This is a genomic window from Cerasicoccus frondis (assembly GCA_031296915.1).
Classification (GTDB): Bacteria; Verrucomicrobiota; Verrucomicrobiia; order Opitutales; family Cerasicoccaceae; genus Cerasicoccus; species Cerasicoccus frondis.
In genome coordinates, this window is record JAVDPC010000004.1 from 170,296 (window position 1) to 272,928 (window position 102,633).

97 protein-coding genes and 1 pseudogene (1 of these 98 only partly in view) are annotated in these 102,633 nt (G+C 56.3%); 49 read left to right on the forward strand and 49 right to left on the reverse strand.

Annotation, left to right across the window (positions count from 1 at the left end):
* Both RBB63_RS04625 and RBB63_RS04630 read left to right on the forward strand, forming a co-directional pair.
* A protein-coding gene (locus tag RBB63_RS04625) for an ATP-binding protein (protein WP_309381565.1) crosses the window boundary here: on the forward strand, positions 1–459 show its final stretch. The gene continues 2,589 nt to the left of window position 1, outside the view; the window shows 459 of its 3,048 coding nt (coding positions 2,590–3,048); the start codon falls outside the window, past its left edge; the stop codon is at positions 457–459.
* Between the two features lie 92 nt (positions 460–551).
* A complete protein-coding gene (locus RBB63_RS04630; RefSeq protein ID WP_309381567.1) occupies positions 552–1,544 on the forward strand; it encodes an adenosine deaminase family protein in 993 nt (330 codons plus the stop codon).
* Here RBB63_RS04630 and RBB63_RS04635 read toward each other — a convergent pair.
* Positions 1,534–2,571 (reverse strand): LacI family DNA-binding transcriptional regulator, encoded by a 1,038-nt coding sequence (locus tag RBB63_RS04635; RefSeq protein ID WP_309381569.1) that lies wholly within the window; start codon positions 2,569–2,571, stop codon positions 1,534–1,536. The genes RBB63_RS04630 and RBB63_RS04635 overlap by 11 nt on opposite strands.
* Before the next feature lie 149 nt (positions 2,572–2,720).
* On the opposite strand from RBB63_RS04635, the gene RBB63_RS04640 reads away from it, so the two are divergent.
* The 9 genes from RBB63_RS04640 (at position 2,721) to RBB63_RS04680 (ending at position 11,407) form a co-directional block, all read left to right on the forward strand.
* Positions 2,721–4,037 carry a sulfatase family protein gene (locus tag RBB63_RS04640; protein WP_309381571.1) on the forward strand — a complete coding sequence of 439 codons (1,317 nt, stop codon included), beginning with the start codon at positions 2,721–2,723 and terminating at the stop codon, positions 4,035–4,037.
* Between the two features lie 69 nt (positions 4,038–4,106).
* Entirely contained in the window at positions 4,107–6,110 is a 2,004-nt protein-coding gene (locus RBB63_RS04645) for a glycosyl hydrolase family 28-related protein (protein ID WP_309381573.1), read from the forward strand.
* Positions 6,111–6,384: 274 nt separating this feature from the next.
* Positions 6,385–7,176 (forward strand): FliA/WhiG family RNA polymerase sigma factor, encoded by a 792-nt coding sequence (locus tag RBB63_RS04650; protein ID WP_309381574.1) that lies wholly within the window; start codon positions 6,385–6,387, stop codon positions 7,174–7,176.
* A gap of 92 nt (positions 7,177–7,268) precedes the next feature.
* Complete coding sequence (locus tag RBB63_RS04655) at positions 7,269–8,084, forward strand: TonB C-terminal domain-containing protein (RefSeq protein ID WP_309381576.1); 816 nt, start codon at positions 7,269–7,271, stop codon at positions 8,082–8,084.
* 69 nt (positions 8,085–8,153) lie between these two features.
* Positions 8,154–8,423, forward strand: a complete 270-nt coding sequence (locus RBB63_RS04660) for a Sec-independent protein translocase subunit TatA/TatB (RefSeq protein WP_309381578.1) — start codon at positions 8,154–8,156, stop codon at positions 8,421–8,423.
* Between the two features lie 59 nt (positions 8,424–8,482).
* A complete protein-coding gene (locus tag RBB63_RS04665; protein ID WP_309381580.1) occupies positions 8,483–8,761 on the forward strand; it encodes a DUF3634 family protein in 279 nt (92 codons plus the stop codon).
* Between the two features lie 114 nt (positions 8,762–8,875).
* Positions 8,876–10,075 (forward strand): phosphoglycerate kinase, encoded by a 1,200-nt coding sequence (locus tag RBB63_RS04670; protein WP_309381582.1) that lies wholly within the window; start codon positions 8,876–8,878, stop codon positions 10,073–10,075.
* 13 nt (positions 10,076–10,088) lie between these two features.
* Entirely contained in the window at positions 10,089–10,868 is a 780-nt protein-coding gene (tpiA, locus tag RBB63_RS04675) for a triose-phosphate isomerase (protein WP_309381584.1), read from the forward strand.
* A 152-nt stretch (positions 10,869–11,020) separates the two neighbouring features.
* On the forward strand, positions 11,021–11,407 hold the full coding sequence (locus RBB63_RS04680) for a hypothetical protein (RefSeq protein ID WP_309381586.1): 387 nt from the start codon (positions 11,021–11,023) through the stop codon (positions 11,405–11,407).
* Positions 11,408–11,419: 12 nt separating this feature from the next.
* Here the strand turns inward: RBB63_RS04680 and RBB63_RS04685 are convergent, their stop codons facing one another.
* The 3 genes from RBB63_RS04685 to RBB63_RS04695 all read right to left on the reverse strand — a co-directional run bounded on the left by RBB63_RS04685 (position 11,420) and on the right by RBB63_RS04695 (position 15,112).
* On the reverse strand, positions 11,420–12,853 hold the full coding sequence (locus tag RBB63_RS04685) for a glycosyltransferase family 4 protein (RefSeq protein WP_309381588.1): 1,434 nt from the start codon (positions 12,851–12,853) through the stop codon (positions 11,420–11,422).
* Positions 12,854–12,993: 140 nt separating this feature from the next.
* The gene (locus tag RBB63_RS04690; protein WP_309381590.1) at positions 12,994–13,971 is read right to left on the reverse strand and encodes a glucosyl-3-phosphoglycerate synthase; all 978 of its coding nucleotides are present in this window, start codon (positions 13,969–13,971) and stop codon (positions 12,994–12,996) included.
* A complete protein-coding gene (locus tag RBB63_RS04695) occupies positions 13,955–15,112 on the reverse strand; it encodes a zinc-binding metallopeptidase family protein (RefSeq protein ID WP_309381592.1) in 1,158 nt (385 codons plus the stop codon). Before RBB63_RS04695 ends, RBB63_RS04690 begins: the two co-directional genes overlap by 17 nt.
* Before the next feature lie 110 nt (positions 15,113–15,222).
* Between RBB63_RS04695 and RBB63_RS04700 the strand changes: the two genes are divergently transcribed.
* The 4 genes from RBB63_RS04700 (at position 15,223) to RBB63_RS04715 (ending at position 18,563) form a co-directional block, all read left to right on the forward strand.
* Positions 15,223–15,690 carry an ATP-dependent zinc protease family protein gene (locus RBB63_RS04700; protein WP_309381594.1) on the forward strand — a complete coding sequence of 156 codons (468 nt, stop codon included), beginning with the start codon at positions 15,223–15,225 and terminating at the stop codon, positions 15,688–15,690.
* A gap of 2 nt (positions 15,691–15,692) precedes the next feature.
* On the forward strand, positions 15,693–16,091 hold the full coding sequence (locus RBB63_RS04705; RefSeq protein ID WP_309381596.1) for a VOC family protein: 399 nt from the start codon (positions 15,693–15,695) through the stop codon (positions 16,089–16,091).
* A 13-nt stretch (positions 16,092–16,104) separates the two neighbouring features.
* Positions 16,105–17,301, forward strand: coding sequence for a RimK family alpha-L-glutamate ligase (locus RBB63_RS04710; protein WP_309381598.1), 1,197 nt, complete (start codon positions 16,105–16,107; stop codon positions 17,299–17,301).
* A gap of 320 nt (positions 17,302–17,621) precedes the next feature.
* A complete protein-coding gene (locus RBB63_RS04715) occupies positions 17,622–18,563 on the forward strand; it encodes a succinylglutamate desuccinylase/aspartoacylase family protein (protein ID WP_425503868.1) in 942 nt (313 codons plus the stop codon).
* A 386-nt stretch (positions 18,564–18,949) separates the two neighbouring features.
* Here the strand turns inward: RBB63_RS04715 and RBB63_RS04720 are convergent, their stop codons facing one another.
* On the reverse strand, positions 18,950–19,603 hold the full coding sequence (locus RBB63_RS04720) for a PEP-CTERM sorting domain-containing protein (RefSeq protein WP_309381602.1): 654 nt from the start codon (positions 19,601–19,603) through the stop codon (positions 18,950–18,952).
* A gap of 879 nt (positions 19,604–20,482) precedes the next feature.
* Here RBB63_RS04720 and RBB63_RS04725 point away from each other — a divergent pair.
* Both RBB63_RS04725 and RBB63_RS04730 read left to right on the forward strand, forming a co-directional pair.
* Entirely contained in the window at positions 20,483–21,835 is a 1,353-nt protein-coding gene (locus RBB63_RS04725; RefSeq protein ID WP_309381604.1) for an MFS transporter, read from the forward strand.
* Between the two features lie 64 nt (positions 21,836–21,899).
* Positions 21,900–22,550, forward strand: a complete 651-nt coding sequence (locus RBB63_RS04730; protein WP_309381606.1) for a response regulator — start codon at positions 21,900–21,902, stop codon at positions 22,548–22,550.
* A 98-nt stretch (positions 22,551–22,648) separates the two neighbouring features.
* Here the strand turns inward: RBB63_RS04730 and RBB63_RS04735 are convergent, their stop codons facing one another.
* Positions 22,649–22,960, reverse strand: a complete 312-nt coding sequence (locus tag RBB63_RS04735; RefSeq protein ID WP_309381608.1) for a gamma-butyrobetaine hydroxylase-like domain-containing protein — start codon at positions 22,958–22,960, stop codon at positions 22,649–22,651.
* 84 nt (positions 22,961–23,044) lie between these two features.
* Here RBB63_RS04735 and RBB63_RS04740 point away from each other — a divergent pair, with 84 nt between their 5' ends.
* Positions 23,045–28,930: an alpha-2-macroglobulin family protein gene (locus tag RBB63_RS04740; RefSeq protein WP_309381610.1), complete on the forward strand. Its 5,886-nt coding sequence runs from the start codon at positions 23,045–23,047 to the stop codon at positions 28,928–28,930.
* A 1-nt stretch (position 28,931) separates the two neighbouring features.
* On the opposite strand, the gene ligA is transcribed toward RBB63_RS04740, so the two are convergent.
* The 6 genes from ligA to RBB63_RS04770 all read right to left on the reverse strand — a co-directional run bounded on the left by ligA (position 28,932) and on the right by RBB63_RS04770 (position 35,980).
* The gene (ligA, locus tag RBB63_RS04745) at positions 28,932–30,941 is read right to left on the reverse strand and encodes an NAD-dependent DNA ligase LigA (RefSeq protein WP_309381612.1); all 2,010 of its coding nucleotides are present in this window, start codon (positions 30,939–30,941) and stop codon (positions 28,932–28,934) included.
* Between the two features lie 72 nt (positions 30,942–31,013).
* A complete protein-coding gene (locus RBB63_RS04750; RefSeq protein ID WP_309381614.1) occupies positions 31,014–31,664 on the reverse strand; it encodes a hypothetical protein in 651 nt (216 codons plus the stop codon).
* A gap of 9 nt (positions 31,665–31,673) precedes the next feature.
* Complete coding sequence (locus RBB63_RS04755) at positions 31,674–31,934, reverse strand: hypothetical protein (RefSeq protein ID WP_309381616.1); 261 nt, start codon at positions 31,932–31,934, stop codon at positions 31,674–31,676.
* Positions 31,935–32,118: 184 nt separating this feature from the next.
* Positions 32,119–33,594, reverse strand: a complete 1,476-nt coding sequence (locus RBB63_RS04760) for a TrkH family potassium uptake protein (protein ID WP_309381618.1) — start codon at positions 33,592–33,594, stop codon at positions 32,119–32,121.
* The gene (gene trkA, locus RBB63_RS04765) at positions 33,591–34,940 is read right to left on the reverse strand and encodes a Trk system potassium transporter TrkA (RefSeq protein WP_309381620.1); all 1,350 of its coding nucleotides are present in this window, start codon (positions 34,938–34,940) and stop codon (positions 33,591–33,593) included. Before trkA ends, RBB63_RS04760 begins: the two co-directional genes overlap by 4 nt.
* Positions 34,941–35,089: 149 nt before the next feature.
* On the reverse strand, positions 35,090–35,980 hold the full coding sequence (locus RBB63_RS04770; protein WP_309381622.1) for a TraB/GumN family protein: 891 nt from the start codon (positions 35,978–35,980) through the stop codon (positions 35,090–35,092).
* 144 nt (positions 35,981–36,124) lie between these two features.
* On the opposite strand from RBB63_RS04770, the gene argH reads away from it, so the two are divergent.
* A complete protein-coding gene (gene argH, locus RBB63_RS04775) occupies positions 36,125–37,528 on the forward strand; it encodes an argininosuccinate lyase (protein WP_309381625.1) in 1,404 nt (467 codons plus the stop codon).
* 13 nt (positions 37,529–37,541) lie between these two features.
* Here the strand turns inward: argH and RBB63_RS04780 are convergent, their stop codons facing one another.
* Positions 37,542–38,462 (reverse strand): DMT family transporter, encoded by a 921-nt coding sequence (locus tag RBB63_RS04780; RefSeq protein WP_309381755.1) that lies wholly within the window; start codon positions 38,460–38,462, stop codon positions 37,542–37,544.
* Positions 38,463–38,482: 20 nt separating this feature from the next.
* Positions 38,483–38,776, reverse strand: coding sequence for a hypothetical protein (locus RBB63_RS04785; protein WP_309381627.1), 294 nt, complete (start codon positions 38,774–38,776; stop codon positions 38,483–38,485).
* Between the two features lie 166 nt (positions 38,777–38,942).
* Here RBB63_RS04785 and RBB63_RS04790 point away from each other — a divergent pair, with 166 nt between their 5' ends.
* Both RBB63_RS04790 and ppk2 read left to right on the forward strand, forming a co-directional pair.
* On the forward strand, positions 38,943–39,284 hold the full coding sequence (locus RBB63_RS04790; protein WP_309381629.1) for a response regulator: 342 nt from the start codon (positions 38,943–38,945) through the stop codon (positions 39,282–39,284).
* Between the two features lie 282 nt (positions 39,285–39,566).
* Positions 39,567–40,607, forward strand: coding sequence for a polyphosphate kinase 2 (ppk2, locus tag RBB63_RS04795; RefSeq protein WP_309381631.1), 1,041 nt, complete (start codon positions 39,567–39,569; stop codon positions 40,605–40,607).
* 7 nt (positions 40,608–40,614) lie between these two features.
* Here ppk2 and RBB63_RS04800 read toward each other — a convergent pair whose 3' ends face one another.
* Together RBB63_RS04800 and RBB63_RS04805 are read right to left on the reverse strand one after the other, a co-directional pair.
* On the reverse strand, positions 40,615–41,244 hold the full coding sequence (locus RBB63_RS04800; RefSeq protein ID WP_309381633.1) for a hypothetical protein: 630 nt from the start codon (positions 41,242–41,244) through the stop codon (positions 40,615–40,617).
* A 27-nt stretch (positions 41,245–41,271) separates the two neighbouring features.
* A complete protein-coding gene (locus RBB63_RS04805; protein ID WP_309381635.1) occupies positions 41,272–41,592 on the reverse strand; it encodes a hypothetical protein in 321 nt (106 codons plus the stop codon).
* A gap of 152 nt (positions 41,593–41,744) precedes the next feature.
* On the opposite strand from RBB63_RS04805, the gene RBB63_RS04810 reads away from it, so the two are divergent.
* The 3 genes from RBB63_RS04810 to RBB63_RS04820 are packed head-to-tail and all read left to right on the forward strand — an operon-like array spanning position 41,745 to position 44,721.
* On the forward strand, positions 41,745–42,560 hold the full coding sequence (locus RBB63_RS04810; RefSeq protein ID WP_309381636.1) for a M48 family metallopeptidase: 816 nt from the start codon (positions 41,745–41,747) through the stop codon (positions 42,558–42,560).
* 55 nt (positions 42,561–42,615) lie between these two features.
* Positions 42,616–43,308: a YoaK family protein gene (locus tag RBB63_RS04815; protein WP_309381638.1), complete on the forward strand. Its 693-nt coding sequence runs from the start codon at positions 42,616–42,618 to the stop codon at positions 43,306–43,308.
* A gap of 36 nt (positions 43,309–43,344) precedes the next feature.
* The gene (locus tag RBB63_RS04820; RefSeq protein ID WP_309381641.1) at positions 43,345–44,721 is read left to right on the forward strand and encodes a M20/M25/M40 family metallo-hydrolase; all 1,377 of its coding nucleotides are present in this window, start codon (positions 43,345–43,347) and stop codon (positions 44,719–44,721) included.
* Between the two features lie 8 nt (positions 44,722–44,729).
* Here RBB63_RS04820 and RBB63_RS04825 read toward each other — a convergent pair.
* From RBB63_RS04825 to RBB63_RS04835, 3 genes and pseudogenes are all read right to left on the reverse strand, one after another.
* A pseudogene (locus tag RBB63_RS04825) lies at positions 44,730–46,364 on the reverse strand (ABC1 kinase family protein).
* A gap of 123 nt (positions 46,365–46,487) precedes the next feature.
* The gene (locus RBB63_RS04830; protein WP_309381644.1) at positions 46,488–47,228 is read right to left on the reverse strand and encodes an esterase/lipase family protein; all 741 of its coding nucleotides are present in this window, start codon (positions 47,226–47,228) and stop codon (positions 46,488–46,490) included.
* 89 nt (positions 47,229–47,317) lie between these two features.
* Entirely contained in the window at positions 47,318–49,000 is a 1,683-nt protein-coding gene (locus RBB63_RS04835; protein ID WP_309381646.1) for a hypothetical protein, read from the reverse strand.
* 38 nt (positions 49,001–49,038) lie between these two features.
* On the opposite strand from RBB63_RS04835, the gene RBB63_RS04840 reads away from it, so the two are divergent.
* From RBB63_RS04840 to RBB63_RS04860, 5 genes are all read left to right on the forward strand, one after another.
* A complete protein-coding gene (locus RBB63_RS04840; RefSeq protein ID WP_309381649.1) occupies positions 49,039–49,545 on the forward strand; it encodes a VanZ family protein in 507 nt (168 codons plus the stop codon).
* On the forward strand, positions 49,542–50,372 hold the full coding sequence (locus tag RBB63_RS04845) for a TatD family hydrolase (RefSeq protein WP_309381651.1): 831 nt from the start codon (positions 49,542–49,544) through the stop codon (positions 50,370–50,372). The genes RBB63_RS04840 and RBB63_RS04845 overlap by 4 nt, the downstream gene beginning before the upstream one ends.
* 380 nt (positions 50,373–50,752) lie before the next feature.
* Positions 50,753–51,424, forward strand: coding sequence for a hypothetical protein (locus RBB63_RS04850; protein ID WP_309381653.1), 672 nt, complete (start codon positions 50,753–50,755; stop codon positions 51,422–51,424).
* 251 nt (positions 51,425–51,675) lie between these two features.
* Positions 51,676–55,608 (forward strand): hypothetical protein, encoded by a 3,933-nt coding sequence (locus RBB63_RS04855; RefSeq protein WP_309381655.1) that lies wholly within the window; start codon positions 51,676–51,678, stop codon positions 55,606–55,608.
* Between the two features lie 64 nt (positions 55,609–55,672).
* Positions 55,673–58,846: a hypothetical protein gene (locus RBB63_RS04860; protein ID WP_309381657.1), complete on the forward strand. Its 3,174-nt coding sequence runs from the start codon at positions 55,673–55,675 to the stop codon at positions 58,844–58,846.
* A 169-nt stretch (positions 58,847–59,015) separates the two neighbouring features.
* Here RBB63_RS04860 and RBB63_RS04865 read toward each other — a convergent pair whose 3' ends face one another.
* The 15 genes from RBB63_RS04865 to RBB63_RS04935 form a co-directional block, all read right to left on the reverse strand.
* Positions 59,016–59,597: a hypothetical protein gene (locus RBB63_RS04865; RefSeq protein ID WP_309381658.1), complete on the reverse strand. Its 582-nt coding sequence runs from the start codon at positions 59,595–59,597 to the stop codon at positions 59,016–59,018.
* Between the two features lie 139 nt (positions 59,598–59,736).
* On the reverse strand, positions 59,737–60,516 hold the full coding sequence (locus RBB63_RS04870; protein ID WP_309381660.1) for a tRNA threonylcarbamoyladenosine dehydratase: 780 nt from the start codon (positions 60,514–60,516) through the stop codon (positions 59,737–59,739).
* 115 nt (positions 60,517–60,631) lie between these two features.
* A complete protein-coding gene (locus RBB63_RS04875) occupies positions 60,632–60,955 on the reverse strand; it encodes a hypothetical protein (protein ID WP_309381662.1) in 324 nt (107 codons plus the stop codon).
* Positions 60,956–61,236: 281 nt separating this feature from the next.
* Positions 61,237–62,178, reverse strand: coding sequence for a lactate/malate family dehydrogenase (locus tag RBB63_RS04880; RefSeq protein WP_309381664.1), 942 nt, complete (start codon positions 62,176–62,178; stop codon positions 61,237–61,239).
* A gap of 45 nt (positions 62,179–62,223) precedes the next feature.
* Positions 62,224–63,297 (reverse strand): class II aldolase/adducin family protein, encoded by a 1,074-nt coding sequence (locus RBB63_RS04885; RefSeq protein WP_309381666.1) that lies wholly within the window; start codon positions 63,295–63,297, stop codon positions 62,224–62,226.
* Between the two features lie 3 nt (positions 63,298–63,300).
* Positions 63,301–63,606, reverse strand: coding sequence for a EutN/CcmL family microcompartment protein (locus RBB63_RS04890; protein ID WP_309381668.1), 306 nt, complete (start codon positions 63,604–63,606; stop codon positions 63,301–63,303).
* 62 nt (positions 63,607–63,668) lie between these two features.
* Positions 63,669–63,926 (reverse strand): EutN/CcmL family microcompartment protein, encoded by a 258-nt coding sequence (locus RBB63_RS04895; protein ID WP_309381670.1) that lies wholly within the window; start codon positions 63,924–63,926, stop codon positions 63,669–63,671.
* Positions 63,927–64,040: 114 nt separating this feature from the next.
* Complete coding sequence (locus RBB63_RS04900) at positions 64,041–65,507, reverse strand: aldehyde dehydrogenase family protein (RefSeq protein WP_425503869.1); 1,467 nt, start codon at positions 65,505–65,507, stop codon at positions 64,041–64,043.
* A gap of 97 nt (positions 65,508–65,604) precedes the next feature.
* A complete protein-coding gene (locus RBB63_RS04905) occupies positions 65,605–65,913 on the reverse strand; it encodes a EutN/CcmL family microcompartment protein (RefSeq protein ID WP_309381674.1) in 309 nt (102 codons plus the stop codon).
* A gap of 113 nt (positions 65,914–66,026) precedes the next feature.
* Positions 66,027–66,323 (reverse strand): BMC domain-containing protein, encoded by a 297-nt coding sequence (locus RBB63_RS04910; protein ID WP_309381676.1) that lies wholly within the window; start codon positions 66,321–66,323, stop codon positions 66,027–66,029.
* A gap of 82 nt (positions 66,324–66,405) precedes the next feature.
* Entirely contained in the window at positions 66,406–67,590 is a 1,185-nt protein-coding gene (locus RBB63_RS04915; protein ID WP_309381678.1) for an acetate/propionate family kinase, read from the reverse strand.
* 116 nt (positions 67,591–67,706) lie between these two features.
* Positions 67,707–67,985 (reverse strand): BMC domain-containing protein, encoded by a 279-nt coding sequence (locus RBB63_RS04920; RefSeq protein WP_269542168.1) that lies wholly within the window; start codon positions 67,983–67,985, stop codon positions 67,707–67,709.
* Between the two features lie 29 nt (positions 67,986–68,014).
* The gene (locus RBB63_RS04925) at positions 68,015–68,284 is read right to left on the reverse strand and encodes a BMC domain-containing protein (RefSeq protein WP_309381680.1); all 270 of its coding nucleotides are present in this window, start codon (positions 68,282–68,284) and stop codon (positions 68,015–68,017) included.
* Positions 68,285–68,394: 110 nt separating this feature from the next.
* Positions 68,395–69,063, reverse strand: coding sequence for a phosphate propanoyltransferase (gene pduL / locus RBB63_RS04930; RefSeq protein ID WP_309381682.1), 669 nt, complete (start codon positions 69,061–69,063; stop codon positions 68,395–68,397).
* A 152-nt stretch (positions 69,064–69,215) separates the two neighbouring features.
* Entirely contained in the window at positions 69,216–69,710 is a 495-nt protein-coding gene (locus tag RBB63_RS04935; RefSeq protein WP_309381684.1) for a hypothetical protein, read from the reverse strand.
* A gap of 656 nt (positions 69,711–70,366) precedes the next feature.
* Here RBB63_RS04935 and RBB63_RS04940 point away from each other — a divergent pair.
* On the forward strand, positions 70,367–71,059 hold the full coding sequence (locus tag RBB63_RS04940) for a metallophosphoesterase (protein ID WP_309381686.1): 693 nt from the start codon (positions 70,367–70,369) through the stop codon (positions 71,057–71,059).
* 13 nt (positions 71,060–71,072) lie between these two features.
* On the opposite strand, the gene RBB63_RS04945 is transcribed toward RBB63_RS04940, so the two are convergent.
* Positions 71,073–71,525, reverse strand: a complete 453-nt coding sequence (locus tag RBB63_RS04945; RefSeq protein ID WP_309381688.1) for a type II secretion system protein — start codon at positions 71,523–71,525, stop codon at positions 71,073–71,075.
* Positions 71,526–71,766: 241 nt separating this feature from the next.
* On the opposite strand from RBB63_RS04945, the gene RBB63_RS04950 reads away from it, so the two are divergent.
* The gene (locus tag RBB63_RS04950; protein ID WP_309381689.1) at positions 71,767–72,030 is read left to right on the forward strand and encodes a hypothetical protein; all 264 of its coding nucleotides are present in this window, start codon (positions 71,767–71,769) and stop codon (positions 72,028–72,030) included.
* A 13-nt stretch (positions 72,031–72,043) separates the two neighbouring features.
* On the opposite strand, the gene RBB63_RS04955 is transcribed toward RBB63_RS04950, so the two are convergent.
* Positions 72,044–72,595, reverse strand: a complete 552-nt coding sequence (locus tag RBB63_RS04955; protein ID WP_309381691.1) for a type II secretion system protein — start codon at positions 72,593–72,595, stop codon at positions 72,044–72,046.
* Between the two features lie 363 nt (positions 72,596–72,958).
* Between RBB63_RS04955 and RBB63_RS04960 the strand changes: the two genes are divergently transcribed.
* Positions 72,959–74,218: a diaminopimelate decarboxylase gene (locus RBB63_RS04960; RefSeq protein ID WP_309381693.1), complete on the forward strand. Its 1,260-nt coding sequence runs from the start codon at positions 72,959–72,961 to the stop codon at positions 74,216–74,218.
* Positions 74,218–75,063, forward strand: a complete 846-nt coding sequence (locus RBB63_RS04965) for an inositol monophosphatase family protein (protein WP_309381695.1) — start codon at positions 74,218–74,220, stop codon at positions 75,061–75,063. The genes RBB63_RS04960 and RBB63_RS04965 overlap by 1 nt, the downstream gene beginning before the upstream one ends.
* Positions 75,064–75,151: 88 nt before the next feature.
* Here RBB63_RS04965 and RBB63_RS04970 read toward each other — a convergent pair whose 3' ends face one another.
* The 3 genes from RBB63_RS04970 to RBB63_RS04980 form a co-directional block, all read right to left on the reverse strand.
* Positions 75,152–75,769: a hypothetical protein gene (locus tag RBB63_RS04970; RefSeq protein WP_309381697.1), complete on the reverse strand. Its 618-nt coding sequence runs from the start codon at positions 75,767–75,769 to the stop codon at positions 75,152–75,154.
* A 61-nt stretch (positions 75,770–75,830) separates the two neighbouring features.
* Positions 75,831–77,186, reverse strand: a complete 1,356-nt coding sequence (locus tag RBB63_RS04975; protein ID WP_309381699.1) for an MBL fold metallo-hydrolase — start codon at positions 77,184–77,186, stop codon at positions 75,831–75,833.
* Between the two features lie 59 nt (positions 77,187–77,245).
* The gene (locus RBB63_RS04980; protein WP_309381701.1) at positions 77,246–77,650 is read right to left on the reverse strand and encodes an ApaG domain-containing protein; all 405 of its coding nucleotides are present in this window, start codon (positions 77,648–77,650) and stop codon (positions 77,246–77,248) included.
* A gap of 89 nt (positions 77,651–77,739) precedes the next feature.
* Here RBB63_RS04980 and RBB63_RS04985 point away from each other — a divergent pair, with 89 nt between their 5' ends.
* Complete coding sequence (locus tag RBB63_RS04985; protein WP_309381703.1) at positions 77,740–78,414, forward strand: MarC family protein; 675 nt, start codon at positions 77,740–77,742, stop codon at positions 78,412–78,414.
* 9 nt (positions 78,415–78,423) lie between these two features.
* Here RBB63_RS04985 and RBB63_RS04990 read toward each other — a convergent pair whose 3' ends face one another.
* The 4 genes from RBB63_RS04990 to RBB63_RS05005 form a co-directional block, all read right to left on the reverse strand.
* Positions 78,424–78,897 carry a hypothetical protein gene (locus tag RBB63_RS04990; RefSeq protein ID WP_309381705.1) on the reverse strand — a complete coding sequence of 158 codons (474 nt, stop codon included), beginning with the start codon at positions 78,895–78,897 and terminating at the stop codon, positions 78,424–78,426.
* A gap of 95 nt (positions 78,898–78,992) precedes the next feature.
* Positions 78,993–81,125, reverse strand: coding sequence for an ATP-dependent zinc metalloprotease FtsH (gene ftsH, locus RBB63_RS04995; RefSeq protein ID WP_309381707.1), 2,133 nt, complete (start codon positions 81,123–81,125; stop codon positions 78,993–78,995).
* Positions 81,126–81,155: 30 nt separating this feature from the next.
* Positions 81,156–82,577, reverse strand: coding sequence for a tRNA lysidine(34) synthetase TilS (gene tilS / locus RBB63_RS05000; protein ID WP_309381709.1), 1,422 nt, complete (start codon positions 82,575–82,577; stop codon positions 81,156–81,158).
* An 88-nt stretch (positions 82,578–82,665) separates the two neighbouring features.
* Positions 82,666–83,316: a GOLPH3/VPS74 family protein gene (locus RBB63_RS05005; RefSeq protein WP_309381711.1), complete on the reverse strand. Its 651-nt coding sequence runs from the start codon at positions 83,314–83,316 to the stop codon at positions 82,666–82,668.
* A 406-nt stretch (positions 83,317–83,722) separates the two neighbouring features.
* On the opposite strand from RBB63_RS05005, the gene RBB63_RS05010 reads away from it, so the two are divergent.
* Positions 83,723–84,157 carry an RNA recognition motif domain-containing protein gene (locus RBB63_RS05010; protein ID WP_309381713.1) on the forward strand — a complete coding sequence of 145 codons (435 nt, stop codon included), beginning with the start codon at positions 83,723–83,725 and terminating at the stop codon, positions 84,155–84,157.
* A 371-nt stretch (positions 84,158–84,528) separates the two neighbouring features.
* On the opposite strand, the gene RBB63_RS05015 is transcribed toward RBB63_RS05010, so the two are convergent.
* Complete coding sequence (locus RBB63_RS05015) at positions 84,529–86,346, reverse strand: site-2 protease family protein (protein ID WP_309381715.1); 1,818 nt, start codon at positions 86,344–86,346, stop codon at positions 84,529–84,531.
* Between the two features lie 164 nt (positions 86,347–86,510).
* Between RBB63_RS05015 and RBB63_RS05020 the strand changes: the two genes are divergently transcribed.
* The gene (locus RBB63_RS05020; protein WP_309381716.1) at positions 86,511–86,948 is read left to right on the forward strand and encodes a DUF5069 domain-containing protein; all 438 of its coding nucleotides are present in this window, start codon (positions 86,511–86,513) and stop codon (positions 86,946–86,948) included.
* Here RBB63_RS05020 and RBB63_RS05025 read toward each other — a convergent pair whose 3' ends face one another.
* Positions 86,949–87,671, reverse strand: coding sequence for a cytidylate kinase-like family protein (locus RBB63_RS05025; RefSeq protein WP_309381718.1), 723 nt, complete (start codon positions 87,669–87,671; stop codon positions 86,949–86,951).
* Between the two features lie 166 nt (positions 87,672–87,837).
* Between RBB63_RS05025 and RBB63_RS05030 the strand changes: the two genes are divergently transcribed.
* The gene (locus RBB63_RS05030; protein WP_309381720.1) at positions 87,838–88,185 is read left to right on the forward strand and encodes a phenylpyruvate tautomerase MIF-related protein; all 348 of its coding nucleotides are present in this window, start codon (positions 87,838–87,840) and stop codon (positions 88,183–88,185) included.
* Between the two features lie 67 nt (positions 88,186–88,252).
* Here the strand turns inward: RBB63_RS05030 and RBB63_RS05035 are convergent, their stop codons facing one another.
* The 3 genes from RBB63_RS05035 to RBB63_RS05045 form a co-directional block, all read right to left on the reverse strand.
* The gene (locus tag RBB63_RS05035; RefSeq protein ID WP_309381722.1) at positions 88,253–88,969 is read right to left on the reverse strand and encodes a hypothetical protein; all 717 of its coding nucleotides are present in this window, start codon (positions 88,967–88,969) and stop codon (positions 88,253–88,255) included.
* An 83-nt stretch (positions 88,970–89,052) separates the two neighbouring features.
* Positions 89,053–89,823, reverse strand: a complete 771-nt coding sequence (locus RBB63_RS05040; protein WP_309381724.1) for an ABC transporter permease — start codon at positions 89,821–89,823, stop codon at positions 89,053–89,055.
* Positions 89,813–90,883: an ABC transporter permease gene (locus RBB63_RS05045; RefSeq protein WP_309381726.1), complete on the reverse strand. Its 1,071-nt coding sequence runs from the start codon at positions 90,881–90,883 to the stop codon at positions 89,813–89,815. The genes RBB63_RS05040 and RBB63_RS05045 overlap by 11 nt, the downstream gene beginning before the upstream one ends.
* 105 nt (positions 90,884–90,988) lie before the next feature.
* Here RBB63_RS05045 and RBB63_RS05050 point away from each other — a divergent pair, with 105 nt between their 5' ends.
* From RBB63_RS05050 to pdxH, 4 genes are all read left to right on the forward strand, one after another.
* On the forward strand, positions 90,989–91,942 hold the full coding sequence (locus RBB63_RS05050) for a purine nucleoside permease (RefSeq protein WP_309381728.1): 954 nt from the start codon (positions 90,989–90,991) through the stop codon (positions 91,940–91,942).
* 208 nt (positions 91,943–92,150) lie between these two features.
* A complete protein-coding gene (locus RBB63_RS05055; protein WP_309381730.1) occupies positions 92,151–92,660 on the forward strand; it encodes a methanogen output domain 1-containing protein in 510 nt (169 codons plus the stop codon).
* Entirely contained in the window at positions 92,657–93,757 is a 1,101-nt protein-coding gene (locus RBB63_RS05060; protein ID WP_309381732.1) for a sensor histidine kinase, read from the forward strand. Before RBB63_RS05055 ends, RBB63_RS05060 begins: the two co-directional genes overlap by 4 nt.
* Positions 93,758–93,816: 59 nt before the next feature.
* Positions 93,817–94,455: a pyridoxamine 5'-phosphate oxidase gene (gene pdxH / locus RBB63_RS05065; protein ID WP_309381734.1), complete on the forward strand. Its 639-nt coding sequence runs from the start codon at positions 93,817–93,819 to the stop codon at positions 94,453–94,455.
* Between the two features lie 48 nt (positions 94,456–94,503).
* On the opposite strand, the gene RBB63_RS05070 is transcribed toward pdxH, so the two are convergent.
* The gene (locus tag RBB63_RS05070) at positions 94,504–95,109 is read right to left on the reverse strand and encodes a hypothetical protein (RefSeq protein WP_309381736.1); all 606 of its coding nucleotides are present in this window, start codon (positions 95,107–95,109) and stop codon (positions 94,504–94,506) included.
* A gap of 214 nt (positions 95,110–95,323) precedes the next feature.
* Between RBB63_RS05070 and RBB63_RS05075 the strand changes: the two genes are divergently transcribed.
* From RBB63_RS05075 to RBB63_RS05110, 8 genes are all read left to right on the forward strand, one after another.
* The gene (locus RBB63_RS05075) at positions 95,324–97,261 is read left to right on the forward strand and encodes a potassium transporter Kup (RefSeq protein ID WP_309381738.1); all 1,938 of its coding nucleotides are present in this window, start codon (positions 95,324–95,326) and stop codon (positions 97,259–97,261) included.
* Positions 97,262–97,298: 37 nt separating this feature from the next.
* On the forward strand, positions 97,299–98,144 hold the full coding sequence (locus RBB63_RS05080; protein WP_309381740.1) for an SMP-30/gluconolactonase/LRE family protein: 846 nt from the start codon (positions 97,299–97,301) through the stop codon (positions 98,142–98,144).
* 31 nt (positions 98,145–98,175) lie between these two features.
* Positions 98,176–98,577, forward strand: coding sequence for a Fur family transcriptional regulator (locus RBB63_RS05085; protein ID WP_309381741.1), 402 nt, complete (start codon positions 98,176–98,178; stop codon positions 98,575–98,577).
* Between the two features lie 185 nt (positions 98,578–98,762).
* Entirely contained in the window at positions 98,763–99,164 is a 402-nt protein-coding gene (locus tag RBB63_RS05090) for a hypothetical protein (protein ID WP_309381743.1), read from the forward strand.
* An 83-nt stretch (positions 99,165–99,247) separates the two neighbouring features.
* Positions 99,248–99,934: a sulfite exporter TauE/SafE family protein gene (locus RBB63_RS05095; RefSeq protein ID WP_309381745.1), complete on the forward strand. Its 687-nt coding sequence runs from the start codon at positions 99,248–99,250 to the stop codon at positions 99,932–99,934.
* A 6-nt stretch (positions 99,935–99,940) separates the two neighbouring features.
* Positions 99,941–100,234 carry a hypothetical protein gene (locus RBB63_RS05100; protein WP_309381747.1) on the forward strand — a complete coding sequence of 98 codons (294 nt, stop codon included), beginning with the start codon at positions 99,941–99,943 and terminating at the stop codon, positions 100,232–100,234.
* A 125-nt stretch (positions 100,235–100,359) separates the two neighbouring features.
* Positions 100,360–101,124 (forward strand): DeoR/GlpR family DNA-binding transcription regulator, encoded by a 765-nt coding sequence (locus RBB63_RS05105; RefSeq protein ID WP_309381749.1) that lies wholly within the window; start codon positions 100,360–100,362, stop codon positions 101,122–101,124.
* Positions 101,125–101,151: 27 nt separating this feature from the next.
* Positions 101,152–102,564 carry a rhamnulokinase gene (locus RBB63_RS05110; protein WP_309381751.1) on the forward strand — a complete coding sequence of 471 codons (1,413 nt, stop codon included), beginning with the start codon at positions 101,152–101,154 and terminating at the stop codon, positions 102,562–102,564.
* Positions 102,565–102,633: the final 69 nt, after the last annotated feature.

Sequence of the window (102,633 nt, forward strand, 5' to 3'; positions counted from 1 at the left end):
CTCAACCGCGCGGCCAGTCAACCCAAGGCCATTCCGTTGCCCTTGCCGAAAAATACGCCGCTCGCCGTGCTGGCGCCGCTGACGATACTCGTGGTCGAAGACGACCCAGTCAATCAGCAGCTCACGCGAGATATCCTCAACGGCATGGGCTACGGCATCTCCATGGCGGCCAATGAATCCGAGGCGGCGAAGCTTCTGGCGGAAAAGAAATTCAACTGCATCCTGATGGACATCCAGTTACCCGGCAAAAGCGGGTTGGACATCACTCGGGACATTCGGGCCGGCCTACACGGCGCGGAGTATGTGAAGATCCACATCATCGCCATCACTGCCAACGCCTTGCCAGGCGACCGCAAAAAGTGCCTCGACGCGGGCGTCAATGACTACCTGCCAAAGCCACTGGCGCTTCAATCCCTAACCGACGCCCTGATCCTCTGCTCGCAAAAGCGTGGCCGCTAGGGCATAGCGACGCTGGAAAATTTTTCCTTCGTAAATGACCACTCTTCACGTAACGTCGCCCGCGACCGTTTCAAGCAACGACTATTTACCCAATGCCACAAAAGACTGATCCAGAACTGCGCGAGTTTTTGCGCAAACTGCCCAAAACTGAAACACACCTGCACATCGAGGGGGGGCTGCCATTGGAGCTGCTGCGCGAAGTGCGCCCCGGCATGCCCGAGCCTGAATCCTGGGCGGACGATTTTAAATACCGCGACTTCGCCCACTTTGAGCAGGAGCTGCTCGACTGGGGTTTTGCCTGGCACACCTCACCCGAGCAATACCACCGCTCCGCGCAAAGGCAGTTTGAGCGGCACCTGGAGCAGGGCATTCGCTACGTGGAGTGCAGCTTTGCCAGCGGGGTGGCGGAATTCGGCGGGCTCGACGCCAAAGAAATTTTCGTGGCAATCAAGGAAGCCGTGCCGAGCGAACTCGAAGTCCGCATTTTTATGGGCATTCACCACAGCGGTTGCGGCCCCAAAATGCGACCGATCATTGAGGACTCGCTGACTTGGGATGGCTTCGCCGGCATCGACCTGCATGGCCCGGAAGACTTGCCGCTCGAGCCGTGGACTGCGGAAATCTGGGCCGCAGCCCGAGTCGCGGATAAATACACCAAGGCGCATGCAGGCGAATTCCTTGGCCCGGATTTCGTGCGCCGCGTCCTCGTGGAGCTCGGCGCCGAACGCATCCAACACGGCATCCGCTCTGCCGAGGACCCACTGCTGCTCGACCAGCTAAAGGCCAATGGCGTCGCACTGGACATTTGCCCAATCAGCAACCACAAGCTCTCGCCCGGCGTCACGTTGGAAAACCATCCAATCCGCGAACTTTTCGACGCTGGCGTCAAGGTGACCGTGAGCACGGACGACCCGATCAGCTTCGGCAATGACCTGCTCGACGATTACGAGGCGCTGTACTTCCGCCGAGGCTTCTCTCGGGAAGAACTCGTGCAACTCGTCCGCAATGGCCTGGAAGTCGCCCTCGTTGACGAAACAACCCGCCAAGCCTGGCTGGAAGAGCTGGACGCTACAGCTAGCGCGTAGACTCGCGCTCGACGACCTGGGGCGCCACTTCGAGGCTTTCAGGCTTCTCACCATCGATGTAGGCGACGAGCCGTTTGATCAGTTCCTGCCCGATGGTGGTCATTTCCGCAGTCACCGAACTCAAGGGCAAAGTGGACGAGGTGCAAACGGGGGAGTCGTCCACGCCGATGACGCGCACCTGTTCGGGCAGATCGAACCCGGCCTCCCGCAGCACATTGATCGCGCCGATGGCCTGCGGGTCCGACTGCGCGACAATGCCGTCGAAGGCGACCTGGCTCTGGATCAGGCGTTCGGCCATTTGGCGACCAGCCATGAAGCTGAAATTCTGCACCATCGCGTCGGCGTCCAGCGCCACACGCAATCCCTCACTCGCTTCCAGGCCAGCCTCCTTCATCGCGTCGAGATAGCCTTGTAGACGCTCGTCGTCACTGTCATATACGCAGAAAAACGCCGGGCGCCGACAGCCCTTTTCAATCAAATGCTGCGTCGCCAGTTTGCCCTGCAAGTAGTTATCGTAGGTGATGTTGGCGATGCTGGGCACCGTGTAGCGCCGAAAGCTGGTGATGACCGGCAAGCCGTCTTTGTTCAAATTTTCAATCAGTGAATGCGTCTCCAGGTGCGGCACGCCAGCCACGATCAAGCCGTCGACCGAGCGGTAAATCTCCTGGTTGCAGAAGTCGAAAAAGCCCTGGTCATCTTCGAAGAATTGCAACCACAGGCGGAGTCCGTGCTTGTTTAATTCCTTGGTGATGCCCATGAGCAGCTTGTCGAAGAGTTCGCTGCCGGGGACGCCAATGGGATGGATCAACAGCCCCACCGCGCCAAAGCGACCGCGCTTCAGCGCAGAAGATAAGGGGTTGGGCCGGAAATCGAGCTCTTTGGCGCGCCGGAGTATTTTCTCCTGCAATTCAGGCCGGACTTTGGTGGTTCCCAGATTGCCGCTAATCACCTTGGAAACCAGGGAATTGGATACGCCCAGCTCGATGGCGATATCTTTGATTTTGACGGTTTTTCTCGATCTTTGCATCTCTTAGGTAGAACGATGGAGTGTTTTTGATGTTTTGGGGTAAACCTTCGTTTTCCCGAAAAATTAGATTTAATCAATCATATTCACTTTATTGATTGTCACTTTAACGGAGCGTTAAGTAGCTTAATCTATCGATAAATCCCCAATCAATGGTTCGCTCAAATCTACTTGTCATCATGACGGATCAGCAGTGCGCCGACGCACTTGGCTGCGCCAGCGGCGGTAATTACGCAACGCCAAACCTGGATCGACTCGCAGCGCGTGGCGTCCGTTTTGAGAAAGCCTACACCAGCCAACCCATCTGCGTGCCGGCGCGCTGCAGCATGCTGACGGGCCTGATGCCGCATCAAACCGGGGTAACTTATAATGTGTCCGCAGGCTCCATGCAAGGCGCCCCCCTCAGTCGCCTCATCGACGAGGCCGGCTACGACACCGCCTACATCGGCAAATGGCACATTGAGCATGATCCTGCTGATCAAGACTGGCATGGCTTCCGCACTACCGTACGCATGCAGGGCAACAACCTGGATGCAAATATCGAGGAGCCAATTCGGGAATTTCTCCTGCGCGACCGCGAACAGCCGTTTTTCCTGTTTGCCTCATTCGTCAATCCACATGACATCTGCGAAGTCGCGCGGATGATCGCAGGCCAAGAAGAACATTATAAGAATGGCGAGATCCCGCCCTTTCCTCCACCGCACCAGTGCCCACCCCTGCCCGCCAATTTCGCCATCCCCCCCAATGAACCCAGCGTAATCCGGGAGCACCAGCAGGAGCTCAGAGGCGGCGAGGCGATGGGCTATATCGGCGCGACATTTGACGAAGGGCAATGGCGGCAATATCGCTGGGCGTATCAGCAGCTCGTTTCATTGGTGGACGCCCGCATCGGCCGTCTGCTCGACGCCTTGGAGGAATCCGGCCAGGCGAATAACACGGCCATTGTGTTCTTCAGCGATCACGGCGACGGCAACGGCGCCCACCAGTGGCATCAGAAAAACATCTTCTACGAGGAAAGCGCCCGCGTGCCCTTCATTTTGGTTCCGCCTGGCGGCTGTCCGACGGCGGAAAATCACGAAGCCCTCGTCAACGCCTGCCTCGACCTCTTCCCGACCCTGCTCGACTATGCAGGGCTGCCAACGCCAGCTGATCGCCTTGGGCGCAGCCTCAAGCCGATCCTCGAAGGGCGCTCCGTCAGCCAGCATGATTACGTGGTCTCACAGACCAACCTTCACCTGAGCTACGGCGCTCCCGGCCCCACCAATGGCCGCATGCTCCGAACGGCGGACTATAAATACGTCTGCTTTGATTCGGGTAGCAACCGCGAGCAGCTCTTTCACTTGCCCAGCGACCCCGGGGAGACCCACAGTCTGGCCAATGATCCTCACCATGCCGAAACGCTGCGCGCGCACCGCCAGCTGCTTCAGGAATGGATTGAGCGAACGGAGGATCCGTTTCAGGCGACCTGACAGCCTTATCAATGGATTAATTACTTGCCGCAACTCAGTTTTGCCGCAAAAATCATCCAATTGATTCAGATGATCCCCGAAAACCTTCCTACCTCTTGGCGATGGGATGTCACTCAAGCGCCCTTCCATGCCGACCCCACCGGCGCCACTGACTGTACCGACGCCCTAATTGCTGCGATGAATGCAGCGACGGCCTTGACCATCGGCGCGTTTGGCCAAGCTCTACATGAGATCGCCGCCCTGCCCTTCCTCAATGGCTACCACCCGGACGGCTTTGAGAATCGTAAGGAAAACAGCCGCATCGTCGGCATTTTCCCGGCGCGGTTGCCGTACGTGCCAACCATTTACCTGCCCGAAGGCGTCTACCTAGTCAGCGACCGTATCCTCTACACCCACACCAACCTGACTAATTCCGGCAATTCCGAGCTCAACGCCCAGATTCGCCTGCGAGGAGACGGTCCCGACAAAAGCGTCATTCGCCTGGCGGACCGCTCCAAGGCGTTCCAGGGCGACTTTCCCCGAGCCGTCGTTTCCGTCATGCGCGGCGAACGCACGAATGTCGCGATGTCCAACTACGTTGAGGATCTGGCCATCGACGTCGGCTCAGGTAACCCCGCAGCCGTCGGACTCGACTTTTACGCAAATAACTCCGGCAGCGTACGCAATGTGGCGATCCGCTCCAGCGATGGCAAAGGCTGCTACGGGCTGATGCTAGGCCACGCCAACTACTCCGGCATTTTGCTGAAGCACATTCAGATCGAAGGCTTCCACACTGGGCTGCACATCGAGTCGCGCACCGCGACCATGTTCATGACGGGGGAGGACATTGCCATTGCCAACTGCGAGCTCGGGGTTTTTACCGGGCGCCCCTCCGCCAGCCTGCGCAACATCCAGGTGAGCGATTGCCAGGCGGGCGTCGTGACGGATGGCGCTGGCGGGCTCCTGGTCATCGTGGATTCTCAATTTCAAGGCACGCCTGGTGGCCAGGCAATCGAGCTGCGCGACGGCCATCTTTATGCGTCCAACATCCGCATCAGGGGATTCGAGCGCGACCACCAGATCAACGAGCTGGTGCTGCCAGAGCTGGACTTGCCCAAGGGCGTGATGCCGCGATTACCCGTCGAAGACACCCCCGCTACGCCTGCCAGCGACAGCCAATGCTTGGTCAACGACTTTGGGGCCACGGGCGATGGCGTTGCCGATGACTCCGACGCCATCCAAGCCGCGCTCAATTCAGGGGCGGAAGAAGTTCACTTTGGCCCGGGCAAATACCTACTCGATTCTCCAGTCGCCATCCCACCTGGCGTGAACCGCGTAGCTTTTCATTTTGCTGACCTCGTCGCGGGCCCAACCTTACGCACAAAGCGCGACCAGGGCGCCTTCATTGTCCAAGGGGAGGCCGATACGCCCCTCCTCTTTGAAGACCTCTTTGCCTGGGAGCAGTGGAGCGGCGAGCATTACACGCTCGAGCACGCCAGCCAGCGCACGCTGATCATCAGTGATGTCCACACCCAAACGCTGCCGCTCTACCGCAACAGCGTTTCGGGGGGCAAGGTGTTCCTCGACAACGTGGCGTGCACGGCGGGCGTCATCCCGGGCTCCAAGCACCACGACCGTATCTGCATGCACTTCACTGGCCAGCAAGTCTGGGCGCGACAGATCAACCCGGAGCGTGGCGAGCCGATGATGCTCAATGATGGAGGCTATCTCTGGATTCTGGGCTACAAAACCGAAGACGACGCCACAGCCGTGCACACCATCAACGGCGGTCGCACCGAGGTCCTCGGTGGCGTGCTCAATTGCGGCGGACGTCTGCACGCCGCGTTTCTGGCCGAGGATTCCGCCATGCGGATTACGACCACGAGCAATGGCTGGTGTAAAGACAACGTCATCCACACCGCCATACGGGAAATCCAATCCGGCAAGGAAATGCTGTTCGCCGCCAGCGAATTTCCCAATCGTGGCCTTGAGCCCAACCGCGGCCCTCAGTTCATTATCCCCCTGTATGCAACACCTCTAACTGAGCAGCTGACCACGAAAGCGACCAGAATCGGACAAGGCGTTTCAGGTTAGAGCATTGAGAAAAACCTCATAGAACCAGTGCAGTCACCTCACCCCTCAAAATTTAGGGCTATCTAGACTTGCTCAAAATTTACCCTACATAGTGCGCATGCATTAGAATTGCATTTGCAATGCATTTACATCCTTTACACATTTTTAGACGCCCGTAAAAAAACCCTCAAAAAATACGTTAATTTTTATAACACTAATCATTAACAACTTACAAAACGAAAAAAAATCATGGCATGGGCAGTGCTTAATATATGGCATCAACCAATTAGTTATCATGTATGCCGACCATCCAATTTCCGACCTTAACGAAAACACCGTTGCCGCCAAGACACGCAACGAACTGATTGAAGAATTCTACCCGCTCGTGCGGACCATCGTCAACAGCATGCTGGCTCACCTCCCAACGTGCGCCGATGCAGAGGAACTGCACAGCGTTGGCGTCACCGGCCTGATCGCCGCAATCGATCGCTACGAGCCACGCCACGCCAAAACTTTTAAGTCCTACGCCGGCACCCGCATCCGCGGCGCCATCCTGGACGAACTGCGCCGCATGGACGCCCTCCCCCGCACCCGCCGCGCCAAAGTGCGCAAGATGCGCGCCGCAGTCGAAAAGCTCGAACAGAAGCTGGGACGCGCGCCAAGCGACAGCGAACTCGCCACTGAGCTCAAGCTGTCCCCCAAGCAGTATGAGAAGTTCCGCACCAGCGCCGAGCCCGTCATGTTCGTCTCACTCGACCAAGGCAACAGCGCCTCTTCTGAAGACGAACCCAACTTGCACGAAACCATCGCCGATGACCGCGACGTCCCCGTCCTCCAGCGCCTTGAGCGCTCGGAAATGATCGACGAAGTTGCACAACTCATTGAATCCCTGCCCGAGCGCCAGCGCTCCATCATCGTTCAGTATTACTACGAAGGCAAACGCCTGTCAGACATCGCCGAAGTCTTTGGCGTAACCGAAGCCCGCATTTGCCAGATCCACAGCCAAGCCGTCACCAAGCTCCGCCGCTGCTTCCAAAAGCTTGGCGCCGGAGCCAGCTTCGAGGAAGTCGAAGCTGCGGCTAGTTAATAAGCTTCGGCAAAAATTTTTGTGGCGGCTAATTGGAAACAATTAGCCGCTTTTCTTTTCCACATAGTTGGTTCAATATCTTGGGGAGGAGAATGACGAATCAACGCAAAGCAACGATCGTATCCGTGGCGCTACACTGCGCGGCGGTCTTATTGCTGGCGGCGTTCATCTTTATCGACCCGCTTCGCGCTGAGGATAAGCCTGTCGAGTTCGAGTTGGTCACCCTGCCGCCCGACGCGCAGCAGCCAGAGACGCCAACGCCTCAGCCTCCGCAACCAAGGCTCGACCAGCCCGACGTCCGCCCTTCCCAGATCAATTTGCCGGAAATCGACATTCCAGAGCCAGAGCCCGAACCGCAGCCCCCCCCTCCAGCGCCCAAACCGCCCGAGCCCGTCGTCACGCCTAAGCCGGAGCCCGTCACGCCCCCCAAGCCCGTCGAAAAGCCCAAAGCCGAGCCCAAGCCCGAGCCGCCCAAGCCTAAAATGATGAGTTTGGCCGACTTTGACCGCAAAAACGACCGCCGCGAGACGCCTCAACAGCGCCCAACCCAGCGAGCAACCACCGAGGCGCCTAAGATCAACACCGACATCAACATCAAAGTTCCCACAACGGTCACGCCTTCACCAGCCGCCGCTAATTCATCCCTCGTCGCCAGTTACCAGCAACGCTTGCGCAACGCAATCGAGCTCAACTGGGACCGCCCAGCCTCCGGCAGCGGCAGCGAAAACGCCGTGATCCAGTTTCGAGTCTTTTCCAACGGCAGCATCGGCGAGGTGAAAATTTTAAACTCCAAAGGCCCCTCCACTTTTGTGGAATCCGTCCGTCAAGCCGTGATCACTCAAGTTTCGATCGGCCCGCGGCCGCAGGGCTGGGATGGCCTCATGAGCATTACTTTCCGCCTGCGCTAGCGTCACCACCCTGCCAGCGCGTCAAATATTGAGGGTTTACTTCGAGCAAACTTAGGTTACATTAATACGATGAACATGTTTTTAAACAGCCTGCCAGTGGCCTTCTTAAGCAACCTGCAAGGATGGGAAATCCCCCTGCTGGTCATCTTTGGCCTGATTATTTTTGGCGGCAAAAAGCTCCCGGAGTTCGCCCGCGGCGCCGGCCAGGCGATTAAGGAGTTCAAGAAAGCTTCCAAAAGCGCGGAAGACACGTTCAAGCAAGCCATGAACGAAGAAGACGAAGCGGAAAAGCCCAAACAATCCGCCGAGCCCAAGCGCGAAGAAGCCGCCAAAATCTAGGCAGCTCCTCTGCTGGAGCCCGCCTGGCCAGCAACCTACCGTCGACGATTACCCGATAAATGAAGTTTTCGTCCCGGATTCGCAGTTGGTTGCCAGGCACTGCTTTTGTCATCGAGGTGGGCGATGGGGCGCTTCAAAGCCTCAGCCAACGCAAACTGCCTCCGTCTTTTCTGGCGACCGTCAAAGAAAAGCTCGCCGACCAACCGAAACGCGGGGCCATCTTTGGCGTGTGGCAAGGAACCAACCTCACTCTGGAATTTTCCCCGGAAATCCCGAGAAACGAGCGCCAACCACTGCTGAACGCCTGGCATGCCGACAAGGATAAATTTTCCTGGTAGCGCGCCATCGAACCATTAGCGCTACTTAACACCCTGATAGTTGCGCAAAGTTAACGCCTGTTAGCCAAGTTTCGTCTTGCAGGCTGGGCGGGGGCGCCGAGAATCGTTCGCCCTATGGCCACTGTAAAGACTGTAAACGACGTCAATCTCGCCGGTAAGCGCGTGCTCGTGCGCTGCGACTTCAACGTTCCGTTCGACGCGGAAGGCAAGATCTCTGACGACACCCGCATCGTCGGCGCCCTTCCGACCATTAAGCACCTCGTCGCGCAAGGCGCGAAAGTCATCCTGTGCTCGCACCTGGGCCGCCCAAAGGGTGAAAAGAACCCGAAGTTTACGCTGGCGCCCGTCGCCGTCGAGCTCGCCAACCAGCTCGGCCAGCCCGTGACTTTTGTGGAAGACTGCATCGGCGACACCGTAAAGACCGCCGTTGACGCCATGAGCGGCGGCGACGTCGTTCTCCTCGAAAACGTCCGCTACTACGCTGGCGAAGAAAAGAACGACCCGGAATTCGCCAAAGAGCTCGCCTCCGTCGCCGACGCCTACGTCAACGACGCATTTGGCACCGCGCACCGCGCACACGCCTCCACCGAAGGCGTCGCACACCTCGTCGAGACCAAGGTCGCTGGCTTCCTCATCGAGAAGGAACTCGAATACCTCGGCGAAAAGACCACCACGCCGGAGCGTCCGTTTGTCGTGATCCTCGGCGGCGCCAAGGTGTCGGACAAGATCACCGTGATCGACTCCCTCCTCGAAAAGTGCGACACCATGCTGATCGGCGGCGCGATGGCCTACACCTTCGCCCTTGCCAACGGCAAAAAGGTCGGCGATTCCCTTTCTGAGCCCGACAAGGTCGAGACCGCCAAGGCCGCCATGGCCAAGGCAGAGGCCAAGGGCGTCAAACTCCTCCTCCCGGTCGACAACCTGATCACCAACAAGCTCGACTTCGGCGCCGGCGCCGTGGGCGAAGTCAAGGTGGTTTCCGGCGACATCGCCGACGGCTGGGAAGGCGTCGACATCGGCCCGGACACGATCAAGCTTTACGAAGACGCCGTGAAGAGCGCCAAGACCGTCCTCTGGAACGGCCCGATGGGCGTCTTTGAAATCAAGGCCTGCGCACAGGGCACGTTCGCCATCGCGGAAGCCGTGGCGGCCACCGACTGCTGCTCCATCATTGGCGGCGGCGACTCCGTCAAGGCCGTTAAGAAGAGCGGCCAGGGCGACAACGTAAGCTTCATCAGCACTGGCGGCGGCGCGTCGCTGGAATTCCTCGAAGGCAAGGTCCTCCCGGGCGTCGCCGCACTCGAAACCAAGTAACCTTTTTAAGACAATGGCTAACAACAGAAAATACCTGATCGCAGGCAACTGGAAGATGAACAAGACTTCGGCCGACGCCGAAGAGCTGATCAAGGCGATCCTCCTCGAGCTTGGCGATAAGAACGGCGTAGGCGTCGTCGTCTGCCCGCCCTTCACTTCGCTCGAAACCGGCGCGAAGGTGCTTGCCGAAAGCAGCAATGTCCAACTCGGCGCGCAAAACATGCACGCCAAGCCCAGCGGCGCCTACACCGGCGAAATCTCCGCCACCATGCTGCGTCAGCTGTATGTAAACTTCGTCATCCTCGGCCACAGCGAGCGCCGCGAATACTTCAACGAGTCCGACGAGGAAATTAACGAAAAGGTCCTCGCCGCCCTCGAAAGTAACCTGAAGCCAATCCTTTGCGTGGGCGAAAAGCTCGAAGAACGCGAGTCCGGCGACACCCTCAAGGTTGTCGAAACCCAACTGCTCGGCGGCTTGGTCAACGTCCCGGCCGACAAAGCAGACCAGGTGGTCATCGCCTACGAACCCGTCTGGGCGATCGGCACCGGTAAGACCGCGACTCCCGAAATGGCGCAGGAAGTCCATGCCGCGATCCGCGTGCTGCTTCGCGACCGCTTCGGCAAGGCGACTGGCGACAAGATCCGCATCCTTTACGGTGGCTCCATGAAGCCAGAGAATGCCGACGGCCTCCTCGCCAAGGAAGACATCGACGGCGGCCTGATCGGCGGCGCTTCGCTCGACGCGAAGTCCTTCGTCAAGCTGGTCGAGTCCGCCGCCAAGGCAGGCGCATAGTCCTGAGTTCATTACCTATTTCAGACACCGCAGCCAGCGTAGGGCTGCGGTGTCTTTGTCTTAGCAGCTTAGTGGCTAGCCCGTTGGGAAAATAATGAATTTCCACTATCTGCGATGTTGATATATCGATTTCATTCATTAAGTTAGTTTTCATGCCTTATCGCACGAATTGGGAGCCAGGCGGTTTCATCATGATATTCTTCGGGCAGTTATCTGCGGAAGAGATCGATGAAGCCAATGAGGCTTTTTTTCGCGACCCACGCAGCGATTTGGCGCGTTTTCAACTAGTTGACTGCAGCGGAGTTACGAAACTAACCGCCTCCCAACAAGACATGAGCCGCACGGCGGCCTACGACTTGGGCGCCAGCCGCTCCAACCCGCGTATGCAACTGGCGTTCATTTCCACCCTCCCAGAAATGACGCTTGGCATCGAGCAATACATCGAAGTCTCCAAACGCCTCAACTCGACTTGGGCTTTTGCCATCTTTGTTGACGAAGCCAGCGCCCGCGAATGGCTTCAACAGACGCCCGAAGACTGAAAACAACCGGGATCAAGTCCGCAGCAAATTAAAGCGGCGCGGATCGAGGAACTGATTCAGCACCGCTTCGTGCGATGCATAGGCTAACGGCTCCACCGGCGACGAAGCCACCTTCGCATAAACAGCGGCCAGATTTTCACCATAACGCTCAAGGCTGAAATTCTGGGCGATCAAATCGCGGTTGCCCGCCACACAAGCTTGCGCGTCATCCAGCCGTAAACCATGCGGCGTCACTTGCTCACGCAAAGCAGGATTCTCATGGATGCGCAGGATGACTTTCTCCTGCAAAGCTTCCGAAAGACGGCCAAACTCCACGCGATCGCCTTCGGTCATGGACTCAAAAGCCTGGTCGACGGCGTCCCCGGGCAAATCGCGTCGATACGCATCGTAGTAAGCGCACAACGCTTCCGCCAAGGTGCAACGAACCACGTCTTCGCCCACCCAATCAAGCGGAACCAGAATGCGCTCATAAAGCGAATTCAGGCTGACGTCCGCGTTGGTGAAGTCGCACGTAATGTCGCGTAGATTGCGCCCAACCAATGCCTTGCCAAATAAATACGGCTCCAGGAACGCCAGGCCAAAGCCCTCGGCGACACTCGTTGTGATGATCGCATCGGCGGCGGACATCAGCTCTGGAAATGACAGGCTCACGCTCTCGCCCAACGCAAAGCGAACCGGTAAATTTAAATCGCCCGCAAACTCCATCCACCGATTATAAATGGGCAACGCGGTGGGATTGGCCGGCGTCAGCGTAGTGGCGAAAATCGTATCGGGCTCCGCCATCGCCGCCCACAGTAGCAGCTCACCCAGATTTTTGCGGCGGATCGCGCGCGTGGGATACAGCACCAGGCGACGCCCTTCATAGCCCGCAAGCGTAGCGCGCTCCCGGGACAGCTCTGGCACGGCAACCGGGTTGGGCAACAAGTGCAAACTCTGCGACGCAAAGTTACTTTGCGACAGAAAGTTCATGTCCCGCGAATTGAGCAACCCGTAATGAACTTGGGGCGCCTGCGGATAGAGCATGTCGAGGTTCGGCGTCTGCGTGGAGATGGCTGCGTAGTTGCTGGGGCGCCCATCCTCGGCAAAGTCGTGAATCTGCAACAGCACCGGCGTTTCCCGCGCCAGGCGATCCACCACTTGGGGCATCGCCATATTTTTGCCCAAGCAGTGATTGTGGATGTGCCACAAATCCGGCTCACCTCCCAAGGCTTCGCGGGCGGCTTTTTTCAGGGAAAACCACAACGCCCCGGGGTCCGGTTTCTCATTTGCCTGCGTGTAGGACAGCCCCGGCACAACTCCAGTCGCCATCAGCGAATCCCCCGTATAGGGCTCCCCCGACAAGGCGACAATTTGCACGCCCTGACGCTCCAGCGAAGCATGGGCATTTTCCACCACGCGGGTCACGCCCCCGGGCTTCAGGTGGTAATGAACGATGGCAACTCTCATAGGGTAACGGCGCGCCGTTGTGCTATAGTTCTGAGCTTTCTGTGCTTGGTTCGCAAACGTTAACGTAAACGAAACCTACGTTTTACGCAAATCTCACCAATAATAACCAATGGCGAGAACCAGGAACCAAGCACCAAAAATCAATAACCCATTTTTTCGCGATACTGCGGAATGTCGATCATCGGCGGACGTTCTTCCTCGATGATCTCGTGGCAGATTTGCTCATACTGCTGGTCGACGGCCTGGAACTGGCGCAGGATGTTGTGCATTTCGGGCAAATTGCCTTCCATGCCCATGCCCTTCATGCGACCGAGGAAACTCTGCAGGATGCCAAAGCTCATTTTACCCAGGGAGAGCGTTTCCTGGTTGCGGTGCACGCGCTTGTCGAGGTCCGTCTGACCGAATGCTTCGAGGCCCCACTCCTTGTAAACGTCCATGATGTGCGACGTCTCCACGCCGTAGCCAATGGGGAACGGCAGGCGCTCCAGCACGTTGCGACGCACGGCGTATTCACCGGAAAGCGGCTGCACGAGACCCGTCAGTTCCGGGTAGAACAGCGAGAAGAGCGGACGCACGAGAATCTCCGTAACACGGCCGCCGCCCGATGGGCGAATGCCTTGCGAGAAAGCCAACGGTCGGTCATAGAACGCCTTCACGTAGCTCATCTCCGGGCGGTAAAGCAGCGGCGCAACGAGCCCGTAGCAGAAGCGCGGATGGATGTTTTTAATGTCGGCGTCGACATAACAAATGATGTCTCCCTTGAGCTGGTGAATCGCCTTCCAGAGGTTTTCCCCTTTGCCGCGCTTGTGTCCCTGCTCGGGCAAAATGTCGCCCGCGAAATAAACATCCGCGCCAAAGGACGAGGCGACTTCGAGCGTCTTGTCCGTCGAGCCAGAGTCGATGACCGCGATCTCATCGACGAGTGGATAGCGCTCCATCAGCTCGGAGCGGAAGATGACGATTTCCTTACCGATCGTCGCCTCCTCGTTAAGCGTCGGGATACAGAGCGAGATCGTGAGCCCGGTCTTTTCCTTTTGCTTCAGCAGTTCGAGTTGATCGAAAAACTGGCTGTGATGGAAGGTGTTTTGTTTAATCCATTTATCAAGCTTCGTCGGCATCGCAAAGTCCTCCATCTATTGCTTTGAGCAGGGTGATGAGCTGAGCCAGGCCGGTGAAGATCGGCTCGATCTCAATGGTTTCGTTGTAATCGTGGCGGTGCTCGCCGTCAGTCAGACCGATGACGAGGGATGGGATGTTGCGGCCAAGCAAGGTGCTTAGCTCACCCGTGGACGGCGCGGCGTGGTCGTCCACCTCCAGGGCCTTGAGGATACGCCGTGCGCTGCGCACCAGCGGATGCGAAAAGTTGATCGACACATTCTTGCGGTAGCCAACCTTAGTCAACGACGCCGATGTGCTCGGCATCGCATTCGTCTCAGCGACCACGGCTTCGATCTGCTCGTAAATTTCACTGGCCACGCCGACGCCCTCACTGCGGATTTCAAAGCGCAAATGCGCATCGCGCGAAGTCGTATTATAAGTCGTGCCCGCGTAGATCGAGCCCAGGATGAGCTGCGTCACGGGATCCTGCGGCAGCGGGATTTCGAGCATCTTCGTGACGATGCGATTCAAAATCGGGATCGCTCCACCAGCGGCCAACCCCGTGGCGCCGCGCTTGACGTTGCAGTCGATCGTGCCGCGAATCACGCCCAGCGAACTGTAACTGAGGCGGCCCAGTGAGGCGCCCTCCACCAGCACGCCCGCGCGCATGGGCAGGCGATTGTTTTCCAGGAAGAAGCGCATGCCCTCGATGTCTCCCTTACCCATGCTGCGCGTCGAGCCCAGCAGGACGAGGTTGTCATCCAGCTCGACGCCGAGCTGCTCCAACAGCGTGGGCAAAGTGGCCACCGCCGCGAGCCCCAGGGAATTATCCATAATGCTCGGCCCGGTAATGCTATTCGGGCTGACTGACACCGCGTGGTCGACCGAGCGGGCAAAAGGCGTGTCCAGGTGAGCGGAAACCAAAATGTTTCGCTTGCCGGTCTTCCCCGGGTGTATGCCGACCGCATTGCCCAGCTCATCCGTCGACACATTTTGACAACCAGCCTCGATGAGGCGGTCCATCATGAAGCGAGCCCGCTCGGCCTCTTCAAATGTGTGCGAAGGTATTTCGCTAAACATCACGGCATTGGCCAATAGCAGTTCACGACGCGCGGCAAGCCGTTCACGCAAGTCCGGCAGCGCATCAATCAGGTCATTCATTGGGTCAGCCATAAGTGGTGAGCTGAAAATACAGGCCTTCACTCAACGACGACAAATGTTTTTTATCGTGTGACAAAAATGCCTTAAGGTATTAGCTTATAAACTACCGCATGCCCACTGCCACGAAATCGAAACTCAAGCGCGAGCCTGTCCCCATTGGCTGGAAGGAAACCATCGACCTGCCCGAATGGGGCGTCACCAACATCGTCGCCAAGGCCGACACCGGCGCCAAGAGCTCTGCGCTCGACGTGCGCAACATCAAGATCCTGCCCAACGGACGCGTGCGCTTCATCCTCGCCGCCCACCGAGACGACGAGTCGCTGACCCAGGAAATCGAAGCGAAAATCGTCAAAGAGCAAAAGGTTCGCTCCTCCAATGGCCAACTCCAGCGCCGGGTGAAAGTGGAAACCACGCTCAAGATCGGGCGCCGTCGCAAGAAAGTCACCTTCTCGCTCGTCAACCGCCACCACATGATCTGTCGCGTCTTATTAGGGCGCGAAGCTCTCGCCGGTGATTTCGTTGTCGACTCCGCACAAAAATATCTCCACGGGAAACGCCGAAAACCGGAAATCCAGTAACCATGTTTGATCACATCGGCTTTTTCGTTAACGACATCTCGCGCAGCGCCGCCTTTTACGAGGCGTGCCTAGCGCCGCTGGGTTTGCGCATTGCTCAGCGCCAACCACACATCAACGCCGTCATCATTTCCGGCGAATCGGAGTATCCGTTCATCTGGATGGGCGAAACGCCGCCTGATGGCGACTACCACGGCGCCCCGGTCAGCAAGGACGCCACACGCCCCATCCACCTGGCCTTTAAAGCAGCCAGCAAGGAAGCAGTTGAGGCCTTCTATCAAGCTGGGCTTGCCCACGGCGGCAAATGCAACGGCGAACCCGAAGACGACGGCTACCACTACTACGCCGCCTACTTAATCGACCCCGACGGCAACAACATCGAAGCCGGCATTCATTTATCATAACACCTCTTTCCAAATGGACCCTTTAAAAATCGCCATCATCTCCCGCGCGCCACGCTGCTACAGCACCAAACGCATCCGCGAAGCATGCACCCTGCGCGGCCACAAACCCAAAGTCCTCGATCCGCTGAAGTTCGGCATCTACGTCGAGTCCAAGCACCCGAGCCTCACCTTTCGCTCACGGCGACTCAGCGAATACGACGCCGTTATCCCGCGCATCGGCGCATCCGTCACGTTTTACGGCGCAGCGGTCGTCCGGCAGTTTGAGCAAATGGGCGTGTGGAGCGCCAACCCTTCGCAGTCGATCATCATCTCGCGCGACAAACTGCGCAGCCTGCAAGTGCTCTCTCGCTACGACCTCGGCATTGCGCCGTCGGCCTTTGTCCGCGACCGCAAAGACGTCCTGCCCGCCATCGAACGCGTGGGCGGCGCGCCCGTCATCATCAAGCTCCTCGAAGGCACGCAAGGCGTGGGCGTCATTTTGGCGGACTCGATTAAAATCGCCGAAGCGATCATCGAGACCTTGCAATCGAAGTCGCTCAACGTGCTGATCCAGAAATTCGTCAGCGAAAGCCGCGGCAAAGACATCCGCGCCTTTGTGGTGGGTGATCGCGTCGTGACCGCCATGCGCCGCAAGGCCGTCGGCTCCGAATTCCGCAGCAACGTCCACCGTGGCGGCGAAACCGAGCGCGTCACCCTCACCCCCGAGTATGAGCGCACCGCCGTGCGCGCAGCGCAAATCCTCGGCCTGCGTGTGGCGGGCGTCGACATGCTCGAAGGCGCTGACGGCCCCGTCATCATGGAAGTCAATTCCTCCCCCGGCTTAGAGGGCATTGAGAAGGCGACCGGCGTCGATGTCGCAGGCGCGATTGTCGATTACCTCGTGGAAAACGTTCGCTTCGACGACCTCGATCTACGCCAACGCCTAAGCCTCGCCCGGGGCTTTCAGGTGGCCGAGTTCACCGTTGGCCAGGACTCCAATCTCGCCAACCGCAGCATCGCCGACAGCGGCCTGCGCGAGCGCGACGTCATCGTGCTGTCCATCAATCGCAACGGGCAAGTCCACGCTGCGCCCAAGGGGGACGACGTGATTCACGCCGGCGACCTGCTGCTCTGCTACGGCCGCAAAAACACCCTCCGCGACTACCTGCCGCTCAAAAGCAATTCCAAGAAAAAGAAAGCAAAGAAGAAGGACGCTGAACCTCAGCAATAGTTTTTCTATGCCTCTCAATTCTCACTCGCTGGCAAAGATGGCGCGGATCGTCTCGATCCACACCAGCGTCCCGCTGGTCCGTGGCATTTGCACATTGTGCAAATGCCAGTCTGATGAAACTGCGGATCGTCTCGATCCGCGCCACCTCTTTTGATCCACTTCGCACCAACCACATGACCACCCCCAAGAAGACGACGCGCCGCAAGCCCAAGCCAATCAAGCTCGGCGGGCAAACCATTCCCGCTGGCGAATCCCGGGACGTGCGGTTGAAAATCTCTGAGACATACACGGGCGACGAAATCGCGTTGCCCGTGCGCGTCATCCACAGCGTCAAGCCCGGCCCCAAGGTCTTCATCTCCGCCGCGATCCACGGCGACGAAATCAACGGCACCGGCATCGTCCACGACCTCCTTTACGACGAGCAAATCACCATCGAGCGCGGCACCCTCTTTTTAATACCCGTAGTCAACGTCTTCGGCTTCGAAACGCATGAGCGTTACCTCCCTGACCGCCGCGACCTCAACCGTAGTTTTCCCGGCAATGAAACCGGCAGCCTCGCCTCGCGCATTGCCGCCATTTTCATGCGCGAAATCGTCAGCCAGTGCGACTACGGGATCGACCTCCACTCCGCCGCTTTCCAGCGCACCAACTTCCCCAATGTGCGCGCCGACCTGGCCAACGCCGACACCCGCATGCTCGCGCACGCCTTCGGCTGCCCGCTGATCGTCGATGGTCGCGGCCCCGAAGGCTCCCTGCGCCGCGAAGCCTGCAAGGCCGGTTGCCCAACCATCATCCTCGAAGCTGGCGAACCCTGGAAGATCGAACGCGGCATCCTGGAGCTCGGCGTGCGCGGCATTCGCAACGTCCTCATCGAGCTCCGCATGCTCACCGGCGAGACCATCCCGCCGCCCTACCAAATACGCGCCAAGAAAACGACGTGGGTGCGCGCCGAGGTCGGCGGCATCCTGCGCTACCACATCGGCGCCGGCGAGTGGGTCGAAGCCGGGCAGCCCATTGCGACGAATTACACCATCCTCGGCCAAGCGCAATACACCCTCGTCAGCCCGAGCGACGGCGTCATCCTCAGCCTGGCGACGCTCCCCGCAGTCAAGCCTGGCGAACCAGTCGTCCACATTGCCATCCCCACGCGCAGCCTCGCGGCGCTCCGCAAGGAATACCAAAACCGCAAGGGCCTCACCGACCGCGTCCGCCGCGACCTCGCCACCAACATCGCCATGACCGACTTCACCGGCGAGAGCTGAAGTCATCATTGCAGCCGGCCTAGAGCACTTTGGTTCATTATGCCTCCTATTTAATGGTGGAGCCTGGCGCCCCCAGCAGGCTTTGTTGTCACACAGTAAGCAGGATGAAGCAGCCCGGTAGGGACACCGGGCTCCACCTGTTGGATGATTCGAACGAGGATGACACCCCTAAATCCCTTATCCATTTTACCTATTTATTAATTTATAAACACTAAATAATATACAAACACACATGGCGAAGAGTTGGAAGGCGATGCCCCCTATGCCGCCGCGTTGCACTACGGACATTCGACCTCCACAATCGAAACGCCATCCGTCGCAACGCAGCGGTAAGGAAACACCGCCCTCCACTGAACTCAGACTTACATGAAACGCCGCTCGCTTGGCTACGAGCGAGAATTCGAAGAACGCCGACGCCAGATCATCAAGCAACCCAACGTGATCGAACCAAAGATAAGCGCATAGGTGGATGGCTCGGGCACCGAGGAAATCACCACGAACGAAACCGGGTCGCCCGCGCCGCTGAACGTCGACAGCTCATACTCCGGGTAATTGCCATTTTCGATTTCCTGCACGAGTTCTTCAATGGTTCCAACCAAATCGTCGGCATTGATAACGAAGTTCTCGATACTCTTTAGGTGGCCTTTGATCTCCGCAACCTCAATGGCCGTCATGTCGTGTTCAATAGCAGATGGCGAAAGAGAATTGGTGTCATAATCGACCGCAAAATCATCAACGCCAGAGGTGAAAAGCAGCGCCAACTCCAGGCTATCCACCTCCCCATTCAACCAGAGCTTCAAGTCCAGCCCGTCAAAGGCTTCGACGCCAGATACATAAGCAGTAAAGTCCAGGCTTTCTCCATTCAGCGCATCCACATTCCCCCAGCCAACTTCGCCGCTTGTCCCAGTGAACGAGCCACTGCCAAAGAGAGACACCACCTCATTTTCAAGGTCAACAAGGATGCCTAGTCCGGCCTCAGAGGTTGGGGTTAGCAGGGTGGCGCTTAGCGCGAGTAGGGCAGCAATAGAGTAGTATCTCATGGGATAAACCAATTAAGCGGATTTCGGGTCAGACATCAATTCCAATCCCCAGAAGCGTGTGTGAATTTTTATTAACCTCGCATTAATAATTCATTAACCTTTAACCGTAAGGCCCCGGAAAACCCGATACGTAACTCATTGATTACCAAGTCGAGTTAATAGTCACTCGTGCTCACTAGCTCTCACTATTAATATTCCTTTGTTCACATAAAAATCTTGCTGTCCGCCTGCTGATTCGCCATGCTGTAGCGTGACAATGGGATGCTCCTCCGAGCAATCCCATGCGCAGTGGCCAAGCCTAGACGCCCAGCCACCGCAACCCATATACCCAACTCAAACCCACTACCGTCATGTGTTATCGAAAACAACTTTACCGCGCCCAGCCGCCAGCCAGTGAGCCTTAGCGCGCCCTGACCGGCGCACCGCCGGACCAGTCTTGTGCCGCCGCCCAGTCTGTGCGACTGCGAGCGCGGCGTTGGGCCAGGGCATGACCAGAGTCGGCACAGACGCCGCTCAATTTTCATGCCAGGCTTAAATGCGAACTTTGCGATGCAAAGTATAATTTACTTTGCAGGACAAAGCTTCCGCCAACGTCGCCCCGGTTGATGCCACGCAGGCCAGGAACGCCGCACGAAGTGCGACTAGCCCAAGGGAGTCCCCGCCACCGCGTACGCCGCCCAAGCATGCGCGGGATAGCACGCTGCATACGCAATTCATGATGCAGCGCCGGATGCTTGCGCCCCATTGCCACGATTGAGGGTCATCATCCCCCCCCCCCCCCCCCCACACACACACGCACACCACACAAAGCAACGCCCCCCCCTCCTCCAATAATTTGACCAAACCGAACTTTAATTTTTAATTTGCTCACTTTAATCTATGACCACCACGCCCAACATCCTCACCATTCCCAACATTCGCTGGTTCATTGCGTTCCGGGTGTTTTTCAATGCGCGGTTTTATTACCCGGTGTTCACGGTGTTGTTTTTGGACATTGGGCTTTCGCTGGAGGAATTCTTTTTGCTCAACGCAGTCTGGGCGGCGTCCATTGTGTTGCTCGAAGTGCCTTCCGGCGCCTTTGCCGATACCTTTGGGCGACGAAATCTGGTGCGGCTGGCAGGCGTGTGCATGGTTGTCGAGCTAGCCATCATCGCGTTTGTGCCGATGGGCAGTCATTGGCTGCTGTTGCTCGCCTTTGGCGTGAATCGGTTTATCAGCGGCGCGGCGGAAGCCTTTGCCAGCGGAGCGGACGAAGCGCTGGCCTATGATTCGCTCAAGGCCCTCAAACGCGAAAAAGAATGGCCCAGCGTGCTGGACCTGCTGATGCGGCTGCAATCGCTTGGGTTCCTGTTTGGCATGTTGCTTGGGGCCGCCGCTTACGACCACGAATTCGTCAACGCCGCCCTGCAACTCATCCACCTCCCCGGTGAGCTAACCCGGGAAACCACGCTCCGCTTCCCCCTCTACCTGACGCTGGGCACATCGTTCATTACCCTCCTGGCCGCCTGGCGCTTAACCGAACCACCTGTAGACACCCACGCCGATGAGACGCCCGCCAATGCGCGCGCCGCCTTCGCCCTGGTCGGTCAAACCGGCAAGTGGATCCTGGCGACCAACATTGTGCTGGTGCTCATCGTGGCCAGCGTCTGCTTCGATAGCCTGGTCCGCGTCGGATTGACGATCAACAGCGAGTATTATCGCCTCATTGGTCTGCCCGAAGCAGCGCTCGGCGTCATGGGCGCTCTGGGCGGGCTGATGGGCTTATTTATCCCCATGCTTGCGCGCAAGCTGGTGGAGCGGAAAAGCGCGCTGGCGAACTTTAGCCTGCTGGCCGCAATCATCCTCGTGAGCCTGATTGGCCAAGCGCTGCTAATCCGCTATTGGGGCGTAATTCCCGCGCTCGGCATTGGCGGCTCGATGTTTCTGCTCAACTTTTTCATGAGCCATTACCTCAACGAAGCGGTCACCGACTCGCGCCGCCGCGCCACGGTGCTGAGCTTTCGCAGCCTGGCCAACAACATCGCCTATGGCCTGGCGGGTGTCGTGTTCTTCGCACTCACCAGCGGCTTTGATGACCCAAGCGACGCTGCAACCACTACCGAAGGCGAAGTTTTACATGGCGGTGACGCTGCATTCGCCCAACTCCTCCAAACGATGCCCATACTTTTCCTAGGCTTGATGGCCTTTCTATGCTATTATTCCCGAAATCGTCTACAGCATTTACTGAAGTAAAAGCGGGTCTATCCCGACTATATTTCATTTGCCAAAACCAGTAGGTGACTTTTCTATTACTGTTATGAAGCGTGTTTATGTCGTTGAAGACCAGACCATTCTGCGAGACCTGATTATCCGACTGCTAGAATCTTACCCCGATATCGAAGTGGCTGGATCCACCGGTGACGGCCAGGTCGCCGTGACCGAAGTTACCCGTACGATGCCAGATATTTTAATCCTGGACATCATGCTGCCCAACTTAAACGGAATCGAGCTGCTCCGCCAAATTCGCAAAGGCGAACACAAGCCACGAGTGCTCGTTTTTTCCGCATTTCCGAGCAAGAGCACCGTCAAAAAACTACTCGAAGCCGGCATTGATGGCTTCGTGGAGAAAGACGCCAACCTTTCCGACCTCGAAATCGCCGTGGAAAAGATCGTCGCTGGCCAAACCCATTTCGGCCTGCGCATCGTGGACATCATGCGCGAAATCATGGTCAACCCCAACCAAAGCGATTCACTGGATGAGCTCACCCCGCGTGAGCGCCAGATCCTCCAACTCATCGCCGAAAGTTGCACGAGTAAGGAAATCGCCGTCAAGCTCGACATTTCGGTCAAAACCGCAGACACCCACCGCGCCAATTTGATGAAGAAGCTCGACGTGCACGACGTCGCCGGCCTCACCCGCCAAGCCATTGCCTTTGGCTTAGTGAACCCGCCGCAGAACTTTGATTAGACATTAAAGTGAGTAAATTGAACAGGACAGCTATCGCGCTAACCAAGCCAATCTACGCTCGTCACTTTAATTTTTAATTTGCTCACTTAAATCTACAGTCAGCCATGCTGACCGTCCCCGAGCTTCCGCAGGTATTCCCAGGAATAAATGCCGGTCCGATGACCATCGCTAAAGTCAAAGCGAACGGCGTAATTACCTTGGTAGTCCCAGCCCTCAATCTTCACGCCCGGAAATTCCCGTGGTCCGTCGCCGCCGTACTGGTTGCCGAATATGTCCTTTTCGCCAACGTTTTCCGCGCTCGGGCTTTGGGCGCGTAGGTACTCGCCAGTGAAGTAGTCTTCGCGACCATCTGGCCAACGGACCGCCAGCTCAGCGCCGATCAATTGCAAATCTTCGGGAGGTTGTTGCATGAATGATGATAAATAAAATTAAAAAGAAACCTTAGAACGCACAAAGATGTCGAAGCGTGGAAGAAAATCAATATGCTTCCCAACATGCCTCGAAACCCAACCATTCGACTACTGCTAACCGCATGGATGCTGTTTGTCGGCGCACTGTATGCCGACGACCAACTTGGCGATCCGAAAACCATTTGGCAACAAGCCAACCAAGCCTATCAGGACCACTCTTACCAAAAAGCGGCCAGCCTTTACGAGCAATTGTCCAAGCTGGAAACGCTGCCCAGCGGCCTGAGCCGGGACGAGCTCGATTTCCGCCTCGCCGATGCCCAATGGCGCAACCTAAGCGCCACCCGTCAGTCTGACACGCAGTCCATCAACGCGCCCCGCCAGCAATTGGAAGAGCTGGCCGCCAAGCTGCAAAAACAGGCCAAGGGCGCCCGCCCCCCTCAACTTTGGGCCGAGATTCAAGCATCCCTCGGCGACTCCTATTGGCTGTCGCCACAATTTCGCACTTGGGGCCTGGCTTGGCGGCATTACGAACAAGCACTGAGTTGGTGGGCTGGCTCAACCAAGATCGACCTCGCCCGCGAGCAATATTTAGACATCGTTTTCCGCGCAGCTGAACCTCCTTCAAACCAGAAAGTAGTCTGGCGCTTTGGTTACTATGGCAACTGGATGCCCACGCAAGTGCTGGAAAACGCCGTCAGCATTGCGCAAACCTCCGAACAAAAAGCCTACGCCAACTACCTGCTCGCCCTAACCTACGCTCGCCAATACAATGCTGAGTCCATGAAGGCGCAAGGCGCCTTCGAAGCAGCGCTCGAAGCGCCCAAGAGCGACTGGGCCGATAACGCGCTTTTCCACTTCGCCGAATGGGCCGAGCGCATGGGCGCTAGCTACTGGGATGACAATGGCCACTTTCAGCACGAAGGCGATCCCGCATTGGCGCTCAAGCTTTACCACGAACTCCTCAGCCGTTATCAGGAAGGCGAATCCAACTATTGGAAACAGGCCGAGCAGCGCATTGAAAACATTACCCAGCGCGACATCCAAATCTATGTCGGCTCAAATTTCCTTCCCGGCAACACAATCGAATTTTCGCTTAATTGGCGCAACGTCGACCAAGTCAGCATTGGCGTTTATCAGATCGACCTGATCAAGGCCTACCAACCGCCCGAAGATAATTCCAATAACTCGCCCTATTTCGCGCAAGATTACAACTTGAGCGATCTCACGCCAGCCATTCGCCTTACCCGCGAATCGGACGGCAAGCCGTATGCCCAGCAAAGTGATAACATCACGGTGGATGCTGGTCTGCCCGTTGGCGCTTATGTGATTCAGGCTGAAGGCGGCGGTAAGACGGCGCAGGCGCTCCTGCTCATTTCCCAACAAGTCGTCACCACCATGCGGGACAACGAAACGATACTCGCCTGGCTGACCGACGCACAAACCGGCGAACCATTAGGCGAAGCTTCAGTCACGGCCTGGATTGGCAATTACCAAAATCGCAACAACCAAACCACCATGAACTGGACGAGCGCAACGCTCTCGACGGACGAAGATGGATTGGCGCGCTTTACCCAAAAGGATTTCACCGCTTTAAAAGCAGCCTTCAACGAATACGAAGCGCTGATCATCCTAACGGAAAAAGACGGCGATTTCACCGCCGCTAGCGCCAACAGCAACTTCTACAACTACCAAGCAGAAACGAATCCACAGGACGGAGACGCCTGGAAAATCTATGCTTTCACCGACCGCCCCGCATACCGCCCGGGTGACACCGTTCACTGGAAGGCAATCGCCCGGCTGCGCGCGACGCTTTCTAACTGGGCTCCGCCATCCACCGGCCAGGCAATTCGCTACCGCATCAGCGGACCGCAAGGCGATGAAGTCAGCAGCGGCGTCATGACGCTCAATGAATACGGCAGCATGTGGGGCGAGCTAACGCTGGAGTCAGATTGGCCGCTCGGGATGTATCGCATCGAGTTTCGACTCGATAACCAGGGCGACAACCACATTGGCAGCGCCGAGCTTTTCCGCTTGGAGGAATACAAACTGCCTGAGTTCAAAGTGGCCGTGCAAACCGTTAGTGAAAAGGGAGAAGCCGCCACGGCCTACCGTCTCGGCGATGATGTAGAAGTGGAGATCACTGCCGATTATTATTTCGGCGGCGCCGTGACCAACGCCGAAGTCAACGTCGTCGTGCGCGAAAGCCCATACTATCATTACTGGCTCCCGCCCACCCCCTACCCCTGGTTGCGCAGCAGCATGCCAAGCCACTACAACCCCGGACGGGAAGTCTTGAATGAAACTTTAAAAACCGACGCCGAAGGCCGCGCCATACTCACCCTCCCCACCAACGCCAGCTCGCCTCACGATCTGGAATACTCCATCGAAGCGCGCGTGGTGGACGAATCACGCCGTGAAGTCAGCGGCCGCGCTTCCATCCGTGCAACACGGGCGCCTTACTTCGTCAACGTCCAACCTGAGCGCATACTTTATCGACCCGGCGAACGCGCTGAAGTCACAGTCAAAGCTGTCAACGCAAACGACGACCCCGTCGAAGTCGAAGGGCGTATTCGCCTGACACGCGAAGAGTGGATGCAGGTTTGGCGCGGTCCAGATGGCGAAGAAATTTCCGGTAAAGAATACGACCGCCGCATTAAAAAGGGCGCTGGTTTGTTCTCTTCTGCATTGGACCCCAAGGACTGGACCATGATTCGCCAGGGCTACGATGTAGAGGAATTAAAAGTCGCGACCTTGCGCACCAATCAGGCAGGCGAAGCCAAGTTCGAATTCCCCGTTGATAAAACCGGCTACTATCGCATTTACTGGGTCAGCAAACCGGAGCGCAGCGCCCCGATCAAAGCCGATGCTGCAATCTGGGCGGCAGACTCTGCATCGCAAAGTATTGGTTTCCATGGCGGCCTGAAAATTGTCACTGACGAAGAATCATTTCGCGAAGGCCGCCGCGCCCCAGTCATGATAACGGCCAGTGAATCAGGCAACTGGGTGCTCTTCACCGTGCAAGGGGCAGGCTTGATCGACACCCGTGTCGTTTACCTGGAAGGCAACGTTAAACTACTCGAACTGGACGTCGATGGAGCGTGGATTCCCAATGTCCGCCTGCAGGCTAACAGCAACAAAGATCTGCAAACCAATCAAGACAGCCAGGATATCAATATTCCGCCTGACAAACATTTCCTAGATGTATCGGTGACAACCAACGCAGAGAGCTATCTTCCCCGCGAAAAGGCCACTGCTCTAATCACGACGCGTGACATCGACGGCAAGCCGGTTTCTGCGGAAGTCGCTCTGTCTGTCTTCGACGAAGCGGTACTGGCGATCCAACCGACGCTGGCCCCCGACCCGCGCGAATTCTTCTATGGCCAGACACGCCCGATTCGGATCTACACCACCACCTCCCAAAGCATGCGCCGTTTCGAAGTCATTAAAAGAGTGGCCGATGCTTCAACACCTAGCCGCGGCTGGAGAGCCGATGGCTCGGAAAACGATTTTGGCTATAAAGAGGGAGCGGCGCTTGAATTAGCTGGCGTCGATGCGTTTGCCCCCGCCCCCCCCATGCTGATGAGTCGAGGCATGGCAACTGGAGAAGCACTTAAGGCAAGCAAAGACTTGAGCGCAGCGCCACCAACCGAGCCAAACGTAATCGTTCGTACGGATTTTCGTTCAACGGTCCTGTGGAAGCCAGCCATCGTCACCGACGTCAATGGCCAGGCGAACGTGGATTTTGAATTTCCAGACAACCTGACTACTTGGAACCTCGAGGCTCACGCAGTCGGTCTGCCTGCGAGCTTTGGCGAAGGAGCAGCACAGGCTAAGACCAGGCTACCGCTCATTGCCCGCCTGCAAACGCCTCGTTTCCTCGTCACGGGCGATGAACTAACCATAACTGGCGTCATCAATAACAACACCGGCAGCGTCGCATCCGTTCGCGCTGAACTTGTCATGAATGGTGGAGTAACGTTAGCCAACTCTGCAATGCAAAGTATCGATGTCCCAGCGCACGGTTCAGCTCAGGTCAACTGGACCATCGAAGTGCAATCACCCGGCGATGTGAAGTTTCAACTGTCCGCCAAATCATCCACGCATGGCGACGCCATGGAGCTCACCATTCCTGCTTACGAGCACGGCATCGATAAATTCCTCGCACGCAGTGGTAAGATGACCACGCAAAACCTGGAGCTGGACTTGGAGATACCCAAGTTTAAGCCAGAGGGGGCCCGCTTCACCCTGCATCTCTCACCGAGCATCGCCACGACCATGCTCGATGCCCTGCCTTATTTGGCGCAGTATCCTTACGGCTGCACCGAGCAAACCATGAGCCGTTTTCTACCTGCAGTCATTGTTGCTCAAACCCTGAATGACCTTGGGCTTTCGGCCAATGAGATACTACACCAAAACTTCGGCGGCATCGAAACAGATACCCAAAGCGACGTTGTGCAAAAGACAAAGCCCAAGAAGGAAGGCGACTTAACCGACCTCGACAGCATGGTGGCCGAAGGACTCAAACGCCTCACCGACTTTCAGCATGACGACGGCGGTTGGGGCTGGTGGAAAAACGACCAAAGCGACCCATTCATGTCGGCCTATGTGGTTTGGGGGCTCACGCTCGCTCAACAGGCAGGCCAAAGTGTCGACGCCAACTTGCTGCGTCGCGGGCGTGATTACCTCAACCTGCGACTAGTCGACTTTGAGAGCACTTACGACACCCAGGCTTGGTTACTGCACGCCCTCGCCATTGCGAATCGCGGCGCCAGCGACGCCAAGCCAGGCAAAAACGAAGCCAAAGCCTTTGCCAATCTTTGGAAGAATCGCGATCAAATGCAGGCGTATTCCCGTGCGCTCACTGCGATTTCGGCCAAGCACTTTGGCTTCAATGAAGAAGCTAAAATTCTGGCCGAAAACTTGGCCAATGGCGTCAAGCTCGACAACAATCCGCAAGGCTCCATCCTCCTAAATGGCAACACCGCAACACCGGAAGACACCGCCTTGCCCACAGCGCACTGGGGTGAGGACGGCCTTTACTACCGTTGGTCACGAGGCGCCGTTGAGTCGACTGCATTTGTGCTGATGGCGCTCATGGACATCGACCCGAATAGTGAACTCGTAGAACCAACCATGAACTGGCTCGTGAAAAATCGTCGTGGCGCTCAATGGAGCAACACGCGCGACACCGCCATCGTCGTCCTCGCACTCAACAGTTGGTTGAAGACCAGCGGCGAGCTAAAAGCTAACGGTCAATATGTCGCGCTGCTTAATGGCGAAAACATCGCAGAGATCACGATAACCCCTGACACGGTACTGACTGCGCCTCACGTATTTGAAGTGCCGGTGGATAAACTTAAGCCCAATGAAAGCAACACACTAACTTTGCAACGCAAAGCTGGGGAGTCGCCGTTGTATTTCGCCACCCGATTCAATTTCTTCTCACTGGAAGATCCTATTTTAGCAGCAGGCAATGAAATCTTCGTTGAGCGAAAGTATGAGCGCACCTACCCGATCAAAACCTTGCTGGAAGGTTATGAATCACAATCATCACCGCTGACAAATGGCGGCGAAGCCACGACAGGTGATCGCATTGAAGCCATTGTTACGATCGAGGCTAAAAACAACTTAGAGTATATACTCATCGAAGACTTGAAGCCTGCAGGCTTTGAAGCAGTCGCCCTGCAAAGTGGCGCGCCGCTTTACGCCCGGGAACTGCGGCCCAGCGCACTGGACCGCCAAGATCGTTACACCGGCCGACAACAGTGGATTTACCAAGAATTGCGCGACCGGCAGATCGCCAGCTTCATCAGCCAACTGCCGCAAGGTCTTTGGGAGTTGCGATACGAACTGCGCGCGGAGACGCCGGGTGACTTCAGCGCCCTGCCCGTCATTGCCGAAGCCATGTATGTGCCGGAGATCAAGGGCAACAGCGTCGAAATGAAAGTAACCGTCGAAGACAAAGAGTAATTTACTCGCCGATCAACTCACGGAACGCTGCTTCATCCAGCACGGGCACTCCTAGTTTTTCCGCCTTAGCCAGCTTGCTGCCAGCGGATTCACCAGCTAGCACATAGTCTGTTTTTTTACTGACGGAACTGCTCGTCTTGCCGCCAGCCTTTTCAATCAATGCGCTTGCTTCGTCACGTGTTAACGTAGGCAACGTGCCGGTCAGAACAACCGTCTTCCCCGACAAAAGTCCACCTTCCATAACAACGGACGGCTTCTCTGATTCGGCCAAGCTGAAGCTCACCCCCGCTTCACGTAAGCGTAAGAGCAACGCTCGATTTTTCTCGTCATCAAAAAACGCTACGATGGCCTGGGCCATGATTCCACCGACGCCATCCACTGCCTCCAATGCCTCGGCATCAGCTTCCATCAACGCATCGAATGAACCAAAGTGCTGAGTGATGTCCTTGGCGCTCTGCTTGCCAACATGCGGAATGCCCAGCGCATGCAACAAGCGCCAGAGTTCCGCCTGTTTGCTTTGCTCGATGGCGTTGATCAGATTATCCGCCGACTTCTCACCGAAGCGCTCGAGCTCTAGAAGCTGCTCTTTACGCAAAGCATAGAGATCGGCCGGATCAGAAACCAAGTCCGCAGTCACGAGTTGATCCACCACGGCTTCGCCCAGGTTCTCGATATCCAGGCATTGCTTGGAGGCATAGTGCGTCAGGCGTCGTCGTTGCTGGATCGGATCATCCTGCCCGGTCAAACGCCAAGCAGCCTGCCCGGGAACACGCTCCGCCACGATGCCTCGTTCTGCCAAGAAAGTTGCAAAGTCAAACGGCGCACTATTGGCCGGGCGTTTAGCGAGGACCACGCTCAACACTTGGGGAATGATCTCACCCGCCTTTTGAACCAAAACAGTGTCTCCAGGCCGGATGTCTTTACGCTTGATCTCATCTTCATTGTGCAAGGTCGCACGGGAAACAGTCGTGCCTGCGAGTTGAACAGGCGCTAAGTGCGCAACCGGGGTCACAGCGCCTGTTCGGCCAATCTGCACATCGATTTTTTCGAGCAAAGTCTCCGCCTGTTCTGCTTCAAACTTATAGGCGATGGCCCAGCGGGGCGCCTTGCTGGTCATGCCCGCTTCACTTTGCATCGCAAAGCTATTCAGTTTCACCACTGCGCCGTCGGTTGCATAAGCAAACTCATGTCGCAGCGTATCCAGCTCCATGATCGCATTCCAAGCTGCGTCGATACCGGTGACCTTCCAATACTTCTCGATGGTTGGCAGCTTCCATTTTCGGATCGCCTCATGCAGATCACTTTGCATTGCAAAGTGATCAGGTTGACAGAAACCGATTCCGTACAGCACGATGGACAGACGTCGGCCCGCCACGCCATTGAGCTGTTTGATAGTCCCCGCCGTTAAGTTTCTCGGATTGGCAAACTCCGGCAAACCCGCCGCTTCACGCTCTTGATTGATGCGGAGAAATTCTTCCGCCATCATGTAAATCTCACCACGAATTTCCACAATCTCCGGCGCGTCCTCAAGTTCACGCGGCAAGTCCGGCACGCCTTCGAGCAAATTTCGAGTGATGTCGTCTCCTTCAGCCCCATTGCCCCGCGTGATCGCCTGGGTGAGTTTCCCGTTTTCGTAGGTTACGCTAACTGCAACGCCATCAATCTTCGGTTCGACAACAAATTCAAGCTCTGTCCCAGAATCGTAAAGCTTCAATAAGCGCGTGTAAAAGGCGCGCAACTCTTCCTCGTTATAAGTATTGTCCAGCGAGAGCATCGGGCGGCGATGCTTTACTTTTTTAAAGCCCTCGGTTCGGTCATCTCCAACGGTCTTGGTGGGCGACGCTTCGCCTTCGAGACCTGCCTCACGCTCAAGCCGCATAAGCTCTTCCTTCAGCGCATCGTATTTACGGTCAGAAATTTCCGAACTGCCCTCACGATAATACAACTCATCGTGGTGGCGAATTGTTGCGCGGAGTTCTTCAATACGGGATTCCGGGGAAGCGTTGCTCATGCCACGCAAGCATGGGGCGATTCCCTGGCGCGGCAAGCCCATGAAAGCCAAATAATGTTAATTTCTGCACCGCTAACCGCGGTGACGCTCAGCAGACCATTTTTGAAAGACCGCCTCTTCCGCAATGAAGACATCCGGCAGCGCAACGGGGCGTAAAAGGCCGGGAGTGGCTAATACTTCCGGACACTTCGCCAAACTCGGCGCCCACTCCTGTGCGTGTGGCGGCGCTGGTTTCCAATTCTTACGCTGACGAAAATAAATTAAAGGCTCCGGAATTTCCGATAATACAGCATCCTCAACCGCAACTACAGTCTGCTCACCAGCTTGGAGCAAATTCCACCTGCCATGACGGAACTCAGAAATCACATTAACCACCGCCCCCTGCCGGGCAGCTTGATAAGCCGCCGCCACAAAACTCAAGCTCCCATAGGTCCATACCGGCGTTTGCGCCCACTGAGGCAGGGCTTTCCAAGTCCGAATCGCCATAGCCGATAAGCGTATCCCTAAAATTGAGCCCGGACCTTCGGCATGAACAAAACCGCCAATATCAGCCAGCGTCAGCTTTGCATCGCAAAGTATATTTGATACGCCGTCAAAAATCCCCTCTAACGCTGGCGTTTCCGGAGAGGTTTCGGCGAGCCATTGGCCATCCGACCAGAGTCCCGTAAAACACCTGGGAGAAGCAGCGTCGATAACGAGTAAAGGCTGATCAGGCAATTTCATCACACCGCCTTACTTCTCCAATTCCAGCCAGTTAGCGCGGAGGAGTCGCTTGGCGTCTCCCTCAGCAAGAATCATCCAGAGGTCGAGCGTATGATCCAGCTCGACATTGCGCATTTCACGCAGGGGCTGCTTGCGGTCATCGGCTTCAAGCTGCAACAGACCATTGGGAAACACCGAAAGTGTCCATCCGGTTTCCAGATGCGACAGCCAAACCTCCGGCGCGGAATCGTCCCCATCGGCATCGGCAACCGAACGCAGTAGCTCCCGCATGCGTGCGGGAGTTGGATTCAGCTCAGTCAAGCCATCTCTGTCGGTCGTGTGGTAGATGGAAGTAGGATTAAAATTGAAAAGTTAAGTCAGTCAAGAGAGCGATTTAGCAGGCAATGAGAGACATCCAATCTGGTCCTAAACTCAAGCTGGAGATAAATGCTAGCACTCCCCTGCTCGCCTCTTGTTAACTGAAGCGGCGCCAGAGCGCTGGTGAGAACAGCACCAACACGGCGTACAACTCCAAGCGCCCCAATATCATCAACAGACTGAGGACGAGCTTCGTTGGCTCGCGCAGGAAGCCATAGTTTTGGGTCGGCCCGACCTCGGCTAAACCAGGCCCGATATTGAACAGACAGGCAAAAACAGACGTCACTTGCGCAGTGAAACCCAATGAGTGCTCCAGCATCGCCACCACCATGATGCCAGCCGCAAGCACGAGAAACAGAGTTAGCAACCAAGTAATGATGTTGTCCTGGTCTTCCTTGTCCAAGACCTTGCCATTGATGTGCAAGGGGCGAACCACACGGGTGCGATATGCCTTTTCAATTTGCAGTCGGCATACTTTAAACGCGACGACGAGGCGCACAACCTTAGCGCCTCCGGCAGTAGAACCCGAACAACCGCCAAACACCATCAGCACAAGCAACACCATGTGCCCGACCGGCAACCACTGCTGAAAATCGACCGTGGAAAAGCCAGTCGTCGTCATGATCGACACGGTTTGGAAAGCGGCCGAGCGCAGTGAAGCTTCCCAATCATCGGTTTGCCCAAGCTCAGTGATAAGCATCAGTGTCAGCAGACAGGTCGAAAGCAGGATGATGGAATAATAAGCAATGACCTCGGTATTCGTCGTCAACGCACGCAGGCGCCCCTGCATCACACGCAGAAGGACAAAGAAACTCGTCCCGCCCAGGGCCATGAACACAATAATCGTCCACTGAATCGCCGCACTCGGAAAGGCGCCCAGGCTTGTATTGTAGACGCCAAAACCACCAGTGGAAAGGGTTGCAAACATGTGGCAAATGGCGTCGTACCAACTCATGCCCAGCATTTTTAAATTCAACATGCAGCAGGCAGATAGGGCCAAGTAGAGATAGGCAATCTGCAGGACTCCCTGCTGTATCCGCCCTGACTCGATATCCGTCGAAGCGCCGCTGGATTCATTCGAATAAAGAATCTTCGCGCCAGCCCCGAGAAAAGAGAGAATCGCCACGAAGAAAACCACAACGCCCAAGCCGCCGATCCATTGGCTCAGACAACGCCAAAATAAAAGGCCTCGTGGAAAAATATCCAAGTCGCCAAAAACAGAAGCCCCGGTCGTCGTTAAGCCAGACGCCGATTCAAAAACGCCGTCGGCAAAACTCGTATCCGGCAAAATGAGATAGTATGGGATCGCGCCAACGACGCTAGCCAGAATCCAGCCAAGGCCAATGGTGGCCAAGGCTTCTTTGCGAAACATTTTCGTCTGCGCATTGCGGCCAAGGAATGCCAGCGTGATAGCCAAAACCAATGCAATGCAGATGCTAATGATCCACTCTTCGCGCGCCAGATCATCGAGTTCACCGTAAAACATTTCACCCACGAGATAGCTCACGAGGAACGCCAGCGCCACGGTCGACATGATCACGCTGAGTAATTTTGCGATGATCGGATAATTCACGTCAGCAGTTTGATGAGTTCCTTCTCGCGATCTTCGCGAACAACGACCACCACGCGGTCACCAGATAATATCTTGTCGTCGGCCCCTGGCACTTTTGCCAAAAATTTGTGCAACAGCACCACGATCACCGCGCCCTTGGGGAATGAAATTTCACGGATCGTCTTATTGATGACCGGGCTGTCCTGCGATACGCGGATTTCCAGGATCTTGGCCGGACCTTCTGGTAGGCTGGCCAACTCGGTGAAAGGCTCCGTGGAAATGTAACGCATGATCTCGGCCACGGTCGCCTGACGCGGCGCCACCGCCAGTTCAACGCCCAGAGTCTGACGCAAAGTCCCCAGGATCTCTTCGTAGTCAGGCTTATTAATGACAAGTTGCACGTGCTTGGCGCCCAGTTGGCGCGCCTGCAGGCAAGTCATGATGTTATCCTCGTCGTCTTTGGTGCAGGCGACAAAGTAATCCGCCGCACCAACCTGCTCCTCCTCCATCAGTCGCAGCGAAGTCGCCGACCCGTGGATGACGGTGATGTGTGGAAAGCGCTCCGCCAGACTCTGGCAGAGCTTTACATCGTGCTCGATCAGGCGTATTTTAAAGCGCGGGTTTTTGAGCAAACGAATCAACGCAATCGCTGTTTCCGATCCACCGAAAAGCACAATGCGGAGCAGCTCGATTTTCTTTTCGGGCGAGAGCTGGTCTTTGGTTTGGCTAAGCGCCTCGGGCGGACCTACGAGCGTCACGCACTGCCCCATTTGCAAAGTGCTGTCCGCAGTTGGCACCTCTGAGCTCTCACCGTCCTGAATCAGGCCGATTCGCACGCCCGGCGGTAGTCGCACTTCCTTCAGTGGCTTGCCGTTCAGCTTGGATTTCGGGCTGATGCGGATTTGCTGCACCTCAATCTCTCCGCGGGCAAAATTCTCCACCGCCACGCGACTGGGATTGCGGATCGACTTGGCCAGCTCCACGGCGGAAAGCGCCTCTGGATTCAATAGGAAGTCGATGCCGAAGTGAATCTGGTAATTAACGATGGAATTATCGCTATAAGTCTGATCATGAATGCGCGCAATGGTCGTCTTGGCGCCCAGCGCCTTGGCCAGCGAACAGGCAATCAGGTTCGTGCGGTCATCACTCGTCATCGCGAGGAAGAAATGACAAGTGCCCGCGCCGCTCTTTTTAAGGACTTCTGCGGAAGCTCCATGGTCTACGACCACACGCACGTCCAACGATTCATCCACCTCCTGGGCAATCGCGTCATTACTCTCGATCACCGTAACATCATGCCCAGTGATGCTCAGCGTCTCACAAAGAAAACGACCGACCTCGCCGGCTCCAACCACCAAAATTTTCATGACAGCAAATGATCCCCCCTACGACGCCTCAACCCGCAATCGAGAAGCGACGGCATACAACAGTTTGGGCGCAGGTGAGCGCAGTTAACAAATTGAATGGCATCTAGCGTCCCATATTCACAAGTTGTCCGCTCAAAGGGAAGGGTAAATTACTTGACCCGTACAATCTCAAAACCGGCGTCTTTGAGCAGTTTCGGCACACCATTGGACCCATACAAGTGAGCTGCGCCGATGGCGAAAAACAGCGATTGAGACCTTTGCGCGACCAAACGCATCTCAATGCGTTTAGCCATTTCCACATTCCGCTCATCGATAAAGAGTCTCTCAAACTTCGCTTGCAGTTGAGGATCCGACATCTCGTAGGAAGTCATCATTTCCTCCAACGCTTGCAGATCGCCGCTCAAATAAGCCTGAACGATTTCATCTGTATAGCTATCTCCCTGCTCCCTCATTTTCTCCATGTAGTCTAGCATCGACTCCATCAACTCAACCTGTTCTTGGACCGAAAACGCGTCAAAGAGGGCAATTTGCTCCTCCGGCGTCTCGATGCCGCCAACCCGCTTACCAGCCTTCTTGGCGGCGTTGTAAAGCGCCAGGTCCATCGCGTTGAGGCCGGGATTCTTCATCTGCGTTTCCAGCGTCATGATCATGGTGGCGGCAGCCCAAACCTTCAGCTTCATGAAGGCGGCCGTCGTAAAAACCGGATTGATCGCCTTCAACTCGCGCTCAAAGCTCTCCATCACTTCCGGCGGCAAAAGATCGGGTAAGGTGCTGCCATCCGTCAGCAGCATGGCTTGAGCCGCAATGAGCATTTTGTCCGGGTCCATCGGAATCTCGGTATAAACGCCGTCTGAGGCGCGGAATGCAGCCATAACGTTTTCGGGCAACTCAGTTACCCGTTTGTCAGGCAAGTGAATTGTCCCAAACAGGTAGCTCGTGGCGTAGCCTTTTTTATCGAGGGAAAAGAGATAGGTCCCTATTTGGTTGTCAGCCAATGCAGACGCCACCCAGCCGAACATCAGGCAAAAAGCAATGCCCATTGTCCGTAGTCGCGATCGTTGAAAAATGATCATTCAGCTATACTTGAACGACCTGCGCCGGAAGTCCAGCCGATCCGAAGGGCTGCATTTCACCTCAAAAAAACCATTTACCCGCGCCGTAAAATTCAATCTTCTAGTCGGCCTATGGCGAATCCCGGTAAACAAGCCACTTGGGGCGGACGCTTTTCCAGCGGCCCCGCAGAGCTCATGCAGCGCTTTAGCGAGAGCGTCTCCTTCGATGCGCGCCTGGCCCCCTTCGACGTGCAGGGAAGCAAGGCGCACGCCGCCATGCTGGCCCACGTGGGCATCCTCACGAAAAAGGAATGCGCCGCCATTCGCAAAGGCCTTGACGAAGTCCTGAAAGATATTGAGGTCGGCAATTTCACGTGGGACATCGCCAGTGAAGACGTCCACATGAACATCGAACAGGAGCTGACCCGCCGCGTCCCTGCCGCCGCGAAACTCCACACCGCCCGCTCGCGTAATGACCAAGTAGCCACCGACATGCGCTTGTTTTTCAAGCATGCCTGCGCCGAAATAGACGAGGCGCTGGCCAATACCATGCAAGGCCTCATCAGCTTGGCGGAGGCCTCGCAGGAAATTTATATCCCCGGCTATACGCACCTCCAACGCGCCCAACCCGTCTCCATCGCGCATCACCTGCTCGCCTATGTGGAAATGTTTGGCCGTGACCGCGACCGCTTTGCTGGCATTGCAGACCGCGCAAACTGGTGCCCCCTGGGCAGCGGAGCCATTGCAGGCACGACCTTGCCCATCGACCGAGAGTTCACCGCCACCGAACTTGGTTTTGTTGATAAAAAGGGCAAACCACGCTGCACCCCCAACAGCATGGACGCCGTCGCTGATCGGGATTTATTCATCGAGTTCGCCAGCGCCTGCGCCCTGTGTGGCGTCCATTGGTCTCGCGTCGCCGAGGACATGATTCTGTGGAACAGCGCTGAATTCGGCTTTATCAAGCTGCCCGACGCCTACACCACCGGCTCATCACTGATGCCGCAAAAGAAGAATCCCGACAGCTTTGAACTGCTTCGGGGTAAGGCGGCGCGCCTACAAGGCCATGTAACCGCGCTGATGGCGATGACGAAGGGGCTGCCCCTCACCTACAACCGAGACCTTCAAGAAGACAAGCCACCCATTTTCGACGCTTATGACCAGACGCTGATGTGCCTCGATGTGCTGGCGGGCTCCTTTGATGGGGCCACTTTTAACGTGAAAAAATGCGCCGCCGCAGTCAGCGACCCCGCGCTGCTCGCAACCGATCTAGTGGATTATCTCGTCGTCCGTGGCGTGGCCTTCCGCGACGCCCACCACGTGATCGGCGCCTTGGTCGGGCTTGCCGAAAAGCAGGACTGCCCCCTCAATGAGCTTTCCCTCTCCGATGTCCAAGGCGTTAGCGAGAAATTTGAAGCCGACTGGGTGGATGTATTTGACGTCCCTGCTGCTCTCAAAAAACGCGAAAAAACCGGCATGCCTGGCCCCAAGCAGGTGAAAAAACAACTCGCCAAATGGAAGAAAGCCCTAGCTTAGCATCCCAAGCCGTCTAACGCGGCTTCGCTTTTCCCTGTCCCAGGCCGCGCGCTTCGAGCACCGTCAACCCAAGGCCAGCGCCAATCACCAAACAGATCCCGATGATCACCCGCGGCGTGAAGTTGACATTCCAGATGAAGTTATCGCCTAAGGCGGCGATAATAATCGCGGAGTAAAACAGAGCACCCACCAAGTATGAAGGGGCCATCTGATTACCAAAAGCCCACGCCAATCCCAGCGGCACAAAAAGAATCGCGATCGCCAACAAGTAAGGCCAGCCATCGGCAAATGAACCACTCGGCCAAGTCCAGGGAAAGCTGGCCGCCACAATCAACAGAGTGCCCAGTGGGAAATAAAACAAGATGCGCTCCACAGGCTCAACTTGCATCAATGCCCTCGTGGACAAACCGCCCACCGCACGGGCGACCCCAGTGCTCAGCCCCAACAGCGCATAAACATTAAAAATGGTCTGCGTCGAGTGGTGCAACAGAATCAGGCACACGCCCACGAAGGCGACACCGAGCACCGATAGCGTCATCTTCGACAGGCGCTTTCGCTCCATGACCGATGCGATGATCAAAGCGAAGAAAGGGCTCGTGCTTTCCAGCACCAGAGCGTCCGTAATCGGTATGCCTTTCAGCGATAAATAAAACGCGCTGAAGTAAATCGTCCCCGCCGTGGTCCGAATCACATAGAGTTTGAGGTTCGTTAAACGAAAGCCACGCCAACCATGCTTAACGAGAATCACCACTGCCATGATCAGCGCAGTCAGCGACATTTGCGCAACGACCACCTGGTAAGCATTGACGCCGTGGGGCGCCCCCAACTTCGCGGCAATCCCCAGCAAGCCCATGAAAATCCCGCCGATAAACGCAAAGATCGACCCGAGGATAGTACGTCGCTGTGTGGATGCAGTGATGGCTGAGTATGCTATATATTAACTTGAGAAGAGCCCTATAACGGAGGCGGAGTCGCGCGCTCAGATCGACGATACCAAACGCGGATAAATTGATGCCAACTGCTGCTCATATCTCCGCTCGTGTGCAACTGCACGTCCGACGAGCCTTCTTCAAAGGGTGCATATATATTGGGCAACACTACAGTTTCCACGTTGGTAACCTCAATATCGTTGCTCGTAATCCAACGGTTTGCCTGAGCGACGCATTCGTCGAGGGACTCGAAGGTCGCCTGCTTAAAAAATCCGCCGGATGCAGTCTTCGCCGGCACAAAGTCCTGATAGTCGAGCATGTTGTATGTATGGTTGTGCTCTGGGAACTTGTTAGGTTTTCAGGACGCAGTCAATCATCCGAGTCTGTAAACACGTTCAGAAGTTCTTAAATGAAAAGATTTAGCTAAAATATTCAGTCTGCATTCATGGAATATTAATAATCGAGCTGCTATTTTACAGCACGTCATGCAAAGAATCCTCGTTATCGAACCGGATAAATCCTACCGACACACACTGCAAAATTTAATTTCCTTCATGGGCTATGATGAAGTCGCAACTGCGAGCTGTCAGAAAGCGCTGGAGATAGCCGCCGAGCTCCACGTCGACATGATCCTGGTTAATTCCTCGATCCCAGCTGTCGAGTGCCAGAATATGCGCGATCTGCTGTTTGCAGCAGGTATAGAAGTTCGCATTGTCGCTTATGCAGGCGCTGCTGGCACGCCGGCCATTTCTCAATATGTCGACGACTTTCTGGAATCGCCATTCATTGCCAGTGCGCTGAACCAGAAAATCCGCATGGCGGTGTAACAACTGCTTTCATCGGCAACGAACCCGTGGCGCGGCTGACTGCGCCACGGGCTTAATCAGCACCAACTCAGGATCGGATTGCCTAGCAGCGCCCGCTGGAAGCGGATATACGCTTGCTTGGCGCAATCTCCGCAATTTGGCGCAACAGCACGTTACCGGCATGTAACATGCTAGTTATAAGCTCTTCTACGAGGCGCCCAGCGCTTTTTCTGTATCCTACTATCTGCAAACAGTGAGCTGACCAGCTCCTGTTTTTTCGTTCCTAAACACCAGTCAGCCACCATGAAAAAATCTTCACGCAAAGGCGCCGCCAAGAAAACCAGTCAACCTAAGTCTGCTCCCAAGAAGCAACCAGCCAAAGGTTCCAAGAAGACGGCCAAGAAGAACACCGAGTCCGTACTCCAAGACGCCTTTCCCATGGCCTCAGCCATCGATGATGTCGTCGCCAAGAGCGTGCCCACGGAAATCGTGAACAAGGTAAAAAGCGCTCCCAGCAAAAAGTCGATCATCAGCCCGACCTACCCTTACGAAAAGACGATTAAGGGGGATGTTTACGAAGACCAAATCCATCTGCTCCACATTGAGCTGGTGAAAATGCAAGCCTGGTGTCAACAGACCGGCGAGCGAATCGTGGCCATCTTCGAAGGACGCGATGCTGCCGGTAAAGGCGGCTCGATTAAGCGCTTCACCGAATATTTAAATCCTCGCGGCGCTCGCGTCGTCGCGCTGGCCAAACCGTCTGACGCCGAGAAAGGGCAATGGTATTTTCAGCGTTACGTCGAGCACATGCCGACCTCCGGCGAAATTGTGCTCTTCGACCGCTCCTGGTATAATCGAGCTGGTGTGGAGAAGGTGATGGGCTTCTGCTCGCCGAAAGAATACCTGGAGTTCATGCGCCAATGCCCGGAATTCGAACGCATGCTGGTGCGCAGCGGAGTGCGGCTGTTTAAGTTCTGGTTTTCCGTCAGCCGTGAAGAGCAGTTACGCCGCTTCATGGGCCGCGCCAAAGACCCACTCAAACAATGGAAGCTCAGCCCGATGGACGTCGAGTCGTTGGGCCGGTGGGACGAATACACCAAAGCCAAGGAGTCCATGCTGTTTTACACCGACACCGCCGACGCCCCTTGGACCATCGTTCGTTCAGACGATAAAAAACGCGCGCGCCTGAACTCCATCCGCTACCTGCTCAGCAAGGTGCCCTACGCGGGCAGAGACGTAAAATTACTCAAAGAGCTCAATCCCCTTATTGTCGGCAGCGCCAAGGATATCTATGAGTCCGATGAACGCTCGCCCAAGCCAATCGATCCCAGCGCAGCAGCGTAGACGCGGCTTACATTCCTTCGATTAGTTTTTCAGACAAGGTATTGATTTTGTCTTCCTCTTGGATCAACACCGTGATCATGGCATCGTAGCGGCGCTCGAGTTTGTCATTACTGAAGCTTAGCTCATCATTGCGAAAACTCCACTCTTCCGGATTCTCATGCAGCATGGTGATAATCTGCTGCATGATATCCGCGTAGCGAATGTGGGTCGCCAGAAGCGGCTTCAAAATGGTAGACTGCTGTTTGTATTTAAGCTGGGCGCCCTCCATCGCCTTCTTGACCAATTCACTATCTCCCAGTGGCTCCAGGTATTGTTTCATCATCCCCATGAAATCCATGTCCTGATAGTTTTTAGTCTCCGTGCGGTATTCGTCCAACAAGGCAATCTGGCGACTATAGCCCGCATCACTTTTCATGGTTGCAAAGTTAAACACCTCGTCAGACTGGACCGCTGAAAAGGCCACATTCCAATCGTGAATCGGTTTCTTGGTGGCTTCAATGAAGAGATTCATTTGCTGGAAGAAGATTTTTTCCTCTCCCTGGCTATTTTGAGCCGCCTGACTCAGTGATGCTTGCGCCCCGTCGACATATTCCTGGTAGCTCTGGTCATATTCATCAGGTTCCCTGCTCTCTGACACCGCCTGCTTGAAATTGTCTTTTGCCTGCTACATGTCCGCCACGAACACCTCATCTCGCTGGCGATCACGCATCTCGCGAAAGGAGTTCACCACTTGCCCCATGAAGAACAGGAACATGATCACCACGAAAACCATGCTGCCCGCATTTTGCTTACGGCCACTGATGCGCCAAACCACCCAACCGATACAATATGGAATCAATATCACCGCAACCAACGAGCCGATGATCGCTCCTACCATGTAAGAAGGATTGCCGCTGTCGAGACGCAGGTAACCGAATACTGGCGTCAGTATAAAAACGAAAATAGCAAAGATCCGGGCAAAGACTGAAAGTTCAAATTTATTCATACTGGCGATTAATTAACCATAGTCATGCTGCCATACACCGTAGCAAGCAACCTATAAACCTCCCATTGGCAAGCAACAGTACGATCGTCACAGATTTGGAAAAACATTCCACTGGATTGACTGAACATGCTTGCGCTATATTCTAATGAACCATGACTACGCTGAAACATTCTCTTTCCATCACTGCCTGCCTAATCACGATCATTGCCCTACTATCCGGCTGCCAAACCGTAGATGAAACCGGGCGCAGCCAACTGAGCCTCGTGGGCGACACCGAGGTCTCCAGCATGGCCGTCCAGCAGTTCGAACAAATGAAGTCGGAGATGCCCGTCTCCAACGACGCCGCGAAAAACGCCCAGCTTCAGCGTGTCGGCAAAAAGATCGTGGATTCCGCCCGCGCCAATGGCGCCGACCTCCTCCCCTCCGACCAATGGGAATTCGTCCTCTTTGAAAGCGATCAAGTCAACGCCTTCGCCATGCCAGGCGGCAAAGTCGGATTCTACACGGGCATTTACCCACTTTTTGACAGCGATGATGACATGGCTGTCGTCATGGGGCATGAAATCGCCCACGTCTCCGCTCATCACGGAGCGGAAAAAGTTTCTCACCAAATGGCCAATCAAATGGCTGGCGCAGCGCTCTCGATTGGCTTGGGCGTCGGCGGCGTCGACCACGATTTGAGCCAGGTGGTCATGGCCAGCTACGGCGCGGGTTCAACGTATGGGTTCATCCTCCCCTACAGCCGCACAATGGAATCCGAAGCCGACCACATCGGGCTGATCTACTCCGCGAGCGCCGGGTATGACCCCCGCGTCGCCGTCCCCTTCTGGCAGAAAATGGCCGCACAGGGTGGCGACCGCCCCCCCGAACTATTGTCTACCCACCCTGCCGAAAGCACACGCATCAAGAATCTTCAAAAGATGATGCCCGAAGTGCTGCCCTTGTATTATAAAGCCACCGGGCAATAAGCGCTGATTCGCTTTTACGCTTCTCTTTGGTGTAGTTTCCGCTTCTGTGTCGAAAATGCATCAGCTATCACATCGTCAGGTTATCATCGGGGGTTGCGCGCTGGCCTTTGCCGCGTCGTTCCTGAATGCTGGTTTTCTGATTTACAATGGCGCTTCCGTGAGTCACCTGACTGGAGACATTTCACGGATCGCATCCGGTCTTTTCATTCTGCAAGAGGATACAATGAGCGACCTGTGGATGGTGCTCGTCGCCACGCTTGGTTTCATTTTGGGCGCGATGACCTCGGGCTACTTCATCCATCATCCGACGCTGGAAATTCACATGCCCTATGGCCGAATCTTGACTAGCCTGGGCGTTCTACTCTTTGTCGCCCACACCCTTTACGCAAAACACGCCATTATGGCGATCGCCTTGGGCAGCTTCGCCTGTGGAACGCAAAACGCGCTCGCCAGCCGCTATCGTGGCGTCGTCCTCAGAACTACGCATCTCACCGGTCTTTTCACCGACCTCGGCATCCACTTGGGCATGAAGCTAAAAGGCCATGACATCGAAAACTGGAAAATCGCCATTCCGCTGGTCTTAGCACTCTCATTTTTCCTCGGCGCCATAACCAGCTCCGCACTGATCGTGTTTGCCCAGGCCAACTGGATTCTTTACGCAGCGGTCGGCTATTTCGCGGGGGGACTTAGCTGGAGCCTATACAAGCGCTCTTCACGATCACTAAATGACTTTTCGCAAGATTCGTAGTTTTCAACCTTCGCACTTTCTGTAAAGAATCCAGCCATGGCATTTGACCCGCTTCAACTGATCTCCGAATTCGTCAGCCACCCAAGCGTATCGACCGATCCGCAATACGCCAACGGTATGACCAGCGCCCGCGAAAGCATCGCCGCCAAACTTGAGGCGCTCGGCTTTACGGTGGAGACCGTGGCCACGCCGTTACACCCGATTATTCTCGCCGAGCGCGGCGCCGACCATGATGACTGGCCACACATCCTCGTCTATGGCCACTACGACGTGCAGCCTGCCGACCCCTTTAATCTGTGGACCACGCCGCCCTTCGAAACCGAAATTCGCGGCGAACGCATCTACGGTCGCGGCGCCGCTGACAACAAGGGCCCTATCGCTGTCCAGTTGACCGCGCTATCTCGCGTGCTGGAGCGCAACCCCGACCTCCCCCTCCGCATTACCTGGATGATCGAAGGCGAAGAAGAAATCGGCAGCCCGAGCTTTGCCGGATTCCTGGAAAATTACAAAGAGCGCCTCAGCCAGGCGGATATGGTCATTTTGTCCGACACCGGTTGCCCGAGCCCGGACACCATGGCGATCACCCTCGCGCTGCGCGGCCTCGCCCCACTGCAAATCAACGTCACCGGCCCGAAGCAAGACCTGCACTCCGGCATCCACGGCGGCTGCATATTGAATCCGCTTCAGGCGCTGATGGAGATTTGCGCGTCACTGCACAACCCCGATGGCACGGTGAACGTCCCGGGCTTTTACGACGACGTCGTCATGCCGCAGGACTGGGAACGTGACGAACTCGCGAAGCTCCCCACTTCCGAGGAAGACTATCGCAAATTCCTTGGCGTGGATGACTTCCATTGCCCGCCCGACCTCAACTGCTTCGAGGCCACGCGCTTTGCGCCGACACTCGAGTTCAATGGCATCGGCGGCGGCTACCAAGGCGAAGGTGAAAAGACCGTCATTCCGTCCAAGGCATTTGCCAAAATCACTTGCCGCCTCGTCGCCAATCAAGACGCCGAGAAGACACAAAAACTGCTCGCAGAGACCATCATGGAGCGTGCGCCCAAGGGCGTGAAGGTCGATTTGACGATCCACTCTGGCGGCCCGGCTTATCAAGTCATCCCTCCCGGCAAGGGCGGCACGGCCAAAGATGATTCCACGAAAAGCCGCGCATTTGACATCGCCGAAAATGCGATCCCCGAGATCTGGGGCCAAGCGCCGGTCTACCTGCGCGAAGGCGGCAGCGTACCGATCATAGGCGACATCAAAGACACCCTCGGTTTGGACTCACTCATGCTCGGCCTCTTTACCAAGGAAGACAACCTCCACGCCCCCGACGAATCGATGCACTGCAAGATCATCGAACGTGGCGCCGCCCTCTACGAGCGCTTGTTCGAAGGCCTGGCAAAGCAGTAGCGCCAGCGCTACTTGTCGTTTTTCCAGATGCCGATGATCGTCGTGGTCCCCAAAAAGACTGCGGCAATCATCAGTAGCATCGCCAAACCTGGGTAGCCAAAAATTTGGAAATCCGTTTCCGTGCGCATCATGAGTGAGGCGCCGACAATCAGCGCCGCCGTGATCACCCCCACAGTGATGCGGTTGGCGATTTTCTGAAAGCCCTGGATCAATGCGGTCTCATCGATCACGTCGGCATCAATGCGGAATTTATTATCCGCCAAATTATCCAGCAAATTGTTCAATCGATGCGGAGCCCGCTGAACCAAGTCCTTAAACTGCAACGCGGCTTCAAAGAGATCACTCGGTTTGAGCGAGTCCAGCGTGCGCCGTGTAGCAATCGCCTTCAGGTGCTTACGCGCCGCGCTGGAGGGGTTGAAGTCCGGCGCCAGGATCACGGCGATGCGATCGAGGTTCAGCAGTGATTTGGCCACGAGCAGAAATTCGCGCGGGATGATGATCTTGTGCTTGGCGCAGATTTGAAAGATGCCCATGACCACCGCTCCAAACTGTAGCTCGGACACCGAAACATCGTGCTGACGCGAAATCAACGAGGCAATGTCCGAAAGCAATGCGCTCCGGGGCACATCATAATTTTCCTGCAACCCGACATTGATCAGCACGTTGACGACACGCTCGCTGTTGTTCTCAGCGATGCCGGAAAAAATTTGAAAAAGCGAGTCACGCATGGACTCACTGAGACGCCCGACCATGCCCAAATCGATAAATGCCACGACGCCATCTTGAGTCAGCAGGATGTTTCCCGGATGCGGATCAGCGTGAAAGAAACCGTCTACTATATATTGATGCAGGAAGGCCGCAATCAGGTCGTCCACCAACTCCTCGCCCTTAACATCGAGCAGACTGACGCCGGACAGGTCCGTGACTTTACTGCCATGGATATACTCCATTGTCAGCACGCGCTCCGAGCAAAGCGAAGGATGCAACTAGGGCGTAATCAGGCGTGGAAACTGGCTGAGGTTGCGCGCCATCGCATTGAGATTGCTCGCTTCATTGCGGTAATCCAACTCACCCAAAATACTGAGGCGGAAATGCTCCACGATCGAACTGACGCCGTAGCGGCGCGCCGACTCCGAATGCTCGCAGGCAAACGCCGCCACCGACTCGAGCACATCCAAATCCTGAATCACGCGCTGCCGCACACCGGGCCGCTGCACCTTCACAATGACTTCCTGCCCTTCACGCGTCACCGCAAGATGTGTCTGCCCCAGCGAAGCCGCCGCGACCGGTTTTGCATCGATTTCCGCAAACGCCTTCTTCATCGAAACGCCGAGGTCTTCTTCAAAGATTTGCTGAATCTCCACGTATGGAACCGGCTGAACATCGTCCTGCAAACGCTGCAAGGCTTGCACATAGGGTTTGGCTAACAGGTCGGAGCGGGTGGACAGCAGTTGTCCGAACTTGATAAAAGTCGACCCCATCTTTTCCAGTTTCGATGCAAACTTTTCAGCATCGGTTTCTACTTCATCCGAAGCCACACTCGGGGCGCCCTCCTGGCTATGGCGCACCATCGGGCCGAAGTGAAAAGCAAAGAACTCTGCGAGCTCGACGTAAGTTTTAAGACGTTCTGGGATGTTATTCATGGACGTTTGAGAAATAGCTAACGCTACATATTAAATGTCTCAAAATCGCCGAATTGCAAAAAGCTGGAGTATTTTCCGATTTAGGACTTGGGAAATCTCCATCAGGTAAACTTGCTATAATCCTCACCGGCGATGAGTCCAATTACCGGCCCATTGACTTTTCTTCGCCGGTTGCGGTGAGAGGAATTTGCCGGTATCGAGAAAAGCGATCATCTGCTCCATGACTTCGCCGTTAAAGACCAGCATCGGGTGCGATTCGTGAATGACGACAAAGTCAGCCATGCCATCGAGCTTTGTGCTCTCGACCGAAATTACGCCATCGTCTGGTCCCGGAATCATGGACGAAATCACGGGATCAATGCCAAGGCTGCCAGCGATCACGCCGACTTCAAAAGGCGCTGGTCCCAACGCCTTCCAACGCTCTGCATTCACTGCGGACATCTGGCTCCCCGCCGGACCAAAAGCGAGTTTCGCCAAAAATGGCGCCGCCACAATGTCCAAAGCCTCGCTCCCGTGATTAGGCGGCGCAATCATCACCACACGACGAATATTGGGCAGCGGATCCTCATGCTGGATCGTGCGCAGCAAGATGCCGCCCATCGAATGGGTCACCACATCAATCGGCTCATCAACCCTAGCCTGACTGGATATCTGCTTGCGGACATGCTGCGCGAGCATGCCCAGCGTCTTACTCATCGATGGGTAGTCGATGTTGATCACGCGGTAGCCATCGGCCTCCAGCGTGTCTTCTACGTGCCACATCACTCCTGAACTCGCCGCCAAACCATGGATGACTACTACAGTCTTCTGCTCAGCGATTAGAGTCAGCGGCAAAATAAAAAACATCAACAACAGCTCGCGCATGGCATCAACTTAACGCGCATTGCTGACGTGTCGACTCCTGGCCACACTTTTACTCGCGGCGCCTAAGCCCCGATCCAACCAGCAGCGAGCTAACGCCCTTCGAGAATTAATTTACGCTTGAGCGGACGCACATGGAGAATTTTCAACAGCGCGACAAATATAATGCCAAACAAAGTCGAGGCATAGGCTGCCACCAAGCTTGCCTGCACAATGCCCATCGCCAACATAAGCAAGGAGATCACTGTGCCGGACAACCCAACGTAGAGTCCGAGGTCAAAGAGCGGCTCTTCGTTCTCGAGCAACGTGATGCGCGTCTCCGCTGGCACGGGAGCGCGCTTGAGCGTCGAGAGCTTCATTAAGCACACGATGTAAATCACCAGCTGCACCATGAAAAAGATGAGCAGGACCAGGACGGTTTGTTGATCGATGGACGCGTTGGGCATGGATTCGCCTTCTACTGTGCCAAGTGTGGCGGGTAATTCAAATTCTAAAAACAGAGCGCCGGGCTCAGTTACGGGTTGGGCAAATAACTGTGGCTCCTGCCAACTAATCACAATCAGCAGCAAAATAACGCCGACGACTGCGTTTTGCATCCAAGCCATCCCAGGGCCTGTAGCCGTTGCCTCCGCCCGGTTCGCCAGGACCAGTTTCAGCCCGGCTGCGGCGAGCATGCCCGCCACTAACAACAGCAACACTTTTAAAACAACCGCCATCGTGCGGAAATTCGCACAAAACAGCATCAGCGCTTGCAGCGAGCTGTGCGCTGGGATCTCGTCCTCCGCCGACCAAAGGACTGGCCCGTCATAGATGGGGAGTTGGTGTTCGAGCAAATACTCCAGCGATTCGCCCCCCCAAGGGAACACGCGCTCCAAGTCTGCCCAGCAGGCGTCGCCAAACGTTTCATAGTAATCCGCCAGCCAATCAGGACGCTGGCTCAGCATCACAACGCCAAACACCAGCGATTCACGCTCCCCGCTTTGCCGCAACAGTGTGGTGACGCGCATGAAGGAAACCGGATCGCGCGCCATCCGCGCCCAAGCGCCCAATGACGCCCAGTCAAGACGCTGCCCCGCACCCAGCATCGACATGTAAAACGCCTCCATTCGCGCCACAGCGGCCCCTTCCCCACTCAGGGACAGCTGCGCCATGGTTGCGATTTCGCGCGCAAACTCGGGCCCAATGAAGCCCGCCTGCACCAATAGCCCAGTGGTCAGGATAGCCGAATCCAACGGCGCGCCGGCCGCCGAAGCCACCGGCATAAAATGGCGGACGCCAGTCATCCCCTGAGTCTGCAAGATTTGTTGCACGTTCAAGTTTCGCGATTCATTCAAAAAGGCGCGTAGTGCATCACGATTCGCCTTTTGTGTGAGCAACTGCTGAAAAGGCATCGGGCCCGCATCGGGCGCCAGCTCGGGTTTGCGAGGAGCCATGCCCAGAACTTGAAGACCATAAACTTCCGCGCTGCCGGTAAAACGGTCCTCAGGATGCTCCGCGATAAAGCTTTCGATCTGGCCGTTGAGCATGCCTTCGTTTGAGACAACTTCAGTATTGGAGCCAGGCAACGCCTGCAGCGCTTGGTTAATGCGCCAGGCGGGTCCAAGCTGGCCTTCGACCAACAGGCGATCAGCCGCCAATGCCGCTGGCTTGCCTTCAGCGCCCACCACACGTAGGACAACTGGCGCCACGGCATCCAAATAAGCCGGCAGGAACCACGCGCCCGCCCCCAACGAGACGGCCACGAGTATCAGCAGGATGCCAAGGCCTTTTTGCATAACTGGCGAAAACGTAAGCCGCAACCACCCATCTAGCAATGGAAACCTCACGCCATTTGCGACTGGACGCAACCACACTGCTCAGTGTTATTGGAACCTTCATCATGAGCACCAACGCCGCCAGTCAACGCCGTATCAATCTATGGAAAAGCCGCATCCGCTGGTGGCAGCCAGTGGGGCTTATGGCGACGATCACCATTGTATCTGGCGGCAATCCGGCCCCACTGCCCATCACCTTTTTTTCCTACGATAAAATCATCCATCTGCTCGTGTTTGGTTTGCTGGCGACCTCAATTTACCGACTCATTAAGCCGAGTTGGCCTCAAGGGCTTGCCGCAGTCCTCGCCATCGGCGTCACCTCGGTATTTGGCCTGCTCGATGAATTGCACCAGAGTCAGACGCCCGGTCGCTTCATGGATCTGGCCGACTGGACCGCAGATATCTTTGGCGCAGTGCTCGCGGTCTATGTTTATCGCGGCTGGGCAGGCTACCGGCGCTTTTTGGAATTTGCGATTTTGCCACGCAAGGCCAAACTGAAACCATGAGCGAGCTGCCGCTATACGATGCGCACTGCCACTGGCACGACGCCAGACTGCAAACGGATTGGGACGAGATCAGTCAGACACTCGACGCACTTCCCATTGCCCGTGTAGTCGTCAACGGCACACACGCGGGCGATTGGCCAGCGGTGGCGAATCTCGCCGAGCGCGATCCCCGCGTCATCCCCGCCTTTGGCCTGCATCCCTGGAGAGTCAATGACGCTCCCGTAGATTGGCTGCAGCAGTTGAAGCATTTCCTCAACCGATTTCCACATGCTGCCGTGGGTGAGATCGGACTGGATCGCTGGATCAAGGATCACGATCTACCACGTCAACAAGAGGTTTTCCAGTTGCAGCTTGCGATCGCCATGCAAGAAAACCGCGCTGTCTCCATCCACTGTCTGCAAGCCTGGGGCATGCTGCTGGACATATTACAACATAGCGTGCTAACCCAACGTGGTTTCCATTTACATGGCTATGGCGGATCGCCGGAAATGATTCACGATCTCGCCAAGCTTGGCGGCTACTTCAGCTTTTCGGCTTACGTCATGCATGAGAGGAAGGCCAAGCTCCGTGCAGCGATGCTCGCGACACCCGCTGATCGGCTTTTGCTGGAGACCGATGCCCCCGACATGCTCCCACCTGAGGAGTGGCGTGATTACCAATTGAGCGGCGAAGTCGCATTCCTACATGCGCCTCAAGGTGAACCGCGCCAGCACCCCGCCAACATTTCCGCCAGCTATCGCGCAGCCGCAATTGTGCGTGGACTTCCAGAGCAAACGATCCGCCAAGAGGTCGCGGATAACTTCGAGCGTTTTTTTGGTGCAAGATAAGTGAGCATCACGCCGTGATAAGCTCACCTACTGCCTGTTTGTAAAAAAATCTACAAATAAGCACTCGCCGATTCGTAGGGCACAAATACCCTTATCAATAGTGCCAATTAACAATTTTATTTAGATGGTAAAAATTTGAAATCGTCCATTCTTGGATTGATTTTGAACAATCTTCAAGAGCGCATAAATACTACATTAATTTTACACAAACCACTATTCCACATATATTTAAGTAATAAAGTAGGCTCTTAAAACGAATCAAATACAGTCCACGCCGTCCACAGAGCCCAGTTGAAAAAGATTACTTGTTAAGCGATTAATTTTACACCTATAAACAAAAATCCTTGATCATTGCGTAATCCTAGCATACTAAATACCCCATGCGCTTCAACTACATAGGTCACACACTCCTGATCCTAGGTGGAATTAATCAATGCATTGCGCAGTATTCATTGGAAGTTGAGTCAATTGACTTTGGCGGAGGCCAGGCTTCGAGCACCAACTATTCAATTAACGCCGAGGTCGCCCCCACCGGCATCGGAATTAGCGGAAGCGATTCCTATGTGTTGGGACACGGCTACTGGACACCCAACCCCGATGAAATCATATTAAATTCCACTTATTTCAACTGGGTTATCGACAATGGTTTAACTTTGGGCGTTTCGGATAGCCCTGATCAAAATACCGATGGCGATAGCCTTACCCAAATACTTGAATTCGCCTTTGGTGGCGATCCACTCTCAACGACTGAACAGTTAGCCTTCGATGAGCTTGGCCTGCTCAGTCGTGGCAAGCCTATCATTTACTACGGCGTCGAATCTTCCAACGTGGATTTTCGGGCCTACTTTTTACGCCGGGCCGATTTTGAAAGCCTTGGCCTAAGCTACACTGCAGAATTCAGTAATGATCTGCAGACATGGCACGCCAGCACCGATGCCGTAACGGTAATCGATAGCGACGGCGAATACGAGCTGGTTATGCTGAACTACCCGCTCTTCCTCTCTGATAACTCCTTGCCGGGATTTTTCCGGCTTCAAATAGATAACGAATAAATGCTCTACCGAAATAGACCGACCGCCGACACTGCGAGGTAAAGCACTTGCCTGTTCAGTCAACACGGTCGCCATTTCTCATAGCAATAGGACGAACCTGCTATCGTCCAGTAACTGGTCCAAATGTCAGCACGGCGCCCGCGCTAGCGCCAATCAAAATCGGACACCTACTACTTACCCGAGTCCCTCCTATACCTGACAGTCCCCTCTGTCAGTCAATGTCCTGTGTAAAAGCCCCATCTTTTACTGCTATGAAACAAAAAGCGATTCAATATACGCTGCGACTCGTTGTCGCCGCGCTGCTGCTCGTCATCAGCCCTCTGCAAGCAGACCCACCTGAGGTCTTGAACTACCAAGGTCTCATCAGCGTCGATGGTGCCCCCCACTCAGGCCCCGGCCTTTTCCGCTTCGCCCTAGTCGACAGCACCGGAGCAACCACCTATTGGTCCAATGACGGCGCCAGTAGCGCTGGCTCAATGCCCACCAACCCAATCACCCTCTCCGTCAGCGAAGGCCGCTTCTTCGTGCGGTTGGGCGACACCAGTTACACCAACATGACGGAGTCCATCCCGGCGACGGTCTTCGCCAGCGCGTCGGAAGTCTACCTGCGTGTTTGGTTCGACGACGGTACGAATGGCGCGCAGCTCCTTTCACCGGATCAAGCACTCGGCTCAGCCGGCTTCGCCCTCTTCGCCAAGACCGCTACGACTGCTACGACCGCCAGTCTCGCCACGACCGCAAGCACGGCCAATGTCGCTACGATCGCCACATCCGTCTCGACTGGATCAATATCGAGTGTATCACTGGCAGACAACGCCGTCACCACGGCCAAGATCGTCGACGACGCCGTCACCAAAGACAAGCTCGCCGACGATGTCGACGCCGATGACGACAACGAGATCATCACCGACTTCTCCCTCACCGATGCCGTCCTCAGCGTGACCGAAGCCGGCGCCACGCACTCCGTCGATCTGGACGGGCTCACTCTGAGCGCCCTCAACCTGTCTGAGATTAACTTCGGCGAATCAGGCTTGATAATCAACGGAGCCAGTACCAGTACCGAGGAAATCCTGGATCAGGACTTTCTGGATGATAATGATGATGACGTAACTTGGATCTTCGGTGGTTTGTGGCAAAGTTTCACCGCAGGCTACACGGGGAAACTCAGCAGGATTAAAGCATCTGTAACTGATGAAGCCGCTATGGGAGGTACATCCTCGCCTTCGGGGACTTTTAAGGTCAGAGTTTATGAGGGGGAGGGGCTAAATTCTCCGCTTAGTGATAACATCAGCGAGACAATATACGGTACCGGTAGGGATCAAATTGTATCCATCGGTTTGCCAGACATAGATATAATCGAGGGCAATACCTATACTATTCGGTTTTCTTGGTCATCTTCAGATGACTTCGAATTATTGTTAAAAATATCTACGTCTGACTTATATGCTGGTGGTAGAGCTTCTACTTCGCCCACTGAAGATATTGCGATGCAGACCTACGTGATACCAGCGTATACGGAGCTGCTTACCTTAGATACCGACGGGGCGCTGAGTGTTAATTCGTTGCAAGCCGATGGCTCAGGGCTGACGAATCTCAACGGCGCCGCCTTCGCCACGGGCTCCATCTCCACCGCCGCCTTGGCCGATGCCTCTGTGACCACCACCCAACTCGCCGACGGCTCCGTAACCATCGCCAAGCTGGATAGCGGCATCGACACCAGCGACACCAATGAGCTGGTGACCAGCTTTGCACTCAGTGGCGATTCCCTGCAATTAACCGACGCCGGCGGGACCAAGAGCGTCGACCTATCCGGCTACAATATTCTCTCCGGTGGCGGCGTCACCGGAGAAGATTTATATATCGAATCTCAAAGCGGGAACCTGGCGCAGGGAGCGCTGAGCCTGAATGGCTCAACCGTGACCCTGGCATTCGCCTATGACGAATCATTCTCGGGTGAGCCGACACTCTCGCAAACGCCTGGCGGCTGGACGCTGACGCCGGACGCCGACCCCAAAACTGGGTTTACTGCCACGACCAATTTCGCAATTTATACCCCGGAGGGAGACACGGCAAGCGGCGTCACAAGCTCACTGGCGCTGGTCGGAGGAGTCGCCGCAGTGAGTTACTACGATCCCGGCGAGGACAGCCTCAAATTTGCGTTCAATACCAACGCCGATGCCTCAGGCACGTGGGAATTCGCGCAAGTTGATAATCCCGTCGGCGAGAACACTGGCTACTACACATCGCTAGTCGATATCGACGGCGCGGCGATGATCAGCTACTATGATATAACGAGCGGCGACCTGAAAATTGCCTACAATGACGGAAGCGACTTCACCAGCGGTTGGAATATCAAGACCGTTGATAGCACCGATGATGTTGGTCAGTCTACTTCCCTCGCGTTGATCGGCGGTAATCCGGCCATCGCCTACCATGATAATACTGCGAATTCGCTGAAGTTTGCCCTCAGCACCGATCCAACGGGACAGTCCAACTGGACCATCAGCACCGTCGATGATTTAACCGACACAGGCGAACGTCCCTCCATTCTGGAGGTCAACGGCTTGCCCGCAATTAGCTACTACGACAAAGGGAGTACAGCGCTAAAATACGCCATCAACGCCAATGCCGACGGATCAGGCGAATGGTCGTTCGCAACCGTCGATACTTCGAGCGGCGCAGGTGCATACAATTCCATGCAAATCGTCAACGGGTATCCGGCCATTTGTTACTACGTTGATGGGAGTGACTCTCTAAAGTTCGCGATCAACGATCAAGCCGATGGACTAGGCAACTGGCAGACCTTTATCGTGGATGAGGGGAACGACGTGGGGCGCTTTTGCTCCATGACGGTAATCGATGGTTATCCAGCGATTAGCTATCTGGATGATACCGCTGATGATCTTAAACTAGCGATCTGCGACTCGACTGATGGTCTCGGCAACTGGAGCACGATCATCGCAGACTCGTCCTCAAGGGCCTTCGATACCTCGATCACCGACCTCGGCGATGTCTTGGGCATTAGCTATCGCCACAATGCCAATAGTAAGTTCTACATTCGAACCTTGCCCAAGTTGAACTGGACGGCCTCGGGCTCCATTGTCTTGGCCAATAGCATGGTGGTCGAGGGCGTCATCTCCGGCGATGGCTCCGGGCTGACCAATATCGACTCCAGTGACTCCAATGAGCTGGTGACCGGTTTTGCCAAGAGCAGCGGCTCACTGCAGTTAACGGACGCGGGCGGGACCAAGAGCGTGGCGCTTTCATCATTGTTCGAAGAAGATGACCTAGGCGTCGGCGTCGACAGCCCGTCCAATCCGCTTCACGTAAAGGCGAACCTGGCAGCGGCCTATGGTGCAACGCCCACCACAGCAAACCATGTCGCACTGATTCAGAACTCGCACCCCTTCGGGGGGTCCAGTTCAGAAAGTCATGTGTTAGCCCTCAAAAGTGAAAATTTTTATGGGAACTACCTGAGCTTTTTCAATCTTTCGAACGCTTATGTCGGCGGCGTAACATACAGTCCCACTGGCATCACCTACAGCAGCAGTGCAGCCGACTACGCCGAACACCTGCCCAAGCGGGACGCCTCCGAGACGATTCAGCCCGCCGATGTCATGGGGGTCTTTGGCGGCAAAGTCAGCAAGCAAACCAAGGGCGCCGATTGGGTCATGGTCGCCTCGACCAGTCCCATAGTCGTGGGCAACATCCCGCAGGAAGGCGAGTCCGCCGACGCCTCCGTCATCACGGCCTTCCTCGGGCAGGTGGATGTCCGCGTCATTGGCGAGGTCGCCGTGGGCGATTGCCTGATCCCCTCCGGCCAGGAAGACGGCACCGCCATCGCCATGACGCCAGAGCACCTGAAGGCGGCAGACCTGTCCCGCGTCATCGGCTGCGCCTGGGAAGCCCACGACGGCCAGGGCGAAGGCAAGATCAATACGATCATCGGCCTCCCCAACGCGCACTGGAAAAATCAGCAAACCTTACTCACTTCACTTCAAAACGACAACGCCAGCCTCCGCTCAGCGAACGTCGAAATGCAAGGCCAACTCAATCAACTGAGGGCGGAGCATCAACAATCAACCGAGAGCCTACAGCAGCAATTAAACCAGCTGAAAGCGCTTATCGACTCTCAAAGCAAGGCTCCCACAAACCAGCCTGACACGGTGGTTTCCAAGCTTTGAATCACATACGATAAAATGAACATCCACATGACTCATTATCATTCAATCTCGAACTTGCCTACCCATGAATATCCTGAAATGCGCCGCCACACTCCTCTGCGTGTGTGTCGTGCCCCTTACCACGCTCCATGCAGCGTCACCGGAGGTCCTGAACTATCAAGGATTCATCAGTGTAAATAACGCCCCACACTCTGGCGACGGATTTTTCCGCTTCGCCCTTGTCGATCATAACGGAGCCACCACATATTGGTCACACGATGGCTCCAGCAGCGCCGGCTCAATGCCGGCCTCCGCCATAACGCTCGCCGTCAGCGAAGGCCGTTTCTTTATCCGGCTCGGCGACACCAGTCACGCCAACATGACGCAGTCGATTCCGGCAACGGTTTTTGCCAACGCTTCAGACGTCTACCTGCGTATTTGGTTCGACGACGGCGCCAATGGCGCGCAACTCCTCTCGCCGGATCAGCCACTCGGCTCAGCTGGCTTTGCCCTCGCCGCCACGACAGCCGATACCGCTGCAGTCGCCACATCCGTCGCGGCTGGATCAGTATCGAGCGCAGCCCTCGGCACTAGTGCAGTCACCACCGATAAACTCGCTGACGGCTCAGTAACCGCCGCCAAGCTCGCTAGCGATATCGACGCCAGCGACGCCAACGAGCTCATCACCGAATTCTCACTCGCGAATGGAACCCTCAGTCTGACTGAAGCCGGGACAACGCGCACGGTGGATCTGAACGGTTCGGAAATCGAATCCATTCTCGTTCCCGATTCGGGCTTTGCCTTTCGCGTTGAGGGAATTTCAAGCGAGGAAGAAATTGATCAGCAGGTGACAGACTCTTCAAACCTACCAATACAAGTCAGTAATACCTGGCAAAGCTTTACCGTGGGAACTGAAGGAAATCTCGTGGCCATAGAAGCCTACTTGGTTAACGGACCAAGTCCTGCCTCGATTGATGCCAAGTTGTATCAAGGCGAAGGTGACACTGGAACCCAGCTTGCTTCAAAGTCCGTCAATGTCGACTTCGGGGAATCCGGCTATGTTCGCATAGCTTTCAATAGCCAGTCGGTCGAAGCAGGCGATGTGCTGACCCTCGCGCTCGATGCCCCATTCATCAACCAAATTACCTGGCGATCCAGCAACAATAATCCATACAGCCAAGGACGCAGCAATCTGGGAACAAACTCCGACCTCTATTTGCGCACCTACGTAAAGCCCAAATACGATTATGACGCCCTCACGATTGATGATGAGGGCAACATCGCCGCAGATGGCTCTGGACTCACCAATCTGGACGGCGCCGCCCTGGCCGATAGCTCGGTGAGCACTGCGAAAATCGCCAATAGCGCCGTAACAACAGCGAAGATAGCGGACAATTCAGTGAGCACGAACAAGCTCGAAAATGAATCGGTGACTGCCGCCAAGCTCGCCAGCGACATCGACGCCAGCGACACCAACGAGTTGGTTACCGACTTTTCGCTGACAGATGCAATCTTGAGCCTTACCGAAGCAGGCTCCACAAGCACCGTGGATCTGAGTGCATTAGGTTCGACATTACTTGGTGAGGACTCCGTAACCTCTACGGCAATTGCCGACAATGCCGTGACCTCAACTGAGTTGGCGTCAAATGCTGTAACCACCGCCAAGATAGCCGATAATGCTGTGACTGCCGCTAAGCTTGGCAGTGATGTCGACGTCAGCGAAACCAACGAGCTGATCTCAAGCATTTATCTTTCTCCGGCTTTATACGATCTTAGGCAAAGCCTCAGCCTGATTGAGGGAGGCGACAATATCGTTAACATCGACCTGGGCGACATGCAGTATGATAGCCTTTACTATGAGCGAAGCGGTAACACCAATCCCGATGTCGCGCTGTTTCTGAAAGAATTCACCGAAAGCAGCCAGTCCTATGGAGGCGTGCAAATTGGCGGAACCAGTGATCCCGAAGAGCGGCTGCATGTATCGGGCCGCATCCTAGTAAAAGACGGAGATTCGAATTTCGAGCCCGCGCTCATCCTGGATCCGACTCAAGCTAGCGATTCTTCTTCCAGAGTGAAGATGGTTCTACAGTCGGCCGAAGACCCTGGCGTCGGAGGAGAATATCATCTCTCCCGCAACGCCTTTTATGATATCGCGAGTAATAGCTACACTCCAAACGTTGCAAGTAGAAGTGATGGGATTCTCTTTAACGAGGGGAAGATTTCCTTTTATTCCAATGGCGCTTCGAGTGACTTCACGCCCTTCGAATACGTCGTCTTAGATGGGGAGAATAAGCGCCTCGGCGTGGGCGTCTCCAGCCCAAGCCACAGTTTCCATGTGGAAAAGTCATTGAGTTCAAGCTTCAATGACATAACTCCCGATCTGGATAACCACATCGCATTGATTCGCAATACGAACAGTACTGGTAGTTTCTCTGACGCCCATGTCCTGGCTTTGCAGTCGGAGAATCAACATAACAGCGCCAATTTCCTGAGCTGTTATACGAGAAATGATTCTTATGTTGGTGGAATCATGATGAACCTCAGCCCAAGTCTACAATTCCGAAGCGGCGCGGCTGACTACGCGGAATACCTACCGAAACAGGATATCTCCGAAGAAATCCAACCCGCCGATGTGCTGGGAGTGTTCGGTGGCAAAGTGACCCATAAAACCAAGGGCGCCGACTGGATTATGGTCGCATCGTCCAACCCCATCGTCGTCGGCAACATGCCCAAGGGGGGCGAATCGAATGGCGACTCCGTCATCACGGCCTTTTTGGGTCAAGTGGATGTGCGCGTCATCGGCAAGGTCGACATCGGGGATTACCTAATCCCCTCCGGGCAGGAGGACGGCACAGCCATCGCCGTAACGCCCGACAGCCTCCAACTGACTGATATGACCAACGTCATCGGATGCGCCTGGGAAGCCCACGATGGACAAGGCGAAGGTAAAGTAAATGCCATCATCGGTCTGCCAGGCGCGCATATCAAAAACCAACAATCTTTGCTGGCCTCGCTTGGCAACGACAACGCTAGTCTTCGCGCGGCAAATACCCAAATTCAAAAGAAGCTCAATCAGCTCGAAGCGAATTACCAATCACTGGAAGAAACGCTCAACCAACGCCTTGGGCTCCAAGATGCCGAAACAGAGGCCCTGAAAAAACAACTCATTCAACTAAGCGCCGAGTCAGGTAAGCAGTCCCACATGTCGTCACACGAACCCAGTAACTTGTTACTTTTCACCTTCTCGCAGGAACAGTAATCGGACCATTCGGGCAGTCACTAGTCAGGTTTGCAATTTGGACAACGCGAAACCTGTCAGTGCTGCTTAAAATGACAACACAAGCTAGAGACTGTTCGAACAGGTGGTGCCCGGTGTCCCTACCGGGCTCCACCTTTTGAAATAGCTTTTTTGCATTTTCGAACAGACACTAGGCCTCGTTCTTCACCTTCAGGAAAACAGTCCGGCTATCTGAGTCGCGGAAGAGCAGGTATTCTCCATCGGGATCGTGCCCGACAAAAACCAAGCCAATTTCCGGCGCAACAACATCGCCAACGTGGTAAATGGAACCGTTGATGATTGCGCGCGTGCGCTTACCACCGAACCTTACGCCATTCACTTTAGCGCGATCTAAAAACTCTTCCGAAGTGCCAGCGAAATCAATATCGGTAACGCGTGGATCCTCGGACTCAGGAGCCTCCACCATCATCAATGTTGGTTGCTGGCTGGTCGCGACCGGAGTCTTGGCGCCGGTCATTACATCCCAACTTGCCTCAGCCGTTTTGTTGAGAAAAAAGCCAGCTATCGATATCACAACCACGAGGACAGCGGCAACGGTAATCCCTTTCGCTACCATTCGCTTGCGCATTTCACGACGCTCCTGCCGCATCATTTCCTGCACGGCTGGAGCCGCCCGGCTGATGTTCCCGCGATCCGCATACACCATACCCTTCGAACCGCGACGAAGCATTTCGCGCTGTGCCTTGGGGGACTGTGGTTGGATAATCGGCATGACTCAGGGGCAATTAGATAATATGAAAGTAAAACCTACTGTCCGCCACAACTCAAGACTCATATCTTAACCAGCCATTAATTAAATAAAAAACCTAGCGAAAATAGGCAATTCACCCCAGCAATGTTCCCATTTGAACCTATTTCTCGCTGGCCACAACTAAATCTATCGCCACTGAGGCCGCGATGAAGCCCATCGTGCCTGTCACAAAACTCGCCGTGCCGAAGCCTTGATCGCAGTTGAGCCGCAGGGACGCGCCCTCCTCCTTCGTCGCGCAGACCGTGCCATCGCCCCAGGGGAAGACCGGCGGCTCGTCGGAATACACACACGGCACCTTGAACTTCCACCGGCGCTCGCGCGGGAAATCATGATCGCGGCGCAGTTGCTTGCGCACCTTGGCCAGCAGGGGGTCGCCAATCGTGCGCGACAAGTCCTCCACCTTGACGAGTGCGGGATTCTTGCGCCCACCGGCCCCGCCAACGGTGACCAGCGGGATGCCGCGCTGGCGGCACTCGGCGATCAGGCGGCACTTGTTGGCCACGGCGTCTATGGCGTCCACCACCACATCGTAGCCCTGGCTGAGCAACTTGTCACAAGTGCCGTCGGTGAAAAAAGTCGCCTCGCAATTGATCTGGCACTCCGGGTTGATGCGGCGCGCGCGGTCAGCGAGCACGTCGATCTTCAGCTTGCCGACCTCGCCATCCATCGCGGGCAGTTGGCGGTTGACGTTGCTCAGGCAAACGTCGTCCAGGTCGATGAGCGTGATTTGCCCAATGCCGGTGCGCGCCAGGGCTTCCACGGTCCACGAGCCCACGCCGCCCACGCCCACGACACAGGTGTGCAGCGTGCGCAGCTTCTCCAGATTTGCGGCGCCGTAAAGTCGGCCTATGCCGCCAAAGCGGGTGTAATAATCACTCATCGATGCCAGTTCTCTTAAGCAAACGGCCTACAGTGCAAGCCTAGGGAGCGTCCGGGAATTAAAAATGTTATCCGGCAAAGGTGGAGCCCGGTGTCCCTACCGGGCTTGTTCCATCCTAAAGGTTTTCCCGAGAGGCAATAGCAAGCCCGGTAGGGACACCGGGCTCCACCTTTTCAACAAACCCACCAGTGTTTTCTGTCAAAACCCACTGGGGCAAACTGCCAGAATCCACAGGGGCAAACTGACAAAACCCACTGGTGTTTTCTGCTGAAATGCCCCAGTGTTTTGCGACACAACCAACCAGTGTTTTCCAACACAAAACACCTAAGGGTTCCGACACAACCAACCAGTGGGTTGCGACAGAAAACACCAGTGGATTTTCACGAAAAACACAGGTGGCTTTTCGCTGATCGCTGAGGGTTGTTAGAGCACTTTTCATCTAGATTGGCCGATCAGGCCGCAGTGATTTTTCGTGTTCAGCAAGGCGGCTTGAGCGTCGCAGGCTGGAAGCCTGTGAGCGAAAAGCCAACAACGCTGGCGCGGAAAAGCACTCGGTTTTGGGCTTGGGGACAGATTGGAAGTTCGCGGCGTTGGCATTTCAATCACGGGCTTACAGCCCGCTCAATCAAAGCCGCCTTGCGCTGCATCCAATCTATACCCCACCTGAATCGGCCAATCTAGATGAAAAGTGCTCTAGATGTAATCCAACCCCATACTCGCTTACGCCTCACTGGCCAATGTGCGTAAATCCCTCTGCACGCGGCGGGCGGCTTGGCGTAGCGCGGCTTCTTCCTTCGGCCAGAGTTTTACATCGATCACCGCGCCAGCTCCTCGCCGACCCACTTTCGTCGGCAGCGCCAGGCAAGTCTTGCGCAGGCCATAGCGCGGCGTGCGGAAATCGTGGCACAGACTCACCGGCAAAACTTGTTGCGTGTCGTGGACAATCGCCGTGGCGACTTCGGCCACCGCAGCGGCGTTGGCCCGGTAGGCGCCCCCCTTGCCCATCGCGATCGCGGTGTCAGCCGTGCGCGCGCGTTGTTCCACGGCGTGCTGCCAATTGTGCTCCCAGGGCTTGAGTGCGCTGATCGATTCACCTGCAACTTTTGCGCCGGACCACAAGGGAACCATCCCCTCGCCTCGCACGCCAATCGCGTTAATCGAGACCTGCTCCAAACTCACTGACAACGCCTGCGATAAACCAACGCGTAAACGCCGCGCATCGACGACCGTGCCCATACCAATGACGCGCTCTGGCGGCAGCCCTAGATAACTGACCGCCATCGCGGTTAAGAGCTCCGCCGGCTCGGCCGCAATCAGGATTACGGCGTCCTGCTTCACCCCTGCCTGCTTGAGCTGCCCCAGTTGCCAGCAGAAATGGCGCAGGTAGCGGCGCGCAAGATCGATGCGCGGCTCCTTACTTTGCGATGCAAAGCCTCCTGCGAAAACAATCAAATCACTTTGCGATGCAAAGTTAATTTGCGTTGCTGAGTGAATAACAACGTTTCCTTCCAAGAACGACTCCCGCAAGTCTTGTATCTCCGCTTCGGCCAGCTGGCCTTGTGCATCGAGCAACGTGAGTTCGCGAAAGAGACCGCGCTCTAAAAAGGCCGCGACCACGGCGCTTCCGAGTAACCCGGCTCCACCGATGACCGCGGCTTTCATCTGAAGGAAGTGATTAAAGGAAAAGGAAAAGTCCTTTTCCCCGATCTAGCCGTTCAGTTGTTGTAAAATCATGTCGGTCACCTTTTGCACCAGCGCTTCGGCGTCGTCACCGGAGGGCTTGGCGGCAGGGGCCGACGGCATCGAGCAGACCACACCGGGGCGGAACTCGGAGTTGTCGCAAAGCTCGCACTCCTTCATGTCCTCGCGGCGGTCCGGCATACCCAACTGGCGACGAATCGCGATCAGCTCCTTCAGCTTGTTGCCGCCGTAGGTGTTGAGCCCGTGACCGAGCTGCGAAGCGATGTAAATGGTGTTACAGTAGGCCTCAGTGTTTTCCATCTTCCAGTAGGCGTCTTCGACGTCCTTGCCCCAGGTGATAACACCGTGGTTTTGCATGATGATGGACTGGTGCTGCGGGGCCAGCTCGCCAACGGCCTTGGCGTTCTCGGGCGTGCCCGGCGTCTCGTAGCGGGCCAGCGCGATCTCGCCCAAGAACACTTCGGGCTCAGGGATGAGGCAGGTGGGAGGCGCGACGCCGGCAATCGCAAACGCGGTTGCGTGAATCGGGTGCGCGTGCACGCAGCTCTTGGCATCGGACGTAGCCTTCATGATCGCCAGGTGCGTGTTAACCTCCGACGTGCGCTTGCGCGAACCGGCGACCTGGTTGCCATCAAGGTCGACCATGCAAATGTCTTCCACGTCGACAAAGCCCTTGGAGATCAAAGTCGGCGTGCAGAGCACGAGGTTGTCCCCCACGCGGACGGTGATGTTGCCGCCGTTGCCATCGCAGTAATTCTTCGCCCAGATGCGGCGGCCCATGTCGCAGATGCGCTCTTTGATCACGCGCAGTTCCGGCGAGTTGAAGTAAGCTTGGATCGCCTCGTAGCCCACGGGATCGGCGCCGGGCTTCCACTTAAATTCGTAGTCCGGCACGACGGGCTCGACCTTCGACGCGGGTGCTGCGCTCGGTGCGCGCCCCTTGGCCTTGCCGCTCTTTTTGGCTTCGCGGATGGCGTCCTTGGCGGAGGGGGTCAGGACGGCGTTGTCGGGGATGGCGCACAGGCCTTTGCCGCTGGCCAGCAGCGCTTCAACGTCTTTACCGGTGAATACTTTTTTCATGATTTAAAGAGTGTGGGTCGAGCCCTGGTAAGTGATTTCATCGATCAACGCGCAGTTAAACGCATCGACCGGTGTCGGTTGGTCAAAGGTTGCGGAAGCCTCCCCCCCTTCGACAAAGCCAATGACGTCGCCGAGACCGCCGCCCATGTTGTCATAGACAACCACGTCGGGCTGGCCGGAAACCGGCGGCAGCTCATCGCCGCGAATGCGCGCCTTGTCCATCGGGCTGACCAACAGGAAGCGGCCGGCCTTGTAGGACGGATCGCTGTCACTGAGGGTTACTTTGCCGATAACTTTGCCGAAGCGCATTTGGGTGAAAGTTCGAAGGTTTGAAAGTTTGGAGGTTGGGAGGTTGGGAGGTTCGAAAAGTTTTAATCGTCTTCGATGGCGAGGATCATGTTGCGAATCGGCGTCTTATCGATGCCGAGGAATTCGCGCACGCCCTTGCCGTCGGTGGTGATGACAATCTTCGAGCCAACGCCCGCGCCTTGCGGATCGATCGCCATCACGGGCTGGCCGACTTCGTTATCCGCCTCGTCGATCGGCTGGCAAATGAGCAAACGCCAACCGCGCATGGTCTCATGACACATGGTGCTGACGACGTTGCCATCTACTCGGGCGCGGATCATTGGGAGGAAAGGTGTGGAAGTTTTGAAGTGTTGATGTGTGGAGGTTATATCGTGGCTTTGAGTTTGGCAGGAACTTCAACACGTCCCCACTTCAACACCTCTACACTTTGAAATTTAATACATCTGGAGAGAGTCCACCAAGACGCAGCGGCGGCGGCGGGTAAAGGTGTCGGGCGTCGTGATGCCTTCGCCGGTTGTCGTGGCGATGGAGAAGCTGGAGTAGCCCTCGCCGCCGATCCCGAGGCCCGCTGTGCAGGCGCCGTTTTTCACAAACAATGTGGTGTCGAGCGCGCGGGCCATCTTGCCCATACTGGTCACGTCGGTGGAGTGGATCATCGCCGAGTGCTTATAGCCGTGCTCGGACTCGACGGCCATTTCGATCGCGTGGTCGATGTCGCGGGCACGGATGACAGGCACCATCGGCATCATCTGCTCCTCAACGACAAAGAGGTGATCGGCGTCGGTTTCTGCAAAAAGCATTTCCGTGCCAGCGGGCGCGGACGTGCCGGCGATTTGCGCAAGCTTGGTCGCATCGGCGCCAACGAGGTCGCGGTTCACGACAGGGTGCGAGCAGCCGCCGCCATCACCCTTGAAGGTGAAGGCAACCTTGGTCAGGCGATCCAGCTGCGCGGTGTCGAGCTGGAAGGCGCCAGCCTTCTTCAGCGCAGCAATGAACTGGCCGTAAACTTTCTCGACGACGAAGATTTGCTTCTCGCCGATGCAGAGCAGGTTGTTGTCGAAGGCGGCGCCAAAAATGATATCGCTCGCGGCCTTGTCGAGGTCGGCGGATTCGTCGATAACGACAGGCGGATTGCCCGGGCCCGCGCAGATCGCGCGCTTACCGCTCTTCATCGCGGCGTTGACCACACCAGGGCCACCGGTCACGCAAAGCAGGTTTACATCGGGCGATGCACAAAGCTCGTTAAAGCTGTCGAGCGTTGGCTTCTCGATAATGGTCGCAATGTTCTCAATGCCGATCTCGGCTTTGATGCGCTTATTGAATTCGCGGACTGCCACCGCCGCGCACTTCGCGCCGCCGGGGTGCGCATTGAAGACAACCGTGTTCCCCGCAGCCACCATGCTAACGATGTTGCAAGACAAAGTCGGGATGGAGTGCGTGACAGGCGTGATCGCGCCGATGACGCCGAAGGGCGTATTCTCTTCCATCGTGATGCCATGGTCACCGCTCATGCCGCGCGGCGCGAGCCACTCAACGCCGGGCAAATTCGGGATGCCTTCGAGCTTGGCAATCTTGTGCTCCAGGCGGCCAATCTTGGTTTCGGCAAACTCCAGCTCTCCCCACTCGACGGCCTTCTCGGCGCACGTGTCCTTAATGATCTTAACGACCTTCGCGCGGCCTTCGATGCCGAGCTTGCGCAGCTTCTTCTGGGCTTCGCGGGCAGCGGCGGCGGCGTCACTAGCCGTGGTAAAAACGCCGAGGTCACCATTGGCGCAAGCGCCGTTGCAAGAGCAACCACAGTCATCCTTTTTCGATTCAGTCGGCGCAGCGGCGCCTTGCTCCTGTAGCTTGCGCAGCACATCGGCCACGACGCTCTTCAGGGCGGATTCATCGATTTGCAAACTCATGGGGATTTATAAAAGGTTCGAAAAGTGCGAAGGTTGGGAAGTTCGAAAAGTTAAGTTGCTTTGTGTTGCAGAGTTACTTTCCGACGCAGAGTTATTTGGCCTTGTAGGTTTGCGTGCCGAGGACATCGACCGTGTCGACGATACCGACGACGGCGCAGTCCACCGGCAGCGGCTTCATACCCTCGGTTGCGCGGGCGGAGCTGCCCTGCACGAAGAGCACCATCTCGCCCTTGCCCGCGCCCAGCCCATCCACGGCGACTACCGTATTGGAGCCGTCGCGGAACTTGGTCGGGTCTTCCGGATCGACCAATTGCGGACGCAGCAGGAGCAGCTTACGCCCCTTCATTTTGTCGTCCTTCTTGGTCGCCACGACGTGGCCGATGACTTTCGCGAGAAACATAGGGAAATTAAAGTGAGCAAATTAAAAATTAAAGTTGGAGGCAGTCTTCGGAGGGTGCCCGCGATTGGGAGCAACCCTCTTTAATTTGCTCACTTTAATTTTTAATCTCCAATTTACTTCTTTGCCTTGGCTGGGGCCGAAGGGAGGACCTTGGCGATTTCGTCTGCCGGGCGGGCGATGACGTGGGCGCTGACCACTTCGCCGAAGGAAGCGGCGGATTCGGCGCCAGCGTCGAGGGCTGCCTTTACGGCGGCGACGTCGCCAACGATGGTTGCGCTAACGAGGGCGCTGCCGACGCTCTTCATCGGGCCGACGAGCTCGACGTTGGCGGCCTTGAGCATGGCGTCAACGCCTTGCACGAGCGAGATAAGTCCCTTGGTTTCGAGGAGTCCGATTGCTTGAGATGCCATTATATTTATTGGTTTGAAGGTTGGAAATGTTCGAAGGTTCGAAAGTTGATTGTTCGAAGGTGGAAAGTTAGGTGGTGTTTTTTTAAACGGGTTGCGCGGCGAGGAAGCGGGAAACTTCGCGCGCGATGACCAACTCTTCGTTGGCCGGGATGACGTAGGCTTTGACGCGGGAATTGGCTGCGCTGATTTCGCCTTCGTCGCGGGTGGCGGCGTTGGCCGCGGGGTCGAGGGTGAGTCCGAATTCTTCGAGGCCGGCGCAGACTGCGGCGCGGAGAGCGGCATTGTTTTCGCCAATGCCGCCGGTAAAGCAAATCGCATCAAAGCCGCCCATCTTAAAGACGAAGGAGCCGGCCCAGTGGCGAATGCTATCAACGAGGTGGTCGATGGCGAGTTGCGCGCGTTCGTTGCCGCCTTCGGCTGCTTCGAGCACATCGCGCAGGTCGTTGCTGACTCCGGAAATGCCGAGCAGGCCGCCTTCCTTGGTGAGCTGTCGTTCGCACTCCTCAACGCTCAGGCCCTGCGTCTTCATCATGTAGGGCACGGCCATGGAATCGAGGTCGCCGACGCGATTGTTTTGCGGCAAGCCGCTCTGCGGAGAGAAGCCCATCGATGCGCCAATCGCCACGCCGTTCTTGATGCCCGTTACGGAGCTGCTGCCGCCGAGGTGGCAGGAGATCACGCGCAGCGGTTTGCCGTCGATGGCGGTGTCGCCCTTTTGGTAAAGCGCTTGCACCTTTGCAGCCACGTCTTCACGGCCGATGAGTTGCGCGGAGCGCTCGGCAATGAACTTATGGCTGGCGCCGTGGAAGCCATAACGGCGAACCCCGGCATCATGCCAACTTTGCGGCACAGAGTAAATCGACGACGGCTTCGGCACCCACTGATAAAACGCGGTTTCGAAGAGCGCCACCCGGATAACGGACGGCATCACCTGCGCAAACATGCGAATGCCGTTGGCGTAAGCCGGGTTGTGCGCAGGAGCAACTTCCTTGAAGCCTTCCAGCGCAGCGAGCACCTGGTCGTCCGCTTCCACACAACCGCTGAGATCCTTGCCGAGCACGGTCTTAAAACCGACAGCGTCGAGATCGCCTTCGCCGGTTAAGTGGCCGTCCTTTTCGAGCGTCGCCAGGCAATCTTCGATCACTGGCGCAAAGTCTTCGACACGCTCATAACCGCCCTTGGCCAGCAAGCGTTCAGCGCCGCCCTCTAATTGATAGAGGCGGTATTTGAACGACGTGGAGCCGAGGTTGGCGACGAGGATTTTCATTTTAAGAAATGATGAATTCAGAATTATGAATTATGAAATTAGCATGCTGACGTGTAGCGGATAACTCTCACGTCTATCCCCTTTCATAATTCAGCATTCATCATTCATCATTCAAATTAGCCCATCCAGTTGCCGAGCTTGGCGAGGTCTTCGTGCGGACGTGGGATGACCTGCACACCGAGCACGTCGCCCACTTGGGAAGCGGCTTCAGCGCCAGCGTCAACGGCAGCCTTAACGGCAGCGACGTCGCCCACGAAGAACGCGGTTACGATGCCGGAACCAATTTTGTCCCAGCCGCTCATGGTTACATCCGCCGACTTGAGGGCGGCGTCACAGGCTTCGAGAAGAGTAATGAAGCCCTTGGTTTCGATCATGCCTACAGCTTGCTTAGCCATTTTGATGTCTTTCTTAAGGTGTTAAAAATTTAGAGTGTGAACTGCTTGAGCAGGTCGCTGTGCGGGCGGGCCATAACGTTGGAGGAGACGAGCTCGCCAACCTTGTCTGCGGCTTCAGCGCCAGCTTCGACGGCTGCCTTTACGCTGCCGACGTCGCCCTTGCAGAGGACCGTTAAGAAGCCGCCGCCGATGGATACCTGGCGCACGAGCTCGACGTTCGCGGCCTTAACCATCGCGTCGCTGGCTTCGACGCTGCCCACGTAACCGCGGGTTTCTACCATTCCGAGTGATTCGCTCATGATTTATTTATGGGTTTGTAAGGTGTGTAGGGTGTGTAAGGTTTGTAGGGTGAGTAAAGTGGCCTTGGTTTTCGCATTATGCACATTTCCAACATTACTCACGTTACTCACTATTTGATCAGTTCGACGTGGCTTTCGGGGGTGAGGCCGCAGGCGTTGCCTTCGTCGGTGTCGATGTGGACCTCGAGTTTAAAGTCGGGCTTCACGCGGACAAAGATTCGGTCAAAGGTCACGCCAAGTTCGCCGCCCACGCGCATCTTCATGTAGTCGCCCTGCTTGACGCCGTAATGTGCGGCGTCGTCCGGGTGCATGTGCACGTGGGGCGCGGCGCGGATGACGCCTTCGTCCAGTTCGAGAAAGCCAGCGGGGCCCATCAGCATACAGCCGGGTGTGCCCTTGATGTCGCCGGATTGGCGAACAGGAATCTTGTAGCCCATCGCAATCGAGTCCGTGTAAGCGAGCTCGACTTGGTTCAAGTCGCGGCACGGGCCGAGGATGCGGAGGTTCGAAATAACGCGGCTGCGCGGGCCGACCATGGTCACGGATTCTTCCGCAGCGTATTGGCCCTCTTGGTAAAGCCACTTCATGGGCTTCAGCTCGTGGCCCTTGCCGAAAAGAATCTCCACCGCTTCCGGCGTCAGGTGGCAGTGACGGGCGCTGACGTTAACCACCAGCGGATTCGGGCCCGAAGACGGCGCAGCCATGCCGAGTTGCGAATAGACACTCTCGCGGACCAGTTTTTCGATTTGGGAACGGGAAATAGCGGGATTGGCGCTCACTTAATTCGGGGTTTAAATTGGAGGTTTTGAAAAAGTATGACCAAAATCTTCCAAAATCTTCCAAATCGTCAAGCAAAAAGTTTCATCCGTTCGTCTCAGCAACAAAAAAAGCGCCGCAAAACGACGCCAATCGCTCATTCGCTAGAGCAGCTTTAAAACACCAATGCGTTCAGCTCTTCCTGAATGCGCACGAGCGCCATCGGATCGGGATCGCTGGATTGCACGGCGTATTCCTGCTTGGAGCGGACATGCAGGTAGGTTTGCACGCCATTCTCCGGACGGCCCTTGGAGCGCAGGATGCGCTTACGCTCCAGAAGCAAGGCCAGCACTTGCTTAAACAGCTCGCGGTCCTCCGCAACCTCTGCGCCATCGGCCTCAAACATCGACAGAAACAGCTCTTCGCTCGTGGCCAAGGCATGGGCGCGGGCTTCCTTTTCTTCTTCGCCGCGCGGCTTCACCTCCCGGCCCCATCGACCGAGCACGGCCTCTGGACGCGGGAAGTCATCTACTTTGGCGGCAGCGACATCGGCGCGCTGGAGTTGGCCCTCTTCGTCGCGGTAGAGAAAGCAGACGACTTCATCGCCGATCTCAAAAGCTTCTCCGGATACGGCGCATTCGCGCGCGAGAGGTTTAATCTGCCAATCCATGACGCTGAGCATTTTTTCGATTAAGCCCCTTCTCTCGCAAGGTAAATGTGCGGCTTCCAGCATTTTATAGTCGAGCCAAGCGACTGGTCGCCCATAAATATTTTTCCAAGCGCTCTCTATTATTCACCTGACCAGTTACGCATACCCGAACCAGGAGCAGCGTATTCGCAAAGTGAAAACCGCCATGGCCGTCCTAAGTCGCCATCTGGAACCACCCCAAGCCAAAACGTTGAAAACCAGCATCGGCAGCGGCCACATGAGCGCCTACTTCGGTGAGCAATTTGCCTCTCTGGACAGCTAGGATGCGATCGATAAACGGCAAGAGTCCGAGGACTACCCAATCGATTCCACCAATTGAAGGCGCTGCTACAGCAGCACACGACTGAGATTTTGGATACGCGCCATCTATTGTGAAGCATCCCAGCTGATTATCAATATTCGGACAAGCCCGGGCCGTTGAAGCTGGTTAACTGGTTGCCCATGCCAATTCTCAAAAAGCTCACGCATATGATGCCTTCATTCTTCGTCATGGCTCGTAAACCAGCCTAGATGAAGCGTATTCGGAGTGCATTATGTGAGTAGCTTTGACTTGCGAAACCAACGTTGTGTGAAAAGGCTATTTGGATTTGGTGCTTTTCTGCTAAACTCAAACATTGGTGACACATCCCGGGAAAATTTACGCGATTGGCGACGTCCATGGCTGCAGTGACGAACTGCAAGACTTGCTCGATCTCCTGGAATTAGGTCAGCACGACATGGTTGTTTTTGTGGGCGATCTGATTAACCGCGGCCCCAACTCCAGAGAAGTGCTCCGCATTGCCCGTGAGCTATCAGGCAGTTATTGCCTACTGGGGAATCACGAACTGCGACTATTGCGCTACCACGAGTCAGAAGACCGATCCATCCTCAAAGACTACGACTGGGAAACCATCCCCAAACTGACCGACGAAGATTGGCGCTTCATGCGCGAATTTCACCTGAACTTGCATTTCCCTGGGCTGAACACCGTTATCGTCCATGGCGGCTTCCTGCCCAATGTCCCTTGGGATGAGCAACCAGCAGACGTCGTCACCCAGATTCAGGTCTATAACAAAAAGACAGGCGCCTGGGGCAAGAGAGCAGATGTCTCAGGCGGCGAAACCTGGATGAAATACTGGCAGGGACCACCCTTTGTTGTCACCGGCCATACGCCACGATCAAAAGTCATCCGCACCAAATCAGCAATCTGTATTGATACTGGTTGCGCATATGGCGGGAAGCTCACCGCCTATGAAATCACCGGCGATAGAATCATCCAAGTAGACGCCCGTAAGACCTACGTGGAAAAAACGCTCTCCGCTTCAATTTGATGCAGCGAGCATCTCAGGGCGCAAGGATGAGCACATAGGCCTCCCCATCTTTTTGGAATCGGCCCATACTCAAATTTCCATCGTCGATAATCGCATCCACTTGTTGGGCTTGATCATCGTCCAGAAACGATTCGACGATGGCGACGCCAGCCTGATAGGTCCCATTCTGAAAGTTCCAATCGTAACGGCCACCGACAACGGTGCGGGCCGAAAAGGATGATCCTGTAATGTAGCCGCCCATTCCTTCGGGCAACTCGCCAGCATTTGCCTCCGGGGGCCACTTCCCCGCATCAAGTGAATATTGCTCGAAGCCCGCGCTAAAAGTCTGCAAATCCCTGGCCAATCGGGAATTCTGGGCGCCAATCCGCGCCTTCTGAAAAGCTGGCATCGCCATGATCGCCAGTAATCCGATGATCACCACTAAAGTCATGATTTCCACCAAGGTGAAACCTGCTGCCCTCTCCATCCAAGCCAAACGACGTCGCTTCGCATTTTGGCGATAAACAAAGGTAAGCTCCTGACCTCTTATAGCGTGACGAAGAAAATGCATAGTGATGCCGATTCTCAGAAAGCCTATACGTAAAGCCTACCCCTCATCCCCACAAGCAGTTAATTAAAATAGAGACAAAACCATGCGTGCTTTCCACGGCCCAATGACTAAAAAAAACGCGGGCGCCCTTGGGAGTGTTTTCAAATAAAAACTGTTGATGGAACGAGTAAAAATGAATGCAGCGCAAGGCGGCTTGAACGAAGCGCACTGCGAGTGCGTGAGTGAAAAGCCAACGCTGCGACCTTTCATTTTGACCGTTCAGGCCCGGATGGCTTTTTCCCATCAGCTTCGTTACCTTTCGGCCGAAAGGCTTCCAGCCTATTCAACCTCAGGTGCCTCGCTGATGGGAAAAATCCATGCCGCCATCAAAAGCTTTAATTTGAAAACACTCCCTAACGCCCGCGTTGCGGAAAGTAAGTGATCTCAGGCTACGTTTACTGCTCAAGGATTAAAGCATACGAATCGCCAGTTGCTTGAAAACGACCTGTTCCCAAATCACCATCGTCGAGAATTTCATCGATCATGACCGCTTGCTCGTCATCGAGATTAGATCCACGGATACTGACAGCCACGCCTCCAGAAAAACCGCCACCCGGCCCTTCCCAGTCGTAATTGCCACCGTAGATCGTCGGCAGATTAAACTTATCAGCAGCAATGTATCCATCCATGCCAGCAGGCAGAACGCCTTCGGTTTCGTCGTCCGGCCAAGCGCCGTGTTCCAGACTGTAGGTTTCGAAGGCGCCGGAGAACTGACGCAGATCATTGGCGAAACGCGTGCTTTGAGTACGCATGCGGGCGCGTTGAAAGGCTGGCATGGCAATCGTTGCCAACAGCCCGATGATGACGACCACGATCATGACTTCCAGGAGCGTAAACCCCCGACTAGGGCTTGCTTTCAAGCCAACAGATTGGTCATCCAGGGGCGCAGGTTCAGTAATTTGGGATGAGGCGCTGCGCCGGGCGCGGTCCCGTTGGTTGATACACATTGGATGTTCTGAGTTATGATGTTTATGATATGCATAATGGCCCAATAGGGCTGGTATAATATAGGGCTCCTAACTTACTCATTTTCAGAAAACCCCACAAGCGGCATCCAAGGCACTGCCTGAGGAGGAGCCCTAAGTAGGGCCTAGCCCTACCGCAATACACTCTATTCCAATGATTTCCACACTTCGAAAAAACTGGTAAAAATCATTACAGCATCCTATTCGAGGATCAATAGAACCCCATTTTTCGGATTCCATGCGCCGAGAGCCCACTACAGACACTCCCCAGTCAAAAGCCCTCGTAAATCCAAAACAGGCTGGAAAAATCAGCGAAACTAGTCCTTGCTGGTCCTCTTTTTCATCATGGAAACCTTGCGCAACACCTCCGCCGCACAAGCCCTCGCTGCCCGCGAGGCTTACGGAACGCCGCTGTACCTCTATTCAGCAGAAGCTCTGGAAACGCAGGCCAAACGCGCTCTTGCCTTTCCTCATGCCTTCGGGTTGACCGTTCGCTACGCGATGAAGGCCGCGCCGAACGCCGCCATCCTCAAGCGCTTTACCGCCCTCGGCCTGCACATCGACGCCTCATCCGGCTGGGAAGTCCGCCGTGCGCTCAAGGCAGGCGTGCCCGCAAGCAATATCTCGCTGAGCACACAGCAAATGCCCAGCGATTTTGACGCGCTCCATGCGGAAGGCATCAAGTTCAACGCCTGCTCACTCGCCCAGCTCGAACGCTTTGGCGAGCTGTTCCCAGGGCAAGCCTGCGGCGTGCGCTTTAATCCAGGCCTGGGCTCTGGCGGCACCGGCAAGACCAATGTTGGCGGCCCCCACTCCAGCTTTGGCATTTGGCACGAATGGGCGGACCAGGTGGAAGCAATCGCCGCCAAGTTCAGCCTAACGATCGAACGCATCCACACCCACATTGGCTCCGGCAGCGACCCAGCAGTGTGGGAACGCGTCAGCCACCTCAGCCTGGCGCTGGTTCGCCGTTTTCAGGACGTGACGACCCTCGACCTCGGCGGCGGCTTTAAGGTCGGGCGCATGGCCCACGAGCAGTCTACCGACCTCCAAGTCATTGGCCAACCGGTCAAGGAAGCGTTCGAGAAGCTGGCTGCTGAAACCGGGCGTAAGATTCACCTTGAGATCGAGCCCGGCACGTTCCTGCTCGCCAACACCTGTTCGCTCCTCATGACGGTGCAGGACATCGTGTCCACCGGCGGCCCTGATGGCCGTGAGTTCCTCAAGCTTGACGGCGGCATGACGGAAATTCTGCGCCCCTCGCTCTACGCAGCGCAGCACCCGATCGTCATTGTGCCGGAGCATGAAACTGCTGATACCGCAGAGTATCTGGTGGTTGGCCACTGCTGTGAATCGGGCGACGTGCTCACCGTCGGCGCAGATGATCCCGAGTCACTGCAACCGCGCGAGTTAACCAAGGCGGCCGTGGGCGACCTCTGCGTCATCGAAGGCGCTGGCGCCTACTGCTCCGCCATGAGCGCAAAGAATTACAACAGCTTTCCCGAGGCCGCTGAAGCAATGCTCGAAGCCAATGGAAGCCTACGCCTGATCCGTCGCCGCCAGACTTTGGAACAGATCCTGCAAAACGAGGTCGATGGCGAATAATGGGTAAACTATCGACCAAGTTGCGCCGCGATCCGGCAACCGCCACCCGGCACCGCATCAATGCCGGGCGTGTGGCCGTACAGCAGCAGGTTGATTTCTTTCGCCGTCAATTTGGCTGTGTCGCCAGTGACTGGAAGGCCGACGACACTCGCGTAACCTTTGCTGACTTCGCCATTTCGGAAAAGCTATTCGCCGAGCTGCGCGGCTCATTTCCACAGGATGACTTTTGCAGCGAGGAATCCAGCCCCGAGGACGAACTACTCGCGTTGGAGGCGGAGTTCTGCTGGGTGCTCGATCCCATCGACGGCACGAACAACTATTACTTCGGGCTGCCGATGTGCGCCATTTCACTCGCGCTACTCAGGAGAGGCGAGCCGATCTACGGCTTTGTTTACGACCTTGCCCGCGACAAACTAATCGAGGGAGGGCCTGAGTTCGGGGTGTTGGATGGTGCAACTAAGGCAAACGCCAAGACCACGGACCTTACTCGCCATAGCATCATTGGCCTGCATTTTCCGCTCAGCCCCAATGAAACCGAGCCGCTGCGCGAGTGGCTGGAAACTTACCGCGTGCGCTCATTTGGCAGTAGCACCCTCGTGCTGACTTACGCGGCGCTGGGAAAGATCGACGGCTGTCTGGACACTCGGGTAAAAGTATGGGATATCGCGGCGGCCTATGCATTGGTGAAAGGCGCCGGTGGCGAATTCCACTGGTTTGACGAGCCAGCCTTCCCCATGAAAGACTTTAAGGTCGATCAACCCAAACTACGTTTCGCGGCAGGCTCAAAAGCATTTGTCCAAGCGGCAGCGAAGCTGCAGCTTGGGAGGAAAAAGGAAAAAGATTAAAGGAAAAAGTTTCCACCCAAAGAAACGAATGAGGCGCATTCTAAAAGTGCGCCTTCGTTATCGAGTTAACTTTTTCCTCACTCCTCCCCTACTTAAACACGAGCGTCTGGCTGATCAATTCAAAGCCGGGCAGCGCATTAGGCAGGTCGTCGGACATGTAAAACTCGGTAACGAGCAAGCCCTTGTTCTTGCCGGGTATCACCGTGGCGAAGACGCGTAGACCGCCAGGAAAGAGATTCATCACTTTGCCCTTCAAGTGCTTCCCCTGGCCGGTGTACTTGCCCCAAGTGTCAAATTTCGCCTCCGAGTAGGTATTCACCGCAGTTCCATCGAGCGCAATCAACACATTGCGCATGGTGTTTTCGAGGTCCATTTCGGAATTGGCGTCGAAGATCTCGATCATGATGTGCGAAGCGCCGCCCGTCTCGATCGTGAAGAGCTTGTCGGGATCGTAGTCGGCCTGATGGCTCGCAATAGTCCACTCCTTGGGATAGCTCAAACTGAAGGCCGGACGATTGATGGTCGCCAGGTCAGACTGCGACCACGAGCCAGCCTCTTCGAGCACCTCCTGTCGATCATCTTCCGGATCGTCAAAAAAGAAAGCCAGTGGCAAGTGATAGGCGCTCGCAGACGTCAACGCAAAGGCGCCAAATACCAACGGAAAGAAAAACTTGGACCGTAAAAGGCTGCTAACTGACTTACCCATCACCAATTAGCCCAAGATATAAAGAGTCCCCCCCGGTTCAAACCTTAATTTTAGATTAAATTCAGACAGGGACTCCCTCATTCGGCTGCAAGTCGTGTATTTGCAACTTCGGATTTGCGTCCATGAGCTCGTCAAAAAACCAGGCTCTGGCGTCCGGATCGCCATGAGTTAAAGCCACTGCGCGCGGGTCCAGCGAATGCGCGAACTGGAGTAACTCATCCCGGTCCGCGTGGCCACTGAGATCAAACTGCTCAATGTGCGCGCGGACAGGCGCTGCATGGTCGATTACTGAAAACAGAAAGCTCTCTCCTTGCGCTGTCGCCAGCAGTTCACCTCCCGGAGTTTCCGGGTCGCAGTAGCCCACAAAGCAAATCGTATTCGCGTGGTCATCCAGCATTGCTGCCGCCGCGTGGTAGGAGGGCGTGTGCTCCACCAACATGCCGCTGGACAGCACATAAATGCCTTTTTGCCCCGGACTGTTGCCCGGCTTGAATGGTGGCGGAGGCTGAACCTTGAGCTGCTTGAGCACCGAACGTCGGAAATGCACGCCGCCGACCTTACGCGAAATCGCATCGAAGTAATCGACAATATCCATGCCCAAGCCTGCGCAAAAAATGGGGCATTCTGGCAGCTTGCCCGCCTGCCGCGCATCGTGGAGCAGTTGCATCACTTCCTGCATGCGCCCCAGGGCGAACACCGGAATCAAGGCGCAACCACCGCGGGAAATCGTGTGCGCAAGGGTATCGATCAGCCGCTCGACTTCGCTTTCGCGGGTGCGCTCGGGCACGCGCCCCTTGGCGCCGCGAGTGGTTTCCATAATCAACGTATCCGTCGCTTCGATGGGAAAATCCGCGCCATCAAGCGTGGCCTGCGCGCCAAACATGACGTCCCCCGTGAAGAAAATCCGCCGGTGTTTATAAACGAAACTCACCCCTGCCGCCCCGGCAATGTGCCCGGCGCGGTGCAACGTGAAGGTCAACTCCTCGCCATCACGCTCGATGCTGCGCGGCTGGCCATAGGTCAGGCCAACCAGCGCCCGGTCCACTTCGTCCACTTCGGCAAAGGTGTAGAGCGGCAAGTCGACGTTGCCCAATTCGTCGCGCTGGCGCTTCATCACGTTGACTGAATTGCGCAACATGCGCTGGGCCAGCATTTGCGATGCGCGGCTGGTCACGTAGAGCGCCTCCGGATGCTGGCGGCACACAATGGGGAGCGAACCCAGGTGATCCAGGTGGCAATGCGTGAGCACGACTAGGTCCAGCGGCCCATCCCCCAACAAATCGAAGTTCGGCGTGGATTCCCGACCAACGCATTTGGGATCGAGCCCGGCGTCGATCAGCACGCGAAAGGGGCCAATCTCCGCCAATAGCGAGTTCGCGCCAATACGCCGATGCCGGCCTAAGTCAGTGAGTTGCATGAGACCTGAGTGTGAATCATTTGCTCGCTGAGTCGATGGTGGATTGTTGGTCAAATTACTCAATTGTAGTCGCTGGGGATGTTCATTTCAAAGCGCGGGATTCGGGTAAACACCGCACCGCCCAATTCGTCAAGCCCATGAAACGCGCCTTGGGCCGCCGCATTCTGATCGCTCACATGATAGCTGTTGTAGGAAAAGCTTTCGCCCGGAGCCAGCCGTGGGGTTTTCTGGACAATTTTATCGCCCTCCACCACGAGCTTGGAACCATCGGCATGCTCGATGACCCATTTGCGTCCCAACAACGTAACCGCGCGGTCGGATAAATTATTGATCGTGATGAAGTAGATAAACGCGTGACTGCGACCGTCGTTCGGCTCATCGATTTTCTGATAAACGATACGATCCACCTCAACCCGCAGGCCGGGCAATTCCAGTGCGTTTTTCTCCGGTTGGCTCTCGGACATAAACTATTACTGAGCAAGTTCTTCACCAGTTGCAATCCCTGCATTAACCGAGTGCTCAATCGGTGAGCTGACCTTGCCCCTTGAATCTGATGAGCAGACATGATTGGTTAGAAAACGTGTTTGCCGTGATCGAATATTTCTTCTTCGCCTTTGTGTCGCTATTCGTGATCATTTCGCCGATCTCGACGGTGCCGCTCTTCCTGGGCATGACGCCGGACAACACGCCCGAGGAACGAGTCGGCATGGCGCGCTTCGCCTGCATACTCGCGGGCTGCGTCTTGCTGACCTTTGCCATCCTCGGCGAACTACTATTTAACGCGCTCGGCATTACTCAGGCGGCCTTTCAAACGGCGGGTGGATTGCTGATTTTCCTCATCGCAGTCGACATGGTGCTGGGCAAAGACCCCGCCCCATCCGCAGTGATGACTCCCGAAGACAAAGCCGCCGGCTTGCGCAAAAACGACATCGCCATCACTCCACTGGCCATCCCAATGATCTCCGGCCCCGGCTCCATTTCCACTGCGGTTCTCCTGCAGAGCAAGGCCATCGGTTGGGCGCAGTATCTCGCACTCGCGCTCGCGATTGCAGCAGTCAGCTTGGCGTCCTACACGATTTTCCGCTTCGCCGCTTTTGGCGGCCGCTGGCTGAATCCGCTGATCCTGCGCATCGCCAAGCGACTGATGGGGCTCTTGCTCGCCGCCGTCGCTGTGCAATTCGTGTTCAACGGCGTCTTAGCCTCGGGGTTGTTTCCCAAGGCCCCCTAGGAACGGTGACTACTGCTTGGGTTTGAAGACGATTGGGTCCTGAGGCTCGATGCTAAGGCTAAGCCTACGGCCCTCGTCCAGCTGATATTCTTTCCGGTCGCCCAGCGGCATCTCACCGCGCAGAAGGAATTCCTGAGTCGCAAAGGCAAGACAGGCGTCTGTCGACGCAGCGTCTTTGTATTTAAGCCCGCGCACCACGAGCAAGCAGCGGTAGGCGCATTGGCCATTGGTCTCAGTGACTTTGGCGGTAAAGATTGTCCCGTGCTGCAGATCGGCCTCCCCCTCTATCGCTTCCTGTCCCATGGTGAATGTGGCTGACTCGCCAGACTTGGTGACGATGGTCGGGCCCGCGATGCGGCGGCTGTTCGATTCATCCAAGATGTCGTCCTGCCAGACCTCAACGTGGATTTTTAAAAGTTGGCCCATCGCGGGCAATGTCAGGCTACAGAACGCCAGAGCGAGAATGCAGGATTTCCAGTTCATGATAGTTTCTAATTTACCGCTGATAACTCATATTTCCAAATATAAAAAAGCCGCTGACTTTCATCAGCGGCTTTCGGTAATAAAGTTGTCTCGGTTTACGCGGGCATCCCTGCCGGAGCGGCGCCGGGGAGGCCTTCGTCGCCGTCGTCTTCCTTGGTCTTCGGCTTCTTGGCGGGCTTCTCGGCTTCCTCTTCCTTTTCGGGCGGAGGCGTGGTGTTGTTGATCACCGGAGAGCGCAGCTCGCCAAACTCGAGGATTTCGTGGACGTGCTTGCCGTCGATCGTCTCGTATTCGAGCAGGGCTTCGGCAATGCCTTCGAGGGCCTTGCGATGCTCCTCGATGATCTGCTCAGCGCGCTTGTATTGGGCGTTGAGGATCTTCTGCATCTCGGAGTCGATCTTGCGGGCGGTTTCCTCGGAGTAGTCCTGGTTGCGGGTGATTTCCTTGGCCAGGAAGATGTGCTGCTGGTTTTCGCCTAGGGCGATCGGGCCAAGCTCGCTCATGCCGAGGTCGCACACCATGGTGCGAGCGGCGCGGGTGGCTTGCTTGATGTCGCTGGATGCGCCACTGGAGAAATCGCCCGTTTCGAGCTCTTCGCCAATGCGGCCTGCCATGCAGCAGCAAATGAAGTTAAGGATGTCGTTCTTGGTCTCGCCGAGGACTTCCTTGGTCGGCGTGAGCATGGCCATGCCGAGGGCGCGTCCGCGCGGAAGAATCGTCACCTTGTGCAGCTCGTGATTCTTGCTCTTGAGGACGGCTTGAACGAGCGCATGGCCGGCTTCGTGGAAGGCGGTGGAGCGCTTGTCTTCCTCGTCCATGAGCTTGCGGCGCTCGCGGCCGTAGGCGATCTTGTCGCGGGCTTCTTCGATGTCGGCAGTGTCGACTTCGGTCTTGTCCCGACGGGCGGCCACGAGGGCGGCTTCGTTGAGCAAATTCGCGAGGTCGGCGCCAGAGAAACCTGCGGTGCTGCGCGCCACACGACCGAGGTCGATGTCGCGCGCCATCTTGATCTTCTTGGCGTGCACGCGGAGAATTTCTTCGCGCCCCTTGAGGTCGGGCAGGTCGATCAACACTTGGCGGTCAAAACGGCCGGGGCGCAGAAGCGCCTTGTCGAGGACGTCCGGGCGATTCGTTGCGGCGATGATGATGATCCCTTCGTGACCGTCAAAACCGTCCATCTCGACGAGTAGTGAGTTGAGCGTTTGTTCGCGCTCGTCGTTGCCGCCGCCTAAACCAGCGCCACGCTGGCGACCGACGGCGTCGATTTCGTCAATAAAGACAATGCAGGGCGCGTTTTTGCGGCCTTGCTCGAACATGTCGCGGACGCGCGCGGCGCCAACGCCGACGAACATTTCCACGAAGTCCGAACCGGAAATGGAGAAGAAGGGAACATCCGCTTCACCGGCCACAGCCTTGGCGAGGAGCGTCTTACCAGTGCCGGGGGGGCCCACCATGAGCACGCCCTTGGGCACCTTACCGCCGATCTTTTGGAACTTCTTCGGGTCCTTGAGGAAGTCGACCACTTCGGCGACTTCTTCCTTGGCCTCATCACATCCAGCCACGTCCTTGAAGAGGAAGCGTTCCTTGTCACGGGTGAGCAGCTTGGCGCGGCTTTTGCCGAAGGACATAGCGCCCTTGCCGGCCATCTTGAGCTGACGCACAAAGAGGAAGTAAATCAGGCCAATGATGATCAGGAACGGCAACAGGTTGACCAGAATTTCCATCATCACCGTGCTGGCCGGCTTGGAGACGACCTTGTAAGGCGCATCCGGGTTGGTCAGCATATCGTAACGGGAATCCGTCAGCTTGCCTGAACAGGTAAATGGAATCAGATCACTGTTTTTGGCCGTGGTCGGGATGACATTGTTCTTGTTAGAACTGTCTTCCGTGGAACCAGTGCTGGAGGTCTCAGCTTTGGCATCGGAATCAGCGGCAGCTTCCACCGGCTTGGCGTTGGGATTCTTGAGCGTGCCCCACATAGCATACCACTGACGACCGCCACTGGGGTCCTCCTTGAGGTAAAGCTCGTTCAGCTCACCGTTTTCCGCTTTGCGGATTAGCTCAGTCACGGTCAGCTGCTCCGCGCCAGTCGGTTGACCGGGCGAGAAGCGCCATAAAAGGACGATAGCAGTAATGACCGCCAGCCAGATAAAGATCATCTTCGGATGAAATGATCCCGGCGGCGGATTTTTCTGCCCGTCGTTGCGTTTTTCTTCGTTGTCGCTCATTTAATGGGTAAAAAGAGTATCAATAATCACCTAGAAAGCCCGGTAAGTCAACCATAGAGCCGTTTTGCATTCCGGTTGAATGCTGACGCTATCACTGGGGGGTAGACCGGGGACCCAAATTATATCCCCGTTGGCATCACAGACCACCGGCAGACGCTTTCGTTCCCTTTCTGGAATTTTACGGTCGGTAAAACAATCCTGCAGCTTGCGGCGCCCGGGGCTGCCCAAGGGGCGATAACGATCTCCTGGTTGCCATAAGCGAACCGTGACGCGCCCTGCGCCAATGGTCTCGGTTTTCAAAAACACCTGCTCGGACTCGGAGAACTCGCCACTGCGGATTGCGGCGTTAAGCTTGGCGTCGAGATTTGCCCAACCGCACATAAGCATACCGGCGTCCGGCAAGGCCAGACCTGCGCCTGGAGTCAAGGTGCGCGGCGACCAGCTCGGCGCGTATTCATCGATCCGCAAGCGAATGACGCCATGATCATCGGCCACCAGGAACTTGCTCTTCCCCACACTGAAACGCAGGGGCTCTTCCTCGATCCAACTGAGTAAGAGATCATCGACGGCGCCAGCCGAAAGATTATCCAACAACTCCATCCTCGCCAGCCAGCGGATGAGGGCGCGACGCCACAAAGCCCGTGGCTTGCCGCGCAAGCCATTCGCCGCAAGGTGATCCTTGTGTTCCTTGGCCGGATAGACCGACTCCAACCAACTGTCGAGCGCATCAGCGTCTTCCTCCAACAGCTGACGCACCCGGATGGCGCCTTGCAGTGGATCGCTGGGACTGGCCTGGACCAACGCTGGCCAGACATCATTGCGAATGCGATTGCGAAAGTAGTCGCCGCTCTGATTACTGGCGTCTTCGCGCCACGGAATATCCATGGCCCGCAAACCGGCAACGATTGCCTCACGCGACCATTCCACCATCGGACGCAGGTGCACGGGGCTGTTGCGCGCGGGTTGGCTCACCGGGCGCGGCGCCGCAAAGCCATCAGCGCCAGACCCGCGGGTCAGGCGCATGAGTTGGGTTTCAGCCACGTCGTTGGCGTGCTGGCCCAAGCAAACAATGGCGCAATCGGCCTCTGAGAAAAATTGGAGCCTCGCCGCGCGTAGCTCGGCTTCCCCGACTTTGGCGCCTTGCGCAAACGCCGCCTGCCCCAAGCGAAACTCCAAGCCCAGCCCCTGGGCGACTGCTTGCACAAAGTCGGCGTCAGCGTTGGCGGCTTCACCGCGCGTCCCGTGATTAAAATGCAGGACACGCAAACGGCCACGACGCTGCGGATACCGCGCCCACAAGAGCAGGAGCAGCGCCAGGGAATCCGCCCCCCCCGAACACGCCACGCCCCAGCTGACCTTAAATTGGTCGATGACGTGCGTTGTCGCAGGATGAAGCGGCTCAGACTTCCAATAGTCCGCCAGCCGCAAGGCTTGTTGAAACCAATCCGTCACAAGGGGAAACGATGAGAGAAGCTGCGGATTTTGCGATAAAAGGCGGGCTGGCGTCAAAGCTTTGGCGAAAGATTTACAGATGAGGCGCTTAACCAGCTGCCAAGTCCAGTAATTCCTTGTCGCGGGCAGCGCGGACGGCGTCCACAATCGCAATGCCCACCAAATCCATGGCGGCAAGCTGCTGGAAGCGGCTTTCAAATTCATCACGCTCTTCTTCGGAGAAAATCTTGCGCTGCAAACGGCAAGCCTCCACCAACGCCAAGAGCGCGGCTTCCTCCGGGGAGGGAATTTCCTCCGGGTTGAGCACCAAGTCGCGCACTTGCTGGATGACATCTGCCCGCGCGCGCTCATCCGCCTGTGGATAAACGGGGGCCTTGAGTTTGCGCACGAAGAAGATCTTGTCTTTCTTTTCGAGAATCTCCTCGTCCACGAGCTTTTCCAGAGTCTTGGAAACAAGCAACGTGCCCTGCAGAGCCAGGCGGCCAATCGCTTTGCGCAACGGGATTTCCTTGTCGCCCTCACGCACCACCTGCAAGGCGGAGTTGAGTAGCGGACGCTGCGGATAGTTTTCCTCCAGCACAATGATCTTTTCCGCATCGGAGTCGATCAGGTTGCGAAAAGTCATCTCCAGCAGAAAGGCGCCGGCGAGACCGATCTCCAGCGACTTGCGCGGAAGGGCGTGAAATTTGCCGGTTTTGGGATCCAGTGCGAGAATGAGTAGCTGCTCGGCGAATGTCATGTGTCGCAGTGAAGCGATTTTCGGCCTCGGCGGAAAGCTTTTTTGTGGGGAGTTATTCAGGCAGAAAAGACTAGATCGATTGAATTCCCGCAGGAAAATGATCGTCGCTACTGGAAATTTTTTCGCATTCACTGCCAATCCATCTATCCCCTTCTGCCTTCTACCACCTGCCTTCTGCCTGAGCGTAAATATCTTCACCAACGTGTATCATAGTTCTTACTTGCATGTGAGCGCGAAATTCTCCATAAACGCGCCTGTTTTTACTGGGTAGGGCATGCGGCCAATCAATCGCGTGCAATTCCTCGGCTAAAGACTCTGGGTGACTTTCACCCGCAGTGAGCTTGGTTCGGGGCGCCGGAATCCTGCTCGTTATCCTCCGGCGCTGAACAAGAAAAGAATTAAGACAGTGGACATCTACGTTGGGAATATTCCCTACGATCTTACCGATGACGAGCTGATGAGCATCTTTGGCGCTCATGGCGAAGTCACTTCGGCTAAAGTCATCATCGACCGTGAAACCGGCCGTTCCAAGGGCTTCGCATTCGTCTCCATGGCGAGTGAAGACGAAGCAAATGCAGCCGTTGAGGCCCTCAATGGGGCTGAAATCGGCGGGCGTCCCGCCAAGGTAAATATCGCGCGTCCGCGCGAAGAACGCCCTCCTCGCCGTGACTTCGGCGGCGGCGGTGGCGGCGGCTTCAAGCGCGGCGGCGGCGGTGGCGGTGGCTACCGCGGCGGCGGTGGCGGCGGTGGTTACCGCGGCGATCGTGGTGGTGATGACGGTGGTTTCCGTCGTCGCGAGCGCGGTGGCAGCAGCGGCGGTCGTGATCGCCGCGCCTTCTAAGACAGCCTAAAGAGCTATCCAAAAATTCCAGCTCAAGACAGCTGTTTTACGAGGCTGATCGCCCGGTAAGGGCGAAGCCAACATTTTACATCCTTTCCTACGATATAAACGCCGGCCTCACTAGGTCGGCGTTTCTGCGTTCAAGAGCAATTTCATTTTGAACAGTCCAGTCTGGCCGCAGTGATTTTCCGTGTCCCGCAAGACGCGAGGAGCCCACGGGCATGCAACCAATGCTTTCTCCGTAGCGAGGTCCTGCATTGATGCCATGCGCTTCATGGAATCACCCTGAGCGGCGCCACGCTCCCACTGAGCAGACCTCAACCTCCTCTATCCTACCCTAGATCTAACTTCAGCTTCCCTTTGCGCAGCGGTTAATTCACTGAACGGTCCGGGCGAAATTCGAGTGGGATGCGGCGCTGGAGTTCCAGTTCCCAAGCCCGCTGCTCCTCGTGATAGCCAACTTCGCGCATCGAGTCGAAATACAGAACATAGAACATCACACCAAGCAGCAAAAACATGAAGGCGCCTTGCACGCTAGCGATGAAGTTAATCGGCAGCGGCTTGCCCGTCAGCTTGCTGATCGTGGCAAACATCATGTGGCCACCATCGAGGACAGGAATCGGTAAGAGGTTCAGCACCGCCAAATTTATGTTCAGTAGGACTCCGAACCAGAACGCCATACGCCAATCAAACTGTGCAATGCGATAAAGGTTCGTCGTGATGCCGACCGGGCCGGAAAGGTGACGTAAGCCGATGTCCGACTTCGGGCTAAGCAGGCTACCCAAGGTCCGGAATGTGCGCTCAATGTGCTCCTGAAACTGCACTAGAGGGTTCTGGTGAATCAGGATCATGTCGGACTTCGTCTGGAAGCCAGCATGCGTGGTGCTAACGGGCCGATTGAGTGAAATCGCCGCAGAAGCTGGAAGCATGCGAGTGATTGTGGCCCCATCCAGGTTTGTCAGCTCAATTGTGAACTCTTCTCCCTGATGCGTCTGAGTGTAATCCAAAAACTGCTGCAGTGAATCCATCCCCTGCCCATTCACCGACGAGATGAACCAGTTGCCATCGCTCTTTAAAAAGCCTTCACCGGGATCCAAGCTATAAACTGCCAATTTCGAGGGCGTACTCGTCACTGCTTTGTCACCAGCTTCATCGGGAGCATACTTTGGCATCACCCAAAATGCAGTCTGGCCACCTTCAGTCAGGCTAATGTGGGCATCAGGACGGTTATAAGGAATTTCCTGCGGAGTCATCGTCAGGGTGACTTGCTCATTTCCGCGCTGCACGAGTAATTGAGTCGGCTCCCCAACATGGGCCGAAATTTGGTCCAGATATTGGCCCCCACCATAGACTTTATTTCCGGCCACTTCTAATATCTCATCCCCTTTTTGGACGCCAGCCAAGTCCTCGGGAGAATTTTCCAGCACACGGTCGACTTTTAGTTGCTCCGCCGGGCCAATCCCCACAAAACGCATGCGGTCACCGGACTTGGCGTTCTCAAGGCGTAAAACTGGGTTCACGGTCAAATCGAAGACTTCGTCACCGCGCTTGACGCTAAAAATGGCGGTCGGGACACCAGCATCGTCACGCCCTGTTCCTAGTGCAATGTGTTCTCTGACTTCTTTGAAATTCGCAATAGGCGAACCGTCAATGCCCACAATCTCGTCACCTGGGCGTAGGCCAGCTTTCCATGCCGGACCTTCAACCACGCTGTCAGCATCTACATTGATAGTCTCTCCCACGTAACCGATGACATTGGTTTCACCGCTGGAGTTGGAAGGATAACCGGTGTACCAACCGATGCAGGCAATGACGACTGCGAGGCAGAGATTGAAAAACGGCCCTGCGAAAGCCACATACATTTTGTCCGCATAACCGATTGGCGGAAGTTTTTCTTTGGCCTCGCCTTCGCCTTCGAGCGCGCGCATCTCAGCAAGCTGAGGTAAAGCCACATAGGCGCCAAAAGGGATCGCGCAAATACAATACTCCACGCCGTCCTTGCCCTTCCAGCTCAAGAGCTTCGGCCCCAGGCCAAATAAGGAGAAGCGGTCAACCTTCAACCCGCGCCAACGCGCAGCGATGTAGTGGCCGTATTCGTGGACCACAATGGAGCCATTAAAAATCAGGAGCACCCAGAAGATGCCCCATGCGCTGCTGAACAGCATATCAAATATGGTGGGTTCGCCCATTCTTACAAACGTAGATGATTCGAAGTCAGACCGCAATGCCGAAGAAATGTTCAATCGCCAATTTGGCATGGCTGACGAAGGAGCCAACTTTCAATCAATGAATAGCAGGTAATATCATATGTCACATTGACAAACAACGCCATCCGTATATCATGCGTTTTGCGATGAAACTCGTTCCCCTATTGCCTTCTACTGTCTGCGGTCCCCTTGGCGTCAAACACCTGCCCCGACTGTGGCTCAAAGTTTCACTCCGTCTCCAGGAAAAGCTCCAGGACGACTACCAGAGCATCGGTCCCGGATTTGACCGCATGACACTGGAAGCGCTTGGCATAGAGCAAGAAGCGTTTGAGAACTATATTGCACAGGATCGGCCGACCTACATCGAGCTAGAGGCTTGGATCATCGCCAACTACAGCAATAATCTGGACCCCTGCAAGATCGCCGCGCTCAACCGCATGATCGACACCTACCAGCACGCGCCCGAGACCCGCGCCCAGATCCTCGACGAAGCGGGCATTGCCGATGATAAAAGCTTCATGACCGCCTCAATGCTCAACAACATCGACGACTGGACGGTCTTCCACAAAAGCTTCCTGCAGTAATTACAGCGCCAACTCAGCCGGAACCTGCATCCGCCGCAGCGCAGCAGAGGCGATGATTCGCACGATCTCCTCCTCCGAGAGCATGTCGGTGTTGATGACCAAGTGGTAAAGCTCTGGGTCCTCAATATCGCGGCCAAAGTGCGTCCGGAAATAATCGCGCCGGTCGCGGTCATCCTTGAGCAGACGATCCGCAGCCTCCTTTTCACAAAGACCGAACAGATTCTCCAAGTGCTGCAAGCGATGCTTAACCGAGCCAACCAGGCGGACATTGAGCACATTGCGCAGGCCAGCGCCCACCACGCAGGCGCCCCGACCCACGATGATCGCGTGCCCACGCCCCAGCAAACGGACAATGGTGTCGCCGACTTTTTCGTGGAGTTCCCACATGGAGGGATGCAGGCCGACGATTTCATTAATCGTTGACTGTAGCTCGCTGACGCGCGACTCCGTCATAAACTTCTCCAAATAACGCGGCAGTTGGTGGTCATCGAGTACGCGACGGATCAAGTTCTTGTCGAACAAGGTCCAAGGCGGATTGGTTTGCTCATCCACCTGCTCCAAATGCTGCACGAGGAGTTTTGCAATGGTCGTGCCGCGGGCGCCAACTTGCCGCGAAAGGGTGATCGCTGGCAGTGCAACCTGCTGGTTACGGGCAAAACCATGGTCATTCGCCGAGCTAGTAACATAAGCCCGGCATTTCTCAAACAAACGGGTATCGGACATGGGGTTTCCTTGGTTAACTGTAATATAATTCAGCGGGTGGGTTTGCTCAAGTGAAAAATTGCATTCTGAAGGCGCTATTATCCGATTTCTTAGGTTAGATTAGCAGAGACTGCCCAAAGTTCCCTGTTGTCTGGACTTCTGGAGAAGATCGGTTAAGTTCTTGATTATGCCCTACTTAAACATCCAAACCAATCAGTCCCTCAGCCCTGAATCCCTGGAAAAGCTGCTCGCGGGCAGCTCCAAGCTCGTTGCCGAAGGCTTAGGCAAAAGCGAGGAGTTCATGATGGTTTCCGTCAAAGACAACACGCCGATGATCTTCGGCGGCAAGCCCGGCCCCACCGCCTTCCTCGAAATAAAATCCATCGGCATACCCGCCAATAAAACGAAGGAAATCTGCCGCTTGCTTTGCGAGCTGGTCAAATCCGTAGCGGACATCCCACCCGAACGCGTCTACGTGAAATTTAATGACGTCCAGCGATCTATGTGGGGCTGGAAAGGCGACATGTTCGGCTAGCCACCAAAAAGCGACGGCCTATACCATAGACCGCCGCTTCACTTGGGTGTAGAAGGAAACTGTGTCCTTAAGCGCGCTTCCGGCGACGGATTAGCACCGCGCTTAAAATCATGGCCCCAATGCCAGCCGCAGTTACTCCGGGCTCGGGCACAATGGTAATGCTGCCTGCGCTGCCAAAAGTGCCTGGGTCGGTTGGCGAAATCGGCGTAAAGCTGTCAGCGACAAAAGTCAGGATGTTCGCACCAGCGGTTAAATCGCTAATTTCATCCATAAAGTCCTGCCCCGCAAGGGTATTTGAAGTCAATACCGCCTCACCCGCGCCAATTGCCGCAGGATCAGCATTGTTGTCCACTTCCACAACGAAACGCGTCAGGTAGCCACTCGCCCATTCAACATCATCGTAATAGAAAGTTAGATTCGTCGGGGCCGTGAAGCCCGCATCATCATAACGATAATCTTCAAATCCGGGAGTCGCTGCACCTGGAGATTGAGTCACTGAGCCAGCGCCAAAATAGAGCTCCAACGTAGTAAAGCGCCAGCTCAGCAAAGTAATGTCCAAACCGCCGCCACCGGGCGAAAAGAGATCCATGCCTTCTTGCGTAGCGCCGCTACCTCCACTGGGGCCAGATAGTGAACCATCGTAATCGGCAATGATGTCATTAAACATGGCAGTCGGCCCGACCCAAGAGGGGCCACTCGAATCTTCCACGTTGGTAATGCCGTTATTGTAGGTAATAAACGCCGCACTAGCAGAAAGCGACGTGAGACTTAGCAGGGAACTCACTAGCAGTTTCATAGTAGAGACAAGCATAGGATTTTAACCCCACAAGCGCAAGCACATAACGCCCAGATTTTTTAAGTGCAATTTTAGCTGGCTAATGTCTTTCCTCTACTCAGGTGAACCGCCAGCAACAGAGCGCTCAACAAAATACCTGGTAACAACACGAGCCACGGCGCATTGGTCAGGTAGGCTTGGTTCTGCCGCAGCATCGCTCCAAGCTCCGGGAAATCCGGGTCGCCAATCAGCCCCAGAAACGCCAAACCACTCAGTTCGAGGGCACAAAGCGCAAAGACCAACCGGGCCAAGGCCGCGACATCGGGGGCTAGGTTGGGCCAAAGGGTGCGCCGAAACAACCCCCACCCTACGGAGCCCAAGGATTCACTGGCCTGAACATAAGCTGCCCGCAGCTGCTCGCGCCAGTTGATCCGTAATTGACGATAGCTGATCGGCGCATTGCCCAGAGCGACGGCTAGGACCAACGTCGCCCCCCCCGGCGGCAGAAACACGAGCAAGATCAAGCTCAGGAAAATCACCGGCAGTCCCAACCAAACCGAAGCAATCAGCGGCACCGCAACGCGGCCAATGTTGCCGGTCTTTTCTTCCAAAGTGAGCATCAGGCCCGCGATCAAGAAATTCAAAGCCAGGGCCGCCAGACTTAAGGTCGCGGTGTTCGCCAAGCCACGCCACAAGCGGCTGAGCACATCGCGCCCCAAACCATCTACTCCCAGCCAATGCGCCAGACTAAATCCGCCCAGCCGCAGTTCACGGAAGTCTTGCGCCAGCGGATCATAGGGAGTCCAACAGAGCCCCACCGCCACGATCGCAACGACGCCTGCAAGCAGCCAGTTAATGCGCATCGTCGCCCTCCCCCGGTTGCGCCAGGCGCGGATTCAGCGCGACTGCCAGTAACTCCGTTAACCACACCACGGCGAAGATCAAAAACATCACCAAGAGCAACGCATATTGAATGATGAACACATCGCGGTCCAACACTGCGCCGACTAGGTAACGCCCCATTCCAGGCCAGGCAAACACGGTCTCCGTCAACACCGAGCCGCCCAGCAGCAGCCCAAAACTCGTTCCCAGCACGATGATCAGCGGTGCGCCCAGTAAGCGCAGTCCATGTCGTAACCAGATCGCCGTTGGCGAAAGCCCTTTGGCCCGCAGCGCCACGAGCAAGCGCTGCCAACGCGGCTCCTGAATACGCGCGCGCAACAGGCCACTCACCATCGCCGCCGGGAAAAACGACAAGCAAAGCGCGGGCAACGCCAAATGATGCAGCGTCGAGCCAAGCGCCTCCCAATCGCCTGCGGCTAAGGAATCGATCACCAGAAATCCAGTCCCTTCGGGCCTCTCCAGAATATAGTCAAAACGCCCTGAAACCGGGAACCAATTCAACCACGCAGCCCCAACGATGATGAACAACAGGCCGAGCCAGAAAATCGGTACGGTCAGCCCCAACGCGCCAAGCGCCTCCGGCAAGCGACGCGCCCATTGCCAGGGCGCCAGCTCTGCCAGCAGGGTGGTCCCCACCCCGATCACGACGCCGAGCGCCAGCGCGGTCAGACTCAACTCCAGGGTCGCGGGCAGGCGGTTCTTCACTTCGTCGGCGACCGAGCGTTGGTTGAGAATGCTCGCGCCCCATTCGCCCTGCAAAAAATTGCCCAGGTAGTTCACGTATTGCGCTGGCCAGGGCAGATCCAGCCCCAGCTCGGCCTCGATCTGCGCCGCGCGCTCCGGGTCTGGCGCTTTTTGCGCCAACAACACCCCGTCGCCCAACGTCAGGCGCGACGCTGTAAACAGCAGCGCACTCGCCGTCAAAAACAGCGCCAGCAACAGCAGTGACTTGCGCAGCGCAAAAGCAACCATTGCCCATATGCCATCCACCCCGCCCCCCAAGTCAAGGCAGCAACGCACAACATGCTGTTGCTTCGATCGTTTTGCTTGTTGAAAAAAGGCGACGCGGCCAAGAGGTTCATTTTTCGGCGTGCGTTTGCGCGAAATAACATGATGCTCGTGGGCATGCCACATCCAGTAAAGGCAGTACTCATAACGATGTTTGAGCCGGGCAACGGGCAAGCCGGCGAACTCTCTCCCTACATCCAACCATTTGGCCTGAAGCCAATCGAGCTGCCCGGCAGCGGGTTAGACCATGTCTTTGCCAATGAAGACCGCTCGCTGCTCGCGCTGGTGGCGGGCGTCGGCACCGCCAATACAGCCGTCTCCCTGTTATCGCTCGGGCTTTGCAGCGAGTTTGATTTCACCCAAACGCACTGGTTGATCAGCGGCATTGCTGGCGTCAATCCACATGAGGGCGCACTGGGCAGCGTTTATTGGGCAGATTGGGTCGTGGACGGCGACTTATGCCACGAGGTCGACCTCCGCAGCGCGCCCAAAGACTGGCCCATTGGCATCTTTCCCCTTGGCGCCAAGGAACCTTACGGACCGAGCACGCTGGAAAGCGGGCTTTTTGGTCGTCCTTATCAACGCTTTCAAATTAACCCCGAGCTCCTTGCCTGGGCGGTTCATGAAACTGCTGGTCTGGAGCTGGCCAACCCGCCGGAACTGGTCGAAAGCCTGCAAGACTTTCAATCGTTCCCCCAAGCCATTGAAGCGCCTACCACCGCCATCGGCGGCACGCTCTCGGCCGCACGTTTTTGGCACGGCGAACACCACAATGAATGGGCGCAGCAGTGGATGCATTATTGGACGGATGGCCAGGCCCGCTTTGTGACATCAGCCATGGAAGACACGGGCACGCTACACGCCATGGGGCAACTGGAGCGCATGGGCCGCGCCCGTCAGAACCAGTTGTTGGTCATGCGCGCAGCCAGTAATTTCACGATGCCGCCTCCGGGCAAATGCGCCGTTAAAAACCTGATCGGCGACGCCGAGCCCAATTACCCGGGCATGGTCGCCGCGCTGGAAAACTCTGGTCGCGTCGGCGGACACATTCTCCGACAGTGGCTAAAGTAATTCCTTGCCCTGAATATAATATGGTATTTTCGGCGCCATAAGCACGCTCAGTGGAGTCGGTATATTACGGTAGTTGATTCAATAGAGACATCGCACGCTATCCACTGGGCAGGTGGCTTCAAACGCGTGTAAAAATATGTAAAAGCCGGTCAGGACTCTAGGTAAATCGACACCCAAGCCGTATAATGAGTGTCACCTGAACCGGACCATGCCGACACTGCATAATAACCAACGTGACCGCGATCAGTTCCTGCGTGAGCTGGTCACCGAAATTGCCACCACCCTGCAGGACGTCGTCGGCATGGAAGAAGCCGAGGGCTTTGTCAAAATGGTGGGGTTGCGGCTGGGGCAGAAGATCAACGAGGACTACACCACCGCCGAAGACATCGGACACTGGAGCATGGAAGACCTCGCCAATGTCCTGATCGACCTCAAGGCCAAGATCAACGGCGGCTTCAGCGTGGAAAGCATCGACGAGGACAAAATCGTACTGGTCAACTCCCGCTGCCCCTTTGGCGAGCTGGCGGTCGGGCGCCCTTCCCTCTGCCACCTGACGTCTTCCGTGTTCGGCCAAGTCGCTTCGTCGCACTTTGGCTATTCCAGCGTTGAAATCACGGAATCCATCGCCCGCGGCGACCACCGTTGCCGGGTCATCGTCGCCTTAAACCCCGATGTCGCCACCCAAGGCAGCGTCCACTTCCACCGCGGTAAAGTATGAGCGCTAAAATATTTCAGGAGCAATTTTCGCTACTCGAACAAATCAGTTGCCCCATCGCTCTGGTCGATGAGCAATTAGTCCTGCACTTTGCCAATGTAGCCTTTGCCGAGAGCCTGGGCGGCGCCCTGCCAGTCATGGGAGACCTGGAAAGCATCCTCGCCAACACCGACTCCGTCCGTCGGAGCCTCATGAGCGCAGCCGCCATTTCCAGCCCCATCCCGATCCGTCTGGAGTCTGTTTACGAAAACCAGGCGCTACACGGCCTGATAAGCCGCGTGACCTACGCCGGGCGAACCCTGTTCCTCGTCCATGGCTCTCAGCACGACACCAATCGCTTCCTCAAGCTCAATACCCAACTGGAGTCGATCAACACCACCCTGAGTCGTGAACGCCACCTCGCGCGGCAGCACGAAAACACGCTTCACGCCATCGAGGCCTTTGTCGATGTGCTCGTGCACGACATTCGCTCGCCGCTGGCCACCGTCGTACAAGGCCTGGACCTGCTGCCCGAGGAAATCGAGGCGGACAACCTGGAATTCAGCCGACGCCTCATGGACCAGCTTAAGCAGTCCAGCACGCGTCTGGTGGAGTTCGTAGACAGCCTTTATGAGCACTCCAAGGTCCACCGTTCACAGCTGGAGGTGGAGAGCATCGACCTAGCGACCCACATGACTTATCTTCAACAGGATTTGGCCTCGCTCCTCGAAGAATGTGGCGGCGAATTAATCCTGCAAACCGTCCTGCCGGTCATTAAAGCAGACCGGCAACTCCTCCGCCAATTGCTCCAAAACTTGCTGCAGAACGCCGTCAAGTTCCGCCACCCGGCACGCAAGTTGACGATTATGGTCGGCTGCGAGCGCCTCGATGATTCCACCCTCGAACTCTTCGTCCGCGATAATGGGCAGGGCTTCGAGCCCAATCTCGCCAAGCAACTCTTCGACCCCTACGTGCGCAACCAAGGCAGCGCCAACAGCGGCATGGGCATTGGGCTGGCGACGTGCCGCTCCATCGCGGAAAAGCACGACTGGTCGATCCGCGCAATCGGCAAGCCCAACGAAGGCGCAGAGTTCCGCATTCGCATCCCCTCGCACATGTAGTCGTATTCCGCCAAGCGGGCAGCCTTGCATTACCCCAAGCAGTGGTTCAACTTAACCGCATGGCAGACCCCGCAGACATGCGTCGCGAATACACTCAAGCCGGGCTTTCCGAGGAAAACGCCCTCGCGGACCCTTTTGCGCAATTCCGTCTCTGGTTTGAACAAGCCTTGGCCGCCCAGCTCGTGGAGCCCAATGCGATGACCCTGTCCACCGCCGACGCGAATGGAGCGCCGGACTCACGCACCGTCCTGCTCAAGGCATACGACGAGCGCGGCTTTGTGTTTTTCACGAATTACCACAGCGCCAAGGCTGGCCAGATCGCAAATAATCCGCACGTGGCGTTGCAGTTTCCATGGTTGGGGCTGGAGCGCCAAGTCAAGGTCCGCGGCCTGGCCGAAAAAATTTCCACCACCGACTCGCTGAAATATTTCCTGAGCCGACCACGCGGCAGTCAACTGGGCGCCTGGGTGTCGCATCAAAGCAGCGTAATCAGCTCGCGCAGCATCCTGGAAATGAAACTCATGGAAATGAAGCGTAAGTTCGGCGACGGAGAAATCCCCCTGCCTGACTTCTGGGGCGGCTATCGCGTAAAGCCGGAGTTCATCGAGTTTTGGCAAGGTCGCCCGAGTCGACTACACGACCGGCTGGCCTACACCCGACAAGGCGACGCCTGGCAAATCGAGCGCCTCGCCCCTTAAGCCAACGTCCCGCTGGACTGATCGAATTGCCCATTGGCAAATGACCGACTAAGCCGTTTTCGTTGATCGGCGCTTTCGCCATTTGCGGACGCCAACGCCCATGGCCAACGAAGCCAATCCGGCCAAGGCAATGGTCGTGGATGACTCAGGAATCACCGCGCCAAGTGGGGCGGTTTGACCGGCATTGATCGAGCCGTATCGCTCATCATTATACGCAGCGGCGAGGAAAGTTGTCGTGCCCCTGTTTTTGAAACTGATACGCACCCAGCCAGTTTGTAACCCGAGTGTGAGGAATCCGAATGTCGCGGTATAACTTGCCGTTGCAGGGATCCAGGCGGCGATTCTTTGTACGGCGTTGAGAAAAGTGATCGCCCCACCATAGGGCACGGGGCCGCTATACCAGCCGCTCATGCCGAAAGTAGTCCCGATTGTTTTGCCCGAGTTATTATTGAAAGCGGGGAAGTGACCAACGGAATTCGAGCCGTCGTAGAGATATTGGCCATACCCATATCCTGGGGCAAAAGGCACAGTTTCAACGGCAAAAGTCAGGTTGACGATGGCGGCGGACGCTGGCGAAACAGCTAAGACAACCGATGAAAGTGCGACGCCGTAAGCGGGAAATCGAGTATGCCGATTAATGTCAGTCTGCTTCATAAGCTTGCCTTGAGGACTCATTGTGAAGGGCCAGGGTATACTTGAGATTATCGTGCGCAGAGTAGAATCAGTCAAGCCATCTACAATTTAAATTATCATATTAAGATACTATTTAGTTTTTATTTATCTGACATTAAGTTAGCGATCACCGTTCTAAGATGGAGGTGAATAAATATCTCGATGCAGCGGCGAGTTCCCCACATGATGCCCAACCGTGACCGAGAGCGCTCAGGGGGAGGGATCTGCAATCACGCCCAAGGCCAAAACTGCGGCCTTGATGGTGGGCGCGCTGGGCGTGGTGTTTGGCGACATTGGCACCAGCCCGTTGTATGCATTCACCACGGCCTGCAATTACCTGGACAAAGCGGATGTCGAAACCTCGGTGCTGGGCATTACCTCGCTGTTCTTTTGGTCGCTGATGCTGGTGGTGACGGTGAAATACCTCGGCTTCGTCATGCGGGCGGACTACCACGGGGAAGGCGGCGTGTTTTCGCTGATGGCTCAACTGCGCCCCTATTTCTCATCGAAACGCGGCACGCCAGCCGTCCTGTTGATCATGATGTTTGGCGCTGCTCTGCTGCTGGGAGACGGCGTCATCACGCCGGCAATCTCAGTGCTCAGCGCGGTCGAAGGTCTGGAATTCGTTCAACCAAAGCTGGAGCCTTACATTGTGCCGCTTTCGATGATCGTGCTAGTCGGTTTGTTCACGGCGCAACGTTTTGGCACAGGAAAGATTGGCGTGCTGTTCGGTCCGGTCATGCTCATTTGGTTTACGGTGCTGGGCGCATTGGGCGCGTGGCAACTGATGCAGCACGGGCTGGGCGTGCTCGTCGCGGTCAACCCCTACCACGCCGTTCACTTTCTGGTGGTTCATTGGCAAACGGCGATCTGGGTGATCGGGGCCGTGGTTTTATGCGTGACGGGGGCTGAGGCGCTTTTTGCAGACATGGGCCACTTTGGGCGCAAGCCGATCACGCTGGCCTGGTATTTCGTGGCGTTGCCCGGGTTGCTCCTGAATTACTTCGGGCAAGCGGCGCTCGTGCTCTACGCGGGCGAGGCGCCGGAAAATGTCTTTTACGCGCTCGTGCCCGATGGCTGGCCAACACTGGCGCTGACCATCCTCGCGACCATTGCGACGGTGGTGGCCTCTCAAGCGCTTATCTCGGGATCCTTCGCCCTCGTCCGGCAAGCGATCCAGCTACGGCTGCTGCCTCCCCTGCAAATCATCCATACCAATGAGGAACACGAGTCGCAGATCTTCATCCCGCTGGTGAACCAGTGCCTTGGCCTGGCCTGCATCTTCACGGTATTGCTCTTTCGCTCGGCCGAAAATCTGGCCGCCGCCTACGGCCTGGCTGACACCGGCGCCATGATCGTAACCAGCATTGCATATTTCTTCGTGCGCACCAAGCGACAGGAAAAAGGCATGGCGCTGAGTCTGGTTTTGCTGGCTGTCTTCTTCACCGTGGACTTTGCCTTCTTTGGCGCAAACCTACTCAAGCTCCTGTCTGGCGGTTATTATCCGCTGGCCATCGCCGGAGGCGTTTTCCTGATGATGATCACCTACCGCAGAGGGCGCCAGGCGCTGCATCATTATCATAATGAACGCCGCGAGCCCTTGACCACGTTTCTGGAAAAGCTCAACCCCGATGACTATCAACGCATTCCGGGAACGGCAGTTTACCTCTCGGGCAATAACCTGATGATGCCCATCATCCTCGCCAATCAACTGCGCTTGTTTAACAGCCTGCGCGAACGAAACCTGATCCTGACCATGGCCCCGGAATCCGTGCCCCATGTACAGGGCGGGCTGATTACCGAAACCATTCCCCTGCCACACGGTTTTGTGCGCGTCACCGCGTCCTATGGCTATGAGGACCGGCCCGACCTGGATGCAATCATCAACGAGGCGGAGCGGCGGTTATTCTCCGGCGCCGTCCCCCAGCCAGTGGCGTATTTCGCGTCACGCGAACGGTTGTTATCGGGCAAATGCCACACCATGCCGATGTTCATGCAGCGCCTTTTCTCGCTGCAACTGCGTAATTCACGGCCGATTTATGAATACTTCATCTGGAAGCCCGATGACTTTGTTGAGCTTATCCAAACGGTGAGGTTTGACGAAAATCCAGTTAAGTCGAACAAGCCCAAATAGATTCGCCTTGCAGCGGCAGATGCCTCAATTTCCCGCCATGCTCCCCCGCCCCCTATTCGCCATCATTGCCTTAGCCTGCGCCTCCCTTGCTTGTGCGGAGCCTCAGATTGAACGCCTGGCAACGGGATTCCGGTTCGTTGAAGGGCCGACTCAAAGCCCAGTCGACGGAGCCGTTTACTTCTCCGACATTCCCGACCGCAAAGTGCATCGGTGGGACCCCAAAACCAGCGAGACATCGGTTTTCCTGGAGGACTCCGGTGGCTCGAATGGCCTGTTGTTTGCGCCCGATGGAACCCTCTTCCTCTGCCAGGACAAGTCGCGACGACTCGCGATGCGGTCACCCGATGGCGAGCTGACCGTGCTCGCGGACAGCTACGAAGGCGGCAAGCTCAACAGCACCAACGACCTGTGGATCGACCCTCAGGGCGGCGTCTACTTTACCGATCCTAAATACGGCAGCAAGGCTGGCTTGGAGCAGGACGGCGAGCACGTCTATTATCTGAGTCCGGACCACCAGACCCTGACCCGTGTCGCCAACGATTTAGTCCGCCCCAACGGCATTGTGGGAACTCCCGATGGGAAAACGCTCTACATTGCCGACCACGGCGACGGGAAAACCTGGAAATACGCCATCACAGCGGACGGAACGCTCCACGATAAGACGCTCTTTGCCGATCAGCCTTCCGACGGCATGGCCTTGGACGCGGCGGGCAATGTCTATTTGACGCACGATGGCGTGGATGTCTACTCCCCCGATGGTGAACTGATCACGAGCATTATCCTGCCCGAACGTCCGGCCAATGTAACCGTAATCGGCGAAGACCCGGTCACGCTCTTTGTCACGGCGCGGAAATCCGTTTACCGCGTCACGCTGGAGCATTGACCAGGCACATGGGTTATTATTCGATTCCGACATGAGCGACGCGCCCACATTCCGACGCACCCGACAACGTGAAGCAATCTATCAGGCGATCTCCTCCGCAGAACGTCCCCTGAGCTTTGAGGAGCTGCTGGAGCGCGCACGCGAACACTATCCGCGACTCGGGGAGCGCACCGTTTTCCGCAATGTGCGCGAAATGCTCGACGACCACACGCTAGTCCGCGTTTACCTGCCGGGCCAGCCCGCACGCTACGAACTGCCCACCGGCAACCACTGCCCGCACTTCATCTGCCGGAAGTGTAATAATGTATTCGTGCTGCCGGAGGAAACACCGGACATTCTACCGGAATATTCCTCGAAGATTCCCAGTAACTTCGTCCCCGAAGGAGAAGAAGTCATCATCTTCGGCTACTGCCGGAAATGCCCAACCGAGTAATCTTCCCACCGCAGGCAGGCCGTATGAACCGCCGTGCGCTGAGGTTTGGCCAATTCGGAAAGTCATGGATTCATCTGGCACTCAAAAATAGGGGGTGTCGGTCATACGCCTAAGCAAAATACACTACAGACCGGATAGTAATTTTTTCGTGGATTCGTATCATAGTGCAACAATACCAACACGCTATGGAAGACCACACCAACGACGCCAGCCAAACGTACACCAATCTCCTCGACGCCGAGATGCGCCTCATCGTCAATGCGGAGAACGAAGACTTCATCCGGACGTATTGCCACCTGATCACCGAAGTCATTACGCGTTCTTTTTGGCGGGTCCGTCGCCTGGAGCCGACTCAGTTTGTCCGCCTCTATGCTGAGCTGTGCCAGGAGTTGGCGGTCTGCGCCCACACCCTGGGCTACTATAGCGATAAGACGATTGCGGGGATATGCATCAGCCTGCGCCTGCAAAAACGACTAAACCGGGTGCTGATGCCTCATAAGCGCACTCAGCGCGAAAAGATCAAACCCAAATCCGTCGACGAACCTCCTGCCAAACCTGCTTTCACCAAAGTGAGATACGTGGCATAGCGCCTTCAGCGGTGGGTGACTGAACGCGCTATTTGGAGCATTTCCCATTGCCTGACGCCAAGATGTGCCGATGGTAGTGGGAAATGCTTTCCGCTGCCCTTATCGATAGCGCATCAGCCGCCTTCATCGCCGGCTTGGTGACCAGCCCACACTGCGTTGGCATGTGCGGGCCGATCGGCTGCGCAACGCTTCCGCTCGGGCAGTCGGAAAGCTCGTTGGCCTGGGCAACCGCCAGCTACCACCTGTGCCGTGCGCTGGCTTACATGACCATTTGCCTGCTCGCCGGCCTACTCGGCAGCTCCGCCCTGGACGCTTTCGGCGCAGCGCCAGCGCGCATATTGCCCTGGTTAATGGTCGCCATGCTGCTCGCGGTAGCGTTTCGACTAGACCGGTATTTTCCCAAACCCAAGGCCTGGGGGGGCTTATTTCAAAAAGCCAGCCGCAAGGTGCGCCGACTGCCACGCTGGCTGCTCGGCGCCGGACTCGGCGCACTCACCCCCCTCCTGCCCTGCGGCCCGCTCTACCTGATCTTCACTGTCGCGTTGTTTTCCGGCTCGCCAATTCGGGGGGCCGAAATCGGGCTTGGGTTCGCACTCGGGACCATTCCCCTCCTCGCGCTCGCGCAGGGCGGATACTTCCGCTACCAGGGAAAGCTTTCACCCTCCGTTTTGCGCTGGGTGCAGTGTGTGTTCGCGCTTGCCGCGGCAGGATTAATCTCCTACCGTATGATCGCCAGCGATGGCGCATTTGGCGAACAATTCTGCCACTAAAATCCTATGAGCACCCCGGAAAACCTGGTTTTTGAAGTCGAAGGCGTGACCCCCGCAGAAGTCACCGTAAAGCCTGGTCGCTGCGAGCTTTTACTCAAGCACGACGAGGGCGGCCTCACCGTCACGTTCCATAACTTCGTGCCGCTCAAGCGGATCATCGATTTGTTCAACGGTTTCGACAAGCTCACCGTCATCGACCAACACGCGCCGGACAACGAGGTGGAATCCGGCCGTTTCCTGGTTCGCGCGCAACGCGGCGATGAGATCATAAAGGGCTTCTGCGACAATTTCGAAGGTTAGGCAGTTCAGTCAATCGGGGCTCAAATGCTGAGTGCAAGCGCTCATTGGAAGAACGTGAAAGCTTTTGGTTGATTTCGCGCAGTGGGGTTTTTAATCTGCGGTTTTAACTAGATTAGCGCGCGCCCATGACGAATAAACAACGCCTCGACGAAATTGAAAAATTCATCCGTGAGCACAAGTATGCCGACCTGCATACGCTCGGGACGAAGTTCGACATTTCGTTGTCTACGGTGCGGCGCGCGCTGAACGAGCTGGAAACCAACGGCGTGATCCGGCGTCACCACGGCGGCGCCAGCCTCGTGGACAGCGAATTGGCCAGCAGCGACTACGATTTCATCACTCAGGACGACCGACAATCCGAAGAAAAGCACCGCATCGCGCATTCTGTCGCGGCGCGGATTGAGTCCGGGATGACGGTTATCATCGATGGCGGCACCACGAGCTATGCCGTCGCCAAGCTCCTGACAGAGAAGCGCTTAGTGGTCATCACGAACAGCCTGCCCGTCGCGGCGCTATTCAGTGAGGTCGGTTCCTGCGAGACGATTGTCACCGGCGGCACGGTTTACGCGCGGTTGGGCATTCTTTACGGCCCAACCTGCGAGCAGGCGCTCAGCCAGGTGCATGCCGACATCGCCATTTGCGGCGGCGCAGGCCTCACGGCGCAGGGGCTCTGGAACACAAACTCGTTCATCGTCTCCTTCCAACAGCGGATGATGGAGTCCTCCGACCAGACCTACTACGTGATGGACAGCAGCAAGCACGACCGCCGCGCCCTCCACCTGAGCACCCCTTTCAAACCCAATCTCACCCTGGCGACCGACGCCCAGCCCGGAGCCGACATCTCCAAAGCCATCGAACAAAGCGGCGCTGAGCTCATTGTCGCAAAATAGCGAATCCCGAACCTCCCCCCCACTGCGATGAAGAAAACCCATTGCGCCGCCGTCGATCTCGGCGCCACCAGCGGACGCGTCATTGTTGGCGCCTACACCCAGGACTCACTTGAGCTCACCGAGATCCATCGTTTCCCGAACGCGTTTCATCGGCTGAACCAGCACGATTACTGGGACTTGGGCGGCTTCTTCAGCCACATTCAAAAGGGCCTCATCGAGGCTAAGAAACTCTTTCCCGAACTGGTTTCCTGCGGCGTCGACACCTGGGGCGTGGACTTCGCACTGCTTGACAAAGATGGCCGCCTCGTCGCCCCAGTACACGCCTACCGCGATGAGCGCACCGAGCCAATCCGCGACCGCATCCTCGCCAGCGGCGACGATAAAAAACTCTACGACTGGACCGGCCTCCCCCCCGTCAATTACAACACGGTGATTCAGCTCCACGAGTCGCTGACCGCCTTTCCCCACCTGCGCGAGGCCGTCGACCGCTGCCTGCTGCTTCCGGATTACTTCAATTACCTGCTTTCGGGCCAGATGGTCAACGAAGTCTCCATCGCCAGCACCGGGCAGTTACTCGACATCCAAACCGACGGCTTTTCCCAGGAGACGCTGGACTACTTTGGCATACCCGCCAAGTGGTTTGAAGGACCGGCCAAGGCAGGTCAAAAGCTCGGCCGAGTCCGCGAATTGCCGGGCTTGGAAGACGTCGAGGTTATCCTGGCGCCAGGGCATGACACCTCTTGCGCGTTTGAGGCGATTCCCCGCATTGGGAAGGATTTGTTTATCTCGGCCGGCACTTGGCTGCTGGTCGGCGGCCTCACCGCCAACGCCGCATCCGGCGACATCGCCTACAAGCTCGGCGTATCGAACGAGCGCGATGGCCAGGGAGGTTATCGTCCCAATAAAATCCTCCTCGGCCTCTGGCTATTGGAAAAAGTGATGCCATTCTTTGATGGCCGCCCGACCAACGACGCAGAGTGGTCGGCGCTCATCGAGCGCGCAGACGACATTGGCCGGGCCGAAGTGCTGATCGACACCAGTGACCGCTCGCTCTTCAATCCAGAAAACATGAAGGAGGCAATCGACGCCAATCTCGCCAAGCAAGGCGGCAAACCGCCTGCGGATTTGCCCGGCTATGTGAGTTTGATCTGTGACTCCCTCGGCGCCAGTGTAGCCGATACGGTCAGCAAATTTGAAGCGATGACGGGTGAGTCTTTCGACAACATCATTATCGTCGGCGGCGGTTCGAAAAACCGGCTTCTGTGCCAGCGCATTGCGGATTTTGCCAACATCCCCGTGACCAGCTACAAGCTCGAAGGAACCACTGTGGGCAACATCGGCTACCAACTACTCGGCTTGGGCGTGATCGATTCGCTCGACGAGTTTCGCGCCGTCGTCGCCCGCGACATCGCCAAGCAAAGCTACCGCCCCACCGCCTAGAGCACTTTTCATCTAGATTGGCCGATCAGGCCGCAGTGATTTTTCGTGTCCAGCAAGGCGGCTTGAGCG

What these genes read in the sequence shown, in the direction of transcription:
- RBB63_RS04770 (WP_309381622.1), bottom strand. Translation starts at nt 35,980, where the DNA reads ATGGGCATTGCTTTTTGCCTGATGTTCGGCTGGGTGGCGTCTGCATTG.
- RBB63_RS05025 (WP_309381718.1), bottom strand. Translation starts at nt 87,671, where the DNA reads ATGTCCGATACCCGTTTGTTTGAGAAATGCCGGGCTTATGTTACTAGC.
- RBB63_RS05040 (WP_309381724.1), bottom strand. Translation starts at nt 89,823, where the DNA reads ATGCGCATTAACTGGCTGCTTGCAGGCGTCGTTGCGATCGTGGCGGTG.
- RBB63_RS04655 (WP_309381576.1), top strand. Translation starts at nt 7,269, where the DNA reads ATGACGAATCAACGCAAAGCAACGATCGTATCCGTGGCGCTACACTGC.
- argH (WP_309381625.1), top strand. Translation starts at nt 36,125, where the DNA reads ATGGCGAATCCCGGTAAACAAGCCACTTGGGGCGGACGCTTTTCCAGC.
- RBB63_RS04980 (WP_309381701.1), bottom strand. Translation starts at nt 77,650, where the DNA reads ATGTCCGAGAGCCAACCGGAGAAAAACGCACTGGAATTGCCCGGCCTG.
- RBB63_RS04885 (WP_309381666.1), bottom strand. Translation starts at nt 63,297, where the DNA reads ATGAAAAAAGTATTCACCGGTAAAGACGTTGAAGCGCTGCTGGCCAGC.
- RBB63_RS04815 (WP_309381638.1), top strand. Translation starts at nt 42,616, where the DNA reads ATGCATCAGCTATCACATCGTCAGGTTATCATCGGGGGTTGCGCGCTG.
- RBB63_RS05060 (WP_309381732.1), top strand. Translation starts at nt 92,657, where the DNA reads ATGAGCGCTAAAATATTTCAGGAGCAATTTTCGCTACTCGAACAAATC.
- RBB63_RS04890 (WP_309381668.1), bottom strand. Translation starts at nt 63,606, where the DNA reads ATGCGCTTCGGCAAAGTTATCGGCAAAGTAACCCTCAGTGACAGCGAT.
- RBB63_RS04810 (WP_309381636.1), top strand. Translation starts at nt 41,745, where the DNA reads ATGACTACGCTGAAACATTCTCTTTCCATCACTGCCTGCCTAATCACG.
- RBB63_RS04860 (WP_309381657.1), top strand. Translation starts at nt 55,673, where the DNA reads ATGAATATCCTGAAATGCGCCGCCACACTCCTCTGCGTGTGTGTCGTG.
- RBB63_RS04975 (WP_309381699.1), bottom strand. Translation starts at nt 77,186, where the DNA reads ATGCAACTCACTGACTTAGGCCGGCATCGGCGTATTGGCGCGAACTCG.
- RBB63_RS04710 (WP_309381598.1), top strand. Translation starts at nt 16,105, where the DNA reads ATGGACCCTTTAAAAATCGCCATCATCTCCCGCGCGCCACGCTGCTAC.
- RBB63_RS05110 (WP_309381751.1), top strand. Translation starts at nt 101,152, where the DNA reads ATGAAGAAAACCCATTGCGCCGCCGTCGATCTCGGCGCCACCAGCGGA.
- RBB63_RS04945 (WP_309381688.1), bottom strand. Translation starts at nt 71,525, where the DNA reads ATGGAGAGGGCAGCAGGTTTCACCTTGGTGGAAATCATGACTTTAGTG.
- RBB63_RS04790 (WP_309381629.1), top strand. Translation starts at nt 38,943, where the DNA reads ATGCAAAGAATCCTCGTTATCGAACCGGATAAATCCTACCGACACACA.
- RBB63_RS04690 (WP_309381590.1), bottom strand. Translation starts at nt 13,971, where the DNA reads ATGCCGACGAAGCTTGATAAATGGATTAAACAAAACACCTTCCATCAC.
- RBB63_RS04740 (WP_309381610.1), top strand. Translation starts at nt 23,045, where the DNA reads ATGCCTCGAAACCCAACCATTCGACTACTGCTAACCGCATGGATGCTG.
- RBB63_RS04750 (WP_309381614.1), bottom strand. Translation starts at nt 31,664, where the DNA reads ATGAAATTGCCTGATCAGCCTTTACTCGTTATCGACGCTGCTTCTCCC.
- RBB63_RS05090 (WP_309381743.1), top strand. Translation starts at nt 98,763, where the DNA reads ATGGAAGACCACACCAACGACGCCAGCCAAACGTACACCAATCTCCTC.
- RBB63_RS05095 (WP_309381745.1), top strand. Translation starts at nt 99,248, where the DNA reads ATGCTTTCCGCTGCCCTTATCGATAGCGCATCAGCCGCCTTCATCGCC.
- RBB63_RS05105 (WP_309381749.1), top strand. Translation starts at nt 100,360, where the DNA reads ATGACGAATAAACAACGCCTCGACGAAATTGAAAAATTCATCCGTGAG.
- RBB63_RS04705 (WP_309381596.1), top strand. Translation starts at nt 15,693, where the DNA reads ATGTTTGATCACATCGGCTTTTTCGTTAACGACATCTCGCGCAGCGCC.
- RBB63_RS04720 (WP_309381602.1), bottom strand. Translation starts at nt 19,603, where the DNA reads ATGAGATACTACTCTATTGCTGCCCTACTCGCGCTAAGCGCCACCCTG.
- RBB63_RS04915 (WP_309381678.1), bottom strand. Translation starts at nt 67,590, where the DNA reads ATGAAAATCCTCGTCGCCAACCTCGGCTCCACGTCGTTCAAATACCGC.
- RBB63_RS04925 (WP_309381680.1), bottom strand. Translation starts at nt 68,284, where the DNA reads ATGAGCGAATCACTCGGAATGGTAGAAACCCGCGGTTACGTGGGCAGC.
- RBB63_RS04805 (WP_309381635.1), bottom strand. Translation starts at nt 41,592, where the DNA reads ATGAATAAATTTGAACTTTCAGTCTTTGCCCGGATCTTTGCTATTTTC.
- RBB63_RS05020 (WP_309381716.1), top strand. Translation starts at nt 86,511, where the DNA reads ATGAAACTCGTTCCCCTATTGCCTTCTACTGTCTGCGGTCCCCTTGGC.
- RBB63_RS04755 (WP_309381616.1), bottom strand. Translation starts at nt 31,934, where the DNA reads ATGCGGGAGCTACTGCGTTCGGTTGCCGATGCCGATGGGGACGATTCC.
- RBB63_RS04635 (WP_309381569.1), bottom strand. Translation starts at nt 2,571, where the DNA reads ATGCAAAGATCGAGAAAAACCGTCAAAATCAAAGATATCGCCATCGAG.
- RBB63_RS05070 (WP_309381736.1), bottom strand. Translation starts at nt 95,109, where the DNA reads ATGAAGCAGACTGACATTAATCGGCATACTCGATTTCCCGCTTACGGC.
- RBB63_RS04950 (WP_309381689.1), top strand. Translation starts at nt 71,767, where the DNA reads ATGGAACGAGTAAAAATGAATGCAGCGCAAGGCGGCTTGAACGAAGCG.
- RBB63_RS05050 (WP_309381728.1), top strand. Translation starts at nt 90,989, where the DNA reads ATGCCACATCCAGTAAAGGCAGTACTCATAACGATGTTTGAGCCGGGC.
- RBB63_RS04670 (WP_309381582.1), top strand. Translation starts at nt 8,876, where the DNA reads ATGGCCACTGTAAAGACTGTAAACGACGTCAATCTCGCCGGTAAGCGC.
- RBB63_RS05005 (WP_309381711.1), bottom strand. Translation starts at nt 83,316, where the DNA reads ATGACATTCGCCGAGCAGCTACTCATTCTCGCACTGGATCCCAAAACC.
- RBB63_RS05085 (WP_309381741.1), top strand. Translation starts at nt 98,176, where the DNA reads ATGAGCGACGCGCCCACATTCCGACGCACCCGACAACGTGAAGCAATC.
- RBB63_RS04850 (WP_309381653.1), top strand. Translation starts at nt 50,753, where the DNA reads ATGCGCTTCAACTACATAGGTCACACACTCCTGATCCTAGGTGGAATT.
- ppk2 (WP_309381631.1), top strand. Translation starts at nt 39,567, where the DNA reads ATGAAAAAATCTTCACGCAAAGGCGCCGCCAAGAAAACCAGTCAACCT.
- RBB63_RS04910 (WP_309381676.1), bottom strand. Translation starts at nt 66,323, where the DNA reads ATGGCATCTCAAGCAATCGGACTCCTCGAAACCAAGGGACTTATCTCG.
- RBB63_RS04895 (WP_309381670.1), bottom strand. Translation starts at nt 63,926, where the DNA reads ATGATCCGCGCCCGAGTAGATGGCAACGTCGTCAGCACCATGTGTCAT.
- RBB63_RS04855 (WP_309381655.1), top strand. Translation starts at nt 51,676, where the DNA reads ATGAAACAAAAAGCGATTCAATATACGCTGCGACTCGTTGTCGCCGCG.
- RBB63_RS04700 (WP_309381594.1), top strand. Translation starts at nt 15,223, where the DNA reads ATGCCCACTGCCACGAAATCGAAACTCAAGCGCGAGCCTGTCCCCATT.
- RBB63_RS04840 (WP_309381649.1), top strand. Translation starts at nt 49,039, where the DNA reads ATGGAAACCTCACGCCATTTGCGACTGGACGCAACCACACTGCTCAGT.
- RBB63_RS04645 (WP_309381573.1), top strand. Translation starts at nt 4,107, where the DNA reads ATGATCCCCGAAAACCTTCCTACCTCTTGGCGATGGGATGTCACTCAA.
- RBB63_RS04680 (WP_309381586.1), top strand. Translation starts at nt 11,021, where the DNA reads ATGCCTTATCGCACGAATTGGGAGCCAGGCGGTTTCATCATGATATTC.
- RBB63_RS04685 (WP_309381588.1), bottom strand. Translation starts at nt 12,853, where the DNA reads ATGAGAGTTGCCATCGTTCATTACCACCTGAAGCCCGGGGGCGTGACC.
- RBB63_RS05080 (WP_309381740.1), top strand. Translation starts at nt 97,299, where the DNA reads ATGCTCCCCCGCCCCCTATTCGCCATCATTGCCTTAGCCTGCGCCTCC.
- trkA (WP_309381620.1), bottom strand. Translation starts at nt 34,940, where the DNA reads ATGAAAATTTTGGTGGTTGGAGCCGGCGAGGTCGGTCGTTTTCTTTGT.
- RBB63_RS04660 (WP_309381578.1), top strand. Translation starts at nt 8,154, where the DNA reads ATGAACATGTTTTTAAACAGCCTGCCAGTGGCCTTCTTAAGCAACCTG.
- RBB63_RS04875 (WP_309381662.1), bottom strand. Translation starts at nt 60,955, where the DNA reads ATGAAAAGTGCTCTAACAACCCTCAGCGATCAGCGAAAAGCCACCTGT.
- RBB63_RS04880 (WP_309381664.1), bottom strand. Translation starts at nt 62,178, where the DNA reads ATGAAAGCCGCGGTCATCGGTGGAGCCGGGTTACTCGGAAGCGCCGTG.
- RBB63_RS04630 (WP_309381567.1), top strand. Translation starts at nt 552, where the DNA reads ATGCCACAAAAGACTGATCCAGAACTGCGCGAGTTTTTGCGCAAACTG.
- tpiA (WP_309381584.1), top strand. Translation starts at nt 10,089, where the DNA reads ATGGCTAACAACAGAAAATACCTGATCGCAGGCAACTGGAAGATGAAC.
- RBB63_RS05015 (WP_309381715.1), bottom strand. Translation starts at nt 86,346, where the DNA reads ATGGGCGAACCCACCATATTTGATATGCTGTTCAGCAGCGCATGGGGC.
- RBB63_RS04905 (WP_309381674.1), bottom strand. Translation starts at nt 65,913, where the DNA reads ATGTTTCTCGCGAAAGTCATCGGCCACGTCGTGGCGACCAAGAAGGAC.
- RBB63_RS04935 (WP_309381684.1), bottom strand. Translation starts at nt 69,710, where the DNA reads ATGGATTGGCAGATTAAACCTCTCGCGCGCGAATGCGCCGTATCCGGA.
- RBB63_RS04735 (WP_309381608.1), bottom strand. Translation starts at nt 22,960, where the DNA reads ATGCAACAACCTCCCGAAGATTTGCAATTGATCGGCGCTGAGCTGGCG.
- RBB63_RS04870 (WP_309381660.1), bottom strand. Translation starts at nt 60,516, where the DNA reads ATGAGTGATTATTACACCCGCTTTGGCGGCATAGGCCGACTTTACGGC.
- RBB63_RS04960 (WP_309381693.1), top strand. Translation starts at nt 72,959, where the DNA reads ATGGAAACCTTGCGCAACACCTCCGCCGCACAAGCCCTCGCTGCCCGC.
- RBB63_RS04650 (WP_309381574.1), top strand. Translation starts at nt 6,385, where the DNA reads ATGTATGCCGACCATCCAATTTCCGACCTTAACGAAAACACCGTTGCC.
- RBB63_RS04730 (WP_309381606.1), top strand. Translation starts at nt 21,900, where the DNA reads ATGAAGCGTGTTTATGTCGTTGAAGACCAGACCATTCTGCGAGACCTG.
- RBB63_RS04965 (WP_309381695.1), top strand. Translation starts at nt 74,218, where the DNA reads ATGGGTAAACTATCGACCAAGTTGCGCCGCGATCCGGCAACCGCCACC.
- RBB63_RS05100 (WP_309381747.1), top strand. Translation starts at nt 99,941, where the DNA reads ATGAGCACCCCGGAAAACCTGGTTTTTGAAGTCGAAGGCGTGACCCCC.
- RBB63_RS04835 (WP_309381646.1), bottom strand. Translation starts at nt 49,000, where the DNA reads ATGCAAAAAGGCCTTGGCATCCTGCTGATACTCGTGGCCGTCTCGTTG.
- RBB63_RS04820 (WP_309381641.1), top strand. Translation starts at nt 43,345, where the DNA reads ATGGCATTTGACCCGCTTCAACTGATCTCCGAATTCGTCAGCCACCCA.
- RBB63_RS04990 (WP_309381705.1), bottom strand. Translation starts at nt 78,897, where the DNA reads ATGAACTGGAAATCCTGCATTCTCGCTCTGGCGTTCTGTAGCCTGACA.
- RBB63_RS04665 (WP_309381580.1), top strand. Translation starts at nt 8,483, where the DNA reads ATGAAGTTTTCGTCCCGGATTCGCAGTTGGTTGCCAGGCACTGCTTTT.
- pdxH (WP_309381734.1), top strand. Translation starts at nt 93,817, where the DNA reads ATGGCAGACCCCGCAGACATGCGTCGCGAATACACTCAAGCCGGGCTT.
- RBB63_RS04830 (WP_309381644.1), bottom strand. Translation starts at nt 47,228, where the DNA reads ATGCGCGAGCTGTTGTTGATGTTTTTTATTTTGCCGCTGACTCTAATC.
- RBB63_RS04865 (WP_309381658.1), bottom strand. Translation starts at nt 59,597, where the DNA reads ATGCCGATTATCCAACCACAGTCCCCCAAGGCACAGCGCGAAATGCTT.
- ftsH (WP_309381707.1), bottom strand. Translation starts at nt 81,125, where the DNA reads ATGAGCGACAACGAAGAAAAACGCAACGACGGGCAGAAAAATCCGCCG.
- RBB63_RS04695 (WP_309381592.1), bottom strand. Translation starts at nt 15,112, where the DNA reads ATGAATGACCTGATTGATGCGCTGCCGGACTTGCGTGAACGGCTTGCC.
- RBB63_RS04785 (WP_309381627.1), bottom strand. Translation starts at nt 38,776, where the DNA reads ATGCTCGACTATCAGGACTTTGTGCCGGCGAAGACTGCATCCGGCGGA.
- RBB63_RS04920 (WP_269542168.1), bottom strand. Translation starts at nt 67,985, where the DNA reads ATGGCTAAGCAAGCTGTAGGCATGATCGAAACCAAGGGCTTCATTACT.
- RBB63_RS05055 (WP_309381730.1), top strand. Translation starts at nt 92,151, where the DNA reads ATGCCGACACTGCATAATAACCAACGTGACCGCGATCAGTTCCTGCGT.
- RBB63_RS04970 (WP_309381697.1), bottom strand. Translation starts at nt 75,769, where the DNA reads ATGGGTAAGTCAGTTAGCAGCCTTTTACGGTCCAAGTTTTTCTTTCCG.
- RBB63_RS04845 (WP_309381651.1), top strand. Translation starts at nt 49,542, where the DNA reads ATGAGCGAGCTGCCGCTATACGATGCGCACTGCCACTGGCACGACGCC.
- ligA (WP_309381612.1), bottom strand. Translation starts at nt 30,941, where the DNA reads ATGAGCAACGCTTCCCCGGAATCCCGTATTGAAGAACTCCGCGCAACA.
- RBB63_RS04985 (WP_309381703.1), top strand. Translation starts at nt 77,740, where the DNA reads ATGAGCAGACATGATTGGTTAGAAAACGTGTTTGCCGTGATCGAATAT.
- RBB63_RS05030 (WP_309381720.1), top strand. Translation starts at nt 87,838, where the DNA reads ATGCCCTACTTAAACATCCAAACCAATCAGTCCCTCAGCCCTGAATCC.
- RBB63_RS04640 (WP_309381571.1), top strand. Translation starts at nt 2,721, where the DNA reads ATGGTTCGCTCAAATCTACTTGTCATCATGACGGATCAGCAGTGCGCC.
- RBB63_RS04955 (WP_309381691.1), bottom strand. Translation starts at nt 72,595, where the DNA reads ATGTGTATCAACCAACGGGACCGCGCCCGGCGCAGCGCCTCATCCCAA.
- RBB63_RS04725 (WP_309381604.1), top strand. Translation starts at nt 20,483, where the DNA reads ATGACCACCACGCCCAACATCCTCACCATTCCCAACATTCGCTGGTTC.